The 115,343-nt window shown below is 41.4% G+C and carries 101 protein-coding genes and 1 other RNA gene (1 of these 102 running past the window's edge); 43 read left to right on the top strand and 59 right to left on the bottom strand.

Annotated elements, in window-relative coordinates:
- The 7 genes from porN to H9Y05_RS00480 form a co-directional block, all read right to left on the bottom strand.
- Positions 1–152, bottom strand: partial view of a type IX secretion system ring subunit PorN/GldN gene (gene porN / locus H9Y05_RS00510; RefSeq protein ID WP_216713208.1) — the 5' portion only. Its footprint begins 862 nt before the window's first position; the window shows 152 of its 1,014 coding nt (coding positions 1–152); it begins with the start codon at positions 150–152; its stop codon lies off the left edge, out of view.
- A 21-nt stretch (positions 153–173) separates the two neighbouring features.
- The gene (gene porM, locus H9Y05_RS00505; RefSeq protein WP_216713207.1) at positions 174–1,934 is read right to left on the bottom strand and encodes a type IX secretion system motor protein PorM/GldM; all 1,761 of its coding nucleotides are present in this window, start codon (positions 1,932–1,934) and stop codon (positions 174–176) included.
- A gap of 59 nt (positions 1,935–1,993) precedes the next feature.
- Entirely contained in the window at positions 1,994–2,809 is an 816-nt protein-coding gene (gene porL / locus H9Y05_RS00500) for a type IX secretion system motor protein PorL/GldL (protein WP_216713206.1), read from the bottom strand.
- Positions 2,810–2,865: 56 nt separating this feature from the next.
- A complete protein-coding gene (gene porK, locus H9Y05_RS00495; RefSeq protein WP_163492823.1) occupies positions 2,866–4,413 on the bottom strand; it encodes a T9SS ring complex lipoprotein PorK/GldK in 1,548 nt (515 codons plus the stop codon).
- 113 nt (positions 4,414–4,526) lie between these two features.
- Positions 4,527–5,462, bottom strand: a complete 936-nt coding sequence (locus H9Y05_RS00490) for a PorP/SprF family type IX secretion system membrane protein (RefSeq protein ID WP_163492822.1) — start codon at positions 5,460–5,462, stop codon at positions 4,527–4,529.
- 177 nt (positions 5,463–5,639) lie between these two features.
- On the bottom strand, positions 5,640–6,629 hold the full coding sequence (locus H9Y05_RS00485) for a bifunctional heptose 7-phosphate kinase/heptose 1-phosphate adenyltransferase (protein ID WP_163492821.1): 990 nt from the start codon (positions 6,627–6,629) through the stop codon (positions 5,640–5,642).
- Positions 6,629–7,822 carry a pyridoxal phosphate-dependent aminotransferase gene (locus tag H9Y05_RS00480; RefSeq protein ID WP_216713205.1) on the bottom strand — a complete coding sequence of 398 codons (1,194 nt, stop codon included), beginning with the start codon at positions 7,820–7,822 and terminating at the stop codon, positions 6,629–6,631. The genes H9Y05_RS00485 and H9Y05_RS00480 overlap by 1 nt, the downstream gene beginning before the upstream one ends.
- A 254-nt stretch (positions 7,823–8,076) precedes the next feature.
- Between H9Y05_RS00480 and H9Y05_RS00475 the strand changes: the two genes are divergently transcribed.
- The 4 genes from H9Y05_RS00475 (at position 8,077) to H9Y05_RS00460 (ending at position 11,279) form a co-directional block, all read left to right on the top strand.
- Positions 8,077–8,949, top strand: a complete 873-nt coding sequence (locus H9Y05_RS00475) for a TIGR01777 family oxidoreductase (protein WP_163492819.1) — start codon at positions 8,077–8,079, stop codon at positions 8,947–8,949.
- 115 nt (positions 8,950–9,064) lie between these two features.
- Positions 9,065–10,315, top strand: a complete 1,251-nt coding sequence (locus H9Y05_RS00470) for a cation:proton antiporter (RefSeq protein WP_163492818.1) — start codon at positions 9,065–9,067, stop codon at positions 10,313–10,315.
- 12 nt (positions 10,316–10,327) lie between these two features.
- Positions 10,328–10,636, top strand: coding sequence for a DUF3817 domain-containing protein (locus H9Y05_RS00465; protein ID WP_163492817.1), 309 nt, complete (start codon positions 10,328–10,330; stop codon positions 10,634–10,636).
- A gap of 22 nt (positions 10,637–10,658) precedes the next feature.
- Positions 10,659–11,279, top strand: a complete 621-nt coding sequence (locus H9Y05_RS00460) for a carboxypeptidase-like regulatory domain-containing protein (protein WP_163492816.1) — start codon at positions 10,659–10,661, stop codon at positions 11,277–11,279.
- Positions 11,280–11,290: 11 nt separating this feature from the next.
- Here the strand turns inward: H9Y05_RS00460 and H9Y05_RS00455 are convergent, their stop codons facing one another.
- Complete coding sequence (locus H9Y05_RS00455) at positions 11,291–12,310, bottom strand: radical SAM/SPASM domain-containing protein (RefSeq protein WP_216713204.1); 1,020 nt, start codon at positions 12,308–12,310, stop codon at positions 11,291–11,293.
- A gap of 253 nt (positions 12,311–12,563) precedes the next feature.
- Between H9Y05_RS00455 and H9Y05_RS00450 the strand changes: the two genes are divergently transcribed.
- Positions 12,564–13,433 carry a sigma-70 family RNA polymerase sigma factor gene (locus H9Y05_RS00450; protein ID WP_163492815.1) on the top strand — a complete coding sequence of 290 codons (870 nt, stop codon included), beginning with the start codon at positions 12,564–12,566 and terminating at the stop codon, positions 13,431–13,433.
- Here H9Y05_RS00450 and priA read toward each other — a convergent pair.
- The 5 genes from priA to H9Y05_RS00425 all read right to left on the bottom strand — a co-directional run bounded on the left by priA (position 13,430) and on the right by H9Y05_RS00425 (position 21,314).
- Positions 13,430–15,898 (bottom strand): replication restart helicase PriA, encoded by a 2,469-nt coding sequence (gene priA / locus H9Y05_RS00445; protein WP_216713203.1) that lies wholly within the window; start codon positions 15,896–15,898, stop codon positions 13,430–13,432. The two genes, H9Y05_RS00450 and priA, sit on opposite strands and share 4 nt — an antisense overlap.
- Before the next feature lie 45 nt (positions 15,899–15,943).
- On the bottom strand, positions 15,944–17,059 hold the full coding sequence (locus H9Y05_RS00440; protein ID WP_163492813.1) for a DUF4249 family protein: 1,116 nt from the start codon (positions 17,057–17,059) through the stop codon (positions 15,944–15,946).
- 139 nt (positions 17,060–17,198) lie between these two features.
- Entirely contained in the window at positions 17,199–18,269 is a 1,071-nt protein-coding gene (locus tag H9Y05_RS00435) for an RluA family pseudouridine synthase (RefSeq protein WP_394366336.1), read from the bottom strand.
- Positions 18,260–20,512, bottom strand: a complete 2,253-nt coding sequence (locus H9Y05_RS00430; protein WP_216713201.1) for a T9SS type A sorting domain-containing protein — start codon at positions 20,510–20,512, stop codon at positions 18,260–18,262. Before H9Y05_RS00430 ends, H9Y05_RS00435 begins: the two co-directional genes overlap by 10 nt.
- A gap of 16 nt (positions 20,513–20,528) precedes the next feature.
- Positions 20,529–21,314, bottom strand: coding sequence for a PASTA domain-containing protein (locus H9Y05_RS00425; protein ID WP_163492810.1), 786 nt, complete (start codon positions 21,312–21,314; stop codon positions 20,529–20,531).
- Positions 21,315–21,557: 243 nt separating this feature from the next.
- Between H9Y05_RS00425 and secD the strand changes: the two genes are divergently transcribed.
- Positions 21,558–24,518 carry a protein translocase subunit SecD gene (secD, locus tag H9Y05_RS00420; protein ID WP_163492809.1) on the top strand — a complete coding sequence of 987 codons (2,961 nt, stop codon included), beginning with the start codon at positions 21,558–21,560 and terminating at the stop codon, positions 24,516–24,518.
- A gap of 517 nt (positions 24,519–25,035) precedes the next feature.
- Here the strand turns inward: secD and H9Y05_RS00415 are convergent.
- The 5 genes from H9Y05_RS00415 to H9Y05_RS00395 form a co-directional block, all read right to left on the bottom strand.
- Positions 25,036–25,434, bottom strand: a complete 399-nt coding sequence (locus tag H9Y05_RS00415) for an ExbD/TolR family protein (protein WP_163492808.1) — start codon at positions 25,432–25,434, stop codon at positions 25,036–25,038.
- A complete protein-coding gene (locus H9Y05_RS00410) occupies positions 25,415–26,134 on the bottom strand; it encodes a MotA/TolQ/ExbB proton channel family protein (protein ID WP_216713473.1) in 720 nt (239 codons plus the stop codon). Before H9Y05_RS00410 ends, H9Y05_RS00415 begins: the two co-directional genes overlap by 20 nt.
- A gap of 195 nt (positions 26,135–26,329) precedes the next feature.
- The gene (locus H9Y05_RS00405; RefSeq protein WP_163492807.1) at positions 26,330–27,733 is read right to left on the bottom strand and encodes a sugar transferase; all 1,404 of its coding nucleotides are present in this window, start codon (positions 27,731–27,733) and stop codon (positions 26,330–26,332) included.
- Positions 27,730–28,575: a hypothetical protein gene (locus tag H9Y05_RS00400; protein ID WP_163492806.1), complete on the bottom strand. Its 846-nt coding sequence runs from the start codon at positions 28,573–28,575 to the stop codon at positions 27,730–27,732. The genes H9Y05_RS00405 and H9Y05_RS00400 overlap by 4 nt, the downstream gene beginning before the upstream one ends.
- Positions 28,576–28,670: 95 nt before the next feature.
- The gene (locus tag H9Y05_RS00395) at positions 28,671–29,666 is read right to left on the bottom strand and encodes a Gfo/Idh/MocA family protein (RefSeq protein WP_216713200.1); all 996 of its coding nucleotides are present in this window, start codon (positions 29,664–29,666) and stop codon (positions 28,671–28,673) included.
- 366 nt (positions 29,667–30,032) lie between these two features.
- Between H9Y05_RS00395 and H9Y05_RS00390 the strand changes: the two genes are divergently transcribed.
- The 3 genes from H9Y05_RS00390 (at position 30,033) to topA (ending at position 35,134) form a co-directional block, all read left to right on the top strand.
- Entirely contained in the window at positions 30,033–30,335 is a 303-nt protein-coding gene (locus tag H9Y05_RS00390) for a hypothetical protein (RefSeq protein WP_163492804.1), read from the top strand.
- 7 nt (positions 30,336–30,342) lie between these two features.
- Positions 30,343–32,616, top strand: a complete 2,274-nt coding sequence (locus tag H9Y05_RS00385; RefSeq protein ID WP_216713199.1) for a T9SS-dependent choice-of-anchor J family protein — start codon at positions 30,343–30,345, stop codon at positions 32,614–32,616.
- Positions 32,617–32,797: 181 nt separating this feature from the next.
- Complete coding sequence (gene topA, locus H9Y05_RS00380) at positions 32,798–35,134, top strand: type I DNA topoisomerase (protein ID WP_163492802.1); 2,337 nt, start codon at positions 32,798–32,800, stop codon at positions 35,132–35,134.
- 150 nt (positions 35,135–35,284) lie between these two features.
- Here the strand turns inward: topA and pth are convergent, their stop codons facing one another.
- Positions 35,285–35,848, bottom strand: a complete 564-nt coding sequence (pth, locus tag H9Y05_RS00375; RefSeq protein WP_163492801.1) for an aminoacyl-tRNA hydrolase — start codon at positions 35,846–35,848, stop codon at positions 35,285–35,287.
- A 21-nt stretch (positions 35,849–35,869) separates the two neighbouring features.
- Positions 35,870–36,130 (bottom strand): hypothetical protein, encoded by a 261-nt coding sequence (locus tag H9Y05_RS00370; protein ID WP_216713198.1) that lies wholly within the window; start codon positions 36,128–36,130, stop codon positions 35,870–35,872.
- Positions 36,131–36,271: 141 nt separating this feature from the next.
- On the opposite strand from H9Y05_RS00370, the gene ssrA reads away from it, so the two are divergent.
- The 11 genes from ssrA (at position 36,272) to H9Y05_RS00315 (ending at position 49,536) form a co-directional block, all read left to right on the top strand.
- Positions 36,272–36,675: a transfer-messenger RNA gene (gene ssrA / locus H9Y05_RS00365) on the top strand.
- Positions 36,676–37,105: 430 nt separating this feature from the next.
- Positions 37,106–39,661, top strand: a complete 2,556-nt coding sequence (locus H9Y05_RS00360) for a hypothetical protein (protein WP_216713197.1) — start codon at positions 37,106–37,108, stop codon at positions 39,659–39,661.
- An 89-nt stretch (positions 39,662–39,750) separates the two neighbouring features.
- Positions 39,751–40,746, top strand: a complete 996-nt coding sequence (locus H9Y05_RS00355; protein WP_216713196.1) for a hypothetical protein — start codon at positions 39,751–39,753, stop codon at positions 40,744–40,746.
- On the top strand, positions 40,725–41,339 hold the full coding sequence (locus H9Y05_RS00350) for a hypothetical protein (RefSeq protein ID WP_216713195.1): 615 nt from the start codon (positions 40,725–40,727) through the stop codon (positions 41,337–41,339). Before H9Y05_RS00355 ends, H9Y05_RS00350 begins: the two co-directional genes overlap by 22 nt.
- Before the next feature lie 196 nt (positions 41,340–41,535).
- Positions 41,536–41,970: a lipoprotein gene (locus tag H9Y05_RS00345; RefSeq protein ID WP_216713194.1), complete on the top strand. Its 435-nt coding sequence runs from the start codon at positions 41,536–41,538 to the stop codon at positions 41,968–41,970.
- A gap of 231 nt (positions 41,971–42,201) precedes the next feature.
- Positions 42,202–42,561: a VOC family protein gene (locus H9Y05_RS00340; RefSeq protein WP_216713193.1), complete on the top strand. Its 360-nt coding sequence runs from the start codon at positions 42,202–42,204 to the stop codon at positions 42,559–42,561.
- 6 nt (positions 42,562–42,567) lie between these two features.
- Complete coding sequence (locus H9Y05_RS00335) at positions 42,568–42,999, top strand: EVE domain-containing protein (protein WP_216713472.1); 432 nt, start codon at positions 42,568–42,570, stop codon at positions 42,997–42,999.
- Between the two features lies 1 nt (position 43,000).
- Complete coding sequence (locus tag H9Y05_RS00330) at positions 43,001–43,462, top strand: MarR family winged helix-turn-helix transcriptional regulator (protein ID WP_216713192.1); 462 nt, start codon at positions 43,001–43,003, stop codon at positions 43,460–43,462.
- A 178-nt stretch (positions 43,463–43,640) separates the two neighbouring features.
- Positions 43,641–45,281, top strand: a complete 1,641-nt coding sequence (locus H9Y05_RS00325; RefSeq protein WP_216713191.1) for a tetratricopeptide repeat protein — start codon at positions 43,641–43,643, stop codon at positions 45,279–45,281.
- A 128-nt stretch (positions 45,282–45,409) separates the two neighbouring features.
- Positions 45,410–47,275, top strand: a complete 1,866-nt coding sequence (locus H9Y05_RS00320; RefSeq protein ID WP_216713190.1) for a T9SS type A sorting domain-containing protein — start codon at positions 45,410–45,412, stop codon at positions 47,273–47,275.
- Entirely contained in the window at positions 47,272–49,536 is a 2,265-nt protein-coding gene (locus H9Y05_RS00315) for a T9SS type B sorting domain-containing protein (RefSeq protein ID WP_216713189.1), read from the top strand. The genes H9Y05_RS00320 and H9Y05_RS00315 overlap by 4 nt, the downstream gene beginning before the upstream one ends.
- 129 nt (positions 49,537–49,665) lie before the next feature.
- Here the strand turns inward: H9Y05_RS00315 and H9Y05_RS00310 are convergent, their stop codons facing one another.
- The 16 genes from H9Y05_RS00310 to H9Y05_RS00235 form a co-directional block, all read right to left on the bottom strand.
- Positions 49,666–50,238 (bottom strand): hypothetical protein, encoded by a 573-nt coding sequence (locus tag H9Y05_RS00310; protein ID WP_216713188.1) that lies wholly within the window; start codon positions 50,236–50,238, stop codon positions 49,666–49,668.
- A 34-nt stretch (positions 50,239–50,272) separates the two neighbouring features.
- Positions 50,273–50,737, bottom strand: a complete 465-nt coding sequence (locus H9Y05_RS00305; protein ID WP_216713187.1) for a hypothetical protein — start codon at positions 50,735–50,737, stop codon at positions 50,273–50,275.
- Positions 50,738–50,747: 10 nt separating this feature from the next.
- A complete protein-coding gene (locus H9Y05_RS00300) occupies positions 50,748–51,263 on the bottom strand; it encodes a hypothetical protein (protein WP_216713186.1) in 516 nt (171 codons plus the stop codon).
- Between the two features lie 145 nt (positions 51,264–51,408).
- Positions 51,409–51,867, bottom strand: a complete 459-nt coding sequence (locus H9Y05_RS00295; RefSeq protein ID WP_216713185.1) for a copper resistance protein NlpE N-terminal domain-containing protein — start codon at positions 51,865–51,867, stop codon at positions 51,409–51,411.
- 162 nt (positions 51,868–52,029) lie between these two features.
- Positions 52,030–52,890, bottom strand: coding sequence for a WG repeat-containing protein (locus tag H9Y05_RS00290; RefSeq protein WP_216713184.1), 861 nt, complete (start codon positions 52,888–52,890; stop codon positions 52,030–52,032).
- 93 nt (positions 52,891–52,983) lie between these two features.
- Complete coding sequence (locus H9Y05_RS00285; protein ID WP_216713183.1) at positions 52,984–53,214, bottom strand: hypothetical protein; 231 nt, start codon at positions 53,212–53,214, stop codon at positions 52,984–52,986.
- 129 nt (positions 53,215–53,343) lie between these two features.
- Positions 53,344–53,904, bottom strand: coding sequence for an FANCI/FANCD2 family protein (locus H9Y05_RS00280; protein WP_216713182.1), 561 nt, complete (start codon positions 53,902–53,904; stop codon positions 53,344–53,346).
- An 83-nt stretch (positions 53,905–53,987) separates the two neighbouring features.
- Positions 53,988–54,725 (bottom strand): hypothetical protein, encoded by a 738-nt coding sequence (locus H9Y05_RS00275; protein ID WP_216713181.1) that lies wholly within the window; start codon positions 54,723–54,725, stop codon positions 53,988–53,990.
- Between the two features lie 106 nt (positions 54,726–54,831).
- The gene (locus H9Y05_RS00270) at positions 54,832–55,311 is read right to left on the bottom strand and encodes a hypothetical protein (RefSeq protein ID WP_216713180.1); all 480 of its coding nucleotides are present in this window, start codon (positions 55,309–55,311) and stop codon (positions 54,832–54,834) included.
- 39 nt (positions 55,312–55,350) lie between these two features.
- Positions 55,351–55,758 (bottom strand): 5-fold beta-flower protein, encoded by a 408-nt coding sequence (locus H9Y05_RS00265; protein ID WP_216713179.1) that lies wholly within the window; start codon positions 55,756–55,758, stop codon positions 55,351–55,353.
- A 45-nt stretch (positions 55,759–55,803) separates the two neighbouring features.
- Positions 55,804–56,304 carry a hypothetical protein gene (locus tag H9Y05_RS00260; RefSeq protein ID WP_216713178.1) on the bottom strand — a complete coding sequence of 167 codons (501 nt, stop codon included), beginning with the start codon at positions 56,302–56,304 and terminating at the stop codon, positions 55,804–55,806.
- 44 nt (positions 56,305–56,348) lie between these two features.
- Positions 56,349–57,611, bottom strand: coding sequence for a WG repeat-containing protein (locus H9Y05_RS00255; protein ID WP_216713177.1), 1,263 nt, complete (start codon positions 57,609–57,611; stop codon positions 56,349–56,351).
- Between the two features lie 43 nt (positions 57,612–57,654).
- Positions 57,655–59,139 (bottom strand): hypothetical protein, encoded by a 1,485-nt coding sequence (locus H9Y05_RS00250; RefSeq protein ID WP_163492574.1) that lies wholly within the window; start codon positions 59,137–59,139, stop codon positions 57,655–57,657.
- A gap of 109 nt (positions 59,140–59,248) precedes the next feature.
- Positions 59,249–59,722: a tetratricopeptide repeat protein gene (locus tag H9Y05_RS00245; RefSeq protein WP_163492573.1), complete on the bottom strand. Its 474-nt coding sequence runs from the start codon at positions 59,720–59,722 to the stop codon at positions 59,249–59,251.
- A 40-nt stretch (positions 59,723–59,762) separates the two neighbouring features.
- A complete protein-coding gene (locus H9Y05_RS00240) occupies positions 59,763–60,266 on the bottom strand; it encodes a hypothetical protein (RefSeq protein WP_216713176.1) in 504 nt (167 codons plus the stop codon).
- Between the two features lie 104 nt (positions 60,267–60,370).
- Positions 60,371–61,180, bottom strand: a complete 810-nt coding sequence (locus H9Y05_RS00235) for a helix-turn-helix domain-containing protein (protein ID WP_163492571.1) — start codon at positions 61,178–61,180, stop codon at positions 60,371–60,373.
- Positions 61,181–61,452: 272 nt separating this feature from the next.
- Between H9Y05_RS00235 and H9Y05_RS00230 the strand changes: the two genes are divergently transcribed.
- Both H9Y05_RS00230 and H9Y05_RS00225 read left to right on the top strand, forming a co-directional pair.
- Positions 61,453–62,763 carry a sensor histidine kinase gene (locus H9Y05_RS00230; protein ID WP_216713175.1) on the top strand — a complete coding sequence of 437 codons (1,311 nt, stop codon included), beginning with the start codon at positions 61,453–61,455 and terminating at the stop codon, positions 62,761–62,763.
- A 7-nt stretch (positions 62,764–62,770) separates the two neighbouring features.
- Positions 62,771–63,520, top strand: a complete 750-nt coding sequence (locus H9Y05_RS00225; RefSeq protein WP_216713174.1) for a LytR/AlgR family response regulator transcription factor — start codon at positions 62,771–62,773, stop codon at positions 63,518–63,520.
- A gap of 84 nt (positions 63,521–63,604) precedes the next feature.
- On the opposite strand, the gene H9Y05_RS00220 is transcribed toward H9Y05_RS00225, so the two are convergent.
- The 4 genes from H9Y05_RS00220 to rfbB all read right to left on the bottom strand — a co-directional run bounded on the left by H9Y05_RS00220 (position 63,605) and on the right by rfbB (position 67,330).
- Complete coding sequence (locus tag H9Y05_RS00220; protein WP_163492568.1) at positions 63,605–64,480, bottom strand: hypothetical protein; 876 nt, start codon at positions 64,478–64,480, stop codon at positions 63,605–63,607.
- On the bottom strand, positions 64,480–65,397 hold the full coding sequence (locus H9Y05_RS00215) for a pseudouridine synthase (protein WP_163492567.1): 918 nt from the start codon (positions 65,395–65,397) through the stop codon (positions 64,480–64,482). The genes H9Y05_RS00220 and H9Y05_RS00215 overlap by 1 nt, the downstream gene beginning before the upstream one ends.
- 126 nt (positions 65,398–65,523) lie before the next feature.
- Entirely contained in the window at positions 65,524–66,273 is a 750-nt protein-coding gene (locus H9Y05_RS00210; RefSeq protein WP_163492566.1) for a tyrosine-protein phosphatase, read from the bottom strand.
- A 1-nt stretch (position 66,274) separates the two neighbouring features.
- Positions 66,275–67,330: a dTDP-glucose 4,6-dehydratase gene (gene rfbB / locus H9Y05_RS00205; RefSeq protein WP_163492565.1), complete on the bottom strand. Its 1,056-nt coding sequence runs from the start codon at positions 67,328–67,330 to the stop codon at positions 66,275–66,277.
- Between the two features lie 144 nt (positions 67,331–67,474).
- Here rfbB and H9Y05_RS00200 point away from each other — a divergent pair, with 144 nt between their 5' ends.
- The 3 genes from H9Y05_RS00200 to H9Y05_RS00190 all read left to right on the top strand — a co-directional run bounded on the left by H9Y05_RS00200 (position 67,475) and on the right by H9Y05_RS00190 (position 70,422).
- Positions 67,475–67,792, top strand: coding sequence for a DUF3467 domain-containing protein (locus tag H9Y05_RS00200; RefSeq protein ID WP_163492564.1), 318 nt, complete (start codon positions 67,475–67,477; stop codon positions 67,790–67,792).
- 105 nt (positions 67,793–67,897) lie between these two features.
- Complete coding sequence (locus H9Y05_RS00195; RefSeq protein WP_216713173.1) at positions 67,898–69,358, top strand: GWxTD domain-containing protein; 1,461 nt, start codon at positions 67,898–67,900, stop codon at positions 69,356–69,358.
- Positions 69,359–69,384: 26 nt separating this feature from the next.
- A complete protein-coding gene (locus tag H9Y05_RS00190; protein WP_163492562.1) occupies positions 69,385–70,422 on the top strand; it encodes a glycosyltransferase family 2 protein in 1,038 nt (345 codons plus the stop codon).
- 5 nt (positions 70,423–70,427) lie between these two features.
- On the opposite strand, the gene H9Y05_RS00185 is transcribed toward H9Y05_RS00190, so the two are convergent.
- From H9Y05_RS00185 to wecB, 3 genes are read right to left on the bottom strand one after another with little or no spacing between them, the layout of a single operon-like run.
- Positions 70,428–70,835, bottom strand: coding sequence for a DUF423 domain-containing protein (locus H9Y05_RS00185; RefSeq protein ID WP_216713172.1), 408 nt, complete (start codon positions 70,833–70,835; stop codon positions 70,428–70,430).
- Between the two features lie 17 nt (positions 70,836–70,852).
- On the bottom strand, positions 70,853–72,136 hold the full coding sequence (locus H9Y05_RS00180) for a polysaccharide deacetylase family protein (RefSeq protein WP_216713171.1): 1,284 nt from the start codon (positions 72,134–72,136) through the stop codon (positions 70,853–70,855).
- Entirely contained in the window at positions 72,136–73,281 is a 1,146-nt protein-coding gene (wecB, locus tag H9Y05_RS00175) for a non-hydrolyzing UDP-N-acetylglucosamine 2-epimerase (RefSeq protein WP_216713170.1), read from the bottom strand. The genes H9Y05_RS00180 and wecB overlap by 1 nt, the downstream gene beginning before the upstream one ends.
- A 119-nt stretch (positions 73,282–73,400) precedes the next feature.
- Here wecB and H9Y05_RS00170 point away from each other — a divergent pair, with 119 nt between their 5' ends.
- The 3 genes from H9Y05_RS00170 to H9Y05_RS00160 all read left to right on the top strand — a co-directional run bounded on the left by H9Y05_RS00170 (position 73,401) and on the right by H9Y05_RS00160 (position 75,866).
- Positions 73,401–74,378 (top strand): sulfatase-like hydrolase/transferase, encoded by a 978-nt coding sequence (locus H9Y05_RS00170; RefSeq protein ID WP_216713169.1) that lies wholly within the window; start codon positions 73,401–73,403, stop codon positions 74,376–74,378.
- Positions 74,379–74,415: 37 nt separating this feature from the next.
- A complete protein-coding gene (locus tag H9Y05_RS00165; protein WP_163492557.1) occupies positions 74,416–75,084 on the top strand; it encodes a hypothetical protein in 669 nt (222 codons plus the stop codon).
- Positions 75,085–75,191: 107 nt separating this feature from the next.
- Positions 75,192–75,866 (top strand): hypothetical protein, encoded by a 675-nt coding sequence (locus tag H9Y05_RS00160; RefSeq protein ID WP_216713168.1) that lies wholly within the window; start codon positions 75,192–75,194, stop codon positions 75,864–75,866.
- 93 nt (positions 75,867–75,959) lie between these two features.
- Here the strand turns inward: H9Y05_RS00160 and recG are convergent, their stop codons facing one another.
- Genes recG through H9Y05_RS00140 form a run of 4 tightly spaced genes read right to left on the bottom strand, consistent with a single transcriptional unit; the run spans position 75,960 to position 80,068 of the window.
- On the bottom strand, positions 75,960–78,050 hold the full coding sequence (recG, locus tag H9Y05_RS00155; RefSeq protein WP_216713167.1) for an ATP-dependent DNA helicase RecG: 2,091 nt from the start codon (positions 78,048–78,050) through the stop codon (positions 75,960–75,962).
- 56 nt (positions 78,051–78,106) lie between these two features.
- On the bottom strand, positions 78,107–79,306 hold the full coding sequence (gene hflX / locus H9Y05_RS00150) for a GTPase HflX (RefSeq protein ID WP_216713166.1): 1,200 nt from the start codon (positions 79,304–79,306) through the stop codon (positions 78,107–78,109).
- On the bottom strand, positions 79,299–79,637 hold the full coding sequence (locus tag H9Y05_RS00145; protein WP_163492553.1) for a c-type cytochrome: 339 nt from the start codon (positions 79,635–79,637) through the stop codon (positions 79,299–79,301). Before H9Y05_RS00145 ends, hflX begins: the two co-directional genes overlap by 8 nt.
- A complete protein-coding gene (locus tag H9Y05_RS00140) occupies positions 79,628–80,068 on the bottom strand; it encodes a cytochrome B (RefSeq protein ID WP_163492552.1) in 441 nt (146 codons plus the stop codon). The genes H9Y05_RS00145 and H9Y05_RS00140 overlap by 10 nt, the downstream gene beginning before the upstream one ends.
- Before the next feature lie 205 nt (positions 80,069–80,273).
- On the opposite strand from H9Y05_RS00140, the gene ubiE reads away from it, so the two are divergent.
- Positions 80,274–81,002 carry a bifunctional demethylmenaquinone methyltransferase/2-methoxy-6-polyprenyl-1,4-benzoquinol methylase UbiE gene (gene ubiE, locus H9Y05_RS00135; protein ID WP_216713165.1) on the top strand — a complete coding sequence of 243 codons (729 nt, stop codon included), beginning with the start codon at positions 80,274–80,276 and terminating at the stop codon, positions 81,000–81,002.
- A gap of 2 nt (positions 81,003–81,004) precedes the next feature.
- Here the strand turns inward: ubiE and H9Y05_RS00130 are convergent, their stop codons facing one another.
- From H9Y05_RS00130 to H9Y05_RS00105, 6 genes are all read right to left on the bottom strand, one after another.
- Positions 81,005–81,463 carry a hypothetical protein gene (locus H9Y05_RS00130; protein WP_216713164.1) on the bottom strand — a complete coding sequence of 153 codons (459 nt, stop codon included), beginning with the start codon at positions 81,461–81,463 and terminating at the stop codon, positions 81,005–81,007.
- Positions 81,464–81,519: 56 nt separating this feature from the next.
- Entirely contained in the window at positions 81,520–82,791 is a 1,272-nt protein-coding gene (locus H9Y05_RS00125) for an aminotransferase class I/II-fold pyridoxal phosphate-dependent enzyme (RefSeq protein WP_163492549.1), read from the bottom strand.
- Between the two features lie 170 nt (positions 82,792–82,961).
- On the bottom strand, positions 82,962–84,668 hold the full coding sequence (locus tag H9Y05_RS00120; RefSeq protein WP_163492548.1) for a tetratricopeptide repeat protein: 1,707 nt from the start codon (positions 84,666–84,668) through the stop codon (positions 82,962–82,964).
- A gap of 72 nt (positions 84,669–84,740) precedes the next feature.
- Positions 84,741–85,262 (bottom strand): 2-amino-4-hydroxy-6-hydroxymethyldihydropteridine diphosphokinase, encoded by a 522-nt coding sequence (gene folK / locus H9Y05_RS00115; protein WP_216713163.1) that lies wholly within the window; start codon positions 85,260–85,262, stop codon positions 84,741–84,743.
- On the bottom strand, positions 85,253–85,825 hold the full coding sequence (gldD, locus tag H9Y05_RS00110; RefSeq protein WP_216713162.1) for a gliding motility lipoprotein GldD: 573 nt from the start codon (positions 85,823–85,825) through the stop codon (positions 85,253–85,255). The genes folK and gldD overlap by 10 nt, the downstream gene beginning before the upstream one ends.
- Positions 85,826–85,871: 46 nt before the next feature.
- Positions 85,872–86,696 carry a ZIP family metal transporter gene (locus tag H9Y05_RS00105; protein ID WP_163492545.1) on the bottom strand — a complete coding sequence of 275 codons (825 nt, stop codon included), beginning with the start codon at positions 86,694–86,696 and terminating at the stop codon, positions 85,872–85,874.
- A gap of 213 nt (positions 86,697–86,909) precedes the next feature.
- On the opposite strand from H9Y05_RS00105, the gene H9Y05_RS00100 reads away from it, so the two are divergent.
- The 3 genes from H9Y05_RS00100 to H9Y05_RS00090 all read left to right on the top strand — a co-directional run bounded on the left by H9Y05_RS00100 (position 86,910) and on the right by H9Y05_RS00090 (position 91,190).
- Positions 86,910–87,506, top strand: coding sequence for an RNA polymerase sigma factor (locus H9Y05_RS00100; RefSeq protein ID WP_163492544.1), 597 nt, complete (start codon positions 86,910–86,912; stop codon positions 87,504–87,506).
- Between the two features lie 76 nt (positions 87,507–87,582).
- Positions 87,583–88,524 (top strand): rhomboid family intramembrane serine protease, encoded by a 942-nt coding sequence (locus H9Y05_RS00095; protein WP_163492543.1) that lies wholly within the window; start codon positions 87,583–87,585, stop codon positions 88,522–88,524.
- Between the two features lie 101 nt (positions 88,525–88,625).
- Positions 88,626–91,190 carry an ATP-binding protein gene (locus H9Y05_RS00090; protein WP_216713161.1) on the top strand — a complete coding sequence of 855 codons (2,565 nt, stop codon included), beginning with the start codon at positions 88,626–88,628 and terminating at the stop codon, positions 91,188–91,190.
- A gap of 1 nt (position 91,191) precedes the next feature.
- Here the strand turns inward: H9Y05_RS00090 and H9Y05_RS00085 are convergent, their stop codons facing one another.
- On the bottom strand, positions 91,192–92,541 hold the full coding sequence (locus H9Y05_RS00085) for a sigma-54-dependent transcriptional regulator (RefSeq protein ID WP_216713160.1): 1,350 nt from the start codon (positions 92,539–92,541) through the stop codon (positions 91,192–91,194).
- Between the two features lie 130 nt (positions 92,542–92,671).
- Entirely contained in the window at positions 92,672–92,971 is a 300-nt protein-coding gene (locus tag H9Y05_RS00080) for a hypothetical protein (protein ID WP_216713159.1), read from the bottom strand.
- Positions 92,972–93,199: 228 nt separating this feature from the next.
- Here H9Y05_RS00080 and H9Y05_RS00075 point away from each other — a divergent pair, with 228 nt between their 5' ends.
- The 5 genes from H9Y05_RS00075 (at position 93,200) to H9Y05_RS00055 (ending at position 100,288) form a co-directional block, all read left to right on the top strand.
- A complete protein-coding gene (locus H9Y05_RS00075) occupies positions 93,200–94,558 on the top strand; it encodes a M20/M25/M40 family metallo-hydrolase (protein ID WP_216713158.1) in 1,359 nt (452 codons plus the stop codon).
- 67 nt (positions 94,559–94,625) lie between these two features.
- Positions 94,626–95,267: an ATP-binding cassette domain-containing protein gene (locus tag H9Y05_RS00070; RefSeq protein ID WP_216713157.1), complete on the top strand. Its 642-nt coding sequence runs from the start codon at positions 94,626–94,628 to the stop codon at positions 95,265–95,267.
- Positions 95,268–95,271: 4 nt separating this feature from the next.
- The gene (locus tag H9Y05_RS00065; protein ID WP_216713156.1) at positions 95,272–96,453 is read left to right on the top strand and encodes a hypothetical protein; all 1,182 of its coding nucleotides are present in this window, start codon (positions 95,272–95,274) and stop codon (positions 96,451–96,453) included.
- A gap of 209 nt (positions 96,454–96,662) precedes the next feature.
- Complete coding sequence (locus tag H9Y05_RS00060; RefSeq protein ID WP_163492536.1) at positions 96,663–97,064, top strand: hypothetical protein; 402 nt, start codon at positions 96,663–96,665, stop codon at positions 97,062–97,064.
- Positions 97,065–97,069: 5 nt separating this feature from the next.
- On the top strand, positions 97,070–100,288 hold the full coding sequence (locus H9Y05_RS00055; protein ID WP_216713155.1) for a T9SS type B sorting domain-containing protein: 3,219 nt from the start codon (positions 97,070–97,072) through the stop codon (positions 100,286–100,288).
- Between the two features lie 70 nt (positions 100,289–100,358).
- Here the strand turns inward: H9Y05_RS00055 and H9Y05_RS00050 are convergent, their stop codons facing one another.
- From H9Y05_RS00050 to H9Y05_RS00040, 3 genes are read right to left on the bottom strand one after another with little or no spacing between them, the layout of a single operon-like run.
- Entirely contained in the window at positions 100,359–101,147 is a 789-nt protein-coding gene (locus tag H9Y05_RS00050) for a DUF4249 domain-containing protein (RefSeq protein ID WP_216713154.1), read from the bottom strand.
- Positions 101,148–101,155: 8 nt separating this feature from the next.
- The gene (locus tag H9Y05_RS00045) at positions 101,156–103,477 is read right to left on the bottom strand and encodes a TonB-dependent receptor (RefSeq protein ID WP_216713153.1); all 2,322 of its coding nucleotides are present in this window, start codon (positions 103,475–103,477) and stop codon (positions 101,156–101,158) included.
- Between the two features lie 34 nt (positions 103,478–103,511).
- Positions 103,512–103,994, bottom strand: a complete 483-nt coding sequence (locus H9Y05_RS00040) for an RNA methyltransferase (RefSeq protein WP_163492532.1) — start codon at positions 103,992–103,994, stop codon at positions 103,512–103,514.
- Between the two features lie 222 nt (positions 103,995–104,216).
- Between H9Y05_RS00040 and sppA the strand changes: the two genes are divergently transcribed.
- The 3 genes from sppA (at position 104,217) to H9Y05_RS00025 (ending at position 108,886) form a co-directional block, all read left to right on the top strand.
- Positions 104,217–106,016 carry a signal peptide peptidase SppA gene (gene sppA / locus H9Y05_RS00035; RefSeq protein ID WP_216713152.1) on the top strand — a complete coding sequence of 600 codons (1,800 nt, stop codon included), beginning with the start codon at positions 104,217–104,219 and terminating at the stop codon, positions 106,014–106,016.
- A 123-nt stretch (positions 106,017–106,139) separates the two neighbouring features.
- Positions 106,140–107,537, top strand: coding sequence for a hypothetical protein (locus H9Y05_RS00030; protein WP_216713151.1), 1,398 nt, complete (start codon positions 106,140–106,142; stop codon positions 107,535–107,537).
- On the top strand, positions 107,534–108,886 hold the full coding sequence (locus tag H9Y05_RS00025) for a lipopolysaccharide biosynthesis protein (RefSeq protein ID WP_216713150.1): 1,353 nt from the start codon (positions 107,534–107,536) through the stop codon (positions 108,884–108,886). Before H9Y05_RS00030 ends, H9Y05_RS00025 begins: the two co-directional genes overlap by 4 nt.
- On the opposite strand, the gene menD is transcribed toward H9Y05_RS00025, so the two are convergent.
- A complete protein-coding gene (gene menD / locus H9Y05_RS00020) occupies positions 108,879–110,537 on the bottom strand; it encodes a 2-succinyl-5-enolpyruvyl-6-hydroxy-3-cyclohexene-1-carboxylic-acid synthase (RefSeq protein ID WP_163492528.1) in 1,659 nt (552 codons plus the stop codon). The two genes, H9Y05_RS00025 and menD, sit on opposite strands and share 8 nt — an antisense overlap.
- 346 nt (positions 110,538–110,883) lie before the next feature.
- On the opposite strand from menD, the gene H9Y05_RS00015 reads away from it, so the two are divergent.
- Genes H9Y05_RS00015 through H9Y05_RS00005 form a run of 3 tightly spaced genes read left to right on the top strand, consistent with a single transcriptional unit; the run spans position 110,884 to position 115,087 of the window.
- Positions 110,884–112,392 carry an ankyrin repeat domain-containing protein gene (locus H9Y05_RS00015; protein ID WP_163492527.1) on the top strand — a complete coding sequence of 503 codons (1,509 nt, stop codon included), beginning with the start codon at positions 110,884–110,886 and terminating at the stop codon, positions 112,390–112,392.
- Between the two features lie 7 nt (positions 112,393–112,399).
- Positions 112,400–112,894, top strand: a complete 495-nt coding sequence (locus H9Y05_RS00010) for a DUF2271 domain-containing protein (protein WP_163492526.1) — start codon at positions 112,400–112,402, stop codon at positions 112,892–112,894.
- Positions 112,895–112,906: 12 nt separating this feature from the next.
- Positions 112,907–115,087, top strand: coding sequence for a PepSY domain-containing protein (locus H9Y05_RS00005; RefSeq protein WP_163492525.1), 2,181 nt, complete (start codon positions 112,907–112,909; stop codon positions 115,085–115,087).
- Positions 115,088–115,343: the final 256 nt, after the last annotated feature.

Here is a 115,343-nt window from a genome sequence, read left to right as displayed (position 1 = left end):
GGAATCATGCGTTTTGTCGGAACATGTTCTTTCAGAACAACCCCGTCAATAATCCCGTCTGCCGGGTTATTTACAGGTCCGGCATCTTCAATCTGTGCATAGGAAAAACCCAATGCAAAGATCGCCGCTGTATTAACAATTAGACTCTTCATATTTTTACTTTTTATTCAGTTTTAAACTTTAAATGCTCCTGCACGCTTACGTTGGATTCCGTCAGGACCAACAACCGTACAGATGAATGATACCTGCATTCCCGGTTTCGCTTGTTTAATCAGGTTTGATGCAGTCCCATCCAACACACCTCCTGTACCTTTCGGCGGAGCTCCCTGTGCACCAGGAATCTGAACTTCCCAGCTTACAATTCTAAACTGTGCGTTCAATGGAATTTCAGGACCGTACTTCGCAAATAATTTTGTTTCTGTACGCTGACCTTTGTCTCCGTTTTTCGCAGCTCCCCAGTATAATTCAGGATCCGGCAAGTTGGAAACACGGAATTTTTGAGTTAACAACTGTTGCGTTTTTCCTGTTACGGTATTTTTACCGGATACTGTCAATGTTGCTTCTTTTCCTGATCCTGTCGGTTTTGCAATCCACAGGTTTCCTGATTTAGAAAGTGGAACTGAACCAGTTAATACAGTTTGATCAAACCCGGAAGCAACTGCTTCAACTTTGTTATCGTAGCTTCTGTACAATACATTCAATTCAGGTAAAGAGATTGCTCCGGAAGGTTTCATAATTGTAACCTTGTATTCCCAGTTCTCTTTCTTTTCGACACCGGATTTGTTTTTGATAGCAACTGTACCTTTTACGATTTGCTCAGCACCACCACCAACTTTGAATCCGACAACACCTTGACCGTTTCCTGGGTATTTTACACTTGCTCCTTCTGCTCCTTCCGTAATAACTACCGTTGGTTGGTTATCCGAATCAAATGCAGCCATCATTACTTGCAAGTATACAGAGTCACCTGTATTCGCAATCGGTTGACCGTATGCTAAAGGTGCAATTTTGTTAAAGCTGTACTCACCTGTCGTTACACGGCTTTTCCATGTATTCAACGCCAATGCGCGAGCAGACAAGATGTCCTGTTGCATAGAAGACAAAGAAGCAATTCCTGCTACCAAAGGAGAGTGATCAAACGTTGCTCCTACCCAATGCAATCCTTTTACATCTTTGATGTCAACACGCTCAGGTTTCGTCATCATTGCGTACAAGTCGATCAACGCCGGACGGTCTTCTTTCAGGTTTGCCTGCTTGTTTCCGTCAATCATTTTCTCCACTTTTTTCTGCAAATCTTTGTTGTCTTTGAACTCGTTGATTGGTGTTGTTTTCACTACAAAACTATTTTCACCTAATTTGTAAGTCCCTGTCAATTCAACAATCTTCGCGCGGTAATCATTGTATCGTTTCCACAACTCAGCACCTTTTCCTTTCGGATTTTTTAAGTCTTCGTTGATTCCCAATACCAACATTGGTTCATCGTATTTATCCTGAGCACTTACTGCATCCAGGTTTAAACGCATTGGTCTGATACCGTCACCTTTTTGCCAAACAATTGTCAATGGATCCTGATCTTTTGTTGTTTTCGTTTGTTCTCCTGCAACATTTAAGATCTCCAGTTTCAAATCGTCAATGAACTTGATAATGGTAGCTGTTTCTTTATCGATCGCATCCATTTGCTTCAAAACAGCCTCCAGTTTTTCTCTTTTTGCTTTGTTTTCGTCTCCCTTTGACGTTGCCAACTCAGAGCGAACATCTTTGATAAATCCGTCCCCACGGTCTACCTGAACAAGGTTTGCTTTCTGAATGTTTTCCTCAATAGCGACGAAAGCTCTCAGGATGTCTTTTGATACGTTCAATGCGAGCATTGCCGTTAGTACCAGGTACATCATCCCGATCATTTTCTGTCTTGGGGTTTCTTTTCCTCCTGCCATGTTAAATAAATTTTATTGGTTTACAATAATTTAATGCATTCAAATCAATAAGTAACAAATTACTTCGTGATTGTCATTGCTTTTAACATGTTACCGTAAACGGTATTCAAATCGGTTAAGTTTTTAGACAACAAAGCCATGTTCTCTTTGTACAATCTTGTATCTTCGACAGAAGCAGACAAGTTTTGCAGCATATCTGTCACCTGAGACTGGAATTTCTCAGTTGCTTCCAGGTGCTGAGTAGAACCTTTCAATTGTAATTCGTATACGTTGTTCAATGCAGCCAGATTCTTGGATACTTTTTGCATTTGCTCTCCGAATGATTCACCTTCCTGTGTTGTAGAAGTCAATCCTGAGATGGATACGGAAGCACGCTCGTACGCTTCAGACAAAGAAGACACTTTTTGTGAAGCAGCCTGTAAGCTGTTTACATAAGAATCTGTTGCCGCTGCTGCTGTAGTAACGCTTGTCAATTGAGCTGCATTATCACCCAATCTGCGCATTCCGTCACCCAATCTTCCGATCAGTTCGCTGTCAATTTTAGCTTCTTCCAGTAATTTATCCAATTGGTCAGTAACACCTGAACCACCTACGTTACGCCCGCCTTTTGCTGCTGGCAATGCATCGTGATCCAAGTCATCAGAATGGCCCAATGCCAATTCAGGGTATACCAACTCCCAGTTCGGATCTTCGTGGATCGGTTCAAAAGCTGAGAAGATAAAGATGATCGCTTCTGTTAATAATCCCACCGTAAGCATGATACCCGCTCCCGGCCAGTGCTGAATTTTAAATAAGGCTCCCACAATTACGACTGCTGCACCGATACCGTACAACTTCGCCATAAAATTTTTCCATGCTTTACTTCCTGGTTTCATAGTTCTTCTAGTTTTTTTTGGTTTTTAAATATAATTTTAGATTGTTTTGCTTATTCTTAGCGAAGGTTTATATCGCTTCGAATTTCTTCGCCACCCTCTTTCGAGAAGTCTGAACCACCTCTTCCTAAGTGCGTTGCCACATTTCGGAATCCTAAGAACGACTTGGCAGTATCTTGGTACTCGTAGCTACGAGTTGCAGTTCTGATATAATAACCTACATCTTTCCATGAACCTCCGCGTGTAATTTTTCGTTTCATTGATGGTGGATCCCAGTCCATTGCATCATAACGGTACTCCGTATTCAGGTCATGTGAGAATTCATACATTGATTCGTCATATGCTGTTTCACACCATTCTGAAACGTTTCCTGCCATACAGTACAGACCAAATCCATTCGGGTTGTACGAAAACACTTTTACCGTGTGGAATCCTCCGTCTTCGAAGTAACGACCTCTCATTGGTTTAAAGTTTCCAAGGAAACATCCTGATTCATTACGGATATACGGACCACCCCAAGGGTATTGAGACATATTCAAGTCACCTCTTGCAGCTCTTTCCCATTCAGCTTCTGTTGGTAAACGGAAATCGTTTACAAATAATTCTCCCATTTCCGACAACCAGTTGTTCAATAATTGGGATCTCCATACAGAGAATGCTTTTGCCTGTTGCCATGTAACACCTACCACAGGGTAGTTGTCATAAGCAGGGTGCCAGAAGTACATATTGGTCATCGGGTCGTGGAACGAGTATGTAAAGTCCCGTACCCAACACAATGTGTCCGGATAAACGTTGATGACTTCATCGATGATAAAACGTTGACGGTTTTCATGTCCGCGAATCGCGTTATTTTGTCCTTTTTTGTTGAATCCACCCATATCCAGATCCTGTCCTTGTGGTTCTTGTGTGAACGGGTGTGGTCCTGTATTCAGCATACGGTGATTGTCAGCTTGTTTGATTCGCTGATAGTCGTATCCGTCCTGAACGATATCAATACGTCCTCTTTTTGCTGCTTCAACCAGGTCAATCCAATAGTACCGGAACATCAGTTTTCGTGTATCAAACTCCCGACGCTTGTAAAAACGTTGTGGCTGCGGATAGTACATATCAGCTAAGATCGGAACGATTTCCGGATCATCATAGCTGAATCTTCTGTCCCAGTTCAGGTTGAAGATACTTCTGTTTAGCTCTCTGTCGGATGGCTCGAAGTCAACATATTCCAACGCACCTTCATCAAAGTACAAATCAGAATAATTGATGAATCGGGACGCCTCTTCGTCTTCCACCAGCTCAGAAAGGTATATCTTTTCTCTTGCAATAGAGTCACGTACCCAATCGACAAACTGGCGGTACTCATTGTTTGAAATTTCCGTCTGATCCATATAGAAGGCCTGGATGGAAACAGTTTTTGCACGTGTTTGATGCAAAAACGGTACATCTCCGTCATTCTCACCCATTTGGTAAGAACCGGCTTTGATGTATACCATTCCCAGAGGAATCTCAGGATGGTATACAGGTCTTCCTAATGTACCTGTGAGGTGACCTGTTCTTGAACTACAAGAAGCCAGGAAGGCACCCACTAAACCAATTAACAAAAGTTTTTTCATTCTACCTCGTTTTATTGTTTGCCGAATCAAAAATTAACGTACTACAGGATCAATATCATTTTTGATGTAACGGCTCTACCCGGAAAAGGTTACAATATTTGTTAAAAAAATTATTACAACCATCTTGGGTGACGCGATGTTTGAATCGGCACCGGTGGAAGTTTGTAACAATATCTTACAGCGATTTCATGCGATCCGCGTGAAATACCCGCCAATTTATTTGTTGTGATGTCATACGAATAACCGATTGTCAGGTTTTGAATCGGATACCATCCGACCATGATCCCAACTGCGTCAATTGTTCTGTATGTAATTCCTCCGTATAACAAGTTATTCCAGATATAACGTGCGTTGATGTCTGCAGATAATTTCGTGAACTCTGTACGAACCAATGCCTGCAGGTCGATGTCACCATTCCCGATGTTTCGGAACGTTTTACCCCCCATAATGTAGTAATGGCGTTTCGTTTGGTATGAATAGTCAATCATACTGATGTTCTTTCTCAGAATCGACTGACTCAGGTGCGTAGAAGAGATTCCAGCATACCAGTCTGAATTTCCTCTGAAGTACAATCCAAAGTTCAGATCCAGGTTTGTAGCGTTGAATCCTACAGGAAGCGTTAAGTCTGTCTGTGTTGTCGGAGGCACCCACGTCGGGTTTTGTCCGAAATTGATCATACCGACACCAACACCAATCCCTAATGTACCTGCATTCCCCAATTCCAACGGATAGGAATAATTCAGTAACAAGTTGTTCTGTCTGTTGAATCCGATCGCATCATGGTAAAATGACAATCCCAAACCTCCGGGAAACCATCGGTTCATATTCGCTTCAATGTTAAAAACAGCTGAATTCGGTGCTCCGTTTACCTTGTCCCATTGATTCCGGTACAGTAAGGTCGCACAAATATCTTTGTCAAACCCTGTCGCACCAGGATTGACACTCATCTTATCGTAGATGAAGTGAGTAATAAGTTTGTCCTGCTGTGCAAACATATTGCCTGTCACAACAAGAGAAAGAGCCGAGATAATTAGTAGTCTTCCCTTCATAAAAGTGTTCATTTTAGGTGCAATTATACGCAAAAATATCATGTTTTTGAAAACAAGTTGGCGACTAAAGTAATTATTTTTTGATTAATAGAGAAATTTTTTAACAATGTCATGAAAAAAGTTACTCTGTGCTTAAAAAACATTCGTCCGGACAAGGTTTTTATTCATTACAGGTGCTTATTCCGCAATCAATTTTTTTGCCTCACTCAACAATTTTTTCTTATCAACGGAGACCACACCACTTTCTTCACAAACCAGTCCTCCTGCTATGTTTGCAATCGCGGCGACCTGCCGGATGGATGCGCCCGATGCCAGGCATAGTGCAGCTACAGAGATGACGGTATCACCGGCTCCGCTTACATCGGCAATGTTGCGTACGTGTGCAGGTATGTGATGTGCTTCTGACTCGTTGCTGATGAAAACACCATGCTCAGAAAGTGTCACAAACGAAATCTCATTGCCAAGCTGTTCTTGCAGTATGGAGATGGCCTCCTGTAATTTTTCCGGCTGATCCCGGAACGAAAACGCGACATTTGTACCTTCAATCAGTTCTTTTAAATTCGGTTTGAACAACGTAACCCCTTTGTATTCGAGAAAGTTTTCTTTTTTCGGATCCACAGCGGTCAATGTATTCTTTTCTTTTGCCGCAGCAATCAGTTCGGAGATGACCCGTTTGGTGAGTACTCCCTTGTTGTAATCTTCAAAGATCAGGATGTCAATGTGCTGGTCAAGGAGTGATTTAACCCGGTTGATCAGTGCGGTTTCTTCATCGTGTGAAATAGCATCTGTTTGTTCTGCATCGATACGCAGCAGGTGTTGGCTATTACCCAATACCCGTGTTTTGACAGTTGTCATGCGGTTGTCGCTGAATACAATTCCTTCATCCGAGATGTTCGCTTGTTGGAGTAAGTTGATCAGTAATTTCCCGTCCTTGTCCTTCCCCACACACGAGCACATGATCGGTGTTGCCCCAAGTGCCACCAGGTTTAGTGCCACATTTGCGGCTCCTCCCAGGCGCTCTTCGTGTTTGGTCAGACTCACCACAGGTACAGGTGCTTCGGGACTGATGCGATTCACTTTTCCCATGAGGTAAGCGTCAATCATCACATCACCTACAACAGCGACTTTCAACTGGTTAAATTGTTCAAATAACTCGTCCATCATCATTAGCCTAATTTTTCCAACGAAGTTTTAACCCGTTTTAATGCTTCTGTCAATACTTCTTCCGACGTCGCATACGAAATCCGGATGCAGTTATCGTCTCCGAAGGCATCCCCTGAAACCAATGCTACCAATGCGTCATTTAACAGGAACATACACAAGTCGGAAGCATTACGGATAGTCGTTCCGTTGTATGATTTTCCGTAAAAAGAAGAAATGTCCGGGAAGACATAGAAAGCACCTTCCGGAACATTCACTTTCACGCCTTCAATTGCCCGCAACTTTTCCAATACAAGGTCTCTTCTACCGCGAAATGCAGCAATCATGTCTTTTAAAATAGCAGGATCGGCATCTACTGCGGCAATTGCTGCTTTCTGCGCAATGGAACAGGTTCCGGAAGTAAATTGCCCCTGCATTTTGGTACATGCGTCTGCAATTGCCTGTGGTGCTCCGATGTACCCGATTCGCCATCCGGTCATCGCCCATGCTTTGGATACACCGTTTACTGTGACCACCTGGTTGTAGATCGCATCAAACTGTGCAAGGCTTTCATGTTTCCCTACAAAATTAATATGTTCGTAGATCTCGTCTGCGATAACAACGAGATCCGGGTGCTGTTCAATTACGTGTGCTAATTTTTTCAGTTCCTCTCTGCTGTATACAGATCCGGAAGGATTACACGGAGTGGAGAAGATCATCATCTTTGTTTTCGGAGTGATCGCACTTTCTAATTGTTTGTCGGTGACTTTGAAATCACTTTCAATCGTTGCCTCAACCACAACAGGTATTCCCCCTGCAAGTTTTACAATTTCGATGTAAGAAACCCAGTAAGGTGCCGGGATGATCACTTCATCTCCTTCGTCCACAAGACTCAGAATCACATTGGCCAACGACTGTTTTGCTCCCGTGGAAACAACAATCTGCGTCTTGGAATAGTTCAACCCGTTATCCCGCTTGAACTTTTTTGAAATACTTTCTCTCAAATCGTCATATCCCGGAACAGGGGTATACGTCGTGAAATTATCGTTCATGGCTTTTACTGCCGCATCTTTTATAAATTGAGGGGTGTGAAAATCGGGTTCTCCTAAACTCAACGAAATAATATCCTTCCCCTGAGCTTTCAACTCGCGGCTCAATCTTGACATGGCAAGTGTAGCCGATTCCTCCATATTATTCAAACGGCTGGAAAATTCTAACATAATCAGTTTATTTGTTTTTTACAAAGCTAAACAAAGAACCGAAACAGTGACGGGAAAGCAACTTTTTTTTGGCAGTACTTCCCGTAGGGAACTTATTTCCTTTATGCAGGGCGTGTTCTCATGCTATCCGCTGTATCTCCGGAAGTGTCCGGAGGATGTCGCTGCTATCATGCACGCGGGTTCCGGCAGTGTAATAAATTTGTAGAGCAGATTACCGTTTTTTGTATCTTGCCGTTTTTAATCGGGATAGACGTATGAAGAAAGTAGTGATTGCCGGAGGGACGGGATTTATCGGTCAGAAGCTGGAGAATTACCTGGTGGCTCAGGGATACGAAGTGAAAATCCTCACCCGGAAACCGGTAAAAGAGCATCATGTATTCTGGAATCCTGCAGAACAGCAGATAGATGCAGAACATTGCTCCGATACACAGGTCTTGATCAACTTGTGCGGAGAAAACCTGAATGCGAAACGGTGGACGCGCAAACAAAAACAACTGCTGGTCGATTCCAGGGTGCAGACAACCCGGTTATTATATGAATTGTGCCAGTCGTTTCCGAATCTGGAGCAGTACATAACAGCTTCCGGGATCACCGCATACGGTTTTGATGATGGAAAGCGGGAGCATCCGGAATCAGACCCGTATGGAAATGATTTTCTCAGTCAACTGGTGAACGAGTGGGAACAGGCTGCCGATTTATTTGCTTCCACCTGCCGGGTGACAAAGTTGCGGATTGCAGTCGTATTTGAAAAAGAATATGGAGCACTCCAAAAAATGAGTGCTCCCGTAAAGATGGGAATAGGAGCACCACTGGCGACAGGAAAGCAACAAATTCCCTGGGTGCATAGTACGGACCTGGTGCGGCTGATTGAATTTGCAATTGTAAACGAATTGGAAGGAACGTATAATACCAATGCCGGGAATGTCAGCAACAAAGAGTTGACGACATACATAGCAGCATCACTGAATAAAAAATTGTGGTTACCCAACATCCCCGCTTTTGTATTGAAAATGGTACTGGGTGACATGGCTGAAATGGTTGTCTGCGGAGCAAAAGCAAGCAATGAGAAGATCAGTGGAAAAGGATTTGTGTTTAACTACCGGTCAGTTCCGGAAGTGCTGCGTTAATTTGCAAGAAAAGGTTAAAAAAACGATTTTTTCTTTCAAAAACGTCGGATTCTTGGCATTTTTGCAAAAATGCAATAGTTAAAAATGACACATACCTTCTAAATTAGATGTAACAATGGAATTATATTACTCACTTTCAATCCTCATTGTCTTAGCTTCTGTTTTTGCCTATCTGAACCTCCGGTTTTTGAAACTACCCTCTACCATTGGAATCATGTTCATCGCAATCGTCGTGTCTATTTTTGCACGCATTGCCGGAATATATATGTTTCCCGAAATTACGGAAGACCTCACAACACTGATTAGTGGTGTCGATTTTACAGAAATCCTGATGGGAGGAATGTTGAATTTCCTTTTATTTGCAGGAGCAATTCATGTTCGTTTTGCGGATTTGCGGGAGCAGCGACTTCCTGTCTTGATCTTTTCAACGATCAGTGTCATTATTTCTACGTTTGTAATTGGCTTTGTACTCTATTACGTTACCCCATTCTTTGACATTGAACTGCCGTTCCTGTATTGTTTATTATTCGGTTCCCTGATTTCTCCCACCGATCCGATTGCTGTGCTGGGAATTCTCAAGAAAGCGAAGGTAAGCAAGTCATTGGAAACAAAAGTAACGGGAGAATCCCTGTTTAACGATGGAGTAGCCGTTGTCCTTTTCGTGGTTATTTTCCAACTGACTCAATCACCGGGGATGGAAGTCAACCTGGGAAAAACAACATTGTTGCTGGCGAAAGAAATTTTCGGAGGATTGTCATTGGGAGTGTTGCTCGGATATTCTGCTTCCAAAGCAATCAAGGCGATTGACGATTACATTGTTTCGGTTTTGATTACTCTTTCTGTAGTAATGGGAGGGTACCTGATTGCGCACTCGTTTCATATTTCAGGTCCGCTGGCAATGGTGGCCGCCGGGTTGTTTATCGGTAATTACGGAAAGAAGACGGCAATGTCTGATATCACAAAAGAATATTTATCGAAGTTCTGGGAGCTGATCGATGAGATACTGAATGCGATCCTATTCCTGTTCATCGGGCTGGAATTGTTGATCATCAAAGATTTTGAATCGTATTGGGAAATCTCAATTCTGGCAATCTTCATTGTCTTATTTGCGCGTTTTATTTCCATTTGGATTCCTTCGATTGTCGTGCCGTTTAATCCCCGGCTTTCGAGGGGGACGCTGAAAATGCTTGTATGGGGAGGACTCCGTGGAGGCGTTTCCATTGCTCTGGCACTTTCTGTAAATGAGCCCGAATACAAAGAACTGATATTGGAAATGACTTATTTTGTTGTGGTTTTCTCTATTTTTGTACAAGGATTGACAATCGGCAAAGTATCGCAACGGGTACTGAAACCAGGAGAACATTAAAAATTAGTGATTATGTTGAAATTAGTAAGAATTACCGCGATTGCAGAAGGAATTTCCTACCTCGCTTTCGCGTTGACGATGCCACTGAAGTACATGTGGGAAATTGCCTGGCCGAACAAAATTGTAGGGATGGCACATGGCGTTTTGTTTGTTGCTTTTTGTCTGTTGGTTGTAATCGCTGCCGGGCAGTTGAAATGGAATAAAACAAAGACGCTGATTCTTCTGATTTCATCACTTCTTCCTTTTGGAACATTTTGGGCCGAGAAAAAATATTTGAGAGAAGAAGAAAAATCGAATGACACGTTAGACTCTTTTGTGTAATTTTATTGAAAATAATAAGGTTATGAGATTGACTACACTTATCTTATTGGCGGCTATGGCTTTTTCTTCCTGTAAAAAAGGGCAGGCCGATTTTCATATTTCAGGATTTGCGCTGGATGAATCAAACATGCAGGTACTGGCAGGTGCGCAGATTGATGTGTATAAAAAAAATGCAGGCTCCGAAGAACAAGTGCATGTTAAAACGCTGCAAACCGATGCCGAAGGGAAATTTGAATTGGATCTGAAAAGAGATCAATTCGTCTCTTTGATCATGCGGGTCTCAAAGGACGGGTACTTTACGGAAGAAAAGACCGTCAATTTTAAAGATCTGACGTTAAAGCAGACGAATTTCATCAATTTTACCACTACAGGGAAGTCCTGGGTTAAAATCCACCTGGTGCATACGGAAAGCGCAGATACGCGCATTGACATCATAAAAACACAAGGGAAATCGGCTTGTACCGAATGCTGTCCGGACGGATACCAGCAGTTTATAGGAATATTGGATACTGTTTTTTATTGTGTGAATGATGCAAATACAGTGTATGAAATTACCTATTTCAAGCAGTTTTCATCCTTCAGTGGTACAAAAAGCGTCATCACTCCACACATGGATACGACGGAATTATTACTGAACTATTAATTGTATTCTTGTTACGCCCAAACCTTAGCGCCTTCTGAACAGTTGTTGCAGATATCGATCTGGTTTCGGTGAGTGAGTACTGCGGATCTGAATCCATTGTATTTTTTTGAATGCCAGATTGCTTTAAAGTTGTCTTCTTCCAGACTGCCCAGTTGGTGTTGTGCATCCTTGTCAAAACAACACGGAACTACTTTTGCATCCCAGGTAAGGACACAACTGGACCACATGCGCCAGCAATGATTTCCTGTTTTCCACTTTAATGTATAGGTCCCGTCAGGCAGTTGTTTGTAGCGGGCATATTTTTCATTTTCCGGCATAAGCGGATTACCGTGTTTGTAATCGTACAATTGAGCGGTTTTGATACGTACTTCATCAACACCGAGTTGTTTCCCGAGTTTTGCTATTTCCTCAATTTCGTGTTCATTGGGTTTGACGGCAAGAAATTGGATAATGAGATGAGGAGTGGACGAATGGAGTTGTTGTTTTGCTTTTACCAGGTGCTGCGTGCCCGCAATGACTTTTTCAAGCGTTCCATGCACGCGGTATTGTTCATACGTTTCCTGCGTCATTCCGTCAATGGAAATAATCAGCCGGTCGAGGCCGGATTGAACAATTTCTGCTGCTTTGGATGGTGTAATGAAATGGGCATTTGTTGATGTCGCAGTATAAATCTTATGTTTTTTAGCCGCTTTGATCAATTCCAGGAAGTGAGGATGCAGAAATGGTTCGCCCTGGAAATAATAATTGATGTAAAATACGTTTCGGGAGAGTTGCCGTAACATTGTTTCATGTACATCTGATTGCAACCTTCCGGTAGGTCTTGAGAATTGTTTCAATCCGCTCGGACACTCCGGGCATCCCAGGTTGCAGGCAGTTGTCGGCTCGATACTCAACGAAAAAGGCATTCCGCGGTGAAGATTCTTTTTCAATGCGCGCGACAAGAAATAGGAGTGGTAGAGTACAGCCAGATTCCACATTCTTCTGATGGAAAGGTGGCGCATAATATTCAGTGTATCCCGCAATTTATTCACACACCGAAATTAGGTTATTTTTTTCGACTTTCCCGGAAAAAATAAGTACTGGTTTTCCAACCATAGCAGTAGTTTCTTTCGTTATATACTTATAATCAGTCAATAGAAGGTGTTGTAGTAATGAATTAACCGTTTAATCAATGAAGACCACACTTTACAAAAAAAAATAATTTTTAACTTTTTATTCAAAAATAAAATACTACCTTAAGCGTACTATTTATGACTAAGATAGCAACCATTAAAACAATCAGCCATGAGACAACTAAAGATCGCTAAACAAGTAACAAACAGAGAAACGGCTTCTCTTGACAAGTACTTACAAGAAATTGGCAGGGTAGATTTGGTAACTGCTGATGAAGAAGTTGAATTGGCAAAGAGAATCCGTGAAGGAGACCGGATCGCCTTAGAGCGATTGACGAAAGCCAATCTTCGTTTCGTTGTTTCGGTATCCAAGCAATATCAAAATCAAGGATTGTCACTTCCCGACTTAATTAATGAAGGAAACATGGGATTGATTAAAGCAGCAGAACGCTTTGATGAAACACGCGGATTTAAGTTTATATCTTATGCGGTTTGGTGGATTCGTCAGTCCATCTTGCAGGCATTGGCTGAACAGGCGCGAATCGTACGCCTTCCGTTGAATAAAATCGGTACGATTAACCGCATTAACCGTGCATTTTCCGAATTGGAGCAAAAATATGAACGTCCGCCTACGGCAGAAGAACTGGCAGAATTTCTCGAATGCAGCGTGAATGACATCCGGCAGTCATTGGTGAATTCCGGTCGCCATATTTCGATGGACGCGCAATTGGTGGAAGGAGATGAATCTTCATCCAGCCTGTATGATATTCTTCCGAATGATTCCCTGCCGACTCCGGAAGATGGATTGGCTGTTGAGTCCCTCCGAAAAGACATTGAGCGCTCCCTTTCTACGCTGACATCGCGGGAAGGAGATGTCGTTCGTATGTATTACGGCTTAAATGGAAAAGCACCGTTGACTCTGGAAGAGATCGGAGAGCGTTTTGACCTGACCCGCGAACGCGTACGTCAGATCAAGGAAAAAGCAATTCGGAGATTGCGACATACTTCTCGCAGTAAAATGCTGAAAACATACCTGGGTTAAGCCGGGTCTACATCGATTACCACCCGGATACTTTTGTGTGTGGCGTGGCTGTAGAAGGTGTCGATGAGTTCACTTATTTTGTCTTTTATTTTAGAATCGGGCGCATGGCGTTCAATTTTGAGTTTGATTTGTTTCAGAAACTGATTTTGGATTCTGCGCACTACCGGGAATTCAGGTCCAAGCACCCGCTCTTTAAAAACAGATCGCAGAGAGGTCGCCAGTTGCTGTGCCCCGCTGCTTACCACCTGTTCATCCTTGTGTTTTAACGTAATGTTGATGATTTTATAAAAAGGCGGATAGAAGAAGTTTTTACGTTCAATGATTTCAGCATTGTAAAAACTTTTGTAATCATGCTGATGCACCTTCTGAATGACCCAATGATCTACGTCACCGGTTTGGATGATAACTTTCCCCCGTTCGTGATCTCTTCCTGCCCGTCCCGCAACTTGTGACATGAGCTGGAAGCTGCGCTCGAATGCACGGAAATCAGAGCGGTTGAGCATCAGGTCGGCGTCCAGGATTCCCACTAAGGCAACATCCTTAAAATCCAGTCCTTTTGAAACCATTTGCGTCCCAATGAGAATATCTATTTTTCGTTCTCCGAAGTCATTGAGTATATTCTCATACGCGTGTTTGTTTCGTGTTGTATCCAGGTCCAGCCGCTGAATAGCAGCTGCCGGGAAAATGGTTGCCAGATCATCTTCGATTTTCTCCGTTCCGAATCCCAGCATTTTGATGCGGTGACTTCCGCAGGCTGCACACGTGCCGACAGGTGGCTGTACATAACTGCAGTAGTGGCACTTTAATGAATTGGTCTGCTTGTGATAGGTTAAGGAGACGTCACAGTTGGTACACCTGGGTGTCCAGTGACAAATCTCACACATCCACAGCGGTGTGTATCCCCTGCGGTTTTGAAATAAAATGATTTGTTTGTTTTTATTAAGTGTTTCCCTGATTTCATCAATCAAAAAAGAAGAAAAATCGGATTGCATACTTTTCTGAATCCGGGCTTTGCGCATGTCGGCGCATTGAATTTCGGGCAATTGCACACCTCCGAAGCGCGTTGTCAATTCAACAAATCCATATTTTCCTGATTGTGCGTTGAAATAAGTTTCCATGGCTGGTGTAGCAGACCCGAGCAATACTTTTGCGTTGTGAAGTTTTGCCAGTACAAGGGCTGCGTCGCGGGCATTGTATCGCGGAGAAGGATCGTATTGTTTGAATGAACTTTCATGTTCTTCATCTACAATAATTAACCCCAGGTTTTTAAACGGGAGAAAAACAGAGGATCTTGCTCCGACAATCAACCGGAATTTAGAGGGGTTATCTGCCAGTACATTGTTCCAGATCTCTACACGTTCATTTTGATTGAATTTGGAATGATATACACCGATGTATTCACCAAAATAAACAGAAAGTCGCTGAATCAATTGAGTAGTGAGTGCGATTTCAGGCAACAGGAACAAGACTTGTTTTCCACGTTCCAGCTGTTCCTTGATCAGTTTTACATAGATCTCAGTTTTACCGGAACCTGTAACACCAAATAACAGCGTTACAAAGTGCTTTTCAAACGATTCGGTGATTTCCCGGTAAGCGGTCTCCTGTGCCTCTGAAAGTTCCTTGATTTCCGTTTCGGAAGGGTCAAGTGCACGGAGGCGGCTGACTTCCAGTTTTTCTATAAGAATGTAACCGTTTTTCTCAAGGGTTGTAAGTGTAGAAGCAGAGATTCCGTGTTCAAGGACTGTTTTTTTTGCAATGTATTCCTGGCGGGTATCCAATCGTAACTTCAGAATGGTTAACAGCCCATCCAATTGTGATGCTTTGCTTTTAGTGGTCTCCAGCGATGCGAGCACATTGTTCAGGTCTTCCTCTGTAAAAACGGGATTGATACAGACAAAACTCTCTTTTTTCGGGGTGTATTTCTGGTTGAGTTCTTCCTGTGTAATAACGATTCCTTTGTCAATGAGTCGTTTGATAATCGGATGCACGTTTTTTATTCCGAGAATTTCAGAAAGTTCTTTGAGGGTTAATTCCTCCCGGATTTCCAATGTCTCAACAAGTGTTTCTTCCTTTTCCGCTAATTCCATTCCCTTTTCAAAGTCGGGATGTAGCTGGATTTTTGTTTCACTTGCCAGTTTAAAGTTAGCGGGGAGCGCAGCATTCAAAACATCTCCGATCGGAGCCATGTAATACTTCGCGATCCATTTCCAGAAAGCATATTGATTTCCTGTGATAATCGGTGCCTCATCTAAAATATATTCGACATATTTTGCCGTATAGGAAGGTACCGTTTCATGTACTTTCGTAACAATTGCCGTATAAAATTTAGATTTCCCGAAAGGGACAACAACGCGGACACCTTCCCGGATGTAAGTGTTCATTTCAAAAGGAACACGATAGGTGAATTCCCTGTGAACAGGAACAGGAAGAATTACATCTGCAAAGAGGGTTTTACGTTCATCCATTGAGTATTGCTGACATCAGTCCGGTTAAAATGCAGCGATCATTACTTAATTACACGACCAGGGCTCCGGGTTGTCTAACGCGTGTTGCGAGCAGAAACTCAGTGTTCCCGTAATTGGTCCGGCACATAATTCACGTCTGGATTTTTTGTCCATTCCCTGTGTGATACTCGAAATCCCGACAGCAGGTTTGTACACACTGTATGTATACCTTGCTCCGAAGATTCCCAATACGCTATGTCCTTCCGTGATGGTTAAATTCGTGTACTTTGGTTTGTTTTGAGCCAAAGAAGAAGATGGTTTGCTTACTTCGATGTAGTTTGCCAGCTCTCTTGATGCTCCTGTTATCTGCACATCGAATCCGAGGTAAATTCTTTTTTCAATAGAAGACGATACGGGTACTTTATCTTTTACAGTACGGTAGAATGTTTCTCCCGAAAATGTAAACGTTTGGGATGTGTTTGCTCCGGGAATAATGTCATATTCTCCGAGATTGAACCAAATAGCGTGATCCGTTGAATCCGTCATTCCAATGGCATATTCACGATAATCGAACCGTACTTTTCCATTCATTTTGTAGGAGTTTCCTACACTGGGGATGTTCAACGATTGAGTCGCGTATTCTCCCAACGCATTTCCGTTTGCCGTTAATTTCAAGCTGGCATTTGAATTCGCCCAGGTGCCGGCAGAAAGACCGCTAACCAGTTGCGTTTGTCCTGTAACAATGATTCTTCCACCATCAATTTTGGCCGTCATTTTATAAGTTGCATCAGCTAACAGCGGTGCCGCAGGAGTGGTGTAGAATACATATACTTTCTGTTGAGGAGCATAGAAAACGCCGTTCTCATCTTTGTTTTGAATAATGGTATCATGCAGTGTGAATAGTCTTCCCTGGCTTCCGTTTGCAAGCACCTCTTGAATTGTGATGTCTACCTGGTCAAAATAAGACGAGTCCGGAATTGTAGCGATATCCAGTGAATTGGTCACACCGTCACCAATAAATGTACGCGTAATTTTAACATAATGTGATGTTTCTGACTGATCCAGGATTCCGATAACTACGGCAGACTCCTGACCGGCTCCAACCAGGTCAATTTTGTCTTTACACGAAGTTAGAAATGTTAATGCCAGGCCTATTACAGAAAAAATCAGAGTGTTTTTCATTTGAAAAAATATTAGAAGACCAAAGATATGAAATTTTACTGAATGAATTTGATAAGTTTCAATCAATTATTACTACGCTTTACTCAATCAATCGCCGTTACGGATAGCGTTAATGTATCACTTACGTTAAATGAAAGACTTACTCTTCCGACAAATCACCGGCACTCTTTGTATAATTTCTCCACTTTTCAAGTAGTTGCTGAAAACCTGCAGGTAACTCGGAATCAAACCGCATGTATTCTTTCCGGGTCGGGTGTTCAAATCCCAGCGTTTTTGCATGCAATGCTTGTCCCTTTGTCAGATCAAAGCAATTCTCAATGAACGTTTTGTATTTGTTGTGCGTCGTACCTTTCAGAATTGCATCGCCTCCGTATTCCAGATCGTGAAAGAGTGTGTGTCCGATGTGTTTCATGTGCACCCTGATCTGGTGTGTACGTCCCGTTTCCAGTTTACATTCAACGAGTGTGACCAGTCCGAATCGTTCGAGTACTTTATAATGTGTTACAGCATGTTTTCCGTGATCCCCTTCCGGGTAAACTACAAACATTTTTCTGTTTTTCAGAGAGCGACCGATATGCCCTGTCACAGTGCCATCTTCTTTAACGTCTCCCCAAACCAAAGCCCAATAGCGACGCTCTGTTGTCCGGTCGAAAAACTGCTTGGCCAGGTGGTTGAGTGCATATTCCGTTTTTGCAACTACGACCAACCCGGTCGTGTGTTTATCCAGCCGGTGTACCAACCCGGGGCGACCATAATAATCCTGTGTTCTGTGCGGTAAATTGTCAATGTGGTACACCAATGCGTTGACCAGTGTGCCGCGGTAATTTCCAAGTCCGGGATGTACCACCATGTCATCCGGTTTATTGACAACCAATAAATCGTCATCTTCATAAGGGATTTCCAATGGAATATTTTCAGGAATTAAATCCAATTCCTGGGCGGGAAACGGAAGTACCAGTGAAATTTCATCATTGGGCTTTACCTTATAATTTTGTTTTACTTTTTGCCCGTTGACAATGATAAAACCATTCTTTGCGGAATTTTGAATCCTGTTTCTGGAAGTATTGGGAAGACGATCCATCAGGTATTTATCAATTCTGACAATAAACTGACCCGGATCTACTTTGACTTTATGATGTTCGTACAGTTCTTCTTCCTGTTCTTCGGAGAGGTGCTGATCTACCTCCTCTGGCTCATCTGTCATCTGGATTTAACTACTTTATATGTTCTCGATAAATTGGAAGAGGATTTCACCAAATAGATGCCGTCAGGCTGATTGCTGATGTCAAATGTTGCTTCATCTGTAGTCAATACCAACTCACCCCGGATGGAATACACCTGGATTTGCCCGGATTGACCTGTTGATGATTGAATGTGATAAATTCCACTTGACGGATTCGGGTAAATCGTCAATTCCGCAGATTCCTTTATGACGGGTTTAACGCCCAGTTCAGGGTCCATGGAGGTAGAAAAAATCGGACGGATCATCACCGACCCCGGAATTTGTGATTGTTCCCATGTAAGTCCGCCATCTAAACTGAAATACGTATTTTCGTGCTTATCTGTATTTTGATCAAGTCCGACTCCGTAACGAATCGCATCAATTTGCTTCCACCCGATGTAAAAGGTGCCTGATACAGGTACTTTGATTGTATCATCGGTAAAGTATTTGATGAATGTATTTCTTCCGTATCCATAAGATGGCTGACGTAAATTGAATGCATTGTCTTCGTACAAAACAGCTCCCGGAACACCGCCGTTATCCCCCCAGATTGTCAGCTGAAACAACTTATTGGTCACATTGTTAACCGTTGGAACGAAATGAATGTACGCTCCGATAACAGAATCTGCCTCGTACGGCGTATATTTGATTGCCAGTCGGGACTGTGCCCCTTGCGGACCATAAGCCAATTCAGCGCTTCCGTCATCGTACGAATAGTAATTACCGAAAAACTGCTCGGAATAAGTGGTGTCATTTGGCAGATAGTTGGAACCTACAGGGACGGAAACGATTGTTTCAATGGTAAATAATTGTTTGGTTCCCGGTTTGGTATGGTCGTATTGGAAAGAAGATACATTGTGTTCTGACACATACGTTGTGCGCGGACGGTAATCCGGAATCGGCTGTGATGGCGGATTGTAATTTGCAATGATCTGACCGTTCAGGTTGACACTTCCTTCCAGTGTGCCATTGTATTTTACATCAATTCTACCCCCTCCTGCGGATGTAATATTTGCACCACCATTTAAGTAGCTGTTGCGTACTGTTAACGGTACTTCTGTCGACATTTTTCCACTGTGATTATTCTGGTAGTGATCCCACGGAACAGACGTATAGTCTTTCAGCAAGGTTACGGTAGGGTAAGAAATAGCGAAATCTTCAATCAATGTATCCTGAATACCGGACAGGTCGCGCACATTTACATAATCAATGTGAAAGTGATCGAGTGCTCCGGAAAGTCCTCCGTAATTTTTGAAGCGGAATTGAAACGCGTTGGTAAAGTATGCCGGGTTTTTAATGGGAATGTGCGCCAGTTTAAATTCGCTGACAGTCCCTCCGTTGGTAGACCATTGCCAACGCCAGATTTGTGCGGTCGCATCGTAAAACTCCAGTATAAGTGAATCGGTGGGTTCTGGAATGTCTCCCAGCCCTTGTTTTTGGTAAAGGAAAGTAATGTACAGGCTATCGGAAATTGCGCTTCCCGTCAGGTCAATTGGTTTGGATGTCAGGAAGTCAGCTTCTCCCGACAGGGTCGTTCCCATTTGGTACGGATAACCTGTCCGGTCAATTCCGTCGAAGGTCATCACCCCGATAGACCATGGATTTTTAGCGAACCGGTAATTGTGGTATGCGTGGTCATCGATCCAGTAGGTTCCCGGAGTAGCTGCATGTGCAAAAAACTGACGTGCAGAGTCTTGCGTGATGTTGGGTGATGGAATCCAGATGGTGTCCGGAACATCCGGAATACCAACAGTGTCATAAATATAATAAGGAGGGTATCCCGTAACGGTTTCGTAAACGACCGGGTAGCTGTTGAGGTTTCCTTTTTTTACTGTTACTCCCGGGAAGTTATAATCCGTATATCCTCCTGTGTTTGTGTCAAACACCCTCCTGAATGTTACCTGTGTTGTGTAAACTGCAGTTGCTGGCAGGGGAATGTCATTTTCATCTTTTAAGCGGTAATACAACGTGGAGGTCACCCCCGGGTCAGAGTAGTCCGCATTGTATGGCTGGATTCTGTTTTTTGAAAAATCATCAAAAATCGGAAGTGTGATTGTATCAACTGTATAAATGAATGTACTGTCAATACTTCCTGTTGATTTGGTTTGATAGTTGTTTTTTTGTTCTTTGATCAACTCCGGGTTATGTGTAATCGGTAAAACACCTTCTCCCTGAGAAAATGCATTGTTGAATCCCATTAAAAAAAGGAAAATTGTAGCAATCGTTTTCATGTGTACCATTTAAGTTTTACTTTGTTGCATGAACTGTTATGGTAGCACCTCCGGAGATAACACCTCCCTCAATGTATTCGGGACTTTGAGAGAAGACACGTGCTGAACAACTGTCGGCACTTGTCACACATCCGTCGCAAATCACTACCAAACTAACGTTCGGAACAACTGATAAACGGCTTTTTACATCACATATTGTCAGATCCATCAAATTCGGTGTAGGAATCTCTTCCCCAAGCGCACCTTTTCCTACAATTAATGTAATTGTTGAACCGATAGATACTTTTTCTTTCTCGTTGATTGTCTTGCCATTGTGCAACTGTTGGATAACGGCACCCGCAGCTTCCACGGAAGGTCTGTATTCGATTTTGAACTTCAAGCCCCTGCTCTTGAGAATGTTTTCGGCGAACCGCTGTGATTTATCGACACAGTTAGGTACTTCAACCAGTTGTGATTTTTTAGATACCTTCACCCGGATGATTCTTCCTTCTTTTACAAATACATCTGACTGTGTACTCGGAGCAGGATCCTGAAATATGATTGTTCCGTCAGCCTGGGAAGGATCGTATACGCTTTCAGATATTTCGTATTGCAACCCCAGGTTTTCAACAATGGAAGGCAGTTGTTTCTGGTTTTTTCCGATCAGGTTGGGGACAGCGATTTTCTTTCCGTGATCCGTATAACTATCCAGGTAAATGTTCAGAACAAATATGATCACAATATACGTCAGTATCAATAATCCCAGGTTGATCAGGAATTTTTTGGTAAAGAAGAAATTTTTGAATTTCGCGCCTAAACTCATAGTTTATCAAATGTGTAAATGGAAACAAAGATACTATTTCTGATTCTAAATCAAATAGGTGATCAGATATATTTGTTGAACGGGAATTAGAGGATGATTGCAATACACCGATTTACAAATCCCGGGAATTGTTTTTAACAGTTTATTTCTAATTGTTTATTTTTTTTTGTTCTGATTGTCTATTTCACGCTTGGAAATTCTATATTTGCGACTTTGTAAATAATTTAAACGAAAACAACCAATATGCGAAATAGAGGATTTTTCTGGTTTTTAACGATACTTTTAGTCGTTATTTCAGTGTATCAAGTTTCATTTACTTTTGTCTCCAACTCTGTTGAAAAGAAGGTAGAAAAGGAAGTTGAGAATGAGCTTGGCGATTACAAAGAATTGGCAAGCAAGACCGGAGATACGATTGTCATTGATGGTATTTTAATTGATTTCAGAAAACCGGAAGGTGAAGAAAACGCCCGCACTGCTCTGATCAATAAGAAATTGAAAGAAAAAGGAGACGCGCCTGTTTATCCGGTGTTGGGATCTTCTTTCTCGACGGTTAAAAAACGTTCAATGGCATTTGGACTTGACCTGGTAGGAGGGATGTCCGTTACGATGGAAATCAACATTCCTGAAATGGTGAAAAACTTCGCGAGAAGCGAACGCGATTCCAAATTCAGAAAAGCATTTGATGCGGCAATGGGTGAATACACTGTAAAAGGTGGTGATTTTATCAAGATTTTCTCTCAAAAGCACAAACAAATCAACAAGAATGTTCCATTGGTATCCTTGTTTTCGCTTGTTGATAATGAAGAGTTAAATATCAAATCGACAGATGAAGAGGTGGTGAAATTCCTCAATGACCGTGTGAAATCATCTATGAACGGAATTGAAGAAATCATTGATCGTCGTGTCAATCAGTTTGGTGTATCGCAGCCAAATATCCAGAAAGATGAGCAAAACAACCGTTTGTATGTAGAACTTCCGGGAGTTCAGGACGAAAAGACAGTAGCAGAGCAGTTGCAGTCAACAGCAAACCTGCAGTTCTTTGAAACGTATACCGGACAAGAAATTGCCAGAAACTGGGCGGATGCGGTAACGCTTTCCACGCAGAAAGAAGCGGCAGTGGTTGAAGAAACAGATACAACAGCGACAGGAGATTCTACAGCGACACTTTCGTTGGATAACCTGGGAGATTTGAGCAACACAGGAACGAAAGGATTGGGCGAACTGGTGGTTCCGGTAGGAGAAAATCCGTTCATGGCATTTGCTACGATTGAAGACCGTACATTGGTTGACCAAATCCTTGCCCGCAACGACATCCGTCAAACATTCCCGGAAGACCTGAAATTTATGTGGTCTTCTGATCCGGAAGCGCTGGAGAAAAAACCAGGGTATTTCCTATATGCAATTAAAGTGCCTGCAAGCGGTAAAGCTCGTGTAGGAGGAAAAGATATTCAGAAAGCGACTCCGGATGTAAACGACAGAGGACAACGTACAGTGAATCTGCGTATGACAACAGAAGGATCTGAAAAATGGGCTTTGATGACCAGTGAGAACGTTGGAAAAGCAGTTGCGATCACAATGGATAATATTGTATACAGCGCACCGGTTGTTCAAAATGCAATTACACAGGGGAATACAGAAATCACAGGGAATTTCTCATTTGAAGAAGCAACAAAATTTGCAGGCTTATTGAATGGAGGTGCACTTCCTGCACCATGTGTTATCAAAGAGCAGGTAAAAGTAGGGCCGACTGTAGGAGCTGAGAACGCACGTTCAAGTATGATCTCATTCGCGGTTTCTTTATTGGTGGTGTTGCTATATGTCATTTTCTACTACGGTAAAGCGGGACGTGTTGCAAGTATCGTATTGATCGCGAACGTTGTTTTTATCTTCGGTACACTTGCTTCTTTTGGGGCGGTATTGACACTGGCTGGTATTGCCGGAATCGTATTGTCATTCGCTATGGCGATTGATGCCAATGTCCTGATTTACGAACGTGTCCGGGAAGAATTGTCCGCCGGGAAAGACCAGGCGACAGCTATCAACGAAGGATTCCGCAAGTCATTGAACCCGATTATTGATGCCAACGTAACATCATTATTGACTGCAATCGTATTGAAATTGCTGGGATCCGGACCAATCGAATCGTTTGCAATCACATTGATCATCGGTATCTTTACATCTGTGTTCTCTGCATTGGTGATTACTAAATTGATTTTTGACATTCAGATGAGAAGAGGTAAAACGATCTCGTTCGATATCAAAATGACAAAAGATGCCTTTAAGAATGTAAACATTGATTTTGCAGGGAAGAGAAAAACATTCTACATCGTTTCCGGATTGGTAGTTGCTGCATCGTTGGGAGCATTGTTCACAAAAGGATTGAATCCAAGTGTGGAATTCTCTGGTGGTCGTACATATGTCGTGAAGTTTGATGAGTCCATTAAAGGTGATCTGAATCAGTTGGAGCAAAACATCAGAAAATCATTCAACTCTTCCGAAGCGTCTATTGTTTTAAAAACAAAAAATAACTCGTATAACGTTGAGATTGTTACCAATTACTTGTTGGGGAATGAATCTGCAAACGGTCAGGTTGTTAATAAACTGGAAGATGCATTCAAGGCAGGAAAAGATAAGTGGGGAGGTTACAAGATTATGGAGTCGAGAACAGTATCTCCGACAATCTCAGAAGAGTTGACGCGTTCTTCTATCTGGGCGGTTGTTGCTTCACTGGCAATCATGTTCGGATACATCTTTTTCCGATTCGGAAAATGGCAATATTCAGTTGGTGCAGTAGCTTCACTGGCATTTACTGTAGTAGTCATTCTTGGTATTTTCTCTGTATTCAATGGAATTCTTCCGTTCAATATGGATGTTGACCAGGCATTTATCGCAGCGATCCTGACAGTAGTTGGTTATGGAATCAATGACACGGTCGTTGTATTTGACCGTATTCGTGAAAACCTGGGGTATGGAAACCAGGTGATCAATACGAAAGAGATTAACCTGGCATTGAACTCTACATTATCCAGAACATTTAACACGGGAGCGAGTGTGATCTTTGTGTTGTTGATCATGTTGTTCTTCGGAGGTTCTCCGATCAGAGGATTTATCTTCGCACAGTTGATAGGTGTCATTGTCGGAACATACGCGTCTATTTTTATCGCAACTCCGGTATTAATTGACCTTTCTAAAAAAGAGAAATAAGATCAGATTGAATTTTATATAGGAAAAGGCCATTCAACGAAGAATGGCCTTTTCTTGTTTTGGAGCCGCCCTAAACAATCAGAGAATCCGTTTTGTCACAGATGAACAGACAGAAGAGTTGCGTAGTAAATAAACATTTACCGCCTGTGTAAATTGATGGTTCAGTGAGACAATAAATCAAATATGGCAGATCTTGTAAAATGGCTATAACGATACATGACAGCCCAATTTATTTGTTGTTTGAATTGCTGCATTTAGAAAAGCTCTTTGTTCTTTCAATTGATTTTCTGATCGGAGAATAAAAATGCGTATGGGAACAACAAAAAAAAAAGCCTTTCCAGAAGACGACAGGCATTCGATCGTTGCTTTTGTGAGAGGATTACCCCTTGATCGGGATAAATGCTTGTGGGGTCATGTAAATCGTGATTAAAGGCGGAGCGGAGTGTATAAAAAAACCGGCGAAGAAATCTCCACCGGTCTCGGGTATATATATCTGTTTTTGTTAGCTGTAATAACCTTATTTTGTGATATCGGCCGCAATCACGAATTTTAAATCATTCCTTGTTCCGATTTGCAGCACGTCGATCAGGTTTTGTACTTCCATGTCGTATGGAATTCGTACCACAACGGTTGTGTTTCCCAGTTCCGCTGTCTTTGTAAGTAATACGCTTTCCAGATCTTCGAATGCCACTGGTTCTTTGTCGATGAAAAAACCTTCGTCTTTCGTAACGGAAAGTGTCAGATGCTTCTGGGATGTCTTTTCCGGAGCATCCGCCTTTGGCAAATCCATCTTGATTACGTTCGGGTTTGCCAGTGTTGAAATGATCAAAAAGAACAGCAATAAGAAGAACATGATGTCACTTAATGCATCTTTTGCGATCTCAACGTGGAATCGTTTATTTCGTCTTATCGCCATGGTTTGGTCGTTGAATAATATTAACAAAATCCATATTTACTTTCTGCACATTCAGCGTATAGTTGTCAATGATTCCATTCAATATGTGGTAAATGGCAAATGCAATAATACCTACTGTCAGACCTGCTCCACTGGCAATCATTTTTTCATACAAACCGGCAGAAATGTTCCCGATGCTTACGTTCTCAGTGATGGAAATACTGTAGAAAATTTTGATTACCCCTGAAATTGTACCCACGAATCCTAACGTCGGAGCGAGTCCGGCAATCATTCCGAGGTGTCCGAGGTTCTTTTCCATTTTACCGATTTCAATGTTGGTGGCTTTCTCCATATTCGATTCGATTTCGGAAACCGGACGGCCAATTGTTTGTACCCCTTCTTTGATCACATTTCCATAAGCCGTTTTGTCACGGGAAACAGTCGAAAGTGCATTTTCAACATTCCCCTGCACCAGGTTACTGCGCATGTCGCTTAGTAAAGAAGCGTCGAAACGCGTTACTCTTCGAATGTACAGGAATTTTTCGATCCCGACGGAGATTGTATAAAACAACAATAAAACGATTGGAATTAGAAATACCCCTCCTTTCAACAAGAATTCGATCGCAGAAATTTCTTTAATTTTTGGTTGTGATACCGTTTCAGCTACAGGAGCTCCTGTTTCCACCTGTGCAACGACAGTTCCTACAACAAACAATGCCATAGCAAGAATGGCGAATTTCGTTCTAATTTTCATTTTTATACAATTTAACACGATAAAATTAATTGTTCTTCCACCTCTTTTTTTTAAAGTGGGTAGAACATTTCAAACATGGATTGTTAACAACGTTAATTAACGAAGAAATTAATTGAAAAAGTATAAGTGACCTGTTATTTTTTGTGAAACGGGAGTCTGAAGTTATTTTCCTTTGGCTTTCACAATGATGAGAACGGTGTAAAGCATGATTTTAAAATCCAGTGCCAGTGTGCGGTTCTTCATGTACAATAAGTCAAATTTCATGCGTTGCAGCATCTGGTCCACATTTTCAGCATAACCGTACTTTACCTGCCCCCAGGAAGTTATTCCGGGCCGTACTTTTGTCAATTGAAGGAATTGTGGTTCGACAACAATAATCTGGTCGATGAAAAATTGACGTTCCGGTCGTGGTCCTACCAGTGACATGTCGCCCTTGAGTACGTTGAAAAATTGTGGCAATTCATCCAGCCGTAATTTGCGCATGACCCGCCCTACAGGTGTGATCCTCGGGTCGTGTGTTGAGGACAGCTGAGGGCCGCTTTTTTCGGCTCCGGTATACATGGTTCTGAACTTGATGATTTTGAACGGAACCCCATTTTTACCAATGCGTTCCTGCAAAAATAAAACCGGACCCGGTGAAGAAAATTTCACCAGGATGGCGAGCGTTATGTAGACGGGAATAAGAACGACAATTGCAAGTATAGAGCAGACAACATCGATGAACCGTTTAATCACACGCTGCCAGACAGGCATTACTTCTGCGTTTACTTCAATGAGCAAAGCCCCGAAGATATTACTCATCTTAACCGATCCGGAAAGAATGTCATACATATCCGGAAGAATATTGATCTTCAGGTCGCTGCCCTCCATGCGTACAATCAGGTTCCGGATGCGGTCGTGTTCTTTGCTTTCCAGCGCGATGATCACTTCTTCGATCTGATTCTGGCGAATAATTACTTCCAGCTCGTCGTCTGCTTTTCCCAGGTAGGGGAGTTTGTCTTCCAGCAAGCGGTCTGTTCCGTTCAGATTGACGAATCCGACTAACAAATGACCGCTGCTTTTTTTCATTTGCTGCAATTCTGAAACAATTTCAACTGCTTTTTCATTGCCTCCGATGACCAATGTCCGGAATCCTTTCTCCCGGCGATGAATCTTCTTTACGAGTCTGCTGACAAAAAACAAGCGCGCGAATACAAAATAAACAAAATGAATACCGTACAGCCAGAACAGCGATTGATAAAGCAACAGGTGGTCGTCGACTTCATCGTCCAGTAACAGGAAGAAAAACAGAACGACTGTTCCGAAAAGGGAGCCGAAAAACGTTAGGCCGACCACTTTCATCCGGTGGAGCCTCCTTACGTCAATATACGTTCCCTGCAATGCAAAAATAATCAGCCAGAAAATTGGCACAATTGCCAGTCCCGGATAGTAAGATGATCCAACTGAAAACCCTGTTTCTTCGATATAGACTTTGCGAACGTAATAAAAACTTGCCCATGCCGCAAGTGCGACAAGCCAGTCCAGGATAATTAGTAATATAGCCAGTTTAGACTTAGAAAAACTCATCGATACACAATCTTGATGTTGTCAATAAGTACGGTTGAATTGGATTGTCCTTCCGGTAATGAAAATTCAAAACCTGACCAGAACAGGTATCCGCCGGAATTGGCGACCAGTTCCGTCAGTTCAATGTATACTTTTTTCCATCCGGCATTTGCAGTAGTTACGGTGATGTTGTATTGTTCGGTAATGGTTCCGTCTGCTTTTCCGTACATAAAGAGCGTTTTGAGCGGAGCGGTGTTATTGCATTCAAATTCCAGGTAAATCTGCGATCCGATAGGAAATGAAAGAGGTTCATTGGTATAAGCTGTCCAGACACTTTGCGTGGAATTGACATCAATTTTGTAATAGAGATTGCTGTTGTTTTCGTCGCTTACCACCTGCGCGCTCGCAGTGGAATTTGATCCTTGATCCAGTTTAATGTTTCCCCCCTGAAAATCCTCGATCCAGAAAGTGGTTCCTGTCATATAGCGGGTTACCGGATTGACTGTAACCGTTTCGTCTGTTTTTAATTCTACGGTTTGTTCGTAGGCTTCCGTGAACGGATAATTTTTCTTTGTTGCTGAAATTCCGTTATTGAGAATCGTCGGATATACCCGGATGGTTGACTGACCGGTCACCAAAACAGGAATTTTACACGGTAATTCAAACGTTCCGATAAATTTATCATTGATATACACCCATCCGTTTGTAAATCCGTTAAGCGCTAATTCTCCTTCCGTTAACTGAGGATTGGACTCAACAGTAAATTTATTGATTTCAACCCAGGAAGGGTTCGGATTGTTTTTAATACAACCTGAAAAGAACAAACAGCTTCCAATTATTAATAGTAGAAATATTCTATTCATATAAGGTATTGTTAAACGTAATGTCACCATGTATTATTGTGCCTGCCATATGGATAGAAGTAAATAATCATCATTTCTCCGGCATTGCTGATCCATCAGATGTTTGAAACCAGTGAGGTGGAGAGCTTTAATTTCTCTAAAATCTGATGAGCAACATCCAATGCATGGTATCCATCCTCTAAAGAAACGATTGGAGTTGTATTTTGGTTGATCGCATCCGCAAATGTTTTTAATTCTTGCTGAATGGCATTGCTTTCTCCCAGGTGTGGTTTGTCGAAAAAAATCTTCTTTACAGGCTTTCCGTTCCCCATGTCAAAGACAATGTCAAACGGCCCGGGCTCATCTTCCATGTTTTCCATTCGTACCACCTCAAGTTCTTTGGTGAGGAAGTCGACACTGATGTATGCGTCTTTTTGGAAGAACCTGGATTTGCGCATGTTTTTCATTGAAATCCGGCTGGCTGTAAGATTGGCCACACAGCCATTATCAAATTCAATCCGGGCATTGGTAATGTCGGGTGTATCACTCACAACTGCGACTCCGGATGCTGAAATTCGTTTGATTCCCGATTTAACAACGCTCAGGATAATGTCCAGATCGTGGATCATCAGGTCTAATACAACCGGGACATCCGTACCCCGGGGATTAAACTGTGCCAACCGGTGTGTTTCGATAAACATCGGACGGTTCAGATAAGGTACGGCTGCTGCAAAGGCAGGATTGAACCGCTCAACGTGTCCCACCTGTACCTTTACACCTGCTTCTAATGCCAGGTTCATTAGCGATTTGGCCTCTTCAACAGTTTCCGTTACCGGTTTTTCTACAAACACATGCTTGGTTTTTCGGATGGCAAGACTTGCACACTCGTAATGCGTAATAGTGGGTGTTACAATATCGATGCAATCAACAGCATCAATCAACTGTTCCATTGAGTCAAAACGTTGAACACCATATTGTTCTTCCGCTGACCGTGCATTTTCATCGGAAGGATCGTAAAATCCAACCAGTTCAAAGTCAGTGGTTAATTCTTTTATGAGCCGAATGTGTATTTTCCCTAAATGGCCTGCTCCCAGTACACCAATCTTAAGCATAAGTTTATGTATTTCTGCAAAAATAGAAAGGGAAACGGGATACTTTGAAGTGACGGACGGTATTTTATCAACAATCATACACACAGAATTTCTTTTTTGAATGAAATAACGATATACGAATGTGGTGTTTTCCCATGCACTCTTTATTGTGAGATGCGAACAAACAAATGCAGGGGTAGAAGTTTGATTCTTAGGAAAAAAAAGAGAAGGAGCAGCGGTTAATAATGGGTGTTTTTTGTATGACTGATTTGTAAATTTTCATTTAAATACTGTTTATTTTCAGAGCAGACTCTTATTTGATAATTATTTTAAGTGATTGACTATAAAATAACTATACATTTGCGAGACTAACAAATTATGAAATCTATGCGTAAACACATCTTACTATTCGCTGTTACCTGCTTTGTTGGGTTAACGTCCTATTCTCAGGGGAACACGGACCTGAAAGGTCAAATTACCCAAAAAGAAACTGAATTAGCAAATGCTGCAAACAGTTCCCGCCAGGTAAACACTACCATTAAAGCTGAATTAAATAAGCTTTACATTGAGTACAAATCCGAATTGGAGACTCAATTGAAATCTATCACCGACGAGGTTCTTCTGGCACGTAAAAAAGAAGAGCTGGAAGTAATCAACAACAAAATTGAAAACTATTCACAACAAAAGTAAACAACGTATGAAAAGAAAACTACTATTCGGACTTGTCTTGTCCGCAAGTCTGTCGATGCCTTTTACGGGAAATTCACAGGCATTTACCGAAAATTTTGATAACATCACTACACTTACCGGAAGCGGCTGGTTTCAGCAAAATAACAGTTCCCCGGTAGGGACCAATCCCGTTTGGTTTCAGGGAAATCCACCTTCTACAGGTGGGCCGTTTATCGCATATAACGGAGCTGATAATGCGTACATCGCGTGTAACTTCAATAGTACAGCCGGGGGGTCAGGGACCATTAGTAACTGGTTAGTGACTCCTAACAGAACGTTCAGAAACGGAGATGTCATTACATTTTACACCCGTAAATACGATATTGGTCAGGATTATCCGGATCGCATGGAAGTGCGTTTGAGCGCAAATGGTGCCAGTACAAATGTTGGTACCGGGGCTACGGCGGTCGGAGACTTTACAACGCTTTTGACCAGTATAAATCCATCGTTGATTGTTGGCGGTTATCCGAGACAATGGACTTTGTATACGATTACTATTTCCGGTCTTCCTGCCCCGACCTCTGGTCGTATTGCGTTTCGCTATTTTGTAACCGGTGCGGGACCTACAGGAACCAATTCAGATTACATTGGACTTGACAACGTTGTGTATACACCGTATACATGTCCCGCATTTACCATGACAGCAGGAGGTGCACTTACCGGTGGTGTTGCAGGAAGTGCTTACAGCAATACATTGACACAAACAGGAGCGCTGGGTGCACCTAACTTTGCGGTCACAATGGGAGCATTACCTCCGGGACTTACGTTGGCTGCAAACGGAACCATTTCAGGTACTCCGACAGCGACGGGAACATTTAATTTCACGGCAACAGTAAATGATGCAAGTGGCTGTTCAGGATCACAAAGTTATTCAATTACTGTAGTCTGCCCGGCCAATCCGATCTCGATTGCTGCTTTTCCTGCGTTGTGCTCAAATGATGTGTCATACACACTTACTCAGGGCTCTCCTGTCGGTGGTACATATTCCGGAACGGGTGTTTCTTCCGGCCAATTTGATCCTGCTGTCGGTACGCAGACAATTACGTACGATTACACGGATCCGTATGGATGCGCACATTCCGGTAACGCACCTATCACTGTTAATAACGCACCTGTTGTAGATGCGGGAGCAGATCAAATTGTATGTGACGGAGATGCTGTTACGTTGAACGGGTCCGGTGCGAATTCATATATGTGGGACAACAGTGTAACGAATGGAGTGGCATTTACTCCTGCTGTAGGAACAGTGGTGTATACGGTTACAGGTACAGATGCAAACGGATGTATGAATACGGACGATGTAAGTGTAACGGTTAATGCGCTTCCTGTTGTAGATGGGGGTGCGGATCAGACAGTATGCGAAGGAACTGCTGTTACGTTGAGCGGGTCCGGTGCGGATTCATACATGTGGGATAACAGTGTAACGGACGGAGTGGCATTTACTCCTGCTGCCGGAACAATGTCATACACGGTTACGGGTACAGATGTAAACGGATGTATGAATACGGACGATGTAAGTGTAACGGTTAACGCGCTTCCTGTAGTGAATGCGGGAGCAGACCAAACAGTGTGTGCCGGAGATGACGTAACACTAAGCGGATCCGGTGCCGATTCGTATGGGTGGGATAACAGTATAACAGATGGTGTTGCCTTTACTCCTGCTGTAGGAACAGTAGTGTATACGGTTACAGGTACAGATGCAAACGGATGTACGAATACGGACGATGTAAGTGTAACGGTTAATCCGATCCCGACAGTTACATTTGCAGCTCTTGCAAATGCGTGTGTGACACATGCACCCATTACTTTGACACAAGGGATGCCTGCAGGGGGGACTTATTCAGGAGCGGGAGTTTCCGGAGGAAGCTTTAATCCTGCTACTGCGGGAGTGGGTACTCACACGATCACTTATACGGTGATCCAAAGTGGATGCGAAGGTACGGCTCAATCATCAATAACAGTAGACGCTTGTTTGGGAATTCAATCTGAAAGTGTTCAAACACTGAGTATTTTCCCGAATCCGGCAACCTCCGAATTAAATGTTGTATTTGAAAATACATCTGCAACGGATGTCAGAGTGGTGATGGAAACAATGGATGGAAAAGTTGTTTATCAGACAGCGGCGAAAGCATTGTCTGTATTCAATGATACAATCAATGTTTCAGATTTTTCCAATGGTATTTATTTTATCCGGATTGAATCAGGTGCCGTATCACTGGTGCAGCGCGTCATTCTGAATTAAAAGCAATAACCCGCTATTTTGAAAGAGATCGTCTTCGGATGATCTCTTTTTTTATGTGGGTACATGGGTAACAACGAGTGTGATAATTGCTTTTATAGTCCGGGTAATTCAGAAAAATTGCAATTAAAAAATATTTATGATTAATTTCGCGAAATCCAATTCGCATTAATTCGTTCTTCATATGGCAAAAAATTTAGTAATCGTCGAGTCTCCGGCAAAAGCAAAAACAATAGAAGGTTACCTGGGAAAAGATTTTTTAGTGAAATCAAGTTTCGGACATGTTAGGGATTTGGCGAAGAAAGGATTAGCGATTGACATTGAAAACGATTTTTTGCCCTCTTATGAGGTTTCTTCCGACAAGAAAAATGTCGTTTCCGAATTAAAAAAATTAGTAAAAGAAGCGGAAGTTGTCTGGCTCGCTACCGATGAGGACCGCGAGGGAGAGGCTATTTCATGGCACTTGTACGAAACACTCGGATTGAAGAAAAAAGAAACGAAGCGAATTACATTCAACGAAATTACAAAGACAGCGATCTTAAAAGCCATTGAGAATCCGCGTGAGATTAACCAGGAATTGGTAAATGCACAGCAGGCGCGCCGCGTACTGGATCGTCTGGTTGGGTTTGAATTGTCCCCGGTACTTTGGAAAAAAGTACGGCCGAGTTTGTCTGCCGGAAGGGTACAGTCCGTTGCGGTAAAATTGATTGTTGAAAAAGAAAAAGAAATAGATGCATTCAAGGTGTCTTCGTTTTACCGGGTGAATGGAAATTTCACTGCCAAAAATGGTAAACTGAAAGCAGAATTATCTTCTCAACTCAAGGATGAAAAGCAGGTAGAAGAATTCTTGCAAAAAAGCAAGGATGCCGCATTCGGGATCACGGATGTTCAGAAAAAACCGGCAACGAAAAAACCGGCAGCTCCGTTTACGACATCTACCTTGCAGCAGGAAGCGAGTTTAAAGCTGGGATTCTCCGTGTCGAGAACCATGTCCGTTGCACAGCGTTTGTACGAATCCGGGCACATTACCTATATGAGAACGGATTCCGTAAATTTGTCTGATACAGCGATCAATGGTGCGAAAGCCGAAGTTGTGAAAAGCTATGGAGCCCAGTACTCCAATCCGATGCAATACAAAACCAAGTCTTCCGGAGCACAGGAGGCGCACGAAGCCATCCGTCCGACTGATTTTTCAGTCCATTCCATCGATATGGGGCGCGACGAAGACCGCTTGTATGATTTAATCTGGAAGCGTTCGATTGCTTCGCAAATGAGTCAGGCAGAATTGGAGCGAACAACCATTACCATTGAAGCGCCGGGACTGAGTCACCATTTCCAGGCAAAAGGAGAAGTGATTAAGTTTGATGGTTTCCTGCGTGTTTACATCGAATCTTCTGTGGATGACGAGGAAGAAGACGAACAAACAGAAGGATTGTTGCCAGCAGTAGAAAAAGGAGAGTCTCTGAAAACGGATACAATCATCGCTACACAGCGTTTTACACGACCTCCGGCACGGTATGTGGAAGCTTCACTGGTGAAAAAATTAGAAGAATTGGGTATCGGACGACCTTCTACCTATGCACCGACCATTTCCACGATCCAAAAACGCGGATATGTGGAAAAACGCGAGCGGGAAGGAGAAGAGCGTAGGTATACTGTGTATGAATTAAAGAACGGGGCGATTACTTCTTCCGAAAAGACGGAAGTAACCGGCCGTGATAAAAATAAATTGTCTCCTACGGATATCGGGGTAGTGGTAACAGACTTCCTGGAAGATCACTTTGCAAAGATCATGGATTACCATTTTACGGCAGAAGTAGAGGAGAAGTTCGACAGAATTGCACAAGGATTGACGGAGTGGACGAAAATGATCCACGATTTTTATAATCCGTTCCATGCCAACGTAGAGGATACACTTGAACATTCTGATAGGGCTACAGGTGAACGGGAGTTGGGTGTACATCCTGACAGTGGCAAGAAAATCATTGCCCGCATCGGTCGTTTCGGACCAATGATCCAAATCGGTGATGAGCAGACAGATGGTGAAAAGCCACAGTTTGCATCCTTGCGCGGAGAGCAGTCGATTAATTCCATTACATTGGAAGAAGCGTTGGAATTGTTTAAGCTGCCAAGGACTCTGGGAGAATTTGAAGGGCAGGTTGTCAAAGCGAATGTCGGAAGATTCGGTCCATATATTCAGCACGGAAAGATTTTTGCGTCCATCCCGAAAGGAGAAGACCCGATGACGGTGACTTACGATCGAGCTGTTGAAATTCTAAAAGAAAAACAAGAAGCAGATGCCAATAAAATTATCAAAATCTTTTCAGAGGATGAGAATGTCCAGTTGCTGAACGGGCGTTGGGGAGCTTATTTGAAAATCGGGAAAAACAACTACAAACTACCCAAAAATGTGGCGCCTGAAAAACTGACGTATGAAGAGTGTATTGAAATCAGTCAGAATCAGGAAAAGCCGAAAACGAAAGGCAGGGCAACAAAAACAACAAAAGCGAAGAAGAAATAAAAACGGTAATCGGTTATAGAAGATGAAAGAAAAGTCGGATGAATTACATTCGGCTTTCTTTTTTTAATTTACGTTGATTTAATATTGAATACTGAATAGGGGCAATTTGTCATACCATCAACCGGTCAACAAGTCAAATGGTCATCATCCTTACTTATTATTCCAATTCGTCATGGTTAATCCCAATCCGACGGTTGTAAAGCCTTTGATGAATTCTGTGGCGACGGAAATGCGTTCTTCGAGGGTCTTTTTTTCTTCTTCCGACCATTCTCCCAACACATAATCCGCTTGTTGTCCTTTGTGAAAGTCGCTGCCTACTCCAAAACGAAGACGTGCGTATTCCTGTGATTTTACTACTGCTTGTATGTCTTTCAGTCCGTTATGTCCGCCGTCGCTTCCTTTTCCTTTCATGCGCAATTTACCAAATGGCAGTGCAATGTCATCGGTAATCACCAGGATGTTTTCCAACGGAATTTTTTCAGCCTGCATCCAGTAATTGACCGCTTTTCCGGATAAGTTCATGAAAGTAGTCGGCTTGATCAGTACGATTGTTCTTCCCTTGAATTTTGCGTGTGCAACATCTGCTGTTTTGTCGGACTTGAATGTGCTTCCCTGTTCCTTTACAAAAGCTTCAACAACTTTAAAACCGATATTGTGACGCGTTTCGGCATATTTATCTCCCGGATTTCCCAATCCGACAATCAGGTATTTCATGTTGTGGTCAAATGAATGAGATTAATTAGCAGCCTGGGAAGGTTTTGAAAACAGGCTTTTCACGAATCGAACCAGACGTTTTCTGAAAACGATCAACAGGATGATGTACGGCATACACATCAATAATAAAATTCCTTTGTTGATGTTGGTTGCAAAAGACGCTTCTCCTGCTTCTGTCGATTGTTCGGATAACAATTTACACTGGGAACATCCTTGTCCGTAAGCAACGTCAAGTACAAGTACCCCCAAGATTACAACCAGTAAAATAACACGCTTATTCATGGGACAAAATTACGCATTATTTCCATTCACAACTTGTTTCCGGACGTTTAAATTGTTAAAAGAAGAATGTATAAATTTTGTTTTTTTATGGTTAAAAACGTCCATTCCTGCCTGATAATGCTTAACTTTGCAGTAATACATGGGGTCGTATTGGATTTGACAGCGAATGCGACGACTGAGTGTAAGCATGTCGAGCGTTGTGGTGTAGCTCGTTAATCTCATGTCTCAAACAATAAATGACAACACGTCATACGCACTTGCTGCTTAATTAACGGAATGTTAGTAGAGCTTAATCCAGCTGAAGTTTAGTAAGCCGGACAAGTACCTTCTCCCACGCCTCGGCTTGATAGGCAGGGAATCCGGAGGTTCATCACTTTCAAGCTGGCACCAAATCGACCTCGGAGGCGGTGTGAGATCTTAGAGGTTAAGCATTGTTCTGGGTGTTCCTGTCCGCTTCAATGTCGAAAACTAATCAGGAAATAAGCATGTAGAAAGCTTGGAAGTTCTTTGTTTGGACGAGGGTTCGAACCCCTCCGACTCCACGAAAAGAAAAAAGCATTCAGCGTTAGTTGGATGCTTTTTTCTTTTTGTCCCTCAATACTCGCTCTCACACTCATTCTTTCTGAACTTTTTTCTTTTTGCAGAGCGAGAATGGAGAGTGAGAGAAGAGTGTGAAGTCCTGGCTCAGGAAAAGCATTTTTGAATAAGCGGTTTTTTTATGATTGTTTCTCCTATTCTTTTAAAATGTTTTATCTGGCCGATGTCTGAAAAAACATCCCGACTTTCTAAATTAGAAATAATCAGAAGCGCATTTTTAGTTCCGATTATTAACTTTTATGTCTAAATGACCAGGTGTTTCTACCTGAATTTCTTGTTTTTGTGAAAAAAAGCCTTCTGTTTTTTGCTTATTTACATGTTTGTAGATAACATTGAAAAACTAATTTTTTCATCTAATCACAATAAAACCTGAAAACTATGGAAATAGAAGAGCCAGCGAAGGCACCTAAAATTACTACGAATCTGTTTAGCTTTAAAACATTTCGTTCCCCTGACAAGATTGCTTACAATGAGAGAAACCAATTTTTCATTTCTCATCCTGACCTTACACAAGGGACTTTTAATGAAGCTTTTCTTTTAGACACAGCTGAGAAAAATAAGACAAAACAAGAGGGAGTTATAAAGGGGCTTAAACCGGTCAGACATTACAAAGAAATCAGAGCAATGAATACTGATTTTTATGATTATTCTTGTCTGTTGATGGAGCAAAGAAGAAATGACAGCTCCAGACCGCCATTTGATGTGAAGCCTCCCGAACCATTATCGAGAGATCATTATTTAAGCATATGGAATGAATTATTCATCCAAATTGTTACCCAACAATCTTCAGCGGTAAGACAGACTTGTTTGCAACTGATTATTACGCAATTTTACATCGAAAACAGAAAAAGACTTACCATAGGTGATATTTCAAAATTAACTGTTGTTATTCCCGATATTTTAATTGATTGGCTCAGAAGGCGAAGATATGCCAAGTGCGGAGGAGAATTATTTGGTGTTCACAATCTTGGAATACAAGAATACCGAAGAGTTGAGCAGACTTTATGTTGTTATGTGCCGGGAGAGATCTCTCATATTGAAAATATAATGGCCAGAGAGTACAAGGAAAAGAGTACGCGTAATTTATTAAGAACAGAAAGCACTACCGAGATAACAAATGAAACAGAGATTGAAAACCTCAATGATACAACTACTGCTGAAAGAAATGAATTAAGTTCAGAAACAGCAAAAGAGTTGCAAAAAGACAAGTCATTTGATATCAGCGGTTCTGTAACAGTTTCAAAAGATTCAAAGATTTTTGGAAGTATTTCTGCAAATGTAAGCACGGGTTACAATAACAGCAGTTCCTCCGCACTTTCTAATACGGAAGCGAAGAATTATGCAAAAGAAGTTACAGAAAGAGCTTTGGAAAGAGTTGTTCAAAGGACATCTGAGAAGCGAACTTTCAAAATGATAAAGGAATTTGAGGAAAATAATAAGCACGGTTTTGACAACAGAGGCGGAAAACAACATGTCACAGGTGTGTATCGTTGGGTGGACAAAATATATGACAACCAGCTTGTAAACTATGGAAAGCGTCTTGTGTTGGAAATAGAGGTTCCGCATCCTGCGCAATTGTATAAAAAGGCAATGGAATGGGAAAACAAAAAGAAAGCTGATGAACAAACGGTATTGACTCCTCCGAAAACCCTGTCCGAATTCGGAATAGATCGTGCGGATGATATAGATAGCGACAATGCTCAAAATGCGGCTACTGCCTACGGAGTAACGATACAAAATTACGAATCACAAACACAATATCTCAATGTAGATATTCCGGTAACAGAAGTAGAGAATAAAAGTTCCTCCCAAAGTCAGACGCTAAACAGCATTCTCATTCCTGACGGATTCGTAGCAGAACGGATTGACGGAGTGGGTTCATTTAATTATAAAACTACCACGGGTACAGCATACATAGAATTTAAGTTCAGTGGCTATGTAACGCATCAGGGAGATTACAAAGACAAAGGGCAAAAAAACTTTGATTATCATTTTCTTTTAAATCCGAACCTGGCGGGATCTATTTCAGTAGTTGTTGCATACAGAAGAACGAACAGCTATAGCGGTTCATTAAAAGTTAAATGTGTGTCAGACCCGCGATTGATCACTGAATGGCAACAAGACACTTTAGCGACTTTACAGGCTGCCTACCAAAAGAAATTAGACGAATACAACGAAGAATTAAAATTACAGCAAGCGGCTACACAAGCAGAAGCAGATCAGGAAAAAAGCGAAGATTACAGTAATTCAGCAATTAATCGTTTGATTGAAGAAAGGGAACTGAAAAGAGCCTCTATTGAAATGATGAGCAAGCCGTATTGTTATGATATGGGTATTGGTTTCACCAATTGTCAAACATATACTTGCAAATCAACCTGTGACGAAGAAGAGCTGAAAGCAACGATTCCTGTAATTATCCAAAATCAGGCATTGGAAAATTATGCGGGTTTCATCAAATTCTTTGAAACAGCTTTCCAATGGGAAATCTTAAGTTATATCTTTTATCCATATTATTACAATGAGAAGTGCCGTTGGTATGAATTGTTACAGACGAAAAATGCAGATCCGATTTTTGAAGCTTTCCTGCAAAGCGGTATGGCTAAAGTATTAGTACCAATCCGCCCACAATTTGAAAAATCAGTTTTATGGTATCTGGAAACCGGAGAAATATCTCCGGAATGTGATGTAGTGCCTGAAACAGCAGATAATCGTTACGAATCCCTTTTGAAAGATTTGGGGAATCAGGATGAAGTGACTGTAGAAGGAAAATGGAAAACAAGAATTCCATCGACGCTTACAATAATCCAGGCTAAATCCACGTATTTTGAAGATGAAAAAGGACTGCCTTGTTGTGATGGAGATACAACATCATTTGGAAGTGACGACCGTGTCTTGGAAGCAAAAGAAGATAAGCCTGAACCAGAAGGAGAATAAAGGATTTATTTTCATTTAATAAGCATACGGAGGGCGGTTTTACTGCTCTCCAAATGTTTATTCGTTTAAAAATCATTAAATTGTAAGGCATGGCAGATGAATATTGGAAAAATAGTCCATTCGGGGAAAGCAGTTTATTTTCTCCTGCTTTTGATGAAAAGCAAAAGTCAGAACTGGTAAAAAGAGAGCAAATTGAAAGCGCTCCTATAATAACTATTAAATGTACGGGTAAAGAAAGACTGAAAATTAAAACTGATTGTATTGTTAGTATTAATTTTATCGTAGGTGGTACGGATAATAACTGGTTTGGTTTTGAACATTATTTAAAGTTAAGTTCTGATGACAAAAACTTAAAAATCTATGACGATGATTTTGATGTTGATAATGGATGGACATTTATTACGAACATTAGTAACTCTAAAGTAGGTTCGTCCAATCTACATATTAAATCTGCAAACAATTCAGTTACTACATTTAATTTTGACTTTGTAAATGAAAAAAGTGTTTTTAACAGAAAAGCGAAAGATACGTTACTTGCAGAAAACGAAAAATTGGTTGGTGAAGATAAAATTTGTTTTCGGGTGGCGGATAAGGAATTATCGGCATTGTTGAATGACAGTTCTTTGATTCTGAAAAATTATTCAGGCTTGTCTGGTTTTTCAAGAATGGATGCTTACCAGCAAAAAGGATATGTTTATAAAAGCAAACTGTTTAGTCAAGGTGAAATATGGAAAAGGGATACAGAAGGAAATTATAAACTCAAACCATATGCTTTTGCAGCAGGCCAATCAAAATGCTTTTCTAACTTTATTAAAGAAACGATGCCTTGTATGGGAATACATGTATATCACTTCATTTTACTTAATGGATATCATGTATTAGTTTTAATTGTAGACAATACGAATAATTGCGATCATAAATTCAAAATTATTGATCAATTAAAATTTAGGGAATGGGATTCCCTGTCCAATTTAGATAACGAAATGTTAACAATGACGAGAAACAATTACGAAGGTGCTTGTGATGCATCAAGTAGATACGATATTAATTCATCTGTCAATCTATGCAAGATAAAAGTAAAATAATTTTATTAACGATTTTAGGAGTGGGTATTATTGTGTTTAATTCATGTAAAAACAATAATCAAAAGGAAGAATCCTATTATAGGTATTATTCAACATCGTCAGATCGTATTATTTCATATAAGAATCCCAATATAGTACATTATAAGGATAATTTATACTTTATCGGTGATACCATATATATAGGTGTACCTTTAGTTGAAGATGTTCTAAAAAACAATAAAATATTCTCCGAAAGAAAAGGTATTTGTTTGATAAACCCGGCGGAATATAATCTATCAATTGACACGTCATCCTATAGGTTTATTATCGAAGAGTTAATTGCTTCTGATATCAATCATGTAATTGCATTTCCCAAAGGGAAATATAAGCTGCCATTTATTGAAATTTTAAAATTAAATCCCGATAGACTAAGTTTAATTGATAACAGTAAGACATATATTAAAGATGATAGTTTAGTGTATTGTATCCCTACAAATACTTATATAAAAGTAAATCCTGGTGAATTTCATACAATTTATAATGAAAATGTAGAATATGGGAAATATGAAAATATTATTTACTACTTAGATACCCCTATTGATACTCTGAAGTAAAGGAGCTGAAAACAACTCACGCAGCACAACTTATTGTTTCGGAGGGACGTGTAAAAGAGGGGGAGCCGAATGAAACCGCTGTTAAACAATTTTGTCGCATACGCGGAATGAAGTTGTCGGAAGACTGAAAGAAATCAGGGATAACTATTATTAATCATTGATTATCTGTAAATTGGTGGTCGAAAAACACGTAATTATGAAAAAAATATTGGTTATATTATTGGCAATAGTGGTATTCACTGGCTGTAATAAAGAAGAGCAAATCGAAAAAAATTTATGGAAAAAAGGAGGTGAGTGGGAGGTCAGTTCATGGACAAGCTGGAGTGACGGAACTAAAACGGAACACATCGGAACAGATGTCCTATCGGTTTTATTTTCTTTTAACGAAGCTAATGAAGCAACCGTCGTTATCAATGGTGGCTCAGGAGATGCTTATACGTATAAAATGAAATACTACAACACGGAAAGTGAGTTAAAATTGATCGATGTAATAGATTCGCAAACGGGAGAAATGGAATATCCATCTATTTTTTACTCCATGGAATGGAAAAAAAATAATCTGGACCTTAGAACTACGGGCGGTTTTGCAGGCGGAGATACAGAAACATTGATTTTACAGAAGAAACTATAAATTACATTCCGGCAATTTATACGTCTTTTGATCTGAAAATATTTAGCAGTAAGATCGGGGACTAATCTGTTGTTAAAACATTGATGTCAGCGTTTCTTTTACACATATTCCCGGCGCATCTACTGAGAAAACCGCCCGATTTTAAAACCAGGCAAAAGTTAAAAATGTACAATTGATTTCATTTTGTTGTTGCATATATTATATTTGCGACAACAAAATAAAATAGATCTCATGAAACAATTGACATTTGCATCCCTTCAAGTGAACGATTTGGAAGCATCAAAGGAATTCTATACCCGGAAATTAGGGTTTGAAATTGGCGATAGAAACTCGCAAGCTTATATTTTTAAGTACAATCAGGGAGAAGCAAGTTTTGCTATCCGGACACCGCTCGAACCAATTGATGGAAGAGAACCGGGAATCGGTGTGGCGCTTTGGTTTGCGGTGAATGACAACGTGGATGAATTGAAAGCGCAATTCATTTCAAACGGAGTAACTACAGCCGGACCAATCATTGAAACACCTTTTGGAAGAGCATTCCATGTGAAAGATCTGGATGGGTACAAACTCACTTTTTTGGAAACGAAGTAACCGATGATCATTGAGCGAGGAATAAAATATTGGGTAATCGTAGCGTCAAAAGACCATGTGAAAGCAGGAATTACCGCGGGTATTGCCCAGGCTTGCCATGGAAAAGTTGCGCCGCTAAAACGCATGCGGAAAGGCGATTTTGTGCTTTTCTATTCGGGGAAACAGACGATGGGGAAACCGGATAAATGCCAGGAGTTCACAGCGATCGGAGAAGTGAAAAATGAAGACACGTATGCGTTCCAAATGACGCCGGATTTCTGCCCTTCCCGAAGAGATATAGCATTTTTTAAGCACCGTGATGTTTCGATTTTGCCATTAATTAACGAATTGGAATTCATTCGGGACAAACAAAAATGGGGATATCCGTTTCGGTTTGGTTTTTTTGAGATCAACCAACACGATTTTGATGTAATTTCGACAAAAATGCTTCAGGAATAACATGGCTGAAAAAATAGAATTTAAGTTTAAAAGTCCTGAGGATAGTCCGGGCTATCTTTTGGGGCAACTGACCTTGTTGTGGCAACGCAAACAAAAAAGAGTACTGGATCCGTTAAACCTGACACAGACACAATTTGTATTGTTGGCGGCATTGGGTTGGTTGTCGCGGGAGAATGACAACGTTACACAAGTCGACATCGCAAATCAGGGAAACGCAGACAGAATGATGGTTTCCAAAGTACTTCGTACCTTGGAGGAGAAACAATTTATCAGCAGGCAGGAACATCCAACCGACACGAGAGCCAAGGTGATTAAATTGACAGAAGCAGGTGCTAACGTATTGCAAACGGCATTGACAGCAGTAGAAAATGCAGATATTGATTTCTTTTCGGTCTTAGGGAACCATTTACCACTGTTTAATCAGAGTATGGTTCATTTAACCAAACAAAATAAAGAAGAATAGAATTATTCCTGGTTCGTAATTCAGCCAGATTTTAAGAAGATTTTTCTGATAGCTGATACATTTCACATGGCTACTTCCGGTATATGGACTGGATAACCGACTTCTTTTTACGGTCAGAATACCCGTAAATACACAATTTGTACGCTGCCCCTTCAAAGTTAATTATAAATTTGCCGCTATGAGATTGTTGATGAGAGATTTATTTTACCGGGGATTCTTTTTGTTCCTTTTTATTCCTGTCGCAAATGCGCAACCTTCTTCCGCCGATTCAATTACGCGCTTGCTGACTGAAATAAACGAGAATAATCATAATTCTGCAAGAAAAAGGTATGAGTTGGCACAGTTGCTTTTTGATAATGGTAACTATTCCGAAGCATTGTATCAGCTAAAATCGGCTCTTCAGGAAATGAAAGCAACTGAAACCGTTTTGAAGCCAAAAGTATTGGAACTGATTGGCGATATTTATTCCGAAAATCATGAACTGCAGTCTGCGGTGAGCTATTACTTAAGAGCAAAAAGCGCTTATGAAACTATTCTGGATGATCATGCGGTGGGGAATGTGTTGATGGATCTTGCTGCCATCAACCTCCGGATTTCGAAGTATGAAAAGGCCCGTGATTATTTAATGGATGCAAAGAAAAGCTATCAAAAATATCCTGATAAAAATAAAAAAGAACTGGTCAATTGTTATTTTCTTCTGGGGATTGCTCATGGTAGTTCCGGTAAATTAGATAGTTCCCTGTATTACTTTAATAAGTGCGAAAAATTTTATTCGCGGGAAAACGATGCGATCCAATATGGCGGAGTACTGAACAATATAGGTGCTATATACTCAAAAATGGATAATACAAGTGCTGCATTGGAAAAATACAACAAGGCATTAGCTGTTTTTGAGGAAATAAATAGCAAAGCAGGGATAGGAGTGACGATCTCTAATATTGCTTACATTAAACAAAAAGAAGGATTGTACCCGGAAGCGATCCGTTTGTTTAAAGAATCTAATTCTTATTTAAATGAATCAGATGACGGACATTACTTATTGACGAATTATTCGAACCTGAGTGATATCTATAAAGCAATGAATGATTACAAGAATGCCTTGTATTTTCAGGACAAATGCCTGGAGATAAAAGATAAAATCGCAAATGAAGATATCCTGACACGCATTTCAGAGGTAGAAAAAAAACATGAATTAAGAAAGAAAGATAACGAGTATAAGTTGATTGAGAAGGAAGTAGAGCTAAAGAATAAAACACTTTGGTTTACAGTGTCGGCTGCAGTTTTACTTGTCATCGTTGTTTTGTTGATTTACAGAAATGCACGTATTTCATTGCAAAGAACACGTTTAAAAGAGGCTCTGCTGGAGGTCGAAAAAAATAAACTTTCGGATGAACTCCAGTATAAAAATAAAGAGTTGGAGCAATTTGCGCTGACAATTATTGAAAAAAATGAATTCTTAGACAGGATCAAATCAGATGTCAGAGAAATTATGAAAAATCCGCAGGATGAAACAAAAATAAAGGCGTTTTCGGCTCAACTCAATCAAAATGTACAGTTGGAGAGGGATCGTCAAAAGTTTGAACTTCAACTGGACGAAAACCTGAAATCATTTTTTCATAAACTGGAATCTCATTTTCCGAATTTAACAAAAAGTGAGAAGAAATTAGCTTCACTCCTGGTGTTAGATCTTTCGACAAAAGACATCGCTTCTATTTTTAATATTTCATTTGACGGGGTAAAAAAAAGCCGCTACAGGCTGCGAAAAAAACTGAATCTCGAAACAGATGAGGACCTTGCTCAATTTTTGAAAAACTTGTAATTGTCTACCTTTATTTTCCTTTTATAGGCAATAAAATTAATAGATTAAATATCTTCTGTCTACCTTTTGTCTACTTGAAAAATTTGTGAGGTTTTTATAGTCGGGGTTAATTTGCCGAAAATCACGCTATGAATACTCGATTAATTTTTTATTCTGAAAAACTGACATGTTTCGTTTTGTTTTTCTTGTTTGTTTGTGTACTCTATGGAAGTGCTTCGGGACAAAATTCATACATGCAACGAATAAACGGTGGTTGGTCAAGAAGTGTTATCTCTGTTTCAAATTCAGACACAGCTGTCTGGGTTGGAAGTAAATCAGCGAATAATGAAATCCGTGTTGTTAAAACCTATCGCGACTCGTTAGTCGACTGGAGCATTTCAATCGGAGGAGGGACATCTTCCAGTGACCGGGCAAATGATGTTGTAGAAACAGCTGACGGCTATGTTATGGTTGGAAACACGGCTTCTTTCGGAGCAGGTGGGACAGACATCATTGTTACAAAGGTTAATTTTTCAGGTGTCCATCAATGGACAAGAGCCATTGGTACAAGTTCAACGGATTATGGAAATGCGATTATAAAAACAAGTGACGGAAACATTGCCATCTGTGGTAAAGTCGGTTCCAGCACTGTTGACATTGCCTATTTCGCAAAATTGAATAATAGCGACGGGAGTTTTATCAGTGAAAAGCAATTGAGAAATGGTTCCGGTGCATCCGAATTTTTTGATTTGATTCAGACTGCTGATGATGGTTTCCTATGTGTAGGGAAAACAAATAACGATTTCTTTATGATGAAAATGACTGCTGCCCTTGCTGTTACCTTTGGTAAAAAATGGGGGAGTGGGAGCACCGATGAGCTGAACGGAGTTGTAGAAAATTCTGTAAATGATTATACTGTGTTTGGACGAACCTATGGTTTTGGTGCCGGAGGATCGGATGGTTATGCGATGCGCTTTACCTCAAGCGGATCCACCATAACCAATGTTTGGTCAAATACGTATGGATCTGTTGCCGGAGAAGAATTCAGATCCGTTGCCAAATCAGGAAGCGGGTATCTTGCTGCTGGTTGGCAAGACAGGGATACGGGCGGGCAAGATGTTACATGGATAGTCGCTATTGCTTCCGATGGAAACGCGTCCCTTTTCAGAGGATATGGTTCGGTAACAGATACGGAGGATTCTGAAGCAAACGGAGTCACCGTGGATGCTTCCGGGAATATTCTGGTGGCAGGATTATATTCAAATGGCGCGACTCATTTTTCAATGATGAAGGTTCCTTCAGACGGATTGTTCTGTGCGCATAGCCAGGAGATCGGTTCGGTTATGAATGTATCCGTTCCTGCTCTGACGGATCAAACAGCCACGGGATTTCAAACAGTAACTAAGAGTGCGCTGCTCAGTCCGGTTATCGGAACTGGTGACGTCATTGATCGGACATGTAGTACTCCCCTGGTTGCACTATCCATTTCGCTCATCGATTTCGATGGTCAGCCAGCGGGAGATGTTAATAAATTGTTTTGGACCACTGCGTCTGAGCGGAATAATGATTACTTCACACTCTATCGTTCCGAAAACGGAAATAATTGGGAAAAAGCTGCCGTTCTTGACGGGGCAGGAAATTCTTCGGAAATCCTCAATTATGAAGTGTATGATGAAGAGCCGTATTATCCGGTAACTTATTACACATTGAAACAAACAGATTATGACGGCACGGCTACATTGTCGGAAGTGATTGTAATTACGCGCACATCAGGAGAAGAATTGCTTGTAATGTATCCGAATCCGGTCAAGGATGAGGTGAAGTTACTGGTAAAGGATACGAAAGCGTTCGTGCTTGAGATATTTTCAACGGATTCGCGTCTGGTTGAGCAGTTTGAATTTGATAAACACCAGGGACTTGTTATCATTGATTTGAGTTCCTATCCGAATGGTTTGTATCAGGTGAAATTTATTCAAAACAATAAAATCCAAAACTCAAAAATTATAATTCAATGAATTTAAAAACTCAATTTCTCACGTTTTTTATCATTATTTTCAGTTCGAACCAGCTTTTTGCACAAAATCTCTTCAGTAACGGAGATTTTGAGAATTATACCACATGTCCGACTGCACTGGGACAGGTGAATAACGTAATTGGAATAGAATCGTGTACGGTAACCCCGGATTATTATAATGCTTCCTGCGGTTTCCTAACCAATAGTCCTGGTGCCGAGGGAGCTTATTGCAGTATGAATGCACAGGCAAATATTCCAAGTGGTGATGGATTTATCGGCTTTTTTGGAGGGATGTTCAACAATACATCGTACCAATTTGAATCGTTCATCCTGACCCTGGATCAGCAAACAATAGCAGGCCAAAGTTATGAGATTGATTTTGAAATGTTCACCGTTGACCGGCCATTCGGTCCTTGCTATAAAAAACTTGTCGGTAATTGTATGGATTTCGGTTTTTTATTTTTTAATTCCTCCAATCCTGTGACGTGCCTCACCAATCCGTTTTACCCGATTGCTTCTCCTCCTTACCCTGCACCAAGTGTTGCAATCAACTGCTCAGCAATATCTGTCGGAAGCTGGGGACATCAGAGTATGACCTATACAGCGGATGGAGTGTACGATCGCGTTTTGGTATATTTTTATCCAAATGCAAATTCAGGAACAGCAGCTTGTAGCGGAAAAACGGGACATTTTTACATGGATAATCTTTGTATTAAACCTGCTGGCGGAACATGCAGTACCTGTAACTATACCATCGATGCGGGATCGGATCAAAGTGTTTGCCAGGGAGCAACAGTTACATTAAACGGATCTTCTTCGGGTGGTGTTCAATCCCATACATGGACAAGTAGCGGAGACGGAACATTTGATACGAACACACAGATACATGCTGTATATACTCCGGGGCAAAATGACATTGTTAATGGTTCAGTTACCCTGACGTTAACTTCTGATGCCCCTGCCACGCCTTGTACACAGGTTGCAGATGAATTGATCCTGACCATTATTCCAAATACTGTTCCTGTTATTGATGAGATAACTCCGCTGTGTTCCACATCTCCGAATATTACGTTATCAGCAACTCCTGCCGGTGGAACTTGGTCAGGAACAGGAATTGTTAACAGTTCAAGCGGTGAATTCTCACCTGCTCAGGCGGGTGCCGGAACCTGGGAAATTACATATACGACGGGTACTTGTGGAGGAAGTGACGTGACACAGATTGAGGTTCACCAGGAATATACACTCAATGCAGGTGCTGACACCAGTATTTGTGCCAATCAGTTGTTTACCTGTGCTGCAACGGAAACGGGCAATCCTGCAGTTAGCTGGTCTGCTTCCGGTGACGGTTCTTTTGACAACCCTGCATTATTAAATGTGACATACACTCCCGGACAGAATGACCTTGTTAACGGAACTGTATTGTTGACCATTTCAACAACTGTTTCGGGGAGTGCTTGTCCGCAGGTAAGTGATCAGTTCACACTCACAATTGATCCGGAAACGACAGCTGTCTTAACCGTTCCCACCGAAATTTGTGAAACTTCCGATCCTGTTTTATTACAAAGTGATACACCTGGCGGAACCTGGACTGGAACGGGAATTGTTGATTCTCAACAAGGTCTGTTTGCCCCGGCAATTTCCGGTCCGGGATTGTGGACGATCAATTATACATTGACCGGAGTTTCCTGTTTCACCCAGGCAAGTGCTGTAATTCATGTTGATGGACAAAAAAATGCCGGGTTTCATTACGCAGATGAAGAATATTGTCTTCCCGGATCCAATCCTGTGCCGGTGATCACTGGTGATCAGGGAGGTGTGTTTAGTATGGATAACAATGGAAATATTGACCCGTCTACCGGTGAGGTTGTGCTGTATAATACCCCAACAGGAACTTATATTATCAGGTATGCATTTGATGGAGAATGCCAGGCTTCAGCAACTGATACCATTGAAATTTGCGGAGAATATGACGTGCAAATTCCCAATGTATTTACTCCAAATAATGACCTGGTAAATGATGTCTTCCAGCTTCAGTTTACAGGAGTTAAAAAGATGTCATGTACGATCTTAAACCGATGGGGAAATGTGGTGTTCAGTTCGGATTTTCACCATCTTGAATTGATGTCTGAACTCATCATTTGGGATGGGATTACAGCAAATAACAAGAAAGCAGCAGACGGAGTTTATTTCTATCGCATCGTAGCGACTGATCTGAATGACCTTCCGCATAACTACGAAGGTTTTTTAACCTTGATAAGATAGACTTGTATTGAACAGAAATATAAACCCCGCGATGATACAGCATTGCGGGGTTTGTTGATTTCAGGTTCTTCCTGCTTAGTTTTCTGTTTAAAGATTCCCATTACTTTTTAGATTTATTACTCGTGTTACTTATTCATAAATTTCGAGTGGTTCCAAGGTGATTTTGCTCAAATCAACAGCATCTGTTTTTTGTAGCAACAGCATAAATTCCGGCCAGCCACTCAAGCTTTCTTCTAACAGTGTGTATACATTTATCCGCCATAAACCGGGTGCCAATTCTAACAATGGCAGTTCATCTTCAAGTACTGCTTCTCCGGAAACCGGCCGATCGGGATTTAATAGATTCCGGATGTGTAATGAATGCTCAATTTTTGCTTTCAGATCACCTTTGTGATTGTTGCACATCCGTGTAAATGCAGCATGTGAAATCAAACGAATTTCGTCTTCTTCTGCTACGTCCAGGTAATTGTACGACGCTTTGTATTCCCATACATCCGGGTGAATTGCTTCCTTACTGAATACGAAATCAATTTGTTCTACGGCCTCTTTTGTTGTGATGATGTGGATGATTCCTTTGATGAGTAAGTCTGCTAATCCTTTCGGGTAGTCGTAATTAAATGCGTTGCGGGAATAGTATTCTTTGCACTTTGTTATGTTTGCGATGATCAGGACACCTTCTGTGTCAAATCCTTCTACGGTCATGTTTGTTATTTTTTACGTGTTTCATTTGTATGGTTTAATTATTCTGCTGCTGTTTTTCCTGGTTAAACCAATCGTTAAATCCTTCTGTGTTGGTTTTTGTTTCGTGATCAGAGTATTGCGGGTCGTAGAGAATATCGCAATTGAACCCTCCCGTTTTTGGTCGATACACCATTTTTAATAAGGTGGGGACTTCACGGGAATCGTCTGTAAATACATCTGACAGATCCATCAGTGCTTCCCCTCCAAAACTTAATAACGCACGGATGATCTTATCGGAGTCATCAACTTTATTTGTCAATACGTCATTTACTTTCTCTTTTTTCACTAGTTGATGATTGATTTTGTAAAACACGTTGTAAAAAAATATTCCTTGTTCCATGGAACCGTAGATGTAGATACCATCTACTTCTTCTTTGTTGAAGCCGATGTATTCAAAGGCAACTTCCACCATTTCTGTGGTAAGGCGTTGAAATTCTGTATCAAATAGTGTTTTTTTCATTGATTGTATGTTATATTTTCTGTTCGACCAAATCTTTTTTTAAGCTGGCTGTTTTCAGTTGCTTGTTGCGCAGGATGTAGTTCAGATCCGCTTTGTTATCAACCATCAGCTGTACGTGGTAATAATTGATGTGTTCCAGAACCGCGAACACGTTCATGCCTACTGACCATGCGAATAAGTTGTTTTGCCGGAAGGTCCACCCGGGTTGGTACCATTGGAGTATAAATACGACCGGTATGCAGCCGATTAATACCATGTTTATCTTTTTTGCTTGCTGAAACAAGTGAATGTTTCTTTTTTGATCAAACGGACGATTGGTCAGGCTGTATAATTTCAACTTCCAGTAATGTTGCCCCTGGATCAATATAAAAATACATACGAGCAGTCCGTATACCAGGAAAATAATTTCATGAAACGCATACGTGTATACGAAGTAGAGTGTCATTGCGGGAAAGGTGAAAAAAGCATGTAATTTTTCCATGGGATAATACGTGCTCAATCGTTTTATAAGATCCTGTTTACGCATCGTTTTTGTTTTAATTCGACCGGTACGGTTATAGGTTAAAAAAGAAATACAACTGGTCCTCATTCTTTTTTAACACCTCCGGATGGTTAATCTTACTGTGACTTGCGTTTGCTGTTTTTTTATTTATTGTCGATGGTTCAAATCGTTATTCTAACCGGATAATATGTGGCATGATCAAGGTATATCCTTCCCAATCCGCTCCTTTCAATTCTCCATAAATATCGAAGATGGCTTTTACCTGAAACTCTTCGACTTTAAACATATATGGCATTTCCAGCAATGCTTTTTTGAGAAACACAATATCTCCGTCCCACACAAACCTGCCTTTTTGAATGTATGCCGGTTCGTCGGTGTTAGCAGCTTTTGTGCTGAAAATGTATTTATTCCCCTTTTTCAGGGTCAATGACATATCAATGCCATCACAATTGGCACACCTGGTAACACCATAATACGAACCTTCCCAGGGTAGTTCTGCTACCGCTGCGGGCGGGCGTTTGGTATATGTTCTTCCGGGGATTTTCTGTCCCTGCATGCCTTTCTGTGCAACAAGCGAACTGCTTACCGCAAATATGATCACTAAAATGAGTTGGAATCGGTTCTTCATTTCTATTTCTTTATGTGGTTTAACGGGTACTTTTCAATAAATCCAAGTCCCAATTGTGTCAAAAATATACTACTTCCTATTGTCATCGTTTTAATTGCCAGTTGTACATTGCTATTCCGTCTGATTAAACTGTTTTATCCATTGTTTTACTGTTTCCATAACCTATTGATCTTCCCAAAATTCTTGTCCTTTTTTATCAATATATCCCCATCGGGCGTTTCCCGGAATATAGTAGTCCACACCCCAGCGCTCATGGACAAACGGGTCAACGTCCGGCATATCGGTTACTACTTTTGCAATACCGTATTTGTAGTTAAATCCGAAATAGTATTCTTTAGTATAGAGCCTTTTTCCGCTGCTATCAATGTGATAAAATGCCTTGGAATTGATAGCAACCATAGCTGTTCCTTCATGAAACGTGCTGGCAGAAAAATACCGGGCTTTAAAAACCACATTGTCATTCCCGTCTTTGAAACCAAAGTACCTGTTTTGTTCAAATTTTATCAATTCCTGATTTTCCTCAGGCGTTTCATTTCTGTCAGAAAAATAAGGACGTCCTATTGCGTCAAAAACAGCTTCAAAATTGTCAAATTTTGGCGCTGCAATAATTTCCCCTTTTGGGTTTACAGCGCCATATTTATGGTTGGGAAAATAAACAATACACATGTCATTTCGAAAGCCATCCGCCATTATTGCCGCTAATTTAAAGACACTTTCGCCAAAGCGATTAATGAATAGACAATTCTCCGTTGATTGTTTTTCTTTCGCATTTTTCTCATCAATAATTACTACCGATATTTCATTTTTGGTAAATGGGAATACGTTGTCTGCAAGGGGAGATACCTGCGTTCCATTTGTGTTGATCCAACAGCATTTGCCGGCAATTTTCACAAGAGCGAGATCAAAATTTTCCTTGCTGAACGGAGAGATGACATCATCATAAATGCAGTCAATGAGTAGTATCTTCTCAGTATCTGAAAATCCCCATTTGTCCATTTTTCGATAGGGTACAGGATAGTTCATGCGTCTGTTGTTTTTATAAATTGCTTATCTTTTCTAAATAAATAGTCAGCTCCTGCTGCTTATTTTCCGGCATTTTCAGTTCATTGATAAGATTCAGTCCGGATACTGAATACTTTTTTGTTGATCAATTGTAGAAAGATCTTCCGGTAAAGGCTTCGATTTTGAACGGTTATCAGAAGACATTACTTGTTTGAAATACGGGAATATCGACGATAATCTTTTATTCAATTCTTCCTGTCTTTTTTCATGTTCGGTCAGATCCGTTTCCTGGTTGGACTGTTGATGCTTGTCTTTTGAGTCCGGCAATTTGTTGAAATTTTCCATTATATTTTAACATTACTTTTGTTTCATGAACGATTCCTTTCGCAAGGGCAAATCACTTCCGGCATTTATTTAAAATTTCCTTCATTGAGTCAATGATTTTAATGCCGACTTTTTTGTGCTCATCGTTTTTCATTCTTTATTATAATCCTCCAGACTTGTTGCTTCTTCTGGAGCCAGGTATTTTTCTACCGCTATGAGTTGTCCTTCATCGATCACTGTAACCGTGTCTAAATCCACCGGGTGGTACCAGGTTCCTGCATCGGAATTAAAGCTCTTTTTATAAATGATTTTCAGTCCTTCGTTGGTTTCGGAAACATAAAAAATGGAGGAGAAGTACAAATCTCTTCCGCCTTTATAGGGATAGCTGACATAACAACCATATATGTCTTTTCCTGTAACGATACGTTTTAAAGCATCTCCCAATACGGGATTTTCGTAGTGCTTGATCTGGAATAAAGTGCGGGGAATAATTTTCTCTACTTTCATTTTACACCGCTGTTCCCATTGCTCGTCTCCTTTTCTCTCTGCAATGGAAGCTACTCGTTCGTATTGTAAATAATAGATCAGTGCATTTACTTTAGCGGCAATTTTCTGACATGCTTCATCCGTTATTTCCATTGAATATTCTGCACAACTGAAATCATATTCTGCCGTTATAAATTGTTCTATAAATTGTTTGATTGATTGCATCTTTTGATTGATTTTAATTGCTCACTGAATGGATACCTTGCGTTCGTTTTTGATACTCTCATTCCGGTCAAATAATTTTCTGGCTATTCGTAGTATGTATATACTTTGTAATAAACTTCTCTGAGCCGTTCCTTTTCAAGATCGTCGTATCCATAGATGACAGTCGGGTTTCCGTACCGGTCATATTCCTGTGTTACTTGCAGTTGATAAGACACTTCCATTCCCCCATTTCTATTCTCAGTCGTTTTGGTTCTTTTTTCCTGAATTTTATTGTTGTTGCACATAAAATCCAGCTCTTCGGTCACTTGGATACTATCACCTTTCATGAAGACGCTTTTGATTAACCGATAATTTTGATCCAGTGTAATAACGCTTCTATAAGCACTTTTCCCGGATGAAACAATTGTGTAATTATAATCGTCTGACCAAACGTAGCTGTAATTTCCTTCCTCTACATCTCCGTCCCCAAAACGGTATATTTCTTTGAAGGATATATCTTTTCCTTTTCCGGAAAACAGGAGTTTAAACTCTGTTTTGCTTCTTTTGCGATTTCCTGTTGTATCTGATTTCCACAAGCGATGCATTGCCAGCATATTACCTGAGTGATCAAACGTCATGGATGTTTTTCCTGCGTAATCAGCGGTATCTGTTGGAATTTTTCCATTTTCTATCGTATGGATATAACCTGTTACTTCTTTTACTGCTCCATGAAGCCCATATTCCAATTTCTGTGTATATGTGGTTGCAGAAATTTTATTTTCTTGCCCGTTACAGGAACAGAATAACTGAAGGAGTATGACTAATAATACCGCTGTTTTCATTTTTTATTTTGAATTAAATGCCTGTTTCATACTGTTTGATTTATGGTGCTTTCCGCATGGTAATCAGTAGTGTCCACGGCAAATTTTAAGCTATAATGGTTGCGCATTATTGCTCTTTAAATCGAAATATTTTTTCCGTATATGTTGTGTCCTTTTCCAAAAAATAGATGTTGTTGTCCTTTACTTTATACCAATAGATGGGAGTATGTTGTTCATCCTCGCCACTGCCGGTATCCCAAAAAGAAGCATGTTGGCTTTTGACTTCTGCATCCGTCAGATCTCCGCTGACGTTGAAAATATCTGTTATTACCAAAGACTTCAGTTCTCTGTCACGGTGTATTTTTTGACCTTCATACAAACCATTTTCAATTTTAGAATAGGTTCTGTTTACAGCAAATACGGTATCCTCATTGTGTTTACTAAAATGAACCTGATAGATATACATTCTGCCGGAGCCGCTTTCTTTTGCACCTTCGGGAATAGGAAACTCTTTCTGATATCCAATAAGGGTTGCTCTGAATTTATCCTTTATGGGTTTATTACAACTCATTACAATCAACATCAAGGGGATGAAATAGTATTTCATTTTTGAATACTGATCTTTGATGTTTTTATCTGGAGTGCGTTAAAATTTAAAAAAGAAGAAAACAACCGCCGCCCATTCTTTCTTAACACCTCTGGCATAGCCAATTGTACTTCGACTGGAACTTTCTACCGTTCCGTCATCTTTCACATAACCCAGCGTACTTCGACTGCTGTTTTCGACCGTTCCGTCCTGCTTTACATAACCGACAGTGGAGCGATGACTATTTTCAATTGTTCCGTCGCTTTTAATGTAACCGATCGTGGAATGATGGCTATTCTCAATGATTCCGTCGTTTTTAATATAACCAATGGTAGAACCGCTGCTATTTTCAATGGTTCCGTCACTTTTTATACGTCCGGTTGTACTACGGGTACTGGATTCAATGGTTTGCGCCTGAGCACATACAGTGCTTACTAAAGCGATGATCAGAAGTGCTGTTTTTTTCATGTCTTAAAAGTTTATGTTTATTATTCAAGTTTCTTCGTTTTATTTTCAGTGCAGTTTTGCCTGTTGCAACGACCCGATCAGATGGTTGCCAACTTCAATTGCTTCTTCTGCATTTGTCCCGGTTTTGCTGCCGTGTTCCAGTGCAATCGCGTGTAGCTCCATATACAGCACATCGCCTTCCAGCCAGTAATAGCAGATAAGCAGATTCCCTTCTACGGAAAAACTACTTGCCAACCGATTCCCGATGAACTGTTGTGGTAAAACAATTCCGTTTTTCTCGTCAATGTTCCAACCGGATTTACCTTTTATGAGTTCATATTTTCTCGGACTTTGATGAGGTGCTTCATAATGCAGCGTCCAGGACCACCGAACCGAATCGATCGGTTGAATCACAAGGCTCATTGGAACGTTGTGATTGCCATTGGCAGAAAAGATGGCTACTTCACCTTTCCAGTTCCCTTCCCAGGATGTTGGAAAATCAGTTGTCTGTGCTGTTAGCAACGGACTAAATGCTATTAGAATAAGGGCTGTTAATAAGTGTTTCATTGTGTTGATGTTATAGTAAGGTATTGCTCATGGAATATGTGTTTTTAAAATAACCTGCGTCCCTGTTTATCAATGAAAAACCAGTTTCCGTTTTGTTTCACCAAAGCTGCTCCGTCACTAAATCCATACAGATCCTCATATACTTCGGGAAATAATACGTTCCCCTGCAAGTCAAAAAACTGTCCTTTCTCGCCGGCAATCATTCCGATAACGCCTTCACCCGCTTCTATCTGGTCATACACTGCGGGAATGACCAACTCACCTTTTTTATTGATACATCCTATTTTTCCATCAATGTAGACTCCTGCCAGGCCGTCGTAAAAGCTAAATACGTTGCTGTATTGCATCGGAATAACCACCTTCCCGGTTTTATCAATAAATCCGTATTTGTCATTTAGACTGACCGCCGCCAATCCATCACTGAAATGAGGGAAATTATCGTAGAGTAGGGGTACGACTACTTTCCCTTTCCGGTTGATAAATCCATGTTGTTCATTCAACTCAACCATCGCCAGACTGTCATTAAAAAAGAACACATACGTGTAAGTGGGCGGAATGACAATTTTCCCTTGCTTATTTATACAACCGCTTTTCCCGGCTATTTCAATGGATGCCAATCCATCGTGAAAAGAAGAGAGACTGGTACAGTTGTGCGAAACAGGTTTCCGGTTATTCAGTGTATCAATGATGAACCATCGGTCGTTATCTTTTACGGTGGTTAGCTCTTCTGAAAAATCACTGGCATCATCATAAATGACCGGAATTATTTCTGCACCGCTTTTATCAATAAAGCCCCATTTTCCGTCCAGTTTTACGAGCGCTCTTCCATGTTGGAAATCAGCTGCAAAATCGTATTTGGCCGGAGTGATTTCCTTACCTGATTTATCAATAAATCCATATTTTCCTTTTTGCTCAATCCTTGCAAACCCGTTGCTGAAGTCATGTGCGTAATCGTACTTGCAAGGTATAACGTTATTTCCCTTTTTATCAATGAATCCATGTTTTTTATCCACGGACACAATGGCAAACCCTTCCTGAAAGGAATAAACATGTTTGTAGGCAGCGAGCGGGGCGTTGTCTGTGTTCTCCTGCTCCGGGGCGTGAAGAGGTTTCCCGTTTTCTTTTCCCGGGTTCCCGTAACCACAGCTTTGAAGCAGGGCTAACTGTAATAGAACGACCACTATTTTATTCTTCATATCCATGCGTTTTTCTATCTTTTCCATTTTCAGAATCGTTGCGGTTGTGAGCGAAACAAATTCTTTCTTTTTCAGGTTGTTTGCAGATCCGGTTATTAGTAGAAAGTCCATTCCGAACGGCATCGGAATGGACTTGAAACCTATTATTAAATGATTAGAACGGAAACAATGGAGCAAGTACCATCCCTCCCGATTCAGGATTCCCCTGAACATATTCTTTCTGGTACGTGAGCGGAACCAGGTTCCATTCGCCTTTTTCTTTCCACTCACTGATGATCGCTTCCCGCGCAACTTTCGCTACGTCATCATCTTCGCTTCTGAGCTTTGATGCTTTGAGCCACATACTGTCAACCGGTTTGATGTTAATCATCAAGACTTCTTCCAGGTTGAGTTGTACACGTTGCGGTACAAGTTTAGATTCCATTCCCAGCATGACGCCAAAACAGTCATCTTTCAGGAATCCTTCCGGCGTTAAAAAGCTTCTGCAATTGTGATTGTCGTGGTTTTCTCTGTTTACCCACAATTCAATGTTCTCTTCTGTGAACTCAACGGAAACGTATTGTTTCGCCAGCATCAACTGTTTGATTTCACCATGACCAAGTGCCACTTGGGAAACACTGTTAACCAGTGCCATCGCGAAATGTTTGTGCACTACCTCGTACGGAATCTGACCATAAAATTCCATGTAAAATTCCGCACCGATTCCATTGTATTCCAGGTTCTCATCCTGGTGAGGAGTGGTATAAATATCGGTTAGTCCGTCCGTAATGAGAATGGTGGTTTCCGGTGTGTGAATCACCCGCATCTTACAGGAATTGTGCGACGTACTGTTCTCCGGCCAGGAATGATCTCTGAAACCTCCGACTCTCAGATAAATAATGCGGTCGTCTAATGTTCCCAATGAACGGAAAAACGCATGGCGTAAGCGTTGACCTTCTTCGAACGCTTCTTTTCGTTTGCTGTATTCCGGACTTACTTCAATAGAAGTTACGGTGAGAAGAGGTAAACCGTGTTCTTCAAAAGCAGGACTGGATTGTGCCGCAATCACGCCATTTTCATACTTGAAGTAAAAACGGTCTAATTTCCCGCCTAAAAGATGATAAATAGACTCCAGATCACTACTGCCACTCATGAAATCAAATGAACGCATAGATGCTTCGTAGTATTCAGTTGTATCCATAAACATTCCCAACTCATCTGCTTCTTGTGTAAAGCTGACCAATAATTCTTTTTTCTGAATCTTATCTTCCGGCCGGTAGTGATCGTTTTCAATATTTTCTTTGATATCTTCTAAGAACATGGCAACGGTGTATTGTTCCATTCGGATCGGCTCTCCTTTGCTGAAGGTAAACTTTACTTTTGCATGTACCGGGAAAAAGCGGATCAAATACCGGAAATCAGTATCTTCGATTGCCCCGACATGTTCCATGAATTCGTCATCGGAATAGTTACCTGTTTTTCCATACCGGTGAATCGCTCCGTTTTCGAAAAACGAAACGTTTCCACCCGAACTTCCGTGTTCATCCCGGGTGATTTCCGAAAAATACGTACGTCCCTCTACCAATAACGGGTTCATTTTTTCAGTCACTTCCGCGATCATTTTCTGTGCTTCTTCCGAGCTTAAATAGTCATTTGTCATACGCTAATAATTGATAATTTTAGTTGTTCACAATGTATAAGTAGTAGGCAGATTGATGGTTAAAATTGCGTTTATTTTGGATTAAAAAATGCGATCAGAAAACAGGTGCCTACACATGCTTGTTTGCTTTCCCGGTATACTTTCCTCCAGGAATCAACTCCAGGTAATACTGTGACCATTTTGCTTTATCGCCATCGACTTTCATCAATTCTTCACATGCTTCCCAGATGTTATCATCCATCATGTTTTTGTCAAAGCCGTTTTTGTACGACCGGGCGTAAAACTCAATCGCCTTTTCAAAATCTCCCAGGAAGAAATGACACACCCCAATCTGGTTCTGGCAATTTCCTTTTTCATGTGCATCTGTCGTATTTTCTTCAATCGCGGTAAACAATGTAATCGCTTCTGTGTATTGCCCTTTCGGAATCAGCCGGCATGCCTGGTTGAATGTTGAATTGTATACATCTGCGTCCATTTTATCTTTGAGCGACAATTGAATTTTTTCAATTTCCTCCATTGACAGGTCCTTTGAATGTGCTACCAGGTTTTTGTCCTTTTTGAATAATCCGCTGAAAATTCCCATACGTTTTTACTTTTTATGATGATTAATTAACTTTCTATTATTATACGGTCGGAATCGCTGTGATCTCTTCATAAGGAAACCGATTGTTGGTGTATACCAGTTGGATAATGATTGACAGACAGATACTGTTTTTGCGTAGTTTACAGTGTGTAAAAACAATGGCCCAGCCTGGTCGTAAGTCGTTTAAAACTATTTTTTCATTCCAGAAACTGAAGGCGTCGATGTCTCCCTGATGATTGCTGCATATTTCGGTAAACTCACTATGGGAAAGAACATATACTTCGTCATCGGCATCAATGTAAAGGTTCTGCTCTCCAATTAATTTATATCCTTTATAGTCATTCATTGCAATGTCGATGACTTCTCCTTTGACTTCATCACTACTTTCGGTCGTCAGTGCGATGACCGAACCGTTATTTACAAGGGGTAAAATCCCTTCCGGGAACTGGTGATTAAACTCCGTGCCTGCAACGTATTTTTTTAATCCCTTTTTTGAGCAGACGAGCAATACCCCCTCTGTCTCTTTTTCAAATGATATGACCATAATCCGTTGTGTACTGCTTGTCACTGCAAAAGTAGTGCGCGACTATTATTTAAACTTGTAAAAATGTAAACTTCGAACGGTTGTCTTTCCGCCAATCAACCATTTTATATAAACAACCAGATTGTTTCTTTTTCGGTGTCCACATTTTTGAAAAATGACGAAGGGCTGCTGTCGGTGTATTCTTTGAAAGCTTTGTTGAAATGGGACTGGTCATAAAACAAGTTTTTATGCGATAATTCCGTGAGGTTTTTGATGTCCCCACTTTTTTTGAGTGAATTCCGAAACCGGTGTATCTTCCGGTATTCAGTTGGTGTCTTACCGATGTTTTTCAGAAATAATTTATTGATATATTGCCGGCTGAATTGATGTTTTTTTGCAATTTCATCTATCTTCAGATCGGTGGTTTCCAGGTCTGAAAGTAACTTTTCTATGAGCGAGAAATCCCGCGTCTGTAACTTTGAAAGCCAGTATTGTTCAATCGCTTCAAGTTGTTGTTCCCGGTCTCCCATGTTTAAAATTTCGTCCATTCTTTCATTGAACTCTGAGGAAACGGTGTAATCCATTAACTGCTCATGCTGCAAAAAAAAATCGGATTCAGGAATAAAATGATTCAATCCCAAAGGTTTGAAATAAAATGTGATTTCGTTAACCACTTTTTGATAGACCACTTCGATGGGATAGGAGTACCGGATGACCAAATTGGTGGATATTTTTTTTGCAGGGGAAGGAAACACAGTGATGTGTCCTTCTTCATACAGCACATCTGCATTCTGAGACACAGAAAGGATACAATAATTATTCGGAAAGGTTTTATACCGGATGACCGTCGGATCGGTATCCTCAAAAATAAAATAATACCCCTCAATGTATTTTTGCAGAAGTTCATTCCTGGTCTTATAGAATACCATTTTCATAGTGCAAACGCGTGATAATTCATGGCCTGTTTTCGTTTCCTTTCACTCCTCTGTCTTTCCCGTCCTGGATTTCTTCATCCGGGAAAGATGAAGTTTATTTGATCCAAAAATAAAAGAATAAAAGACAGATCATTTTGAAAATATATATTAGACCGGATTTAAATGAAATCCGTGCCGTACCGGATGATATTCGCTTTTTTACAACTTTTCCGATGCGTGCACCTGTCATAAATGTGTATTTTTGACGTTCAAATGAGGCTAAAAAATTAAAAATGAGCATGAACGCTGTATTGAACTGTTTCCTGACCGGTATTTTAGCGCTGATTCCAATGGTGTATTTTTCACAATCCAACCGGGCAGGGAATCATCAGGACAAGCAGCAATCTCATTTCTCTCACGATAGCACCCGAGTGGATCTTCTGATCGATTCAGCTACCAAAATAGCGCATTCCAATGCGAAACAAGCGATTCGGATGCTGCAGAAAGCCGGAGAACTTGCTACGGAATTGGAGTATGCAAAAGGAAAAGCGGTGTGTTACCTGCGTATGGCCGGTATCTACAACATCCACCGTGATTATGAAAAGGCACAGGAATATGCCTCAGAAGGAATGGCAATCGCAAATAAATCGGAACTGGATACGCTTAAAAAGCCCTTTTTTATGATGTTGTCAGAGATTCAGTATGACAAAAACCACCATGAACCGGATACAACTATCCGGGAAGAGGTGCGGGATATCGTTGCTGCGATTAAATATAAGTATTATTTGAAAGACAGCCTTGATAAATCGGTCGAGAAAACTAACTTTCTGGAACGGGACATGCAGAATAAAGAAAATGAACTGCTGGTTGTTCGTCTGCAAACCGTTTTATTTGCAGTGGGTTTTGTAGGGGTATTGCTCTTTATCGGTTTTGGTGTGATGTGGGTGAATGTACGCAGGGTAAAAATGAAGAATAAACAATTGCTGACGGAACAAAAGCTCAAACGTTCGCAAATGAACCCGCATTTTATTTTTAATTCCATACAGAACGTCCGAAGCCTGATCCACGGAAAGAAAGAAGAAGCCGCTATAGAATACCTGAACAGGTTTTCCCGGCTTACACGCCAGGTGCTGGAAAGTTCCGATGAAAATTACATTTCACTGACCGAAGAAACGGAAATGCTCCGAAATTACTTATCCATACAACAGCTACTGTACGGGAATATGTTTGATTTTTCTATCTCTGTTCCGGAAAACATGGATACAGATGCTTTTTTCGTTCCGCCGATGCTGGCGCAACCATTTGTCGAAAATGCAATTAAACACGGCCTGGCAGGAAAACAGCAGGGCGGACAGATTTCAGTGCGGTTTCTTCTGAAGAATAAAAGATTGTTTTTCGAAGTAACGGACAACGGGACGGGATTCTCTGGGTCCCGGAAAACTGAAAACCACAAGTCAATGGCGATGTCCATTACAAAAGAACGCTTGTCGCATTACTCCAGGACGGCTCATTTCAGGTTCCATGCAGCTGATATCCTGGATGAGAACCAACAGGTGAAAGGCGCGAAAGTCCAGTTTGAAATTCCTTATATTTACGAAAATTAAAAGAGATATGCTTAGAGCTGTTATCATTGAAGATATTGAATCGATTCGTGAAGAATACATAACATTAATCCGCTCCCATTGTCCCTCGGTTACTGTTGTGGGGCAGGCCGATTCCGTGGCTTCAGGAGTGCGGTTAATCAGAGAACTGACCCCGGATTTGGTATTCCTGGATGTAGATATGCCGGATGGTACCGGTTTTGATTTACTGCAGCAACTCTCTCCGGTTAATTTCAAAGTCATCTTTATCACCGGACATGAAGATTACGCAGTACGTGCTTTCCGCTTTTCTGCAATAGATTACCTGATGAAGCCGTTGGACGCGTACGAGCTGACAGAGGCGGTAAAAAAGGTGGAGGGATTGTTGGGACAGGAAGTGTTTAATGCGAAGTTGGCGAACCTGTTTGCCAATATGGAACGTCCGAAAGATCTGCAAAAGCTGATTCTTAAAACTGCTGACCGGATTTATTCCGTGCATGTTCAGGATATTGTTCACTGTGAATCGGATAAGAATTACACGACGTTTCACTTCATCAATGCTCCGAAACTGGTTGTTTCCACCAACCTGAAAGAATACGATACCATTCTCTCGCCGCACAACTTTTTCAGAACCCATCAATCACATTTGATTAACATGGCCTATTTTGATCATTATGTGAAAGCGAACGGCGGCAATACAATTGTACTGAAAAATAAACAATCTATTCCGCTTTCTGTTCGCAAGAAAGATGAATTCATGGAATTGCTGAAGCGTATGTAAAGGAACAGCAGCACCTTGACTGATACTAAAAAAAGCCATCGCTTCTTCAGGGATGACTTTCCGTTTTTTAATGAAGTATCCTGCTTACCACGTAGGGCAGGAGTTACAATTGTTTTTAGTGCGGATGTAGAACATCGCTCCGATTACAGCATTCATTTCCATAAAACCGTAGGCATGCCGTGCATAAGCGGAAACATCATTCGGTCGTGTCTTCACATGTACCTGGTGCATGAATCCACCGCCGTAGTTGGCTTGCAGAAATACGTGCTGGAAAAACTCAAAACGAAGTCCCAGATGTGCCGAAAGACCATATCCCGAAAGAGAAATGGTACGCATATCGTTCTGACCTGCAAAACGGAAATCATTATAAGACAACAATGCTCCTGCGGAGAGACCGGCATTGGTTGTAAATCCAAACCATCCGCTTTTTGTTTCATACCATTGATAGGATCGTGTCAATTCAACGCGCAGGTAATTCAATCCGTCTGAATTTTCATAGTGAAAGTTGGTCCGGTCAGTGGTGTAATCTACATTGTCGTAATTTCCGGAAAGATTGGATTCCGTATCCAGTCCGGGCTCGATATAACCTGATAACCGCACTTGGTTGTGATCTGCGAAGATGTATTTCAGGTGATCGTATCCGACAGAAATGGCCCAATTGTTTTTGATGTAGTAACCGATTCTCACATTGAATTGCGGAACAGTCAGCGATGTCGGATTGAGGTAATGCCATCCTAATTTAGAAGGATTGTCGTGAGCCCGTGCACCGGCCATCGTAAAATCGTATCCGCTTCCCTTGAACTGAATGTTGCTTTTAGTGTAAAACGACCGGTTATACCCCCAGTAGAAGAACAGTGTTCCTTTGGCATCCGCTTCTTTCTTTTTGGCGTATTTTCGTTTCTGTCCTGCTGCAGGCAGTACGAGTACAACCAATAAGAGAATAGTTAATATATGCTTCATTACGACATCTTTAAAAACGCAACTTCTTTTTCAGTCAGGTGACGGTAATAGCCTCTTGGTAAATCTTTCTTCGTCAGCCCTGCAAAGGAAACGCGATCCAGTTTTACGACCTCATACCCCAGGGCTTCAAATGTACGGCGAACAATCTGGTTTTTACCTCCTTTTACTTCAACACCTAACTCCCGCGGAGAACCCTTTACAAACTCAACCTGTTCAAAACGCGAAGTTCCGTCTTCCAGGTCAATTCCTTTCAACAGTTTTTCTACGTCTTCTACACTGAATGGTTTGTTGAGCTCCACATCAAATAATTGGGATGCACGGTGTTTGGGATGTGTCAGTTTTTTTGCCATGTCTCCGTCATTGGTAAACAATAACAAACCGGTTGTCTCTTTATCGAGCCGACCAATCGGGTAAACACGTTCTTTACATGCTTTTTTGACCAATGACATCACGGTTTTTCGTCCATACGGATCATCCGAAGAAGTGATAAACCCTTTCGGTTTGTTGAGCAATACATAGCGTTTAACTTCCGCACGGATTGTCTCGCCATCATATTTTATAACGTCGGTCGGACCGATTTTATAGCCAAGTTCGGTGATGATTTCTCCGTTAACAGAAACAACTCCCGTAGCAATCAATACATCTGCTTCACGGCGGGAACAAATTCCTGCATTGGACAAGTATTTATTGAGCCGGACAGCATTTTCATTGAAACTCGGAAGCGGGTCTCCTTTTTTCTGTTTGTCTTTAAAATCAACGTATTTACTCTTTGCCTTTAGCGCTTTCCCTGTTAGCTTTTGATTGTCTGAAGCAGACTTTTTTACAGGGTTTTTGGCTTTTGCTGCTGGTTTTCCGGCAGCTGATTTTGGTTTTCCGGTTCTGGAGGTTTTACCTCTACCGGTGCTTTTTGTGTTCATCTCGAGCAGAATTTAAAATGCAAAGGTATAACGAAAAAATTACAAATCGTTGCATTTCTGTACAAAACAATTACGGGAAAGCAGGAAAACGATCGGGGTGTTCAGACGGTTTCGGTTGATGTTGTATTACTCGCAAAGTGTATGATTCAACAACTGATTCGTCGTGATTGCTTTGTGCAGGTAGGGGAGTCCGGCGTTTGCTTCCATCAATAAAAGGTGTTGAATGCGGTGGCAATCGCTTGCGATGAAATCGAGTAGCTGACGGTCGATTAGCTTCTCACCTTGCTTTTTAATGTCCGGCCCGTAATGTCCTGTCAGGGAATTGATGTTCAACTGTATCTTTGCTCCCAGTTCTTTCATTGTTTTTGCAATTTCAACGGAACCGTGCCAATAAACATAGCGTTCAAAATGAGCGATAATCGGAACGTAACCGGCTGTCTGAACCCCAAAAATAAATTCCCTCCAGTTATCAGGTTCCGACATGAACGGAAACTCCATTAATACATATTTGTTGCCAATGGATAGCAGTTCTCCTGTTTTGATCAATGCTGCGAAGTATTCATCGCAATAGTACTCAGCGGCTGCTTCCACCCGAATGTCCAGTCCCAGCTGATGAGCGGTTTGCTGCACTTCTTTTAATCCTCCCAGGATGATCTCGGGTGTATTTTTATAACAGTCACTGTATACATGGGGAGTTGTAATTACTTTTTTATATCCCAGTGATTCAAACTTTGCAAGCATTGCAATGGTGGCATCCATTGACGGGGATCCATCGTCGATTCCCGGAATCAGGTGGCTGTGCATATCTGCTCCCAACCGACTGAAATCAATCGGGACTGATTTCTTTTTTTGTTTGAAAAGATCAAATAATCCCATTTTATGCTTCGTACATGTTTTTATAATACTGTTGGTATTCCCCGGAAGTTACCTCCTGTACCCAGTCCTGATTTTCCAGGTACCAGTCTACGGTTTTTTCCAATCCTTCTTCAAAAGTGATGGAAGGTTTCCAGCCCAGCTCTGTCTCCAGTTTTGTTGCATCAATGGCGTACCGTAAATCATGTCCGGCACGGTCTTTTACGTAGGTAATCAATTGTTCTGATTCCCCTTCGCTACGGTTTAACTTTTTATCCATCAATTGGCACAGGAATTTTACCAGGTCAATATTCTTCCATTCATTCAGCCCGCCGATGTTATACGAGTGACCAATTGCTCCTGTATGAAAAATAAGATCGATGGCTTTTGCGTGATCTTCTACCCAAAGCCAATCCCGTATGTTCTCTCCTTTTCCATACACCGGCAACGGTTTTTTGTGGATGATGTTGTTGATCATCAACGGAATCAGTTTTTCAGGAAAATGATGACTTCCGTAGTTGTTGGAACAATTCGACAGTTTGACGGGCAGCCCGTAGGTATGATAAAACGCATTGACAAAATGGTCTGATGCCGCTTTAGAAGCAGAGTAGGGACTTCGCGGGTCGTATGCCGTTGTTTCCGAGAACAGTCCTTCTGCTCCCAGCGAACCATATACTTCGTCGGTAGATACGTGGTGAAATACATGCCCCGGATCCGTATTCCAGTTCTCTTTTGCAACTTGTAGCAGGTTGACAGTTCCTTCCACGTTTGTCAGCACAAAATCCATCGGACCTTCTATGGATCGGTCAACATGGGATTCCGCTGCAAGGTGGATGACATCTGAAACCTGGTATTCCCGGAATACTTTCTGAACGTCCGGGCGGGAAACGATGTCTCCCTTCACGAAAACATAGTTTGTGGCCTGTTCTATATCCTTGAGATTGCTTAAGTTGCCGGCATAAGTCAGCTTGTCAAAATTGATGATTCTGTAAGCAGGGTATTTGTTTACCAATAAACGTACGACGTGAGAGCCGATAAATCCTGCTCCGCCGGTTACCAATATGTTTTTTTCGTATGTCATTCCGTTGCGTTGTCTGTCTGGACTTTTTATCAAGTGCTAAAGTACGATTTTCCAAACACAATATTGCCATATCACGCGGAATTTCCATCCAAAAGCACTACCTTAGCATTTTATTTGAAAATACGTTTTATAAGCACAATAACTATGGAAAATAATCACAACGATAACCAGATTAATATCGAGTTGACAGAAGATGTAGCATCCGGTATTTATTCAAATCTTGCAATCATTACACATTCCCCGGGGGAATTTGTCAGCGATTTTATTCAGCTCATGCCGGGTGTTCCGAAAGGAAAGGTGAAGTCCCGTATCATTATGACTCCCCAGAATGCAAAACGTTTCATGAAGGCACTGGCTGAAAATATTCAAAAATATGAACAGACGTTTGGAGTTATTCAGGAAGTGGAACAACACAACGGTGTTGCACGTATGAACTTCGGGACTCCTACAACGGAGGCATAATGTTGCCGTTTAATCAAGGAAAGGATAGCTTTGCTAAATAGCAGACCTCCGGGGAAAGGGAGATTCTGTTTTTTTGTATCTTTATTATTTGGTAAATTATTAGTTATGAAAAAAAATGGTGTTATACAGCTACTTGTTGTTTTGTTATTTGTTCCGTTCATCAGCTCTGCGCAAACGGGCAAAGGAAAGCGACTGACAGCTTATTTGCAGACCAAGCAGTTTTCAGCCCCTGAAGTCGGAAACTACGTTGAATTACATTTTCAATATGTAGGTTATACAGTGGCATACAAACCACAAGGGAAAGATCTGGCAGGAGAAGTGGCGGTGATGATTGACATCACACAAAACGGGGAAGTGGTGGCTACTGACGCATACCGGTTGAGTACTCCTTTGATGGTAGATGGTATTGTCGATGATTTCTATGACATCAAGCGATTTGCTCTTGCTCCCGGAACATACCAATGCGCCCTCGAATTGTTGGATTTAAATTCACAGAATCCATCCATAAAAACAGCATTTGATTTTATCGTAGATGAATACACCGATGCATTGTCCATCTCCGAAATTTTGATTGCTGAGTCTGCGTCTCCTTCAAACGGAGAAACAATCTTTTCCAAATCAGGATACGATATTTTACCACGGATTTCAACATTTTATCCGACAGAGTTGAATGCATTGCCGATTTACTTCGAAGTATACAATTCCGGGCAACTGGAAGATTCGGTTTTTGCCATTCGTCAACAAGTGATTAATGGTGAAACGGAACAGTTGGTAGGAGAGTATACCCGTACCACAAAACACAAGACAGCAGCTGTTGTACCGGTATTCAAAACGTTGGATTTAACAAATTTGCCAACCGGTAAATACGTGCTCAATATGACGGTTTTGGATGGAAGTGCAAATGAATTGTCTTCTCAACAATATGAATTTGAGCGAAGCAATGACGCCGAACAAGTGGTTAACACGGCTGAATTAATCCTGGATCCCCATTTCCAGGGGTCGATCACAGATGACAGTGTCAGCTATTATTTAGCAAGTCTGGTCCCGATTTCCAGTCCTGCGCAGGCAAAAACGATTTTCAGTACATTGAAACTGAAAGACAAAGAGAAATCCCGCAAACTGATTCAGGGTATCTGGAAACACATCGATCCGATGAATCCGTATGAGGCGTGGATGAAATACAAAGAACAGGTGCAGTTTGTGCAGTCCAACTTTAAAACAAATTTCCAACCCGGATTTGAAACGGACAGGGGACGTGTATACCTGCAATACGGAGCGCCCAGCAGAACGCTTGACCGGGAACTTTCAGCTTCTGAGTATCCGTACGAGATGTGGGAGTATAATAAAATCGGAATCTACAGTAACAAGAAATTCATCTTCTACAATCCGGATCTGGTTAACAATAATTACCGGTTGTTGCATTCAGACATGATCGGAGAGCTTAAAAATCCGCGTTGGCAGGCAGAATTGAACAGCCGCAGTACTAAAAGAGGAAACGTAGATGATCCGAATGAATACAACCCGGACTCATGGGGTAACAATGCGCGACAGTTATTAGGTAATTAATCCGTATAATTGTACAAAATTTTACGGTGAGGGAACTTTCTATTGTTATACTAAATTGGAACGGTTGTAATTATCTCAGGCAGTTTTTACCTTCTGTAACTGCTTTCTCAGGAGATGCGCGCATTATTTTGGCAGACAATGCTTCTACAGATGACTCTGTGTATTTTGTCCGGGAGAATTACCCCGCTGTAGAAATCATTGTTAATACAGAAAACGGAGGATTTGCGAAAGGTTATAACGACGCTCTGAAACACGTAAAGTCAAAGTATTACCTGTTGCTCAATTCGGATATTGAAGTAACTGAAAACTGGCTTTCTCCGTTGTTGGAACGGATGACAGATGATTCAGTGGCCGGTTGCCAACCAAAGGTGCTGAGTTACCACAATAAACATCATTTTGAACATGCCGGAGCGTCAGGTGGATACCTGGACGTGGATTATTTCCCTTTTTGCCGGGGAAGAATTTTTGATAGCATTGAAGCAGATGAGCACCAATATGATGGTGCAACTGAAGTGTTTTGGGCAACGGGAGCCGCGTTGTTAATCCGGTCGGAAGTCTATCACAGATTGGGTGGGTTTGACGAGTCATTCTTTGCACACATGGAGGAAATTGATCTGTGCTGGAGAGCGAAAAAGCTGGGTTATTCCTTTCATGTAGAACCGAAATCAATTGTCTATCACGTAGGAGGAGGAACCCTTTCATATATGTCTCCCCGAAAAACATACCTGAATTTCAGAAATAGTTTATATATGATTGTCAAAAATCATGAAGGGTTGTTGTTTCCTAAATTATTTTCCCGGATGTGCCTGGACGGAATCGCAGGAGTTCGTTTTTTGGTAAAAGGAGAACTTAAAAACCTGTGGGCAGTCTTAACCTCCCATTTCTCCATGTACGCCAACCTCTCAACGCTACTGAAGAAACGAAAAGAAATCCGCAAATCGGTTAACAACTCAAATAAAAACGGTTACTACAAAGGAAGCATCCTGTGGGCGTATTATTTTAAGCGGGTTAGCAAATATGCAGATTTGAATCAACGATTATTTATTACCGATAAAAACGTTTAAAGACATTAGTCTAATGTGTTTTTCGGCTCAGCAGATGAAGCGGCCAGTTTCACTATAAATACCATCCATGCTGCGATCATCAATACACCTCCAAGTGGTGTTACAGGACCTAAAAACGACAGTTTTACCTGCCAGTACTCCTGTAAACTCAAAAAGTAGATAGAAAAGGAGAACAAGAAGGTACCGATCAGTAATAGGCTATGTACGGCTTTTAATGAGAAGTGAAATTTCGCGGTATTGAGCCCCAGAATCAACAGACCGAAAGCGGAATAAAACTGGTATTTGACACCGGTTTCAAAACTTTCTACTTTTTCAGGAGAAACGATTGCTTTCAATCCATGTGCTCCGAATGCTCCCAGGATGATTGCCAATGCCAGTAAAGCGGCGGCTGTGATAACGATTTTTTTATTCATAGGATCTGTTTTTATTGTTATTGATTCAAGTTCAATGTAAATTCAAGTACTTCCTGCCAGCCGTTCCATTTACCATAATTGCCGATGGTCTCATTGTGCCACAGGAAATAAAAATCTCCTCCGAATGGTACAGACTCATTGTATAAGTTCTGAATGGCTTTTTTTGCTTCTGCAACAGACCATTTCTTATATTCCAACAGGGTTCCGTCCATGTAAACAAACGGATGAATTGTTAACTCTGTGGGTTGATTGGTGGAAAGGTCATACCAGTTAAACGGTCGTAATGTACCTGCTCTGAATCCGGGTTCCGATGCATATCCCATGGAATAATCATCTGTAATTCCGGCATGGATGAGTTGTTGATACGTGGAAGGAATATCTATTTTCAGAAAATGTTGCCGCGAATGCTTTATTGGTTGATTCAGGATTTTCCTCAAACGGTTTACTTCCTCGTTCAGTTGATCGGGAGTCGAATTGGATGCGTAACTCGGATGTATTCCTACCGTACATTTTTCTGCCATTTTACGTATCAGATGCTGGTGTTCCGGGTTTGAATGTGGGATATTTCTGTCATACTGCTTGTAATTTCCCAATAGCCAAAACAGGTTGACCGGGTGATCTTCTGCGATTTCCAGGATATAATCAAAGGTATCGTACGGATCTTTCATGTCAGCTGCATGTACAGCCTTTCGTTCGGCTCTTCTTACTTTATTGGCAGTCAGGATGTCTTTCGAAACAGCGAGGATGTGCCGATAGCCGTCTTTTAAGCGGTATGCGTACGTATTGTCAATATCGAAAGTAGGTCGGATGATTAATTCCCGGGGGGTATAGGTGTGCTGAATCACTTTCGCATCAATCAGGTGCTGAATAATGGCACGTGCCCACCGGTCGCATACTGGTTTATCCAATAAATGAAATTGAAATAAAACGCTCTTTTTCGCATAAAAGCGATTGTGTTCATCTTTTGCCGCTGCCGTTGAATATTCTTCCATTCGCGACAATACGAAGAAGATTGCTGCAAACGGATCAACGATTTTGTCAATAGACAGACACGGTTCACCCGCATAGTCTCCTAATTGGACGATATGCTGTTTAATTGACTCTTCAAACAGTAAAGACGAAGGAATCTGTTGTTCTACTCCTTCAAACGGATACGCAGAATAGTTAAATTTCGCACCCGTAAATTCGGAGAAAAACTTGCTGTCATTGGTCAACCGGTAAGGAATTTCGTTTTGCCTGAAAACAAAATCAAACGTGTAAATACACCTGTCCGATAATTGATCAATGTAGATGAGCAGCATTATAAATCAGTTATTATTTTTTCACAAATGAAAGGGGCGGCATTACCATCACCGTACAATTCCGGGAACGAAAAATCAGTTTTTTGAGTCAATGAATGAAATGCATCCACAATTTTTCCGGTATCCGCATCCGCCAGGATTGCATTCCCGTTTTCTACGATTTCAATCCATTCGGTTTGAGGACGAAGAATAATACATGGCCGTTTAAAGAAATAGGCTTCTTTTTGCAAACCTCCACTGTCTGTAATCACAACAGATGCGTTTTTTTCCAGTGCGATAACGTCCAGGAATCCGACGGGTTCAATCAGGATGATCGCCGGGTTGTTCATGAATGCACGATAAACTTCCTCTTCGTTGTTCGTATTGAGTTTTGTTTTTGTCCGGGGATGCAGGGGCAAGATGATTTTTTGCCCGGATTGTTTTTGAATTTCCAGCAAAGCTTTGAAAATCGACATCAGGTTCTCCGGGCGATCCGTATTGGAATCCCGGTGAATGGTACACAGAATGAATTGTTCTTTTGTTAACGCATACCGGCTTAGAATCGTTGACCGTTCATCAGAAACAGCGGAAAAATAAAGACTGTTGTCATACATGATATCTCCGCATTGATACACCGCAGGAGCATCAAGAGAAACGGGACCATGCGATTCGAGGCAAAAACCTTCCTCTTTCAGGTTGGTTAATCCCGCAGTTGTTGGAGTGAATAACAAGGTACTCATGTGATCGGAAGTGATTCGGTTGATTTCTTCCGGCATGGATTTGTTAAAACTTCTCAGTCCGGCCTCAACATGGATAACAGGGATGTGAAGTTTCACAGCGGCCAATGCCCCGGCGAGTGTCGAATTGGTGTCTCCGTAAACCAATACGGCGTGTGGTTGTTCCTGTTCAAAAATACCTTCCAGTCCCTCCAGCATTTTTGCAGTCTGAACACCGTGTGTCCCGCTGCCGGTATTCAGATTATAAGCCGGTTTCGGAATTTGCAATTCGTCAAAAAACAATTCAGACATGTTGGAGTCGTAATGTTGACCTGTATGAACAATGACTTCTTTCAACTGGTGTTGAAACTGATGTTGAATCGCTCTGCTGATCGCAGATGCTTTAATGATTTGCGGGCGTGCCCCGATGACTGTGACTATTTTTTTCACGTGTTGAAATCTTCCGTTTTTCAAGGGTAAAGTTAACGATAAGATAGTTCGCTCCGGTGATTAAGTTAAACAACTTATAAAAAATAGCTTCCATGATAAAAAAGATTAATTTTACACACATGAAAAATTATTATTGGAAAATTGTCATCATCCTTATTCTTCCGTTGTTAGTTTCTTGGGAAACAGGTGGTTTTGTCCGGAATGAGACCGATGAGCTTCCTCCCGTTGAGTACAAAGCAAAACACCATATTATTCTCGTGATAGACGGACCAAGATGGTCTGAAACATGGGGGGACAGCACTCATCATTTGATTCCCAATCAGGCATCCGTATTAAAACAGGAGGGAACGTTTTTTACCAACTTCAGAAACAATGGCGTTACCCTGACAAATGCAGGACATACAGCGTTGTGTACGGGAGTTTACCAACGGATTTCCAACCTGGGGAAACAATTGCCCAAACATCCGAATATTTTTCAGTACTACCTCAAGCAATACAAGCAGGACAAACGAAAAGCATGGATTCTGACCAGTAAGGGAAAGCTGGAAATGCTGGCGAACACGAAGAACAGAGAGTGGTGGAACACCTATATGCCCTCCACATATTGCGGCATTAAAGGTTCAGGAATGGGGTACCCGAATGACCGGGATATGTTTCCCACTTTTAAAGCATTGATTCTGGAACATAAGCCAACGCTTACAATTATCAACCTGCTTGATATTGATGCATGGGCACACCAGGGAAACTGGGAGCGATACATTGCCGGAATAAAAGAACTGGACGGATTTGCACTTGACTTATGGAAAACGGTGCAGAACGATCCGGTTATGAAAGACAAGACGGCCATTTATATCACAAATGACCACGGACGGCACCTGGATGGGAAAAAAAACGGGTTTGAAAGCCATGGATGCAGGTGTGACGGATGTACACATATCAGTTTACTGGCCCTGGGGCCTGATTTTGAAAAAGGAAAGGAAGTACATTCAGAATATGGGTTGATCGATATTCCAGCAACCATTGCACACATGCTGAAAATTGATATGCCAACTGCAAAAGGGAAGCCAATCAATGAGTTAATTTCAGCAAGAAAATAATGTATTTATCAGCGAATTGTTTTATTTTCGTATCAGCATGCACAGATCACTTTTTCTTTTCACCTGTCTGACTTTGCTCTTTTCCTGTAAAAAAGAAACGAGCACGATCAATCTTCACTACGATTATTTCGGGATGGAGAAGGGACGCTATGTGATCTATGATGCAAAGGAAATTACACATTTGTCCAATCAAAGTAAAGATACCGTTCATTACCAGTTAAAAACGGTAATCGGGGATACGGTTCACGATAATTCGGGCAGAGTCGGGTATAAATACCGGCGCTATAAACGTGCGACTCCTGCCGATGAGTGGAACCTGGCAGATGTTTGGTTTATCATTATTGCCGACCACAGAGGAGAATTGGTGGAAGAAAATGAACGCATTGTAAAATTGGTATTCGCACCGACCGCTGACAAAGAATGGGACGGAAACGCATACAATACCAATGGTGAACTGATCTATGGTTACGAAAACCTTCACGTGCCGATGACGATCAATAACATACAGCTCGATTCAACAATTAAAGTGGTTCAGGAAGATGTCTTTAACCTGATCCAATGGCGAAAAAAGCATGAAATATATGCCAAGAACATCGGATTGGTCAGGAAACACTACCAACACCTGAATATTTCCAATTTTGATGTGACGAACGTCAGTACAGGAAAAGAATTTTTTCTGGAAATGAACCAATACGGGTACGAATAATTTCGTATTAAAATCGTTAAAAAGTTTAAAAATTATACAGAGAGTAAATTTTCGTGTATATTTGCCTCAAAATATTAGTAACTAATTAATTGAAAATTACGAACAAAATGAAAAAATTATTCTTTTTTGTTGCTGTGGCAACTTTGACTGCAGGTACAATGGTTTCTTGTGGTAAATCGTCAAAAGGTAAAATGGATGCTGACTGGACGATCGATTCTATGACGGATAAGTCTACTTCTACATCAGGAAGCGGTGTTACAACAACTGAAACGACTGAGTATGCTAACGGTACAAAAACAACAACGTATGTTTCAGGAGGAAACACAACAAAAGAAACAGCTACAGTGAACGATGCTAAATGGAGCATTAAAAAAGACGGAACATGGGAACGAACAATTTCTTACACGGAGGTTGATACAACAACTATTGGTGGAACAAACCTGATCGTTACAACAAATACAACAACAATAGATAAAGGAAACTGGGATTTCTTGACAGGAGTTGGTGAGTTCAAGAAAAATGAGCGTGTATCATTTAGTACGTTGAATTCTGAGACAACTGTAAAAACAACTCAAAACATCAACAGTACAACATCAACTGACAAGTATACAAACACATACCTGGAAGGAGAAAACACGGAAACATACGTGATCAGCGAGTCTAAGAAGAAATCATTGAGCCTGACATACACAGGAGCATCTTCTTCTACAAATGCGAGCGGGAACAATTCAACAACAACGAAAGAAACATTGGATAGATCATTCACTTTGTCTTCTAACTAATAGTTGATTTAGACATACTGAAAACCCCGGTGGAAATTTCCGCCGGGGTTTTTTATTTTACCTCTATGAGAATGCTTGTTTTACAGTATTTGTTCAGGCAATTTTCCCCCAATTGGGTTTTTTCTTCAAAATAGTTGTCAGAATCGTCCGGACAACCGCATGTTCGGGAAGCTCCAGGTTGGGGTCTTTCTCCAGGATGGACCGCGCTTCCTCCCGTGCCCTGACCACAATCTGTGCGTCTTTTGCCAGGTCAGCGATTTTTAGGTTCAATGCGCCGCTCTGTTGCGTTCCGAGCAAATCTCCGGGACCTCGTAATTGGAGATCAACCTCTGCAATTTCAAATCCGTCATTGGTACGAACCATCGTCTCCAACCGTTTTTTTGTTTCTTTGGATAGTTTATTCCCGGTCATTAAAATACAGTACGATTGCTCTGCTCCCCGTCCAACGCGGCCTCGTAATTGGTGCAACTGAGATAATCCGAACCGCTCCGCGCTTTCAATGATCATTACGGAAGCATTCGGGACATTCACGCCAACTTCAATAACCGTTGTGGCCACCATGATCTGGGTTTCTCCTTTTACAAAGCGTTGCATTTCAAACTCCTTTTCTTCCGGTTTCAGTTTTCCGTGTACCATACTAACACGGTAAGCCGGAAGCGGGAAAGCCCGTGAGATTGCTTCATATCCATCCATCAGGTTGTTAAAATCCAGAGTTTCCGATTCATTAATCAAAGGATAGACAATGTAAACCTGCCGCCCTTTGTTGATTTCCTCTTTCAGAAACCCGAATACCTGCAAACGACTGTTTTCCATCCGATGTACAGTCGTAATCGGCTTTCTTCCCGGTGGTAGTTCGTCAATCACGGAAACGTCCAGATCTCCGTAGAATGTCATCGCCAGTGTACGTGGAATCGGGGTTGCCGTCATGATCAGAACATGTGGCGGGGTCGTATTTTTTCGACGCATTTTTGCCCGTTGAGCCACACCAAACCGATGTTGTTCATCAATAATAACAATGCCGAGGTTCTGAAATTGAACGGTATTTTCTAACAGTGCATGTGTTCCGATCAGCAAGTGAATTTCTCCCGACAGTAATTCTTCATGTAAAATTCTGCGTTCTTTTGTTTTACTGGAACCTGTCAGCAATGCTGTTTTAACAGGAAAATCTTTCAATAATTCGCGGATGGTTTCGAAATGCTGCGTTGCCAGTATCTCCGTTGGAGCAATCAATGCCGCCTGGAACCCGTTGCCGATTCCCATCAATGCCGTCAGCAATGCTACAAGGGTTTTTCCGGCACCAACATCTCCCTGTAATAAACGATTCATGTGATGTCCGTTCAGAAAATCTTTCCGGATTTCTTTCAGAACGCGTTTTTGTGCCCCTGTCAGATCGAATGGTAAGCCCCTGTTATAAAAATCGGTGAACAGATTTCCGACATCGGGAAAGATAAAGCCTTTTGTTTTTTGGACACTGAGTTGTTTCCTGACCAGCAATTCCATTTGGAGGTAAAACAGTTCTTCAAATTTTAACCTTCCCCGGGCTTTGATTGCCTGTTCCTCTCCTGCTGGCTGATGAATCTGTATCAACGCTGTTCTCCGGTCCATCAGGCGGAGGTGATTCAGTAATTGCGCAGGAAGTGTTTCCGGAAGTATTGGTAACTGTTCAATCAATGAGTTGAGTAACTTTTCAATTCCTTTGGAATGCAATCCTTTATCGGTCAGTTTTTCGGTTGTAGAATATACCGGTTGCAGCCCGACTTCCTGTTTTACTTTTGAAAATTCGGTTACTTCCGGATGGGGAATATTCCAGCTCTTCCCAAACAGCTTTGGTTTACCGTAAACTTGCAGTTCAACACCTTTTTTGAGGGCGGGTAAAATCCATTTGATTCCCTGGAACCAGATCAGTTCGATCATGCCTGTATGGTCTTCAAACTTAGCGGTTAGTTTTCTTCTTTTCCCAACCCCTGATTCCTTAACTTCAATAATGTATCCGCGCAGTTGTACGGCAGTGTCTACTTGTGGTAATTCAGCAACGGTATGATACTGAGAACGGTCAATGTAGCGAAACGGGAAGTGATTCAGCAGATCTTCATAGGTGTGGATGTCCAATTCGCTTTTGAGAAGTTCAGCGCGCTGCGGGCCGACTCCTTTCAAAAATTCGATGGATGTCTGAAGAAAATTCACACGATAAATTTAGAAAAGATTTTGCACAGCAGGTTACCTACTCCTGTCAATATGCTTTAATACAAGAAATCATTGTACGGATAACGTTCCTGGAAAATACGCTTCACTTCTTCGTAAAGCATGGTTTTCAGCTCTTCTATATTGGTCTTTTCGTGGGCAGAGATAAATACGCACATATTGCGATTGACTTTCGCCATCCACGTTTTTTTCAGCTCTTCGAGTGAATAATTCTGCGCTGTTCGGGGAGAAAGATCGTCTTCATCCTTCGGCTGATATACAAACTGATCAATTTTGTTGAATACAACAATGGTTGGTTTTTCCGTTTTGTCAATCTCATTCAGTGTTTCATTAACCACATTGTAGTGGTCCTCGAAATTCGGATGCGCCAGATCGAGCACATGTACCAGGATATCGGCTTCACGTACTTCGTCTAATGTCGATTTGAAGGATTCTACCAGTTGATGAGGTAATTTCCGGATAAATCCGACTGTGTCTGTCAGCAAAAACGGAAGGTTGTCGATCACTACTTTTCGAACGGTGGTATCGAGTGTTGCAAATAATTTATTTTCTGCAAATACCTCGGATTTGGACAACAGGTTCATCAACGTACTTTTTCCTACATTGGTATAGCCAACCAATGCTACCCGCACCAATTGTCCCCGGTTTCCCCGCTGGATGGCCATTTGTTTATCTATTTCAGACAAGCGGCTTTTGAGCAGGGAAATTTTTTGCTGGATAATCCGTCTGTCTGTCTCAATCTGAGTTTCTCCCGGTCCGCGCATTCCGATTCCTCCTTTTTGTCGTTCCAAGTGAGTCCACATACGGGTCAAACGGGGGAGCAAGTATTGCAGTTGAGCCAGTTCAACTTGTGTTTTTGCATGCGAGGTCCGTGCCCGTGACGCAAAAATATCCAGAATCAGGTTGTTTCTGTCCAGTACTTTTACTTCCAGTGTACGTTCAATATTGCGCAGCTGAGAAGGGCTTAGTTCATCGTCAAAGATGCACAGATCAATTTCATTTTCTTTAATGTATTGGTGAATTTCTTCCAGCTTTCCCATTCCAACGAAGGTTTTCGGGTTGGGCATCGGCATTTTCTGCAAAAAGCGGTGTTGCGTCAATGCTCCTGCCGTTTCTGCCAGGAATTCTAATTCATCCAGGTATTCGTGGGCGATGTCTTCATTGATATCAGAGGTGATTACACCGACCAATACACAACGTTCCTCTACCGCGTCGACTAAAACGTGTCCGTTACTCATTAATTCGTTTAAATCCCATTATATAGTGTACAACGGCTTCTACTTCCGCATCTCCTCCGAGTATTTCTTTGAAACGCGGCATTCCGTTGCTTGTTCCGACTTCAACAATTTTCTTCAATTCATGAACCTGTAAAGTCGTTTTCGTCAGGTCTTTTGACCCTGCTTTGCCGAGTGTACCGTCAATTCCATGACAGGTAGCACAATTTTCAAGGTACAAAGTTTCTCCATCAGGAAGTGAACCTCGTTCTCCTGATTTGCCGGTTTGCACATCACTTCCGCAGGAAACGAGCGCAAACAAAATAAGTATGAACCAACCGTTTTTTAGAACCATGAACCTCCTAATGCAGCTCTGAACGGCCATGGAATAGCTGCCAGAATTAAAATCAATGCAATTGTATAAAATACAGCAATCGTTTTGTGCTTTTTCCCGGGAGCGGCTTTTTTAGCTTTTGAATGCCCGATTGTCAGTAAAACAAAGGCAATAGTCATCATCAATGCATGTTCCAGGTTGAAAAAACGATACATACCGCCATTTGTGGCAGACTTCATCCATCCATCGATGAACAAGACTTTGTTGGAGAAGAAGTACAAAACCCATCCCAGTAAAAACTGTACATGATAAAATACCATTGCAAATAGGTTGAGTTTGCGATCTCCGTTTGTATACGTCGAAGATTTTAATTTAGAAAGTGCGTTGAAAACCGCTACTACCAACAGTAATAAAACGATCCAACGAAGTCCGGAGTGTGCGTGTACCAACATAAAATAAGTTTTTCACAAAATTAGTTGAAAATATTGACAGAACAAGGATATTCGGATGGGATTTTCCGTTTTCCTTCGATTGTGATAGCACGTAGTAGGTGTTGAGGGGTATGCAGGCTGAATCGATGTATTTTTCAGTAATATTATTTTTCCAAACCGTATATTTTACCGATTTTTGTACCTTAAAATTTCAAACAGTAGCGTTGTGGGTACAGCAGTAAAGCCATATGGCGATGAGGATAAGAGCAAAAAGCAGGAAGTAGCGGAAATGTTCAACAACATTTCTAAAAAATATGATTTTCTCAACCACTTTTTATCCATAGGAATTGACAAAATCTGGCGTAAAAAAGCGGTCGCCCAACTCAAGGATATTCAACCAAAGCGTTTATTGGATCTGGCAACGGGAACAGGTGATTTTGCATTGGCACTTTTAAAGTTGAACCCGACTGAAATTGTCGGAATGGATATTTCGGCAGGAATGCTGGATGTGGGAAGAGAGAAAATGAAACAGAAAGGTGTTTCCGATATCATTTCCATGCAATTGGGAGATTCTGAAAACCTGCCGTTTGAAGATGGCTATTTTGATGGGTTAACGGTTGGATTTGGTGTGCGCAATTACGAGAACCTTGAAAAAGGACTGTCTGAAATGCTTCGCGTACTTCGTCCGGGTGGGAGAGGAGTGATTTTGGAGTTTTCCAAGCCGAAGAAGTTTCCTGTAAAACAATACTATAAATTTCATTCAAAATACATCATCCCGTTTTTCGGAAAGTTATTTTCGAAAGACACACGTGCTTATACCTATCTTCCTGATTCAATTCAGGCATTTCCGGAAGGAAAAGATTTCGAAGCGATTCTTACAAAAGTTGGCTACCGGAATGTACGATCAAAAATAGTGTCGGGAGGTATCGCTACCATTTATATAGGCGACAAGTAAGCTTATAGTTTATCAATAATTTCGTCGTCATTTTTTGTTCTCTTCCTTCTAAGACCAACGAATAGGATGGGTAAAATAATTCCAGTGAGAATAAGTACTGTCCAATAATGATCAAATGGCTGAACCCGTGACTTCATGCCGAACCCTTGTGGCCAGCTGTATATCGTAATAAAGAAACCCGCCAGTAAAAGTGATACAATAGCAATGAACGTAATGCCAATCGTTAATAGGAGCTTCTTTACGGATGTGTTTTTGTCAATCATGAACAAGCTGATTCCTGTAATCAATGGGAAGAACCTGAACAGGTAAGCGTCGATTAACGGAATGTGATAGGTCAATCTGTTTCCTGTGTGTTGCATTGTCCATTCTGTGAAATGCCCGAATACTATAAATTCGGTGAGCCATAACGTAATTGCACTCATTCCAAGAGAAATAAATAAGATAATATACGGATTCCTCATATAGGGACAATAAAAAAGACCGCTCATCTGAACGGCCTTTTAACTTTAATGAGTTCTTATTTTTTCTTGTCAACTTCTACTGTTGCCAATTCTTCGGCTTTGTATTCTCCGCCGTCCAGTTTTGCTTTCAATTTCTTGAATGTTTCGATGGTGTATTCTACATCCTCTAATGTGTGAGACGCTGTAGGGATAATACGTAGCATAATGGTGTCTTTCGGTACAACCGGGTAGATGACAATTGAACAGAAAATATTGTAATTTTCACGCAGGTCAAATGTCAGGTTGGTCGCTTCAGCCAGGTTTCCTTTCATGAAAACCGGTGTGACACATGAGTTGGTTTTTCCGATGTCAAATCCTGCTTTTTTGAATCCTGATTGCAATGCATTCGCGATTTCCCACAATTTATCTTTGTATTCCGGATGCTTTTTCAATAAATCCAATCGTTTACGCGCACCAATTGTATTGACCATCGGCAATGCTTTTGCAAACATTTGTGAGCGCATGTTGTAGCGGAAAAACTCAATAATGCTTTCTTCGGCACAAATGAATCCTCCTACGGAAGCAAATGATTTTGCAAACGTACCGAACAGGATATCTATTTCATCTTGTACTCCTTGTTCTTCAGCAGCACCTTGGCCTGTTTTTCCAAGTGTTCCGAATCCGTGTGCATCATCCACAAAAATACGGAAGTCATATTTCCCGGATTTTCTGAATTCAACGATTTCTTTTAATTTCCCCTGGTCTCCTGCCATTCCGAAAACTCCTTCCGTAATAACAAGAATTCCTCCACCTGTTTTTTCAACCAGAGCAGTTGCGTTTTTCATCTGCTTGTCGAAACTTTCCATGTCGTTGTGCTGGAATACAAAACGTTTTCCGGTATGAAGGCGCATTCCGTCCAGGATACATGCGTGTGATTCACTGTCGTATACAATCACATCATTTCGGTCTGTCAGACAGTCGATCGCGGAAACCATTCCCTGGTAACCGAAATTCAGCAAGATTGCATCTTCTTTTCCCATGAACTCGGCAATTTCATTTTCGAATGCTTCGTGTTCACTTGTCTGACCTGTCATCATGCGGGCCCCCATCGGGTAAGCCATACCATATTGTTCCGCCGCTTTGGCGTCTGTTTCTCTTACTTCCGGGTGGTTTGCCAGCCCAAGGTAATTGTTGAGTGACCACACCAAACATTCTTTACCTCTAAAAATCATTTTCGGACCCAATTCTCCTTCCAGTTTAGGGAACGTAAAATAACCATGTACTCCTTTGGAATACTTTCCGATCGGACCTCTGTTTTCTTTTATTTTTTGAAATATGTCTCGAGCCATATCTATTAATTTACAATTTAAAATGATGGGACAAATGTAAGCAGAATCGCACGATTAAAATCAAATACGACGTAAATTTATTAACATATTAAAGGTTAATGAAATTTGTATGAAAACAAAAATCCCGCTGAAATTTATTCAGCGGGATTTTTTATCGTAAATACGTGCTTTTATTTCTTGTCAGCTGCTGCCGCCGCTGCTTTTTCTACTGCTACAGGAGTAACAAACTCTCTGTCGCGTGTAGCTCTTTCTCCGAAAGAAGCGTCTTTTGCTGCTGCTTTGCTGATGTTGCTTGTCGCTTCAGCGTCTTTCTTGTCACGCTTCGCTGCGATTGCTTTCAGGTAATAACCTTGTGCGCTTTCAGCATCGTCAGAACCGTCGATTGTTTTTGTTGCACCTGCGTTATCACCGTTCAACAATTGAGCCAACGCTTTGTTGAAAGTTGCTTCAGAACCAAAGTTAGAAACTGCTGATGCATATTTCCCGTCCTGAATATCCAGGATTCCTTTGTTGTAATTTACCTGAGCACCAGCTCCGTTTGCTTGTCCGAACAATTGTTTTGCTTTCGCTCGGTCTCCCTGAACACCTGCGATTGCTCCCAGGTTGTTTTTAGCGATTGCGTTGTCCTTCATTCCGTTTGCTTTTTCAAATTGTGCTTTTGCTTCACCCAATTTGTTTTGCTCGTAATAAACAGCACCGATGTTGTTGAACGCTCTGTGATCCTGCGGGAAGTTTTTAGCGGCTACCTGGTACAGTCTCAATTTCTCATTCAAATCGTTTGTCAATGTTGCTGTGAATAACAACTCTTCCAATTTCAAAGAATCCGGATTGGAAACTGAAATAGCTTTCAATTCTTCGTCAGAATATCCTGTCAAATCATATACAACGTAGATTTCAGAACGACGCAATAACGGGAAGATGTCTTTATCCAATTGTGTAAATGTTTTACCCATTGCACGCATTTCTTCTTCACGTTTAACAGGATCTTTGTACATTTCTAAAACACGCAAGATCAGGTTCTTTTCATCTTCGTTGAATTTAGAAGCTTGCAATTCTCTTTTGAATCCTACGTAGTCCTCACCGCTTCCTTTCAAGCTGAATATCTCTGTCTGAGCTTTGTCATTTTTCGCTTTTTTCGCTACCCCAAGAACCGTCTCTTTTCCTGTGTTAGAACGATCCGTTGACAAAGTGTTGTTTTTGTCTTCTTCTCCTTCCGGTGAAGCGTATCCAACGATTTCAATTGATTTGATGTTTACTTTTGCGTTTGGTTGAACTTTTGTTAACCAGTTTTGCAATTCAACGATGTCTTTATCTTTCAATTCCGCAGGGCGAACATTTGATTTTCCTTTTTCGTAATTGATTTGAGCAAATTGCTTCTCCTCAGTAACGCGCTTGAATTGATCCGCTTCGTAAATAACACGGAAATCTTTGTTAACCAGGTACGGAGTGATAATTGTAGCGTCAGCAATTCTGATCACATCCAATTGTTCTTTTTCTTTTGTTCCTTTGAAAACTTTTCCTGTTACAGACAATGCAGACGCTTCCATGTCTGATTTGTACGGAACAACATCGGTGTAAGTAACTTTTCCTCCGGCTTTATATTGGATAACAGTTCCGTTTCCTGTTGCTTTCTCTCCTTGAACCATCAATGGCTTCAATTGTGTAGAAGCAATAGAAGGATTGATCTCAGCAGAAACTTTCTTCTTGATACCTTTTTCAGGGAATGTTACATCAACTTTAACTCTCACAGAGTCTCCATGCATTTCTAATGGATCTGGCGTAACTGTATAGTCCAGGTCCTTCAATAAGTCACAGCTTGTAACTAAAGAACCTGCAACCGCGATAAACGCTAAACCTTTGATACTTTGTTTTTTCATAATTCTCAACGTATAAATTCTTACCAATTGTTTGCAAATCTAAATAAAAAATATTCTTTTCCAAAGATTTTGTCAATTAATAATATCTTCGGTTTTAAAACCATCAACCCTATAAGTTTCACCGAGTTGTTGCTGGTTACTGCATAACTGAGCGATTGTTAAAAAATGTTTATAATGACAGAGATCGGGTGCGATCTCTTGTAACGGTAACAGCACAAAACCTCTTTTTTCCAGATGTGGATGCGGGATTTTCAGTGCTGTTTCGTTGATAATCAGGTTGTCATAGAATAAAATGTCAATATCAATCACCCTATCGGCATATTCTGCTGTTTTTATCCGTCCCATTGATTGTTCAATTGTTTGGGTTATTTCGAGTAATTTATGTGGAGACAGGGGGGTAGTGATGGCAATGCAACAGTTGTAATAATTGTTGGTGGAACTGTATCCCCATGCCTTGCTTTCATAGACGGAAGAAACCCGTGTGATCGATCCGGCTTCTTTTGCCAGTGTTTTTATTGCAACGGAAAGATTGTGTTTCCTGTTGCCGAGATTAGTTCCCAGGGATAAATAAGCAACCGCTGCTTTTATTTCCATTCAAATGTGTTAATCAGGTGGTAGAGGTCTTTTTCCAGGTAATTTAACGAAGGACGAAGTGAATCGTAATTGGGGACACTGTTAAAGTAAACAACCCCGCTCACGAAATTTTCAGTTGAATCCGTCAGGTAGAACTGAAATGGTGTGGCAACATCTCCCTGTAATTTAAAGATTGTGCCGAATACCCGTTTTTCGGGGTAAATGAAGTTCTCCGTCTCAATACCGGTTGCTTTTATCTTGTGTTCACCGACTTTGTCATTGGAGTAATTGACATAAGTTCCAAGTGACTCCGTCATATGGATGTAGGAGAAATTAATAATGCCGTTCAAAGGTCCCAGGTCAATGTCTTTATGGCAACTCGCTGCCGCTTGTCCCGGTTGCACACTTTTGACCGTATATAGTTTGGATACTTCAAAGGTGTAAGGGCAATTGTCACTGAAAACAACATATTCGTGCTCGGGAAGTTCTGTACGCAAGTACAACGGAGGCTTAGGTACAGGTGTCTTTTCTGAGCAGGACCACAGGATGCATAAGAGGGCAAAGGTGCTTAACAGGACTTTCATGAGATTGAACGGAATTTTAATTGCTCCCAAAGTTACAATTATTCTTTTATCCTAATCCAACATCCAGGATCATCATTACTGTGAATCCGGCGATAAATCCCAAAACAGCGATGTCGGTGTATTTGTCGCGCTGTGTTTCAGGGATTACTTCTTCGACGACGACGTATACCATTGCTCCTGCAGCAAATGCCAGTGCATAGGGCAGGATCGGTTCGATGTAAATAACAGCCAGTGCTCCGATCACTCCCGCAATGGGCTCTACAATTGCAGATAACTGGCCATACCAGAAACTTTTCAACCGGGATGCGCCTGCTCTTCGGAGGGGCATTGCGACGGCAAACCCTTCCGGGAAATTTTGAATCCCGATACCGATTGCCAGTGTGATGGCGGCGATCAATGCTTCTTCTGTTCCCGATGCCGCAGCGCCAAAGAGGACGCCTACTGCTAATCCTTCCGGGATGTTGTGCAGGGTGATTGCGAGTACCATTAAGGTTGTGTGATGCAATTGTGTTTTTACCCCTTCCTTTTCTTCTTTCTTAAAATTGATGTGAAGGTGGGGCAATTTTTTATCCAGCGCAAACAGAAACAATGCTCCTGCCAGAAATCCGACAGCTGCAGGAACCCATTTTAGTGACGCCGGGTAGCTTTCTTCTGATAACTCTATTGCAGGGCTTAAAAGCGACCAGAAACTGGCAGCAATCATTACCCCGCCCGTGAATCCTAACATGGCGTCCAGTACACCCCGGTTTGCTCCTTTAAAAAGAAATACCAGAGCTGCTCCGGCTGCAGTTGCAAGCCATGTAAAAGTTGTTGCGATCAGGGCTCCCGTTACAGGGTGTACTTCCCGGAAGAATTCATAAATCTCGTGCATGTGTCGCTGGTGTTTTGTGCAAAAATAATAAATAGTTAGACAAGGCTAACTTTTATTTTCACATTTTTTCACATTTTTTTAGCCGTGTTCAAAAAAATGCATTACCTTAGCAATTCGTATAACATTTATAAAACATCGCCTATAGCAGATTTTACTCATTTTGAACAGTTGAAGAATTTATAAAAAGGGATTCAAAAACCTAAATTGAGTATTATGGCTATGAATTATTTAGACGATAGTGTCTTGGTAAGAGACTACATCGATGGAAACGAAAAGGCTTTTGAGGTGTTGGTTATGCGTCACAAGGATAAAATCCACCGGTATATTTTATTAAAAGTCAAAGATCAGTTGCTTGCTGAAGATATCTTTCAGGAGACATTCATTAAAGTCATTCGTACAATCAAACTGGGTTCCTATAACGAAGATGGAAAATTCCTTCCTTGGGTGATGCGGATTGCACACAATCTGGTGATTGATCACTTCAGAAAGGCGAATAAAGTACGCATGATTTCAGAAACTTCTTCTAAAAATGAAGAGTTTAACATCTTCAGTACACTGGCATTGGAAGAGCTCAATGTACAGGATCAGATTACAATGGATGAATTAAAAAACCAGATGGTCAACCTGATTGAACACCTGCCGGATTCCCAACGCGAAATATTAAAGCAACGCATTTTCCAGGATATGTCTTTCAAGGAAATTGCAGATATGGAAGATATCAGTATCAATACGGCACTTGGCCGGATGCGATATGCATTGATTAACCTGCGAAAACTGATCGAAAAATACCAGCTGGTGACCGATTTTTAATATTCTCTGAAATATTAGGCTGCAAACACAATCGGTGAATCAAATTATACGTTAATTTTGTGTGAGTCGTCTAACTATGATTGAATCTACAGAGCATAAACACTTTCCCTGGTTTACAACGTTGTTTTCGTTGTTGCTGCTATGTGTTTATGTTGTGATGGCTATACTTTCGGGGAGCATTGAAGTGGCCCCGAAGTACCTGGAATATTTCGGAGCTCCGTATGCGACACAAATTTATTCCGGGCATGTGTATGGTGTGATTACCAATAATCTGATTCATATTAATTTATTGCATTTGCTTGCGAACCTGGTTGGTTTGTGGTTGTTTGGCGCGTTTATCGAGCGGCGTATCGGATGGGTTAAAATGGCTGCTTTCGGACTGGTCAGTTCCATTTTCGGATCGATGATCCAATTGACACTTACAGACGATGCCGGATTGGGCATTTCAAGTGCGTTATTCGGATTTTATGTGTTAATTCTCATCATGTCATTTCGGGATGAGCGTTTTAAGATGAAGTACATGTATGTATTTGGAATTGCCTTGTTTTTCCTTTTGATTTTCATGATTGTGAATAATCAGCTGTTTGGTGAAGAAATTGCCATTGAAGCAAAGATAGGAGGTGTTTTCTGGGGATTCCTGATGGGGATTAGTCAGCGAGAGAGTACTATCAGGTGGCAGTTATTGCTTCTGTTCGGATTGCCTTTTTCCATTGCTGCATCCACATTGTTCTATGCTCCCTGGTCCAGTCAGTGGCAATGTACCAAAGGAATCGCCTACCACAAAAAGCATGAACTGAACACAGCAAAAAAATATTACCAGGCGGCCATTCACATTGATCCGTCTAATCATCTGGCGCAGGAGAATTACAAGTTGGTGCAAATTGATCAACTTGCCATCCTGGCTTATGATGCACATCTTTCCGGAGAATATACAACCGCCAGAAGGTATTACCTTAAAATCCTGTCGATCAAAAAAAATCACCGATGGGCCCTGGATAACCTCAAAGAACTACCATAGTTTTTTTAGATTCCTTAACAATTGTTGATGGAATTAATTTTGCTGATGGCCGGCAAAATAATATCTTTAACACGGGCAGATGTTAAACCAGGTTCGTATTAATGAAGAATAATCCGCAGCAATTTAATTTACAGAAAACCAAATTAAAGGTAGCGGCAGGTTATTCTTTCATGTTGGTTGTATTTGTGCTTTCGGTTTTCCTTGTTTACAGAAGTTTTGACGCCATTATTCATTCTGTTGAAACGATGAGTGAAGACAACCAGGAGCTGGAAGTAGCGACTGAAATTTCCAGGGGAATTGTACAGATTAATAACTATTCGACAATCTATACCAACACGTTTAAGCGAGCAGATTATGAACGATACATCCAGGAGCGGGCGGCAGTTTCTAAAAAGATCAATACCCTGAATGAACAATTGAAAGACGCCGGAACGGATTCCATTAAACATTACTTCAAAGAATACCTGCGTTCAATTGATACCTGGATTTTATTGAACGATTTGTCCCGGAAAAATGATTTTAATGGGATTTCTCAATTGATCTCACTGGCAGAAGATTCGCTGTCAAAAGCTAATTTATCCATCCCGTATTCCAGTGTTAAGATTATTAAAGAAACGACTGAACGAAAGGAAGAAAATACATTTGATACAGAAAATGGTTTGGATGATAAATCCTCTTCGCGCAAAAAAAGAACGAAAAAATCAAAGGATAAAAAAGGGAAAAATACCTCGGATGAAGGTACTGGTCTGACAAAAACAATTACCGAAATTTCTGTCGATACAGAGATTGATACAGCTTATTACCGGCAAATGGAAGAGTTGATCGGAAAAGTAAAAGAAACAATTTCTGATGCGGAACGAACCAAAAACTATCAAAAAAAGAAACTGCGGACAACGGAACTTAAATTGCTGGAAACACAGGCGCTGCTTGTTGCGAAGATCAACCATATTTTATCGGTGATCGATGTTGAAAATAAAAAAATGATCAACCAAAAACTGTCAGTATCCAAAGTCATGGCAGAAGATGCTTCCAAGCAGTTGTTATATATTTTGTTGGTCTGTTTGTTTATTTCCCTGGTCTTTGGTCACTTCGTTTTTTCGGATATTTCCAGGAGTAGCTATTACAAGGCAATGCTGGAAAAGGAAAAAATTGAAACGGAACGACTTGCAAAAGCCAAAGAGGACTTTCTTGCCAATATGAGCCATGAAATTCGGACACCACTTACCAATATTATCGGACTTTCAGAACAACTAAGTAGAAGAGAGTCCGGTGAAGATAAAGAGAAATTAAATGCCATTATTACTTCCTCGGAGCATTTGAGAGATATTGTCAATGACATCCTTGATCTGTCGAAAATCGGCGCAGGATTACTGAAGTTTGAACAGATTGGTTTTTCTGTTCAATCAATTATTGATGAAGTATTGCAGATGTTTCAGCACGGAGTCAATGACAAGCGGCTGGAATTGCTTGCTGAGGTCAATTGGAATGGATTGATCCCGGAGAAAACCTTTTTTCTGGGTGATCCCGTTCGATTGAAGCAATTGATGATCAATCTGCTGAGTAATTCCCTTAAATTTACACATGAAGGACATATAAAAATCAGTGTTTCAGTCACAGAAGCCAGAAGCTGTTATTATATTCATTGCGATGTCGAAGATACGGGAATCGGAATTGATGCTGAAAAACAAAGTGAAATATTTAACGATTTCACGCAGGCGGATCAGGCCATTCAGCGGCACTTCGGAGGCACCGGACTGGGCTTGTCGATTAGTAAAAAAATAGTTGAACTCCAGGGAGGAAGAATCTGGATGGAAAGCGAGCCGGGAAAGGGATCTGTATTTTCATTCCGGATTCCTTACCGAAAAGCAAAAGAAGCGGAGTACCCGGTGCGGGATACAATTAATTATGCGGCAGTTGGTCAATTGAAAGGAAAAAAGCTATTGGTAGCTGATGACGATAAAATGATTCCTGTTGTGCTGTCCCCTTTGTTTAATCAGTGGGGAATTGAGTATACGATTTGCCATAGTTCTGTTGAAGCATGGCAGTTGTTACAGGAAAAACAGTTTGACATCCTGATACTCGACCTCAATATGCCTGAAATGAGCGGGTATGAATTAGTGGAACGATTAAACGGAAATGAGAATATATTGAACAAGGGCATTCGTCTGATCATCTGTTCGGGGAATTTAACCGTTGAAATCAAGGAGCCTGTTTCGTATGAAATGCTTCCCAAACCGTTTAAGAAAAAAGAGTTGCTCGAGGTGCTGTGTCGCTCCATAGAAGAAACCGGTGAAACAATACATCCGGTTTCAGAAACAGACGCATATACGCTGAATAATTTCATCGCCTTTGCCAATAATGATGCAACGACACTGCGTATGTTTATTGAAACATTCATTGCCCAAACCCAAAATGAACTGATGGAAATGGAGCAATTTCTCCGACAGGGAAACCGGGATCAAATCAGTGAAGTAGCACACAAACTGAAAAATACCTTCGGTCAGCTGGAAGCGCATGAAGTAATCCGCATTCTGAGTTGCCTGGAATCCATTACTGAAGAAAAAGAACTCACTCAACAAGAAATTTCCGATCACATTGCCGGTTTGAAACAGGTTGTTGCTGAAATTTTAACCAGCCTTGAGAAAGACCTGAAGCAACTGGATTGAATTACAGGTCGTAATCCCGCATTTTATTATACAACGTTTTTCGGTCAATGTTCAGCATTTTTGCCGCTTTGCTTTTATTGAAACGGGCATCGTTGAGTGCCTGTATGATTTTTTCCTTCTCGAGGTGTTCAGAAAGTACTTTCAGATCGACGGTGTTGAGTTCAACAGATGGATCCGGTGCAACGGATGCTTTGATTTCTGAAGGAAGACTTTCTTTGTCAACGACTTCTCCTTTTGTCATCAACGCGGAACGGCGAACACAATTTTTCAACTCCCGCAGGTTTCCGGGCCAGGGATAATTTCTGAATAACCGAACAACATCGGGGTCAAATCCTTTGAGGGATTTATTTAATTCTTCGTTGCATTGTTGGAGGTAAAAATCGGCAAACAACGGAATGTCTTCCTTCCGTTCCCTGACCGGAGCAAGGTTGATCTTAAATTCATTGAGCCGATGGTACAAATCCTCCCGGAATGTTCCTTCCGCGACGGCCCTGTTGAGGTTTTCATTCGTTGCAACAATAATCCGTACATCGATGGAAATATCGTTGTTTCCCCCGATTTTACGAATGGAGCGTTCCTGGATGGCACGCAGCAATTTGATCTGAACATCGTAGCTCAGGTTTCCGATTTCGTCCAGGAACAGGGTTCCGGTATGTGCCAACTCGAATTGACCTGTTTTATCAGCTACTGAACTGGTAAATGATCCTTTGACATGTCCGAATAATTCACTGCCGGCCATTTCCTGGGAAAGCGTTCCGCAATCAATGGCTACAAACGGCTTGTCGGCTCTGTTACTCAATTCATGTATTTTCCGGGCTGCAAACTCTTTCCCTGTTCCGCTTTCACCTTCAATAATGACAGAGTAATTCGTCGGAGCAATGGTGTTGATTTCTTCTTTTACTTTTAGCCAGGCAGGAGAAATCCCTTCAATGAATGTTCGCTCCTGTTTTTTCTTCTTAAAGCTTACAGCTACAGGTTGCGTTGTTGTTTCATTTTGGTGCAGGATACTTTTTACCAATTCAAGTAATTCACTCGGGTTGATGGGCTTTGTCAGGTAATCGTGTGCTCCTGTTTTGATTGTTTTAACCGCTAATCGGATATCCCCGTGACTGGTCATGATTACAACAGGTGTTGTCACGCCTCTTTTCACAATTTCCCTGAGCAAATCCATTCCGTTTTTTTGAGGCATTTGATAATCCGTCAGGATCAGATCAAATGAAAATTCGGAGATCAACTCTAATGCACTGTTAACATTTCCGGAAGTGTAGATATCAAAACTTTGTTTAGACAAGAAACTCTTTAACATCAGGCAAAAAGTTACATCGTCATCAACGATTAGTATTTTTTTCATCTTCATACAAAAATACAGAAAACACCTTATTGCGTAAAAACTAAAAATCGTTAAAAAAAGTAATGAAACAAAATAGACCGCTCCTTTACTGGAAAAAAGCGGTCTATCTGGTTTTTAAATTAATGGAAATTTATTTCAGAGCATTTCCACTTTTGTCGAAAAGGATCGTTTTGCTGGACTGTCCGTCGTTCACGACTACTTCGTACCCGGAAACATTTCCTTCAGCGTCGGATAAACGGAATGCTTTTTCAATTTTTACTTCTCCCAATGCCGCAAGGGTATTTTTCGGAAGTTCCTCTGGTTTGATTTCAACCTTTCCTTTGTCGTCAACTTCAATGAATACATTGTTTGTTGTCATTTCTGTGTTGACATTCGCATAGATCGCCATTGATGCTATCGAAAAACCGGCAATTAAAAATAATTTTTTCATAACGCTTCACTTTAAATTAATTTCTTACCAATACCACTTCGCAAAATGATGCCATTGCTGCTTTGTTTAATTAATATATTGATTTTTATGTACTTATTTTTATTCATGTTGATTCAATTTGTGGCGTTTTTCCCCAAAGTAGGGAGAAATGCAACAACCCGGCATGACTTCGGGGTGCAATTCATCGCATTGTTTATTTTTTTAGTACATTCGTCACAAACTCTTTTTATGCGTATATTATTATTGCTATTGTTGCTGAATTTCTCTGTTTTTTCTCAGCAGTCAGATTCTGCATTCATTCGGAAAATATACAATGTTGCTTTGTCAGAAGGGCATGCCTATGAGAATTTAAGAAGCCTTTGTAAGGACATCGGAGCGCGTTTGTCAGGTTCTGCCGAAGCTGAAATGGCAGTGGAATGGTCGAAAAAACTATTCGAATCCTATGGATTTGATCAGGTCTACCTTCAGCCGGTAATGGTTCCGTATTGGAAACGAGGAACAACCGAAGCGGGATGGATTCGTACATCAGATAAATTACTGCATAAAGTTAACCTGCTTGCATTGGGAGGAAGTATTGCTACAGACGGTACACTGGAGGCTGATGTTGTTGAATTCAAACACCTGGATGAGTTGAAGAAAGCAACCCGGAAACAGGTCGAAAATAAAATTGTTTTCCTGAATCAACCGATGAACGAACAGGATATTGTTACGTTTAAGGCATATGGGGGATGTTACGCCATTCGTGGTTACGGAGCAGTAGAAGCATCAAAATTAGGCGCAAAAGGAGTGATTATCCGTTCCATCGGAATGCCGGTTGACGGACACCCGCATACCGGTATGATGAATTATGTGGACTCAGTGAAAAAAATTCCTGCAGCAGCCATTTCTACAAGTGATGCTGAGAAACTGAGTGCATTGCTGAAAACACAGAAGGCACAATTTGTTATGAAGTTGAACTGCCAGGATTATGGAATGGTTCCTTCCTATAATGTAATTGCGGAACTGAAAGGGACTGTTTTTCCCAACCGGATTATTACCGTGGGCGGGCACCTGGATTCATGGGATACAGGTGAAGGAGCACACGACGACGGGGCAGGAGTGATGCATTCACTGGAAGCATTACGCATTCTGAAACAATTGAATTATAAACCAAAGCATACCTTGCGGGTTGTTTTCTTTATGAATGAGGAAAACGGAAATCAGGGAGGGGAAAATTATGCCAGGTGGGTCAAAGATAAAGGAGAAGAACACATTGCAGCGATTGAGAGTGACCGGGGAGGTTTTGCACCGAGGGGATTTCACTGCGACGGACCGGAGGATAAGCTGACTTTTTTGAAAAATCTCGAACCGGCTATGCGACCGTATGAATTGCATATTTTTGAGAAAGGGTATGGGGGCGTCGATATTTCTCCGCTGAAAAAACATTTTCCGGGTATTCCGTTGTTCGGATTCGTTCCTGATTCCCAACGCTATTTTGATTTTCACCATGCTCCCAGCGATGTATTCGAAAATGTCAATAAACGTGAATTGGAGTTGGGGTGTGCGGCAATCGCCTCATTGATGTATTTTATTGATCAACAATTTTAATGTCAATTGATTAGCTGTTGTTTCTTTTTTTGGAACAATAATTGCCTGACCTTTAAAAACGACAGACATGAAAATTACGTTGAAGCAAGTAATGCCGTCTCCGCTTTCTTCCATTAAACACGGAACGGACAGCATCTGGGGAAATGATGTGGTGCTGGAGCCGGGAAAAAAAATTATGCTCAATGCCGCCAGCGGAAAAGGAAAATCGACGTTTACATATACAGTTTTAGGCTTGCGCAATGACTATGCAGGAGTGATTGCATACGACGGGAAAGACGTGAAGACATTTACACCGGATGAATGGACGGAATTGAGAAAGAAAAAAATAGCCGTTGTTTTCCAGGATTTGCAGTTGTTTCCTTCCCTGACGGTCAAAGAAAACCTATTGATGAAAAATGCCCTGACGAATTGTTTTTCAGAAACAGAATTAATCGGGCAGCTGGACAGGTTAGGTATCGCTGATAAATGGGAGCAAAAGTGTGGTATTTTATCGATGGGACAGCAACAGCGCGTTGCAATTATCCGGGCGTTGGCACAACCCTATGAATGGTTAATCATGGATGAACCTTTTTCTCATTTGGATGAGGTAAACACACAGTTGTGCATGCAGATGATTCACCAACGGACAACTGAACTGCAAGCCGGATTTGTACTCACTTCTCTGGGAGATGATCACCAGTTTTCATTCGACTACATGCTAAATCTATAAGCCCATGTTACAGCAATTATTATTTCGCAATCAGGATAAAAAACAACTGATTATTGCCATCGTAGGTTCATTTCTGGGAATTACCTTTTTGGTGACTTCCATTCATTACCTGGTGAAAGTGAATGAATTCGGTCGGGGAACGGAAATTTTAGGACCCAACACACTGATCGTGCAGAAAAGGGTAAACTCCGGTGCGGTGTTGGGGATGGCCAGAACGGATTTTTCTGAATCAGAGATTGAAAACATGAAAAAAGAAAAGTTCATCTCTGATGTCAAGCCTGTATTATCAAACAACTTCGATGTTTCTTTTCAAACAGATGATCCGCACGTCCCGTATTTTCGCTCGGATGTATTTATCCAAACGGTTGATCCGGCTTTTCTGGACGTCAAATCAGATAAATGGCATTGGCAGCAGGGAGATTCCATTGTACCGATTATTCTTCCCCGGGATTTCCTGGTGATGCTGAACACATTCATGAGTGCCAGTGGCATTCCGCAGGTTTCAGATGACCTGGCAAAGGAGATCCAGTTCAAATTTACCATCCGGAATAATGACAAGAAAGAGTTTATCGGTGCACGTATCATCGGATTTACCAATGAGGTTGCATCCATCCTCGTTCCGCAGTCATTTATGGAATACGGAAATACCCATTTTGCATTGGGAGCAGACAAAAAAATTACACAAATTATGATTTCCGGTGAAGAAAATGAATTTGGATTGGTGGAGCAATACCTTACGAAACATGGACTGGAATCTAAAAATTCGCAGATGGTGGTCGGTCGTTTAAAAAGCATCATCAGCACATTGATTTTAGTGATTCTCGGGATTTCAGTCATCGCTGTATTTGTCTCCTGTTTGGTACTCATTCAGTATTTACAACTTCTGATGTCGCGAAATGCCTATGAAGTTCGTACCCTGATCCGGATGGGATACCACCCCAAACTGATTGTTCGTACTTTCTTCGTTTATTTTATAAAAATTTTCGGGATCATCACCGTTTTCGGATTTGCGGTTTTCTTTGGGTTCAAACTGATCCTGGACGGTGTATTTTCAGATGGTGGACTTGCTTTGAGTACAGGCGTAAGTTTGTATGGCGTCCTTTCATTGCTGGTTGCTTATGTACTATTTGCGGTTGCCAGTTACCGGACAGCAAAAAAAGGAGTGTTCAAAGAATATTTTTCATAGGCGATCATCTATCGAACCTGTCAAAATGGAAGACAGCCTGATCGTCGGATCACAATGCGTGAAAATCAGTGAATTCTGTTATATTTTTCAGGTAATAAGCTAAACGTGTTATTTTTCATTTTTTTTCAAAAACGGATGCATCCTTGATAAAAAAGCAGACGTTCTTAATAGCGATATTTGTTAATATACTCTTAAGCTATTAATTTATTATGAAATTAGTTTTAACTCTTTTATCCCTCTCCGTATTTGGGTTAGATGGATACTGCCAGGACTGGCAAGCTATTACTTCAAATGAACAGATTTCGGTATATGTCGCTGAAATCAAACACGACAATCCTGCAGATGATATTAGTCATCAGCGTTTTATTTTTAAGTATGAGAATCATACCACAGCTCCTGTTGAACTGCATTTTAACCGGGAAGTAAAGTATGGAGAAACAACGCTGACACAGGAAGAAGATTTCGTAGTTGCTATTCCTGCAAACGGAGAGATGCAATACGATGATTCGAAAAAGAATGATAAGACATACTACTTATTCAAAAAAGATAACAAAGGGTTTATCAAAAAATCATTACAGGATTTCAGCATTATCAACCTTACTATTAAATAAAGATTATGAAAATTAACAATCAGCTTACTGCCTTATTGATCGGGGTGGTAATCAGCTCATTGTCGTTTAGTCAATGTGAAATTAATGCCACGGCAAGCCCTGCTCAAATTTATTGCGGGCAAAGCACGACACTTACTGCTTTTGGATCCGGTTCAGGAACAGTGGTGATGAGCGAAAACTTTAATTCCGGGTTTGGTTCCGGATGGAGCAGTACACCGGGAGCAACCAGTTTTTCCAACCCTTGCTCTCCGGGAGGTGTAGATGGAACGCCGCATGCCTGGATGGATGCTAATACGAGTGTACCCCGAACCCTGACATCCGCTTCATTTAACCTTTCATCTGCAACAGCCGGAGTAACGATCTGCTTCGATTTATTGTTTGCAACACAAGGTGGAAATGCTCCGTGTGAAGGGCCGGATGAACCGAATGAAGGGGTCTATTTTCAATACTCTACAGATGGTGGTGCAACCTGGGTAACGATTAACTATTTTGATCCCCAGGGAGGATACAACACACCTTATACCAGCTGGAACAACTGGTGTTTCCAGATTCCGCTTGCTGCAATTACCTCCAATACGATGTTCCGCTGGCACCAGACAGCTGATTCGGGAGCCGGGTTTGATCACTGGGGAATTGACAATGTACAAATCGTTCAGAATGATGTGAACGCGGAAGTGGTGTGGGGACACGACGGATATTCATACGGAACGGGAAATTCCGGAGGAGCAAATCCCACTCCGGTTTCGCCGACTACGACCACGACTTACCCTGTAACAATTACTACCGGCACAGGGCAAACATGTACTGCGAGTGTTACGGTTGTAGTGTTGGATCCTGTGTACGATGTAGATGTTGCTGCAAACCCTACGACTATTTGCGTTGGAGATTGTGCGGATATCACAGGAACAGCGGTTCAGGTATTGGATCCGGGAGGGATTGAGACCTATGAGAATAACGAATTTGAAATTGTGGTTTCTACTTCCACATCTGTCAATATCAATGTTCAGGGAATTAATTCCAGCAGCATTTACGATGGATTGATTCAGAACGTAACCATCAACGGGTTTAATTTTTCAGGAACTTTTTTCTGTACTACACCGGGAGGTTGTAACTGTAACGGTTCTTCAATCAATTTCGGACAGACATGTAACATCAATACATCCGGATTTACCGTTACGCTGACTTCTCCGGGAGGTTGCCAGATTGTCCTGGCTCCTGCTAACGTTGCTACGGGTAATTACAACAGTACTGTTTTTGTGCCGGTGGGAGGAACAGGAATTGGAGGAACCTTCCCTGCAGGAGGTCCCTGGGCTCCGAATCAACCGTTTTCAAATTTAAACGGATGTGATCCGAACGGAGTGTGGACGCTGACATTCAGTTCCCCGGGATTCGGAATCGGAGGTGGAACATTGACTGGTTGGAGCATTACCTTTGATGACCCTCCGGTCCATGCGCCTGTTACAACAACGTGGGCTCCGACAACGGGACTTTCCAATCCGAATGATATCAACACACAGGCATGTCCGACCAACAGTACCAATTATGTTTTGACAGTTGCGAATTCCAACCCTGGCTGCCCGACACATATTGAAACAATTGCCATTACGGTTGATCCGTGTGGGGGATGCATTCCACCGGCGGTTACCATCAACCCGTTGACAGCATGTGCACCTGCAACATTGAACCTTGCAAACGCGATCGATCCGGCGAGTCAACCGGCAACATTGTCTTATCACGCATCCCAAACAGATGCACAGAATGACGGACCAACGATTTCAACAACGGTAACCACTTCCGGTACATATTGGGTGCGTATTGAAGACCCGAATGATCCGACCTGTTTCACGACGCAACAGATTACTGTCAACATAAGTACGGCAGCTGATGCTTCATTTACATTCAATGATTTCTGCTTTGGAACAACGAACGGACCGACAGGAATTGCAACATCGGGAGGAACATTTGCATTTAGTCCTGCGCCAACAGACGGAGCTACGATTAACGCTTCCACAGGAGTGATTTCCAACGGAGTAGCAGGAACAACGTATTCGGTACAATACACAACTTCAGGAGCGTGTCCTGCATCAAGTACGGAAACTGTTCAGATTAACTCCAATCCTACACCGACGATTTCAGGTAATTTAACCTATTGTACCGGAGGTTCTGCTACCCTGAATGCAGGCGGGGGGTATACTTCCTATTCCTGGTCAAATGGCGGGAGTACACAAATAATTACGACGACGGCAACGACCGGATTAACAGTTACGGTTACAGATGCAAACGGCTGTACAGGAACATCCGCTCCGGTTACGATCTCCGAATCGAACCAGATTGAAAACTTCTCTACGGTTTCTATTTGCCCGGGAGAATCGATCATTGTACATGGAAATACGGTGACTGCCCCCGGGGATTATTCACAAACATTTCCCGTAAGCGGCGGATGTGACAGTGTGTCAACTGTTACCGTGGTGCTCCATTCAGTTACGGTTCCGGTCATTACAGGTGATCTGTGGTATTGTAGCGGAGAAACGGCAACGTTGGCCACCAATCCTTCTAATTTTGTTTCTTATTCATGGAGTACGGGCAGTACACAAGCTGTGATCAATACAACATCCGGTCAACCGATAACAGTTACAGTTACGGATGCGAATGGATGCCAGACGACCAGCCAGCCTGTATTACTTACCCCTCCTCCCCAGGCTGTACTGAACGCGAACCCTTCTTCGGGAGTGGCTCCGCTGACGGTCCAACTTTTAAATAACAGCACCGGTGCAACCAGTTATGATTGGTATATCCAATCAGTAGATACTTTTTCGACTGTGAGCATGGACGGTGTAACAACTACTTATGACAGCCTGGGGACTTATACTGTTGTGCTTGTTGCACATTCTCAGCATTGTTCGGATACAGCAATTGTCTACATCAATGTATTAAACCCGGCGCAGCCACTGGATGTAGTGATCCCGAACGTATTTACACCGAACAATGACGGGGTCAATGACTTCTTTCTATTCGGATCAAGTAATATTGCGGAGCTGGAGTTGATCATTGTAAACCGATGGGGGAACCTGGTATATAAAACAGATGATGTCAACTTCATGTGGAATGGGAGAGACATGAGCGGAAAACCGGTGACAGAAGGAGTTTATTTCTATGATTACAAGGTAAAAGGTGTCATGGGAGATGAAATGTCAGGTCACGGATTTGTATCAGTGGAACACTAATTTCAGACATACCAAAAAGAAAACGGGGTTAAAAAAATTAACCCCGTTTTTTTATGTCCTTACGACGGTTTTATTCTACAATAATCACTTCTTCTGTCGAATAACTATAAGCAGAAAAATATCCCAGCGCATTGTTACTCCAGAAATAATCCGGATTTCCTGCGGCGGCTGTAAAACTGGAAGTATTGGAGGATAGCTGACTATAATAATCATATACCCGCTGATTGATACTTTGTAGCTCCAGAAGGATGGTGTCTCCTGCCTGAAACGCTTCGATTAACGGTCGTTCAATGAGATTCCCATCTGTGTAAGCATCACTTCCTGTGCTGAACTCTCCGAATTTATCATATCGTTCTCCTCCGTATGTGGTAATCAGTTTATAACAATTTCCGACTCCTGAATAATCCTGGAATCGATATGTGATCCAGTATCCTGCATCGGAAAACAGACTCTCTTCCTGGTAGACATACGTAGACGGAAGAAATTGCAGTGTCGGCATTAGTTTCGAGTCGGCACTGTAATCAACTCCTTCGTGCGTTACTTTGATTGTATAGGTTGCTCCACTGGTCGGGATGTAATTTGCCAATTCATAGTAGCCGTCGGCGGACAATGGAACAATTGTTTCCGTACCGTTGTTTTCCCGGATGGTAATTACTGCATCGTTGACAGGATTTGTTGTGTAATTGTCAAAATAACTTCCGGTTTTACTTACTTTAACCATGACAATACTATCATTGGCGACGTAATTTGCCTCAATGACTAATTTGGGATTGGAGTCGTTCAGGTCGACATCGATCTCTTTTTCGCAGGAAAGTAAAGCGAAAACCAACAAGAGTGAAAAGATACTGTATGTTTTCATGGCGTCAGTTATTTAATATTAAAGTTGTATGTAATGGAAGGGACAATCCGGAATAAGGATGTCTGAATTGCTTTTGTTTTCCCGGGATTGTCCTGGTCTTCTTCAAAGCGGATAGTATATGCATTTTCCCGTGCGTACACATTGTAAATCGAAATATTCAGGTTGTGTTCGAACTTCGGACGTTCTTTGAAATAGACTGTCATTCCCAGGTCCAGACGATGGTAATTGGGCATTCGGTAACCATTTCTTTCAGTGTAATAAGGCACAATTGTTCCGTTTACCTCATATTTTCCGGAAGGGAACGTCACTGCGTCTCCGGTGTAATAGATAAAGTTGGATGACAATGCGATCTTTTTACTCACGCGGTACATCGCAACGATCGCAATGTCGTGAATTCTGTCCTGGCGTGCAGAAAATTCTTTTCCTCCGTTGATGGCGTCAAATTGTCTCAGTGAGCGCGCCAGTGTATAGCTGATCCATCCGGTAAATTTTCCTTTTCGTTTCTCAAACTGGATCTCCAGCCCGTATGTTCTTCCTTTTCCATAGACCAATCCTCCTTCGATTTCCTCATTCAGGAACAGGTTGGCTCCGTTTCGGTAGTCGATCTGGTTGGAGAGGTGCTTGTAATAGATCTCCGTAGTCAGTGCATAGGTATTGTCGACAAAATTTCGGTAGTATCCCAATGCGATCTGATCTGCGATCTGAGGTTTTACATTATTGGTACTCGGAACCCAGATGTCTGTTGGACTGCTTGTTGTCGAATTGGACAATTGATGCAGGAACTGTGAGTTTCGGTTGTATGCCAGTTTAATGGAGTTTTTCTCCGATAAAATAAAGCTCATGGAGACTCTCGGTTCCAGGAAATGGTGGTACTTGATGCTTTCAAAATCCTTGTAAGCCGTTTCATTGGTTTTGACACCATTTTCGTCGTATTCGTACGCAGTTCCTTTTCCCATATAATTGAACCCGGAATAACGGATTCCATACATAATCGAAAACCAATCACCTATTTTTTGATCGTTTTGTGCATATACACCAAATTCCAGTGCGTATTGATCCGCGACTTTTAATTGATTGAAGGCGGACACCGTTGAGTTCAATTCTCCCGGTTTAAAGGTGTGGTAGATGGCATTGAAACCAAATTTCAGGGAGTTGTTCCTGTTGGCATAATAATTAAAATCCTGTTTCACATTCCAGTCCTGAATGGAGGCACTTACACCGAATTTCTCATCATCTGCACCAATATCAAAACTGTAATTGAAGTTACTGAAGATAACAGATGTATTGGAAAACAGTTTTTCATTGATGATCCTGTTCCATCGCAGTGTTCCGGTTGCATTTCCCCACCTGAAACCAAAAATATCACTGAATGACAGGTTGTCTCTACCGAAATAACCGGATAAGAAGATTCGGTCCCGGTCCGTTATTTTGTAGTTAGCTTTCAGATTGAGGTCGTAAAAATAGAGTTTGGTATTTTTCAAGTCCTGGTCTTTGGAGGCTTTGAGGAATAAATCGAGGTAGCTTCTTCTTCCGGACACAATAAACGAACCTTTGTCTTTCACGATCGGACCTTCAACCGTTAACCGGGAGGAAATAAGTCCGAGCCCCCCGGAAACACCGAATTTTTTGTTGTTTCCTTCTTTCATTTTGACATCCATAACAGAAGAAGCTCTTCCACCATATTCTGCAGGAATGCCTGATTTGTAAAGTGAGACGTCTTTGATGGCATCGGAGTTAAAAACAGAAAAGAATCCAAGCAGGTGCGAGGCATTGTATACCGGAGCTTCATCAATTAACACAAGGTTTTGGTCCGCACCTCCTCCACGTACGTAGAACCCGGCATTTCCTTCACCCGCAGCTTTAACTCCCGGTGTCAATTGAAGGGTTTTGACAATGTCTTTTTCACCGAAAATCACAGGAATTGTCTCGATGTCTTTCGGAGTAAGGGTTGTAACAGCCATCCCCGATTTGGTAATGTTGTCATTTTCCTTGGTTGCCGTGATTTCCACTTCCTGGATTTCTTTCACTGCACTCGGAACAAACAATTCGACATCCATCCGTTTGTTGGAGGTGAGTTCCACTTCAATTTCTTTGTGATCGTATCCCGGAGCTCTGACAATCAGTGTGTAGGTCCCGTTGGGAAGTGTCAACGAATAAAAGCCGTAGGCGTTTGTTTTTGCTCCCGTATTGGAAAGTTCTTTAACGATAATGAGCGCCTCAAACAGGTCTTCCCCGTTTTCTCCGTCTTTTACCGTTCCACTGATGGTTGATGACTGAGCAAGGAGATTGAGGCCGAGCAGTGTAAATAATAAGGTGATGTATTGTTTCATTGTGTTGTACTTGGGGTTAATATGATTGGTTACATTACATTTCTTTATGGTTGGGCGGGAAAATCGTCGGTACCTTGGTGGCCCTGTCGTGCATGACAATCCCACCTGTTACACCCACATTTAGTGATGAATTTCCAGGTAACCGGATCAGTATGTGGCATTTTTCCTTCACATAATCAGGTAGCCCCGAATCTTCGGCTCCCAGCAGGTAAATGGCACGTTTCGGATGCTCGAATTCATGCAGCCATTCGGCATTTTCATCCAGTTCTACACCAACCAGACGGCAATCGTAGGGGATGTTCTCCAACAGATCATCAAAGGTCGGATAATGAAAAAGAGGAATCCGGGACCAGGCCCTGACAACATCGGAAGTTTGTTTTTTATACTTATTCTCTACTGTAAAGATGTATTGAGCTCCCAAAACGTAGGCAGAGCGCCAGAGAGTCCCCAGGTTGTGATGGGTTTTTCCTCGAAAAATTCCGATGGCATAGTAGCCTGCTTCGTTTTTTGTCTTCATGTCGCAAAGATAAACACGGATTGTTATTCCAGTTGAAATAATTATTTAAACGGACAATATCAGGGGGTTAAATGTATAAATCTGTTTATGGAGTGAAAAATTGCCTACATCACCGCAAATTACCGTTTACATAAAAGAGGTAACCTTTCATGTAATAAATGAAGAATAGCGGTAATTTAGAAATACATTTGTATCTGGATATTAATACTAAAATTCGAAATTATGAAACGGAAGAGATTAACTTTTGGAAGAATATTCTGGCCGAGCTTTGTAGCAGTTCTTGTTGCATCGATTGTCGGTTCAATTGTTTTTTTCATGATATTGGGAGGAATAATCGGAAGCCTTACACCTAAATCCACTCCTGTGAAGGCGGAAGCAAATTCTGTGTTGCATGTGAAGCTGGACGGTCCGATCGGTGAAAAGACACGTTCTGAAATGGACTTCAATACTTTTACAATGAATACCTATTTGGGATTGAGTGATTTGTTGTACGGTTTTGAAAAAGCAAAAAGTGATAAGAACATCAAAGGGGTGTTTCTGGAGTTGGGAAATATTTCATGCGGATATGCGACAGCAAAAGAAATCAGAAATGCAATCAATGATTTTGAAAAAAGCGGAAAATTTGTCGTTGCCTATAACTCCGGAGAATTAGTCGGACTGGGGAAATACTATATTTCATCAGCAGCAAATGAAATTTACGGTTTCCCGACTTCTACAATGGAGTTTTTAGGATTGGGAGGAGAATTGACATTCTTCAAAAAAACATTTGATAAACTGGGAATTGACGTAGAAATCATCAGAGGGAAAAACAATGACTTCAAGAGTGCCGTAGAGCCATTTTTCCTGGAAAAAATGAGTGATTCCAGTCGTTTGCAGATGCAGACCTATATCGACAATATCTGGAAGGAAATGCGTGTCGATATTGCAACAGACAGAAAGTTGAATGAAGCAGATTTGAATCGTTATGCAGAAGAGATGTTGATCAAGCGGGTGAAAGATGCTGCAGAATACAAATTGGTGGATGCTGTGAAATACAGAGATGAAGTCATTGATATCATCAAGAAAAAAGTAAAAGTGTCGGCTGATCGGGAATTGAAGCTGGTTGAATTTGAAAAATATGCAAAATCTAAATTCAGAAACGACCAGATTTTGATGCAGGACGGAAGCCCTAACATCGCGGTGATTATTGCGACAGGAGATGTTTCGGTTGAAGGAGACGGGTTGACCTCAAAAGAGATTTGTAAGTTACTCAGAGATGCGCGGGCAAATAAAACGATTAAATCAGTTGTTTTACGTATTAACTCTCCGGGAGGAAGTGCGTTGGCAAGTGATGAGATCTGGAGAGAAGTGAAACTGACAAACGAGAAGAAAAAGGTGATCGTTTCCATGGGAGATGTCGCGGCATCAGGAGGGTATTACATTGCCACTCCTGCGACGCGTATTTTTGCCGAACCGACAACGATTACAGGTTCCATCGGGGTCTTTGGAATGATTCCTTACACCGGGGATTTTATGAAGAACACACTGGGGCTGTCGTTTGATTATGTGCAGACGAACAAACATGCGGCGTTCTCTCTGAACAGAAAACTGACCCCGGAAGAATTGAGTAATATCCAGGCGGAGGTAGATGATATTTACATGGATTTTCTGAACCGTGTAGCGGAAGGACGTGGCATGACGACGGATCAGGTAAATACGATCGCCAGAGGCCGTGTGTGGACAGGGACAGATGCACTGAGAGTCGGACTGGTAGACGAACTCGGAGGGTTGAAAGATGCGATCAACTACGCAGCGAAAACAGCCGGAGTAAAAGAAGCAAGAGTTTTGTACTACCCGTTTGTTGAAGAAGATCCGTTTGAAGCAATCCTGGAGCAATTGGAAGATTCAAAGAAAAATTCATCTGTTTACATGGCATCGGGAAAAATGCCGGTGGAATTGATGAAGCAATACGAAAAACTGGTAAAATTGGAAAGCATGTCCGGAATTCAGATGAGAATGCCGTTCGTGATCGATTTCAAGTAATCATCCGCATAGTTACAAGGGAAGGGCTGTTTCACGACAGCCCTTTTTTAGTGGGAGCACTTCCGTTTTTGCCGATTATGATTATCTTTCGCATGTCTAATCAGTTTAGACATTTCAAAACAGATGGAGGTATTCAACGCATACAACATACTTTTAAGCCCGACAAATATCTTGTCAACACTGTTGTTCCTCACAATTGTAATCGCCTGGACCTTTTTTAAATCCAGTTCATTACCGGACAAACGGGATGTTGCGCTTTTCCGCCGGAATGTAGTTTATAAATTGTTCTTTTCATTTGTATTCGGACTGTTTTACCTGTTCTTTGTGGAGCAGGGAGGGGATACGTTTTCTTACTGGACATCTTCCGGGGCGATCAAAAAATTATTGTTTCACAATTTTGATAACTTTTGGGAAGTAATGACAAACCCACCGACAACAGAGCGGTTATATGGATTGTTTAATTACAACACGGGGTATCCTTACCGCTTTATTTACCTGGAAGAAGAGTCTTTTTTTGTTGCTAAAATCCTGGCTTTTTTCCGAATAATTACGTTCGACAGTTATTTTGCCTGCACGGCGCTGTTTGCATTCATCGCAGCGAATGCAACATGGAAAATTTATACCATTACCAGCCAACTGGGGATTTTTAACCGGAGATTGCTGCCGGTCTTTGTACTTTTTCTGCCTTCTGTTGCCTTCTGGTCTTCCGGTGTTTCGAAAGATACGGTTGTTTTTGTCTCCATTTTGTTCATCATCTATTATTTGTACAAGGTATTGAAAACACCAGGTCCTTTCTTTTCGAAGTTGGCATACTGGTGGTGGCTCCTCTTTTTTACAGTTATTATTTACCACACTCGGCCGTTTATTTTGTATGCGATGTTGATTCCATTGATTTTGATGTATTCAACGAGCATCATTAATAAAATACAATCATTCGCCATTTTGAGACTGTTGATTAAGTCAGTTATCTATGTGGGGATTACCGGAGCGTTTGTATACGTGATCGCTTATTTTTCAGCGGTTGATTTGTTGAATTCCAGCAGTGCGTTATCGGATGCAATGATCGTACAGCAAGACTTTGAGCAAAATACATCCGTTTACGGAGGAGATGACGGAAAGCGGTACTCACTGGGTGAAATAGAATATACACCTGTGGGGATTTTAAAAGTAGTTCCCGCCAGTATCATTGCGGGTATTTACAGACCATTCCTTTGGGAAGCATTGCGGCCTTCACTGATTTTTAACGGGCTTGAAAGCGTTTTCTTCGTCGCATTGACAATCTGGTTTTTTGTCAATAAATTCAGGTTCCGCCTAAAAGTAATTCAGTCCAATGAAATTCTCATGTTTGCAGCCGGATTTGTATTGGTAATTGCCTTTATGGCCGGATTCACATCCATTATTTTTGGTGTACTTGTGCGTATCCGCGCCCCGCTGTTACCATTCTTAGGATTGATTTTATCCATTGATTATAAATCGTATATGTCTTTATTGATTAAAGAAAAACAGGAGAGTGAAGTATGAAGGCCAGCCAAAATATAACCAGAAGTTCTCTTTTGACACTTTTATCTCAGTTTCCTGCACATATACTCGGGATTGTCGCCGGTATTTTTATCGCTCGTATTTTGGGACCGGAAGGAAAGGGGCTTCATTCTATTTTCTACGCAGACGTTACTCTTTTTTATACAGTATTTGGTTTTTCCATCACCAATAGTATTATTTTCTTTACGGCCAATAAACGTATTTCAAAAGAACGGATCAAGACCATTGTGTCGATGTTGCTCGTACTGACGATGTTGTTGTCAGTGGTTGCTTTAATTATCTGGGTCAATTCTGATTATGTCGAATTGTTTTTACCGGACTATGAACTTTCCGTTTCCCTCCTGTTATTGTTCCTGGCAACGATCTTTATTGCCCAGGTAAACTCAGTGTTTACGGCTTATTTCCAGGGACTACGTCATTTTAAAATTGTCAATAAGATATTGATCATCAATGGTGCCTACGGAGTGTTTTTATTTACAGTCGCATACCTCCTTCATTTTTACGGTTATTATACCTTTCGACTACTGGATGTGATTGCTGTTTCTTTTCTCATATTGGTACTTAATACAGTGCATTGGTGCATTTACTATGTGAAGAACGAACGCGTTCGCTTTGATTATCACTTAAAGTGGGAACGCGATTTCGCCCCGTTTTTCCGGTTTGCAGGGATGAACCATGTGGCGAGCATCCTGGCTTTTTTCAACCACCGCATTATTTTGTGGTTCATTGCCTATTACCTGGATAACTGGCAATTGGGAATTTTTTCATTGGGAATTAGCCTCGCACAGTTGTTAAACCCGATTTCACTGGTGCTGGAATCGTTCTTAAGCGCAGACAGATCGGAAAATCAATTGCATATTTTTTCGTCTTTTTCCAGGATTCAGTTTACAGCGATCCTACTTCTCTGCATTGTTGCCGCAATGTTGAGTCCTTACCTGATTCCCTGGTTGTACGGGAATGATTTCCGGGAATCTGTTAGTATTTTATACATCATTTTAGTGGGGGTGTTGATGTCTTGTCAATCCACTATTTTTTCGAGTTTTTTTCTTGCCAATGACCGCCTGAAATACAATGTGATCGCTTCATTGACAGGAGTGGTGACAACTGTTGTTTCAGCACCCATTCTCATTCAGAAATATCAGATCATCGGTGCTGCGTATTCTCAGTTGCTGACTTATTCGACTGTATTTTTGTATCAATATATCCTGGTGCGCACAAGAACAAAAGTTGATTTTAACCTATTTATATTGACGCGTTCAGATATTCAGTACATTAAACAGCAACTCAAATTGGTAAAACAATCAAAAAGAGAAGATGCTGATCCTAACTGATCGCATTAAAATAACTATCCAGAATGAGGTGATTGTCTATTGCAGCCGTATGGATTTCCAGTAATTTCATCCCGCCGTCTTTGTCATAGGTATAAAAAGCTTCCATTGCTTCCAGCAACTCTTCTTCTGTTCCTGCTGAAAAGTAATCAACGTGAAATGCCCGGGCGATATGTGTTGCATGAAAGGGGTGTTTAGCATCAAAATATACGGTATTTTGTTTTGAATCGCGGGGACCTTTAATGATGTTAAAAATACCACCACCACCGTTATTGATCAAAATAATGCGGAGATTCGGAATCCGGTAGTTGTTCCACAATGCATTGCTGTCGTAGAAAAAAGAAACATCTCCTGTGAGTAAAACATGTAAGACGTCCTGCTTCGCAAGCGCTGCACCTACCGCTGTTGATGTTGATCCGTCAATTCCTGAAGTTCCTCTGTTGGAGAAATAAGTCATGCTGGAAATCGGGTCAAATAACTGACAATAGCGAACGATGGAACTGTTTCCCATGTGAATGTGTGCATGTTCGGGAATGCAATCCAGCATTAATTCAATTGCTTTCAGGTCTGAAAAAGGGGCGTGTTGCAAAAACGATTCCGCTTTGGTCTGCGCCACAAAATCCCGTTGCTTCCATTTTCCTCCGAAATTGCTTGTAATCAAATCTCCCCGATTGTCCAATACTGTTTTTATAAATGAAGATTCACTGACCCGGAATGAATTGGTCAATGCTTCATAGGTATTCATTTCCGGGAAATCATAACCGATTTTCCAATGCATTTCCGGTTTGTACTTTCTCAAATAGGCTTTTATCCGTTTGGACACGACAGCCCCGCCAAGGGTAATCAACACATCGGGAGCAAATTCTTTTTCCTGTTCCGCTGTCATCCCCTGCAAAGTCCGGTCAATGCAATGAATCCATTTCATGGAAACCAGATTGGATGTGTTTTCCACTAAAATTGCAAATGAAGGATCGTCCGCCAGTGTTTTCAGTAATTCCTGCAGGTACGGATTCTTCGGCATTTGTCCGATAAGAATCATTTTTTTCTCCGCAGTCAATCCCTTTTTTACAATGTCCAGATCATGTTGACTCAATCCATGTGGTACGCGTTCCCAGTTCTTTTTTTCCGGAAGTACACCATCAATTTCCATGGTGTTGTACAACGGTTCTTCCAGGGCAATATTAAAATGAACAGGTCCTTTGGAATAGCGGGAAATCGTTTCAAATGCTCCGATTACCTTTCTACGAACCTCTTCCGGGGTCATTGCCTCGTCCAACTGTTCTTCCGCTTCAATGTGGTTGGTGTAAACTCCCCGTTGAACAATTGTCTGTCCGTCTCCCTGGTTAATCCATTTTTCAGGTCTGTCCGCAGATATGACAACTAATGGAATACGTTGGTAGTAAGCCTCTGCTACTGCGGGATAATAGTTGAGTAACGCCGATCCGGAAGTACACACAATACCTACGGGTTTACCGGTTTCCTGTGCCATTCCCATTCCGATAAAAGCCGCAGAACGCTCATCGTGAATGACATAACAGTTGAATTCGGGATGTTCGTCAAACGCAATTACCAATGATGAATTGCGGGATCCGGGAGAGCAGACAACCGTTTCCATACCTGCTTCGTAACACGCAGCAACAAACGCCTGCACCATTTTTTTGTCAGAAGAAATCATGCTGCAAATCTACCTACTTTTAACAAGAAGCGTGCTATCTGTGACCTAAAATAAACGAGGATTGTTATTTTAAACAGATATGCATATACAGGTGGGATGAACTCCTGAAAAATAGCGTTGCAGGAAACATCCGGCACGTGCATCTATCTTTTGCGGATGCTGCTTTAACTTCTTTTCAATGTACCGATACCTTTTTTAGGGTATTCTCACCCCGGATTTCGATTTTTGGTATGAAATTCGTTAACCCTTCGGTAGAAATTTTGTTATTTTGCAATCAATTTAGAATGATTTTAAATTGAAAAATTTCTAATTTACAAAGATTGATATGTTTACAGTACATTTTACCCGTTTTATTGGTGTGACAACCATTTTATTGTCAACCGTTTCATTCACATTCTCACAAAAGAAAAACGATTTATTGGACAGAAATTTCTGGAAAGAAAAACCGACACTCGAAGTCGTAAAAAAGAAGATTTCAGAGGGACATGACCCGGTTGCATTTGATGCCAACCAATTTGATGCGACAACATTGGCAATTAATACGAAAGCACCAACGAATGTTATTCTGCACCTGTTGAGTATCAAGGGAAACGATCCGAACAAGATCACGCACGACGGACGGACATACATGTTTTGGGCTGCATGGCAGGGAAACCTGGAGGTGATGGAATACCTGGTGAAAAACAAAGCCAATATGAAGCACCTGGATGAAAAAGGGAACTCTATCCTGATATTTGCTGCGTTAAACGGGCAAAAAGATGCGAAAGTGATGGATTACCTGGCGAAAAACGGAGCGGATATTGAAACAGAAAAGAGTAAGGGAGGGGCGAATGCCTTATTGCTGGTGAGCCCTTTTCTGACAACAATGGAAGAAGTAAACTATTTCACGAAGAAAGGGCTGGACCTGAAAGCAACGGATGATAAAGGGTATAACCTTTTTGCATATGCGTCGAATGGTGGAAATAAGGAATTTTTGAATCAATTGATTCAAGCAGGAGTTGATCCGAAGGCCATTGCAAAAGATGGCGGAAATGCATTCATCAAAGCAACGCAGGGGTCTCGGCAGCATACAAATGATTTGAACTTTTATCACTACCTGGAAAGCCTGGGAATTAATCCGAACAATGCGACAACCGATGGGCTGAATCCGCTACATAACCTGGCCCGTGCAAAAGATGGTGCAGTGATCGATTATTTTATTGCAAAAGGAGTAGATGTAAATCAACCGAACGGTGATGGAAATACTCCGTTAATGCTGGCAGCCGCAGGGCAACAGGACCTGGAGATTTTCAATAAGTTTTTTGAAAAAGGGCAGAAATTGAACCACAAGAACAAAGAAGGACAGACGGCACTGACGTATGCTGTGATGCGTAACTCGACAAAAGTATGTTTACTTCTGATCGGAGGAGGGGCATCCGGTGCATTGAAGGACAATGACGGTAATAACCTGAGCTATTACCTGATCCGTTATTACAACAATAAGGAAGATTATGATGCAAAATTAAAAATGTTGTATACATTCGGGTTTAGTCACAATCAATTGCAGGGAAATGGAAATACATTATATCACATTGCTGTGCAGTATAAAAATACGGCTGTTATTAACGCAATTTCATCAGATAAATCAATTGCGATTAATGCACTGAATAAAGACGGACTTGCTCCGATTCACCTGGCAGCTTCATCAGATGAAGACGGTTCTTTGCTGAAATTACTCATCGAATTGGGAGCAGATAAAACAGTTGTCACCGAATTTGGAGAATCTGCTTATGACCTGGCTACTGAGAACGAATTATTGAAAGCAAACAACATAGATTTAAGTTTCTTAAAGTAAACACACCATGAAAAGAATTTTTAAAATCGGGAAACTGAGTACCATTGCACTGTTAATTTTAGTCGGATTGGCGTTTAATTCCAGTGAGGGAGATGTTAAATACAAATGTATGATCCAAATGGTGAATTATACAGGAGAGAATGCGTATGTGGTTGTGTCGCTGATGAAACCGGATGGTTCGTATGACAAAACATTGTACGTTTCCGGAAAGGATGACGAGTGGTATCATGATCTCATCAAATGGTGGGGGTATCAGAAAAAAGCGAACGATAAACTGGATGGAATTACCGGTGCTTCGATTGCCGGTGGGCAGAGAAGTATTGCATTGATTAAAGTTCCTGCATCCAAAATCGACAAAGGTTATAAATTGCGATTTGAATCAGCAGTGGAAGGGCAGACCTACCATGCAAACGATGTTGAAATGGAGATGAAAGCAGCAAACGTTAACCAGAAAATCGACGGAAAAGGCTATATTCGCTACGTCCGGTTGATTCCGGGGTAATAACTGCTCAATATGACACGTTCTATTTGGAGATTGAGCCACCTTTCTTTAGCATTGGTGGCTTCGTTGTTTTTAATTCTTGCCGCCGTCAGCGGGATTTTCCTTGCGTATGAACCCATACAAAACAGGACGCAATCAACGTTTTCATCGGATTGGAATGAAACATCACTCGCCGCATGTATTGATTCCATGCGATCAAAATACCTTGAGACAACTATCATCGAAAAAGATGTGAATGGCTTTTATGTAGCGTCAGTATTGACAGAAGACGGAGAATTTGAAACATTTCAAATCAATCCGCAAACAGGAGCCAAGTCCGGTGAGGTAGTCAAACAATCGAAGTTTTATGAATGGATGACCACCTTCCACCGTTCATTGTTTCTGGATACATTGGGACGTTTTTTTGTAGGGCTGACAGCTGTTATTCTGTTTTTTATTGCAATTTCCGGGATTACGTTGGTCATTCAGCGAACCAAGTCGCTGAGGGCATTGATTGAAAAGGTGGAGAAGTCACTGAATGTCCAGTTCTATCACATTGTTTTCGGAAGGCTGGCTTTCATTCCGATCATTTTCATTTCACTGACCGGTGGCTATTTGTTCCTGCAACGGTTTGAACTGATTAAAGAACAAAAAACAGAACCATTAACAGTTAATTTTGAAAAACCGGTTCAGCACCCGGAAAAACTCGATTTCAAACAGGTTACATTAGGTGAAATCCGAAAAATTGAGTTTCCATTCTCACCGGATGAAGAAGATTATTTCATTCTCCATACAGAAAAACAGGAACTGGCGATCCATCAATATGATCATACTGTTTTGGCGCAAGTCAACTACCCTGCAACGACCGTTTTGTCTAATCTGAGCTTAAATCTGCATACAGGAAGAACAAACGTAGTATGGGCAGGTATATTAGGGATTGCATGTCTGAGTATTTTGTACTTTATTTATTCCGGGTTCAAAATGACACTTTTGAGCAGACGTGGAAAAACGAAAAATAAATTCCGGCAACATGAGTCTGAAATTCTCCTTTTAACAGGAAGTGAAAACGGAAATACGCCCCGGTATGCGAAACTGGTGTACAATCAACTCGTAGCAAAAGGGTATAAAGTGTACCTGACGGAATTGAACAAATACAAACCATCGGATTCCATTGGTCAACTGATCATTTTTACATCTACCTATGGAACGGGAGATGCTCCGGCAAATGCCTCCCGGTTTGTCCAAAAATGGAAAGCAAACCCCTTGCAGCAGCAATTTCAGTTTTCAGTTGTTGGCTTTGGCTCGCTGGCCTATCCCGATTTTTGTCAGTTTGCTGTTACAGTTGATGAGATGCTGAAACAAGCAATAAATGCAGAGCAAGTGTTACCGCTGGTAAAAATCCACAATCAATCGTATCATTCGGTAAAAACGTGGGCTCAGGATTGGAGCCATGCGGCAGGTTATTCATTGGAACTTCCTGTGAGTATTGAAGCAAAAAAACGACCGTTAAAGCGATTTCTGCTGATTGAAAAACGGCTGGTTACACAACAGGGGGATGAAACATTTACATTGAAATTACAACCCATTGGGAATGTGAGTGCTCAATCAGGTGATTTATTGGTTGTTTATCCTCCGAAAGATCCGTACGAACGATTTTATTCAATTGGAAAGTCGGGAACGGATTTTGTAATAAGTGTCAAAAAACATGACCGGGGAATTTGTTCCAATTACCTCAGTGAATTAGAAGTAGGTATGGAACTAGATGCAGCTGTAAAACGCAATCAGATGTTTCATTACAATCCTTCCAAGCCGGCAATTCTGATTGGTAATGGTACGGGAATAGGTCCGTTTCTGGGGATGGTCACAGAAAATAAACGCGACAAAGAAATGTACTTGTATTGGGGCGGTCGTACACAAGAATCATATGCGTTGTATGAGTCCTGGTTAAACAGATTTATTGAAAGTGATGTGTTGCAGGTTAATCTTGCTTTTTCACGTGATGGAGGACAAAAAACATATGTAGGAGACCTGATTCGTCGAGACGGGAAACAAGTAGTGCATCTATTGAAAAAAGGTGCGGTTATTTACATTTGCGGTTCATTGGCGATGCAGCAAAGTGTATTGGATGAACTGGAACAATCATGCAGGAAATTTGCCGGTAAATCATTGAACTTCTTTCAGAAAAAAGGACAGGTGAAGATGGATTGTTATTGATGGAGGTGTAGCTTTATTCCGATATTCCGATATTGCGATATTGCGATATTCCGATATTCCGATATTCCGATATTCCGATATTGCGATATTGCGATATTGCGATATTCCGATATTCCGATATTACGATATTACGATATTCCGATATTCCGATATTCCGATATTCCGATATTCCGATATTCCGATATTACGATATTACGATATTACGATATTACGATATTACGATATTACGATATTACGATATTACGATATTACGATA

This window comes from Taishania pollutisoli, from assembly GCF_014518315.1.
GTDB classification, from domain to species: domain Bacteria; phylum Bacteroidota; class Bacteroidia; order Flavobacteriales_D; family Crocinitomicaceae; genus Taishania; species Taishania pollutisoli.
Note: the sequence above shows the minus strand (reverse complement) of the source record. Positions and strands in the feature narration are given on the sequence as shown.

What these genes read in the sequence shown, in the direction of transcription:
- H9Y05_RS00220 (WP_163492568.1), bottom strand. Translation starts at nt 64,480, where the DNA reads ATGAAGCATATATTAACTATTCTCTTATTGGTTGTACTCGTACTGCCT.
- H9Y05_RS00105 (WP_163492545.1), bottom strand. Translation starts at nt 86,696, where the DNA reads ATGCACGAGATTTATGAATTCTTCCGGGAAGTACACCCTGTAACGGGA.
- H9Y05_RS00450 (WP_163492815.1), top strand. Translation starts at nt 12,564, where the DNA reads ATGAGACAACTAAAGATCGCTAAACAAGTAACAAACAGAGAAACGGCT.
- H9Y05_RS00430 (WP_216713201.1), bottom strand. Translation starts at nt 20,512, where the DNA reads ATGAAAACGATTGCTACAATTTTCCTTTTTTTAATGGGATTCAACAAT.
- H9Y05_RS00370 (WP_216713198.1), bottom strand. Translation starts at nt 36,130, where the DNA reads ATGAATAAGCGTGTTATTTTACTGGTTGTAATCTTGGGGGTACTTGTA.
- folK (WP_216713163.1), bottom strand. Translation starts at nt 85,262, where the DNA reads ATGGAAATAAAAGCAGCGGTTGCTTATTTATCCCTGGGAACTAATCTC.
- H9Y05_RS00160 (WP_216713168.1), top strand. Translation starts at nt 75,192, where the DNA reads ATGAAAAAATTATTCTTTTTTGTTGCTGTGGCAACTTTGACTGCAGGT.
- H9Y05_RS00485 (WP_163492821.1), bottom strand. Translation starts at nt 6,629, where the DNA reads ATGATGATGGACGAGTTATTTGAACAATTTAACCAGTTGAAAGTCGCT.
- H9Y05_RS00195 (WP_216713173.1), top strand. Translation starts at nt 67,898, where the DNA reads ATGAAAAAAAATGGTGTTATACAGCTACTTGTTGTTTTGTTATTTGTT.
- H9Y05_RS00085 (WP_216713160.1), bottom strand. Translation starts at nt 92,541, where the DNA reads ATGAAAAAAATACTAATCGTTGATGACGATGTAACTTTTTGCCTGATG.
- H9Y05_RS00075 (WP_216713158.1), top strand. Translation starts at nt 93,200, where the DNA reads ATGCGTATATTATTATTGCTATTGTTGCTGAATTTCTCTGTTTTTTCT.
- H9Y05_RS00065 (WP_216713156.1), top strand. Translation starts at nt 95,272, where the DNA reads ATGTTACAGCAATTATTATTTCGCAATCAGGATAAAAAACAACTGATT.
- H9Y05_RS00040 (WP_163492532.1), bottom strand. Translation starts at nt 103,994, where the DNA reads ATGAAGACAAAAAACGAAGCAGGCTACTATGCCATCGGAATTTTTCGA.
- H9Y05_RS00165 (WP_163492557.1), top strand. Translation starts at nt 74,416, where the DNA reads ATGCACAGATCACTTTTTCTTTTCACCTGTCTGACTTTGCTCTTTTCC.
- H9Y05_RS00265 (WP_216713179.1), bottom strand. Translation starts at nt 55,758, where the DNA reads ATGAAAAAAACAGCACTTCTGATCATCGCTTTAGTAAGCACTGTATGT.
- H9Y05_RS00170 (WP_216713169.1), top strand. Translation starts at nt 73,401, where the DNA reads ATGAAAAATTATTATTGGAAAATTGTCATCATCCTTATTCTTCCGTTG.
- H9Y05_RS00145 (WP_163492553.1), bottom strand. Translation starts at nt 79,637, where the DNA reads ATGGTTCTAAAAAACGGTTGGTTCATACTTATTTTGTTTGCGCTCGTT.
- H9Y05_RS00270 (WP_216713180.1), bottom strand. Translation starts at nt 55,311, where the DNA reads ATGAAATACTATTTCATCCCCTTGATGTTGATTGTAATGAGTTGTAAT.
- H9Y05_RS00300 (WP_216713186.1), bottom strand. Translation starts at nt 51,263, where the DNA reads ATGCGTAAACAGGATCTTATAAAACGATTGAGCACGTATTATCCCATG.
- H9Y05_RS00385 (WP_216713199.1), top strand. Translation starts at nt 30,343, where the DNA reads ATGAAAAGAAAACTACTATTCGGACTTGTCTTGTCCGCAAGTCTGTCG.
- pth (WP_163492801.1), bottom strand. Translation starts at nt 35,848, where the DNA reads ATGAAATACCTGATTGTCGGATTGGGAAATCCGGGAGATAAATATGCC.
- H9Y05_RS00315 (WP_216713189.1), top strand. Translation starts at nt 47,272, where the DNA reads ATGAATTTAAAAACTCAATTTCTCACGTTTTTTATCATTATTTTCAGT.
- H9Y05_RS00200 (WP_163492564.1), top strand. Translation starts at nt 67,475, where the DNA reads ATGGAAAATAATCACAACGATAACCAGATTAATATCGAGTTGACAGAA.
- H9Y05_RS00465 (WP_163492817.1), top strand. Translation starts at nt 10,328, where the DNA reads ATGTTGAAATTAGTAAGAATTACCGCGATTGCAGAAGGAATTTCCTAC.
- H9Y05_RS00440 (WP_163492813.1), bottom strand. Translation starts at nt 17,059, where the DNA reads ATGAAAAACACTCTGATTTTTTCTGTAATAGGCCTGGCATTAACATTT.
- H9Y05_RS00050 (WP_216713154.1), bottom strand. Translation starts at nt 101,147, where the DNA reads ATGAAAACATACAGTATCTTTTCACTCTTGTTGGTTTTCGCTTTACTT.
- H9Y05_RS00010 (WP_163492526.1), top strand. Translation starts at nt 112,400, where the DNA reads ATGAAAAGAATTTTTAAAATCGGGAAACTGAGTACCATTGCACTGTTA.
- porK (WP_163492823.1), bottom strand. Translation starts at nt 4,413, where the DNA reads ATGAAAAAACTTTTGTTAATTGGTTTAGTGGGTGCCTTCCTGGCTTCT.
- topA (WP_163492802.1), top strand. Translation starts at nt 32,798, where the DNA reads ATGGCAAAAAATTTAGTAATCGTCGAGTCTCCGGCAAAAGCAAAAACA.
- H9Y05_RS00045 (WP_216713153.1), bottom strand. Translation starts at nt 103,477, where the DNA reads ATGAAACAATACATCACCTTATTATTTACACTGCTCGGCCTCAATCTC.
- porL (WP_216713206.1), bottom strand. Translation starts at nt 2,809, where the DNA reads ATGAAACCAGGAAGTAAAGCATGGAAAAATTTTATGGCGAAGTTGTAC.
- H9Y05_RS00405 (WP_163492807.1), bottom strand. Translation starts at nt 27,733, where the DNA reads ATGAGTTTTTCTAAGTCTAAACTGGCTATATTACTAATTATCCTGGAC.
- hflX (WP_216713166.1), bottom strand. Translation starts at nt 79,306, where the DNA reads ATGAGTAACGGACACGTTTTAGTCGACGCGGTAGAGGAACGTTGTGTA.
- H9Y05_RS00015 (WP_163492527.1), top strand. Translation starts at nt 110,884, where the DNA reads ATGTTTACAGTACATTTTACCCGTTTTATTGGTGTGACAACCATTTTA.
- H9Y05_RS00340 (WP_216713193.1), top strand. Translation starts at nt 42,202, where the DNA reads ATGAAACAATTGACATTTGCATCCCTTCAAGTGAACGATTTGGAAGCA.
- H9Y05_RS00480 (WP_216713205.1), bottom strand. Translation starts at nt 7,822, where the DNA reads ATGTTAGAATTTTCCAGCCGTTTGAATAATATGGAGGAATCGGCTACA.
- H9Y05_RS00320 (WP_216713190.1), top strand. Translation starts at nt 45,410, where the DNA reads ATGAATACTCGATTAATTTTTTATTCTGAAAAACTGACATGTTTCGTT.
- H9Y05_RS00225 (WP_216713174.1), top strand. Translation starts at nt 62,771, where the DNA reads ATGCTTAGAGCTGTTATCATTGAAGATATTGAATCGATTCGTGAAGAA.
- H9Y05_RS00400 (WP_163492806.1), bottom strand. Translation starts at nt 28,575, where the DNA reads ATGAATAGAATATTTCTACTATTAATAATTGGAAGCTGTTTGTTCTTT.
- H9Y05_RS00025 (WP_216713150.1), top strand. Translation starts at nt 107,534, where the DNA reads ATGAAGGCCAGCCAAAATATAACCAGAAGTTCTCTTTTGACACTTTTA.
- sppA (WP_216713152.1), top strand. Translation starts at nt 104,217, where the DNA reads ATGAAACGGAAGAGATTAACTTTTGGAAGAATATTCTGGCCGAGCTTT.
- H9Y05_RS00295 (WP_216713185.1), bottom strand. Translation starts at nt 51,867, where the DNA reads ATGAAGAACCGATTCCAACTCATTTTAGTGATCATATTTGCGGTAAGC.
- H9Y05_RS00395 (WP_216713200.1), bottom strand. Translation starts at nt 29,666, where the DNA reads ATGCTTAAGATTGGTGTACTGGGAGCAGGCCATTTAGGGAAAATACAC.
- H9Y05_RS00410 (WP_216713473.1), bottom strand. Translation starts at nt 26,134, where the DNA reads ATGGCATTGTTTGTTGTAGGAACTGTCGTTGCACAGGTGGAAACAGGA.
- H9Y05_RS00255 (WP_216713177.1), bottom strand. Translation starts at nt 57,611, where the DNA reads ATGGACTTTCTACTAATAACCGGATCTGCAAACAACCTGAAAAAGAAA.
- H9Y05_RS00140 (WP_163492552.1), bottom strand. Translation starts at nt 80,068, where the DNA reads ATGTTGGTACACGCACACTCCGGACTTCGTTGGATCGTTTTATTACTG.
- H9Y05_RS00350 (WP_216713195.1), top strand. Translation starts at nt 40,725, where the DNA reads ATGCAAGATAAAAGTAAAATAATTTTATTAACGATTTTAGGAGTGGGT.
- H9Y05_RS00235 (WP_163492571.1), bottom strand. Translation starts at nt 61,180, where the DNA reads ATGAAAATGGTATTCTATAAGACCAGGAATGAACTTCTGCAAAAATAC.
- menD (WP_163492528.1), bottom strand. Translation starts at nt 110,537, where the DNA reads ATGGTGCAGGCGTTTGTTGCTGCGTGTTACGAAGCAGGTATGGAAACG.
- H9Y05_RS00080 (WP_216713159.1), bottom strand. Translation starts at nt 92,971, where the DNA reads ATGAAAAAATTATTTTTAATTGCCGGTTTTTCGATAGCATCAATGGCG.
- H9Y05_RS00330 (WP_216713192.1), top strand. Translation starts at nt 43,001, where the DNA reads ATGGCTGAAAAAATAGAATTTAAGTTTAAAAGTCCTGAGGATAGTCCG.
- H9Y05_RS00180 (WP_216713171.1), bottom strand. Translation starts at nt 72,136, where the DNA reads ATGCTGCTCATCTACATTGATCAATTATCGGACAGGTGTATTTACACG.
- H9Y05_RS00125 (WP_163492549.1), bottom strand. Translation starts at nt 82,791, where the DNA reads ATGGCTCGAGACATATTTCAAAAAATAAAAGAAAACAGAGGTCCGATC.
- H9Y05_RS00285 (WP_216713183.1), bottom strand. Translation starts at nt 53,214, where the DNA reads ATGGAAAATTTCAACAAATTGCCGGACTCAAAAGACAAGCATCAACAG.
- H9Y05_RS00185 (WP_216713172.1), bottom strand. Translation starts at nt 70,835, where the DNA reads ATGAATAAAAAAATCGTTATCACAGCCGCCGCTTTACTGGCATTGGCA.
- H9Y05_RS00055 (WP_216713155.1), top strand. Translation starts at nt 97,070, where the DNA reads ATGAAAATTAACAATCAGCTTACTGCCTTATTGATCGGGGTGGTAATC.
- H9Y05_RS00325 (WP_216713191.1), top strand. Translation starts at nt 43,641, where the DNA reads ATGAGATTGTTGATGAGAGATTTATTTTACCGGGGATTCTTTTTGTTC.
- H9Y05_RS00475 (WP_163492819.1), top strand. Translation starts at nt 8,077, where the DNA reads ATGAAGAAAGTAGTGATTGCCGGAGGGACGGGATTTATCGGTCAGAAG.
- H9Y05_RS00245 (WP_163492573.1), bottom strand. Translation starts at nt 59,722, where the DNA reads ATGGGAATTTTCAGCGGATTATTCAAAAAGGACAAAAACCTGGTAGCA.
- H9Y05_RS00070 (WP_216713157.1), top strand. Translation starts at nt 94,626, where the DNA reads ATGAAAATTACGTTGAAGCAAGTAATGCCGTCTCCGCTTTCTTCCATT.
- H9Y05_RS00210 (WP_163492566.1), bottom strand. Translation starts at nt 66,273, where the DNA reads ATGGGATTATTTGATCTTTTCAAACAAAAAAAGAAATCAGTCCCGATT.
- H9Y05_RS00390 (WP_163492804.1), top strand. Translation starts at nt 30,033, where the DNA reads ATGCGTAAACACATCTTACTATTCGCTGTTACCTGCTTTGTTGGGTTA.
- H9Y05_RS00280 (WP_216713182.1), bottom strand. Translation starts at nt 53,904, where the DNA reads ATGCAATCAATCAAACAATTTATAGAACAATTTATAACGGCAGAATAT.
- H9Y05_RS00490 (WP_163492822.1), bottom strand. Translation starts at nt 5,462, where the DNA reads ATGAAGGGAAGACTACTAATTATCTCGGCTCTTTCTCTTGTTGTGACA.
- H9Y05_RS00355 (WP_216713196.1), top strand. Translation starts at nt 39,751, where the DNA reads ATGGCAGATGAATATTGGAAAAATAGTCCATTCGGGGAAAGCAGTTTA.
- rfbB (WP_163492565.1), bottom strand. Translation starts at nt 67,330, where the DNA reads ATGACATACGAAAAAAACATATTGGTAACCGGCGGAGCAGGATTTATC.
- H9Y05_RS00260 (WP_216713178.1), bottom strand. Translation starts at nt 56,304, where the DNA reads ATGAAACACTTATTAACAGCCCTTATTCTAATAGCATTTAGTCCGTTG.
- H9Y05_RS00310 (WP_216713188.1), bottom strand. Translation starts at nt 50,238, where the DNA reads ATGACCGTAGAAGGATTTGACACAGAAGGTGTCCTGATCATCGCAAAC.
- priA (WP_216713203.1), bottom strand. Translation starts at nt 15,898, where the DNA reads ATGGATGAACGTAAAACCCTCTTTGCAGATGTAATTCTTCCTGTTCCT.
- H9Y05_RS00425 (WP_163492810.1), bottom strand. Translation starts at nt 21,314, where the DNA reads ATGAGTTTAGGCGCGAAATTCAAAAATTTCTTCTTTACCAAAAAATTC.
- H9Y05_RS00470 (WP_163492818.1), top strand. Translation starts at nt 9,065, where the DNA reads ATGGAATTATATTACTCACTTTCAATCCTCATTGTCTTAGCTTCTGTT.
- H9Y05_RS00240 (WP_216713176.1), bottom strand. Translation starts at nt 60,266, where the DNA reads ATGGTCATATCATTTGAAAAAGAGACAGAGGGGGTATTGCTCGTCTGC.
- H9Y05_RS00345 (WP_216713194.1), top strand. Translation starts at nt 41,536, where the DNA reads ATGAAAAAAATATTGGTTATATTATTGGCAATAGTGGTATTCACTGGC.
- H9Y05_RS00415 (WP_163492808.1), bottom strand. Translation starts at nt 25,434, where the DNA reads ATGGCGATAAGACGAAATAAACGATTCCACGTTGAGATCGCAAAAGAT.
- H9Y05_RS00460 (WP_163492816.1), top strand. Translation starts at nt 10,659, where the DNA reads ATGAGATTGACTACACTTATCTTATTGGCGGCTATGGCTTTTTCTTCC.
- H9Y05_RS00130 (WP_216713164.1), bottom strand. Translation starts at nt 81,463, where the DNA reads ATGAGGAATCCGTATATTATCTTATTTATTTCTCTTGGAATGAGTGCA.
- H9Y05_RS00095 (WP_163492543.1), top strand. Translation starts at nt 87,583, where the DNA reads ATGATTGAATCTACAGAGCATAAACACTTTCCCTGGTTTACAACGTTG.
- H9Y05_RS00250 (WP_163492574.1), bottom strand. Translation starts at nt 59,139, where the DNA reads ATGACAAATGACTATTTAAGCTCGGAAGAAGCACAGAAAATGATCGCG.
- H9Y05_RS00305 (WP_216713187.1), bottom strand. Translation starts at nt 50,737, where the DNA reads ATGAAAAAAACACTATTTGATACAGAATTTCAACGCCTTACCACAGAA.
- H9Y05_RS00290 (WP_216713184.1), bottom strand. Translation starts at nt 52,890, where the DNA reads ATGAACTATCCTGTACCCTATCGAAAAATGGACAAATGGGGATTTTCA.
- secD (WP_163492809.1), top strand. Translation starts at nt 21,558, where the DNA reads ATGCGAAATAGAGGATTTTTCTGGTTTTTAACGATACTTTTAGTCGTT.
- H9Y05_RS00360 (WP_216713197.1), top strand. Translation starts at nt 37,106, where the DNA reads ATGGAAATAGAAGAGCCAGCGAAGGCACCTAAAATTACTACGAATCTG.
- porM (WP_216713207.1), bottom strand. Translation starts at nt 1,934, where the DNA reads ATGGCAGGAGGAAAAGAAACCCCAAGACAGAAAATGATCGGGATGATG.
- H9Y05_RS00120 (WP_163492548.1), bottom strand. Translation starts at nt 84,668, where the DNA reads ATGAAAAAACAAAGTATCAAAGGTTTAGCGTTTATCGCGGTTGCAGGT.
- gldD (WP_216713162.1), bottom strand. Translation starts at nt 85,825, where the DNA reads ATGAAAGTCCTGTTAAGCACCTTTGCCCTCTTATGCATCCTGTGGTCC.
- H9Y05_RS00100 (WP_163492544.1), top strand. Translation starts at nt 86,910, where the DNA reads ATGGCTATGAATTATTTAGACGATAGTGTCTTGGTAAGAGACTACATC.
- H9Y05_RS00005 (WP_163492525.1), top strand. Translation starts at nt 112,907, where the DNA reads ATGACACGTTCTATTTGGAGATTGAGCCACCTTTCTTTAGCATTGGTG.
- H9Y05_RS00215 (WP_163492567.1), bottom strand. Translation starts at nt 65,397, where the DNA reads ATGAACACAAAAAGCACCGGTAGAGGTAAAACCTCCAGAACCGGAAAA.
- H9Y05_RS00275 (WP_216713181.1), bottom strand. Translation starts at nt 54,725, where the DNA reads ATGAAAACAGCGGTATTATTAGTCATACTCCTTCAGTTATTCTGTTCC.
- H9Y05_RS00230 (WP_216713175.1), top strand. Translation starts at nt 61,453, where the DNA reads ATGAGCATGAACGCTGTATTGAACTGTTTCCTGACCGGTATTTTAGCG.
- H9Y05_RS00090 (WP_216713161.1), top strand. Translation starts at nt 88,626, where the DNA reads ATGAAGAATAATCCGCAGCAATTTAATTTACAGAAAACCAAATTAAAG.
- H9Y05_RS00060 (WP_163492536.1), top strand. Translation starts at nt 96,663, where the DNA reads ATGAAATTAGTTTTAACTCTTTTATCCCTCTCCGTATTTGGGTTAGAT.
- H9Y05_RS00030 (WP_216713151.1), top strand. Translation starts at nt 106,140, where the DNA reads ATGGAGGTATTCAACGCATACAACATACTTTTAAGCCCGACAAATATC.